This is a genomic window from Actinomadura rudentiformis (assembly GCF_008923185.1).
Taxonomy (GTDB): Bacteria; Actinomycetota; Actinomycetes; order Streptosporangiales; family Streptosporangiaceae; genus Spirillospora; species Spirillospora rudentiformis.
On sequence record NZ_WBMT01000010.1, the window covers coordinates 1 to 113,301 of the forward strand.

General features: G+C 69.4%; 102 protein-coding genes, 1 rRNA gene and 2 pseudogenes (1 of these 105 only partly in view). 55 read left to right on the forward strand and 50 right to left on the reverse strand.

Annotation, left to right across the window (positions count from 1 at the left end):
* Positions 1 to 104: ribosomal RNA gene (locus F8566_RS21315) — 16S ribosomal RNA — on the reverse strand; the annotation flags it as partial.
* A 761-nt stretch (positions 105 to 865) separates the two neighbouring features.
* On the opposite strand from F8566_RS21315, the gene F8566_RS21320 reads away from it, so the two are divergent.
* Positions 866 to 1,600 carry a hypothetical protein gene (locus F8566_RS21320; RefSeq protein WP_225993379.1) on the forward strand — a complete coding sequence of 245 codons (735 nt, stop codon included), beginning with the start codon at positions 866 to 868 and terminating at the stop codon, positions 1,598 to 1,600.
* Here the strand turns inward: F8566_RS21320 and F8566_RS21325 are convergent.
* Entirely contained in the window at positions 1,529 to 2,401 is an 873-nt protein-coding gene (locus F8566_RS21325) for a putative RNA methyltransferase (RefSeq protein ID WP_151562544.1), read from the reverse strand. The genes F8566_RS21320 and F8566_RS21325 overlap by 72 nt on opposite strands.
* Positions 2,402 to 2,431: 30 nt before the next feature.
* A complete protein-coding gene (gene trxA, locus F8566_RS21330; RefSeq protein ID WP_151562547.1) occupies positions 2,432 to 2,785 on the reverse strand; it encodes a thioredoxin in 354 nt (117 codons plus the stop codon).
* 131 nt (positions 2,786 to 2,916) lie between these two features.
* Here trxA and F8566_RS21335 point away from each other — a divergent pair, with 131 nt between their 5' ends.
* Both F8566_RS21335 and F8566_RS21340 read left to right on the forward strand, forming a co-directional pair.
* Positions 2,917 to 3,948, forward strand: coding sequence for a sigma-70 family RNA polymerase sigma factor (locus tag F8566_RS21335; protein WP_225993380.1), 1,032 nt, complete (start codon positions 2,917 to 2,919; stop codon positions 3,946 to 3,948).
* Positions 3,949 to 4,250: 302 nt separating this feature from the next.
* Positions 4,251 to 5,597, forward strand: coding sequence for a class II 3-deoxy-7-phosphoheptulonate synthase (locus tag F8566_RS21340; protein ID WP_151562549.1), 1,347 nt, complete (start codon positions 4,251 to 4,253; stop codon positions 5,595 to 5,597).
* Positions 5,598 to 5,686: 89 nt separating this feature from the next.
* Here the strand turns inward: F8566_RS21340 and F8566_RS21345 are convergent, their stop codons facing one another.
* Genes F8566_RS21345 through F8566_RS21355 form a run of 3 tightly spaced genes read right to left on the reverse strand, consistent with a single transcriptional unit; the run spans position 5,687 to position 8,793 of the window.
* Positions 5,687 to 6,055 (reverse strand): ATP-binding protein, encoded by a 369-nt coding sequence (locus F8566_RS21345; protein WP_225993381.1) that lies wholly within the window; start codon positions 6,053 to 6,055, stop codon positions 5,687 to 5,689.
* A gap of 11 nt (positions 6,056 to 6,066) precedes the next feature.
* Positions 6,067 to 6,402: an STAS domain-containing protein gene (locus F8566_RS21350; protein WP_151562553.1), complete on the reverse strand. Its 336-nt coding sequence runs from the start codon at positions 6,400 to 6,402 to the stop codon at positions 6,067 to 6,069.
* Positions 6,403 to 6,432: 30 nt separating this feature from the next.
* Positions 6,433 to 8,793, reverse strand: a complete 2,361-nt coding sequence (locus tag F8566_RS21355; RefSeq protein ID WP_225993382.1) for a SpoIIE family protein phosphatase — start codon at positions 8,791 to 8,793, stop codon at positions 6,433 to 6,435.
* Between the two features lie 300 nt (positions 8,794 to 9,093).
* Here F8566_RS21355 and F8566_RS21360 point away from each other — a divergent pair, with 300 nt between their 5' ends.
* The 3 genes and pseudogenes from F8566_RS21360 (at position 9,094) to F8566_RS21370 (ending at position 15,377) form a co-directional block, all read left to right on the forward strand.
* Positions 9,094 to 13,398 carry a HAMP domain-containing protein gene (locus F8566_RS21360; RefSeq protein ID WP_404800327.1) on the forward strand — a complete coding sequence of 1,435 codons (4,305 nt, stop codon included), beginning with the start codon at positions 9,094 to 9,096 and terminating at the stop codon, positions 13,396 to 13,398.
* A 106-nt stretch (positions 13,399 to 13,504) separates the two neighbouring features.
* A pseudogene (locus F8566_RS51420) lies at positions 13,505 to 13,996 on the forward strand (response regulator); the annotation flags it as partial.
* A 397-nt stretch (positions 13,997 to 14,393) separates the two neighbouring features.
* Positions 14,394 to 15,377, forward strand: coding sequence for an urease accessory protein UreH domain-containing protein (locus tag F8566_RS21370; RefSeq protein WP_151562559.1), 984 nt, complete (start codon positions 14,394 to 14,396; stop codon positions 15,375 to 15,377).
* Here F8566_RS21370 and gltX read toward each other — a convergent pair.
* Together gltX and F8566_RS21380 are read right to left on the reverse strand one after the other, a co-directional pair.
* The gene (gene gltX, locus F8566_RS21375; RefSeq protein ID WP_151562561.1) at positions 15,364 to 16,767 is read right to left on the reverse strand and encodes a glutamate--tRNA ligase; all 1,404 of its coding nucleotides are present in this window, start codon (positions 16,765 to 16,767) and stop codon (positions 15,364 to 15,366) included. The genes F8566_RS21370 and gltX overlap by 14 nt on opposite strands.
* An 89-nt stretch (positions 16,768 to 16,856) precedes the next feature.
* Entirely contained in the window at positions 16,857 to 17,438 is a 582-nt protein-coding gene (locus F8566_RS21380; RefSeq protein WP_151562562.1) for a TIGR03086 family metal-binding protein, read from the reverse strand.
* Between the two features lie 107 nt (positions 17,439 to 17,545).
* Here F8566_RS21380 and F8566_RS21385 point away from each other — a divergent pair, with 107 nt between their 5' ends.
* Entirely contained in the window at positions 17,546 to 18,172 is a 627-nt protein-coding gene (locus F8566_RS21385) for an NUDIX hydrolase (protein ID WP_151562564.1), read from the forward strand.
* Between the two features lie 4 nt (positions 18,173 to 18,176).
* On the opposite strand, the gene F8566_RS21390 is transcribed toward F8566_RS21385, so the two are convergent.
* Positions 18,177 to 18,938: an SDR family NAD(P)-dependent oxidoreductase gene (locus F8566_RS21390; RefSeq protein WP_151562566.1), complete on the reverse strand. Its 762-nt coding sequence runs from the start codon at positions 18,936 to 18,938 to the stop codon at positions 18,177 to 18,179.
* Between the two features lie 87 nt (positions 18,939 to 19,025).
* Positions 19,026 to 20,036: a methyltransferase gene (locus F8566_RS21395; RefSeq protein WP_151562568.1), complete on the reverse strand. Its 1,011-nt coding sequence runs from the start codon at positions 20,034 to 20,036 to the stop codon at positions 19,026 to 19,028.
* A 177-nt stretch (positions 20,037 to 20,213) separates the two neighbouring features.
* Between F8566_RS21395 and F8566_RS21400 the strand changes: the two genes are divergently transcribed.
* The gene (locus F8566_RS21400) at positions 20,214 to 20,846 is read left to right on the forward strand and encodes an HNH endonuclease family protein (protein WP_151562570.1); all 633 of its coding nucleotides are present in this window, start codon (positions 20,214 to 20,216) and stop codon (positions 20,844 to 20,846) included.
* Positions 20,847 to 20,976: 130 nt separating this feature from the next.
* On the opposite strand, the gene F8566_RS21405 is transcribed toward F8566_RS21400, so the two are convergent.
* Positions 20,977 to 21,489 (reverse strand): HAD domain-containing protein, encoded by a 513-nt coding sequence (locus F8566_RS21405; protein WP_151562572.1) that lies wholly within the window; start codon positions 21,487 to 21,489, stop codon positions 20,977 to 20,979.
* 151 nt (positions 21,490 to 21,640) lie between these two features.
* Between F8566_RS21405 and F8566_RS21410 the strand changes: the two genes are divergently transcribed.
* Positions 21,641 to 22,513, forward strand: a complete 873-nt coding sequence (locus tag F8566_RS21410) for a class II glutamine amidotransferase (protein ID WP_151562575.1) — start codon at positions 21,641 to 21,643, stop codon at positions 22,511 to 22,513.
* Positions 22,514 to 22,619: 106 nt separating this feature from the next.
* Positions 22,620 to 23,438, forward strand: a complete 819-nt coding sequence (locus tag F8566_RS21415; RefSeq protein WP_151562577.1) for a PIG-L family deacetylase — start codon at positions 22,620 to 22,622, stop codon at positions 23,436 to 23,438.
* On the opposite strand, the gene F8566_RS21420 is transcribed toward F8566_RS21415, so the two are convergent.
* From F8566_RS21420 to F8566_RS21435, 4 genes are all read right to left on the reverse strand, one after another.
* A complete protein-coding gene (locus F8566_RS21420) occupies positions 23,419 to 24,630 on the reverse strand; it encodes an ARPP-2 domain-containing protein (RefSeq protein ID WP_151562579.1) in 1,212 nt (403 codons plus the stop codon). The genes F8566_RS21415 and F8566_RS21420 overlap by 20 nt on opposite strands.
* Positions 24,627 to 26,048 (reverse strand): hypothetical protein, encoded by a 1,422-nt coding sequence (locus F8566_RS21425; protein WP_151562581.1) that lies wholly within the window; start codon positions 26,046 to 26,048, stop codon positions 24,627 to 24,629. Before F8566_RS21425 ends, F8566_RS21420 begins: the two co-directional genes overlap by 4 nt.
* A gap of 225 nt (positions 26,049 to 26,273) precedes the next feature.
* Complete coding sequence (locus F8566_RS21430) at positions 26,274 to 26,924, reverse strand: TetR family transcriptional regulator (protein WP_151562584.1); 651 nt, start codon at positions 26,922 to 26,924, stop codon at positions 26,274 to 26,276.
* Entirely contained in the window at positions 26,921 to 28,234 is a 1,314-nt protein-coding gene (locus F8566_RS21435; protein ID WP_151562586.1) for an acyl-CoA dehydrogenase family protein, read from the reverse strand. The genes F8566_RS21430 and F8566_RS21435 overlap by 4 nt, the downstream gene beginning before the upstream one ends.
* 156 nt (positions 28,235 to 28,390) lie before the next feature.
* Here F8566_RS21435 and F8566_RS21440 point away from each other — a divergent pair, with 156 nt between their 5' ends.
* Positions 28,391 to 29,449, forward strand: coding sequence for a phosphotransferase family protein (locus F8566_RS21440; protein ID WP_318836429.1), 1,059 nt, complete (start codon positions 28,391 to 28,393; stop codon positions 29,447 to 29,449).
* 3 nt (positions 29,450 to 29,452) lie between these two features.
* On the opposite strand, the gene F8566_RS21445 is transcribed toward F8566_RS21440, so the two are convergent.
* A complete protein-coding gene (locus F8566_RS21445; RefSeq protein WP_192809789.1) occupies positions 29,453 to 30,172 on the reverse strand; it encodes a hypothetical protein in 720 nt (239 codons plus the stop codon).
* A gap of 28 nt (positions 30,173 to 30,200) precedes the next feature.
* On the reverse strand, positions 30,201 to 30,350 hold the full coding sequence (locus F8566_RS50020; protein WP_192809790.1) for a hypothetical protein: 150 nt from the start codon (positions 30,348 to 30,350) through the stop codon (positions 30,201 to 30,203).
* A gap of 80 nt (positions 30,351 to 30,430) precedes the next feature.
* Between F8566_RS50020 and qcrB the strand changes: the two genes are divergently transcribed.
* On the forward strand, positions 30,431 to 31,861 hold the full coding sequence (gene qcrB / locus F8566_RS21450; RefSeq protein ID WP_151562592.1) for a cytochrome bc1 complex cytochrome b subunit: 1,431 nt from the start codon (positions 30,431 to 30,433) through the stop codon (positions 31,859 to 31,861).
* Between the two features lie 13 nt (positions 31,862 to 31,874).
* Here qcrB and F8566_RS21455 read toward each other — a convergent pair whose 3' ends face one another.
* Positions 31,875 to 32,270 (reverse strand): hypothetical protein, encoded by a 396-nt coding sequence (locus tag F8566_RS21455; protein WP_151562594.1) that lies wholly within the window; start codon positions 32,268 to 32,270, stop codon positions 31,875 to 31,877.
* 313 nt (positions 32,271 to 32,583) lie between these two features.
* Here F8566_RS21455 and F8566_RS21460 point away from each other — a divergent pair, with 313 nt between their 5' ends.
* Complete coding sequence (locus F8566_RS21460; RefSeq protein WP_151562596.1) at positions 32,584 to 33,612, forward strand: sigma-70 family RNA polymerase sigma factor; 1,029 nt, start codon at positions 32,584 to 32,586, stop codon at positions 33,610 to 33,612.
* Between the two features lie 126 nt (positions 33,613 to 33,738).
* On the opposite strand, the gene F8566_RS21465 is transcribed toward F8566_RS21460, so the two are convergent.
* On the reverse strand, positions 33,739 to 34,380 hold the full coding sequence (locus F8566_RS21465; RefSeq protein WP_151562598.1) for a hypothetical protein: 642 nt from the start codon (positions 34,378 to 34,380) through the stop codon (positions 33,739 to 33,741).
* A 511-nt stretch (positions 34,381 to 34,891) separates the two neighbouring features.
* On the opposite strand from F8566_RS21465, the gene F8566_RS21470 reads away from it, so the two are divergent.
* From F8566_RS21470 to F8566_RS21485, 4 genes are read left to right on the forward strand one after another with little or no spacing between them, the layout of a single operon-like run.
* Positions 34,892 to 35,929 (forward strand): permease, encoded by a 1,038-nt coding sequence (locus F8566_RS21470; RefSeq protein ID WP_151562600.1) that lies wholly within the window; start codon positions 34,892 to 34,894, stop codon positions 35,927 to 35,929.
* A complete protein-coding gene (locus F8566_RS21475; protein WP_151562602.1) occupies positions 35,926 to 36,705 on the forward strand; it encodes a TIGR03943 family putative permease subunit in 780 nt (259 codons plus the stop codon). Before F8566_RS21470 ends, F8566_RS21475 begins: the two co-directional genes overlap by 4 nt.
* Before the next feature lie 8 nt (positions 36,706 to 36,713).
* Positions 36,714 to 37,550, forward strand: a complete 837-nt coding sequence (locus F8566_RS21480; protein ID WP_151562604.1) for a patatin-like phospholipase family protein — start codon at positions 36,714 to 36,716, stop codon at positions 37,548 to 37,550.
* Positions 37,547 to 38,203 (forward strand): pentapeptide repeat-containing protein, encoded by a 657-nt coding sequence (locus tag F8566_RS21485; protein ID WP_225993383.1) that lies wholly within the window; start codon positions 37,547 to 37,549, stop codon positions 38,201 to 38,203. The genes F8566_RS21480 and F8566_RS21485 overlap by 4 nt, the downstream gene beginning before the upstream one ends.
* An 87-nt stretch (positions 38,204 to 38,290) precedes the next feature.
* On the opposite strand, the gene F8566_RS21490 is transcribed toward F8566_RS21485, so the two are convergent.
* Positions 38,291 to 38,644, reverse strand: a complete 354-nt coding sequence (locus F8566_RS21490) for a hypothetical protein (RefSeq protein WP_151562606.1) — start codon at positions 38,642 to 38,644, stop codon at positions 38,291 to 38,293.
* Between the two features lie 500 nt (positions 38,645 to 39,144).
* Between F8566_RS21490 and F8566_RS21495 the strand changes: the two genes are divergently transcribed.
* The 4 genes from F8566_RS21495 to F8566_RS21510 all read left to right on the forward strand — a co-directional run bounded on the left by F8566_RS21495 (position 39,145) and on the right by F8566_RS21510 (position 43,685).
* A complete protein-coding gene (locus tag F8566_RS21495; RefSeq protein ID WP_151562608.1) occupies positions 39,145 to 40,242 on the forward strand; it encodes a winged helix DNA-binding domain-containing protein in 1,098 nt (365 codons plus the stop codon).
* Between the two features lie 186 nt (positions 40,243 to 40,428).
* The gene (locus tag F8566_RS21500) at positions 40,429 to 40,698 is read left to right on the forward strand and encodes a hypothetical protein (protein ID WP_151562610.1); all 270 of its coding nucleotides are present in this window, start codon (positions 40,429 to 40,431) and stop codon (positions 40,696 to 40,698) included.
* 425 nt (positions 40,699 to 41,123) lie between these two features.
* A complete protein-coding gene (locus tag F8566_RS21505; RefSeq protein ID WP_151562612.1) occupies positions 41,124 to 42,098 on the forward strand; it encodes an AurF N-oxygenase family protein in 975 nt (324 codons plus the stop codon).
* Positions 42,099 to 42,302: 204 nt separating this feature from the next.
* Entirely contained in the window at positions 42,303 to 43,685 is a 1,383-nt protein-coding gene (locus F8566_RS21510; RefSeq protein WP_192809791.1) for a DUF2786 domain-containing protein, read from the forward strand.
* Positions 43,686 to 43,756: 71 nt separating this feature from the next.
* On the opposite strand, the gene F8566_RS21515 is transcribed toward F8566_RS21510, so the two are convergent.
* The 3 genes from F8566_RS21515 to aac(6') form a co-directional block, all read right to left on the reverse strand.
* Positions 43,757 to 43,969, reverse strand: a complete 213-nt coding sequence (locus F8566_RS21515) for a helix-turn-helix domain-containing protein (RefSeq protein ID WP_151562616.1) — start codon at positions 43,967 to 43,969, stop codon at positions 43,757 to 43,759.
* 317 nt (positions 43,970 to 44,286) lie between these two features.
* Complete coding sequence (gene pepN / locus F8566_RS21520; protein WP_151562617.1) at positions 44,287 to 47,229, reverse strand: aminopeptidase N; 2,943 nt, start codon at positions 47,227 to 47,229, stop codon at positions 44,287 to 44,289.
* A gap of 38 nt (positions 47,230 to 47,267) precedes the next feature.
* Positions 47,268 to 47,753 carry an aminoglycoside 6'-N-acetyltransferase gene (gene aac(6') / locus F8566_RS21525; RefSeq protein WP_151562619.1) on the reverse strand — a complete coding sequence of 162 codons (486 nt, stop codon included), beginning with the start codon at positions 47,751 to 47,753 and terminating at the stop codon, positions 47,268 to 47,270.
* Positions 47,754 to 47,866: 113 nt separating this feature from the next.
* Between aac(6') and F8566_RS21530 the strand changes: the two genes are divergently transcribed.
* Positions 47,867 to 48,820: a hypothetical protein gene (locus F8566_RS21530; protein ID WP_151562621.1), complete on the forward strand. Its 954-nt coding sequence runs from the start codon at positions 47,867 to 47,869 to the stop codon at positions 48,818 to 48,820.
* A gap of 411 nt (positions 48,821 to 49,231) precedes the next feature.
* On the opposite strand, the gene F8566_RS21535 is transcribed toward F8566_RS21530, so the two are convergent.
* Both F8566_RS21535 and tsaA read right to left on the reverse strand, forming a co-directional pair.
* A complete protein-coding gene (locus tag F8566_RS21535; RefSeq protein WP_151562623.1) occupies positions 49,232 to 50,062 on the reverse strand; it encodes a DUF4184 family protein in 831 nt (276 codons plus the stop codon).
* Positions 50,063 to 50,104: 42 nt separating this feature from the next.
* On the reverse strand, positions 50,105 to 50,521 hold the full coding sequence (gene tsaA / locus F8566_RS21540) for a tRNA (N6-threonylcarbamoyladenosine(37)-N6)-methyltransferase TrmO (protein WP_151562625.1): 417 nt from the start codon (positions 50,519 to 50,521) through the stop codon (positions 50,105 to 50,107).
* Between the two features lie 1,250 nt (positions 50,522 to 51,771).
* Here tsaA and F8566_RS21545 point away from each other — a divergent pair.
* Entirely contained in the window at positions 51,772 to 52,734 is a 963-nt protein-coding gene (locus F8566_RS21545; protein WP_225993384.1) for an alpha/beta hydrolase, read from the forward strand.
* A gap of 328 nt (positions 52,735 to 53,062) precedes the next feature.
* Here the strand turns inward: F8566_RS21545 and F8566_RS50025 are convergent.
* Positions 53,063 to 53,222 (reverse strand): annotated as a pseudogene (locus F8566_RS50025) (transposase); the annotation flags it as partial.
* A gap of 395 nt (positions 53,223 to 53,617) precedes the next feature.
* Here F8566_RS50025 and F8566_RS50030 point away from each other — a divergent pair.
* Together F8566_RS50030 and F8566_RS21555 are read left to right on the forward strand one after the other, a co-directional pair.
* Positions 53,618 to 53,860 (forward strand): hypothetical protein, encoded by a 243-nt coding sequence (locus F8566_RS50030; RefSeq protein WP_192809792.1) that lies wholly within the window; start codon positions 53,618 to 53,620, stop codon positions 53,858 to 53,860.
* Positions 53,861 to 54,227: 367 nt separating this feature from the next.
* The gene (locus tag F8566_RS21555; protein WP_151562626.1) at positions 54,228 to 54,914 is read left to right on the forward strand and encodes a hypothetical protein; all 687 of its coding nucleotides are present in this window, start codon (positions 54,228 to 54,230) and stop codon (positions 54,912 to 54,914) included.
* A gap of 572 nt (positions 54,915 to 55,486) precedes the next feature.
* Here the strand turns inward: F8566_RS21555 and F8566_RS21560 are convergent.
* Positions 55,487 to 56,266 carry a hypothetical protein gene (locus F8566_RS21560; RefSeq protein ID WP_151562627.1) on the reverse strand — a complete coding sequence of 260 codons (780 nt, stop codon included), beginning with the start codon at positions 56,264 to 56,266 and terminating at the stop codon, positions 55,487 to 55,489.
* 136 nt (positions 56,267 to 56,402) lie between these two features.
* Here F8566_RS21560 and F8566_RS21565 point away from each other — a divergent pair, with 136 nt between their 5' ends.
* Positions 56,403 to 57,329 carry an aldo/keto reductase gene (locus F8566_RS21565; RefSeq protein WP_151562628.1) on the forward strand — a complete coding sequence of 309 codons (927 nt, stop codon included), beginning with the start codon at positions 56,403 to 56,405 and terminating at the stop codon, positions 57,327 to 57,329.
* Positions 57,330 to 57,336: 7 nt separating this feature from the next.
* On the opposite strand, the gene F8566_RS21570 is transcribed toward F8566_RS21565, so the two are convergent.
* Positions 57,337 to 57,999 (reverse strand): thiaminase II/PqqC family protein, encoded by a 663-nt coding sequence (locus F8566_RS21570; protein ID WP_151562629.1) that lies wholly within the window; start codon positions 57,997 to 57,999, stop codon positions 57,337 to 57,339.
* A gap of 217 nt (positions 58,000 to 58,216) precedes the next feature.
* On the opposite strand from F8566_RS21570, the gene F8566_RS21575 reads away from it, so the two are divergent.
* The 4 genes from F8566_RS21575 (at position 58,217) to F8566_RS51425 (ending at position 62,864) form a co-directional block, all read left to right on the forward strand.
* Complete coding sequence (locus F8566_RS21575) at positions 58,217 to 59,500, forward strand: citrate synthase (RefSeq protein ID WP_151563075.1); 1,284 nt, start codon at positions 58,217 to 58,219, stop codon at positions 59,498 to 59,500.
* 135 nt (positions 59,501 to 59,635) lie between these two features.
* Complete coding sequence (locus tag F8566_RS21580) at positions 59,636 to 60,859, forward strand: cytochrome P450 (RefSeq protein WP_151562630.1); 1,224 nt, start codon at positions 59,636 to 59,638, stop codon at positions 60,857 to 60,859.
* Between the two features lie 236 nt (positions 60,860 to 61,095).
* A complete protein-coding gene (locus F8566_RS21585) occupies positions 61,096 to 61,995 on the forward strand; it encodes a hypothetical protein (RefSeq protein WP_151562632.1) in 900 nt (299 codons plus the stop codon).
* Between the two features lie 200 nt (positions 61,996 to 62,195).
* The gene (locus tag F8566_RS51425) at positions 62,196 to 62,864 is read left to right on the forward strand and encodes a nucleoside triphosphate pyrophosphohydrolase (protein WP_225993385.1); all 669 of its coding nucleotides are present in this window, start codon (positions 62,196 to 62,198) and stop codon (positions 62,862 to 62,864) included.
* Positions 62,865 to 63,044: 180 nt separating this feature from the next.
* Here the strand turns inward: F8566_RS51425 and F8566_RS21595 are convergent, their stop codons facing one another.
* On the reverse strand, positions 63,045 to 63,641 hold the full coding sequence (locus tag F8566_RS21595; protein ID WP_151562634.1) for a DUF4291 domain-containing protein: 597 nt from the start codon (positions 63,639 to 63,641) through the stop codon (positions 63,045 to 63,047).
* 133 nt (positions 63,642 to 63,774) lie between these two features.
* On the reverse strand, positions 63,775 to 64,515 hold the full coding sequence (locus F8566_RS21600; RefSeq protein ID WP_151562637.1) for a TetR/AcrR family transcriptional regulator: 741 nt from the start codon (positions 64,513 to 64,515) through the stop codon (positions 63,775 to 63,777).
* Between the two features lie 1,046 nt (positions 64,516 to 65,561).
* Here F8566_RS21600 and F8566_RS21605 point away from each other — a divergent pair.
* Positions 65,562 to 67,079 carry an APC family permease gene (locus tag F8566_RS21605; RefSeq protein WP_225993386.1) on the forward strand — a complete coding sequence of 506 codons (1,518 nt, stop codon included), beginning with the start codon at positions 65,562 to 65,564 and terminating at the stop codon, positions 67,077 to 67,079.
* Positions 67,080 to 67,117: 38 nt separating this feature from the next.
* On the forward strand, positions 67,118 to 68,764 hold the full coding sequence (locus tag F8566_RS21610; protein WP_151562639.1) for an amidohydrolase: 1,647 nt from the start codon (positions 67,118 to 67,120) through the stop codon (positions 68,762 to 68,764).
* A gap of 548 nt (positions 68,765 to 69,312) precedes the next feature.
* On the opposite strand, the gene F8566_RS21615 is transcribed toward F8566_RS21610, so the two are convergent.
* A complete protein-coding gene (locus F8566_RS21615; protein WP_151562641.1) occupies positions 69,313 to 69,969 on the reverse strand; it encodes a response regulator in 657 nt (218 codons plus the stop codon).
* A 35-nt stretch (positions 69,970 to 70,004) separates the two neighbouring features.
* Entirely contained in the window at positions 70,005 to 71,675 is a 1,671-nt protein-coding gene (locus tag F8566_RS51430) for a sensor histidine kinase (RefSeq protein WP_225993387.1), read from the reverse strand.
* Positions 71,676 to 71,842: 167 nt separating this feature from the next.
* On the opposite strand from F8566_RS51430, the gene F8566_RS21625 reads away from it, so the two are divergent.
* Genes F8566_RS21625 through F8566_RS21635 form a run of 3 tightly spaced genes read left to right on the forward strand, consistent with a single transcriptional unit; the run spans position 71,843 to position 74,297 of the window.
* On the forward strand, positions 71,843 to 72,757 hold the full coding sequence (locus F8566_RS21625; protein ID WP_225993388.1) for an ABC transporter ATP-binding protein: 915 nt from the start codon (positions 71,843 to 71,845) through the stop codon (positions 72,755 to 72,757).
* Positions 72,754 to 73,518: an ABC transporter permease gene (locus F8566_RS21630; protein ID WP_151562646.1), complete on the forward strand. Its 765-nt coding sequence runs from the start codon at positions 72,754 to 72,756 to the stop codon at positions 73,516 to 73,518. Before F8566_RS21625 ends, F8566_RS21630 begins: the two co-directional genes overlap by 4 nt.
* A complete protein-coding gene (locus tag F8566_RS21635; protein WP_151562648.1) occupies positions 73,515 to 74,297 on the forward strand; it encodes an ABC transporter permease subunit in 783 nt (260 codons plus the stop codon). Before F8566_RS21630 ends, F8566_RS21635 begins: the two co-directional genes overlap by 4 nt.
* Before the next feature lie 736 nt (positions 74,298 to 75,033).
* Here F8566_RS21635 and F8566_RS21640 read toward each other — a convergent pair.
* A complete protein-coding gene (locus F8566_RS21640; RefSeq protein WP_225993389.1) occupies positions 75,034 to 75,393 on the reverse strand; it encodes a hypothetical protein in 360 nt (119 codons plus the stop codon).
* Between the two features lie 562 nt (positions 75,394 to 75,955).
* Here F8566_RS21640 and F8566_RS21645 point away from each other — a divergent pair.
* Positions 75,956 to 76,822: a helix-turn-helix domain-containing protein gene (locus F8566_RS21645; RefSeq protein WP_151563086.1), complete on the forward strand. Its 867-nt coding sequence runs from the start codon at positions 75,956 to 75,958 to the stop codon at positions 76,820 to 76,822.
* A 4-nt stretch (positions 76,823 to 76,826) separates the two neighbouring features.
* Here F8566_RS21645 and F8566_RS21650 read toward each other — a convergent pair whose 3' ends face one another.
* Both F8566_RS21650 and paaI read right to left on the reverse strand, forming a co-directional pair.
* On the reverse strand, positions 76,827 to 77,678 hold the full coding sequence (locus F8566_RS21650) for an LLM class F420-dependent oxidoreductase (RefSeq protein WP_151562650.1): 852 nt from the start codon (positions 77,676 to 77,678) through the stop codon (positions 76,827 to 76,829).
* Between the two features lie 122 nt (positions 77,679 to 77,800).
* The gene (paaI, locus tag F8566_RS21655) at positions 77,801 to 78,232 is read right to left on the reverse strand and encodes a hydroxyphenylacetyl-CoA thioesterase PaaI (RefSeq protein WP_151562652.1); all 432 of its coding nucleotides are present in this window, start codon (positions 78,230 to 78,232) and stop codon (positions 77,801 to 77,803) included.
* A gap of 69 nt (positions 78,233 to 78,301) precedes the next feature.
* On the opposite strand from paaI, the gene F8566_RS21660 reads away from it, so the two are divergent.
* Both F8566_RS21660 and F8566_RS21665 read left to right on the forward strand, forming a co-directional pair.
* The gene (locus F8566_RS21660; RefSeq protein WP_151563088.1) at positions 78,302 to 78,706 is read left to right on the forward strand and encodes a nitroreductase family deazaflavin-dependent oxidoreductase; all 405 of its coding nucleotides are present in this window, start codon (positions 78,302 to 78,304) and stop codon (positions 78,704 to 78,706) included.
* Positions 78,707 to 78,787: 81 nt separating this feature from the next.
* Positions 78,788 to 79,822, forward strand: coding sequence for a phosphotransferase enzyme family protein (locus tag F8566_RS21665; RefSeq protein ID WP_151562654.1), 1,035 nt, complete (start codon positions 78,788 to 78,790; stop codon positions 79,820 to 79,822).
* A gap of 196 nt (positions 79,823 to 80,018) precedes the next feature.
* Here F8566_RS21665 and F8566_RS21670 read toward each other — a convergent pair whose 3' ends face one another.
* On the reverse strand, positions 80,019 to 80,567 hold the full coding sequence (locus tag F8566_RS21670; RefSeq protein ID WP_225993390.1) for a TetR/AcrR family transcriptional regulator: 549 nt from the start codon (positions 80,565 to 80,567) through the stop codon (positions 80,019 to 80,021).
* Between F8566_RS21670 and F8566_RS21675 the strand changes: the two genes are divergently transcribed.
* Both F8566_RS21675 and F8566_RS21680 read left to right on the forward strand, forming a co-directional pair.
* A complete protein-coding gene (locus F8566_RS21675) occupies positions 80,550 to 81,353 on the forward strand; it encodes an alpha/beta fold hydrolase (protein WP_264159370.1) in 804 nt (267 codons plus the stop codon). The two genes, F8566_RS21670 and F8566_RS21675, sit on opposite strands and share 18 nt — an antisense overlap.
* 27 nt (positions 81,354 to 81,380) lie before the next feature.
* A complete protein-coding gene (locus F8566_RS21680) occupies positions 81,381 to 82,247 on the forward strand; it encodes an NAD(P)-dependent oxidoreductase (protein ID WP_192809794.1) in 867 nt (288 codons plus the stop codon).
* An 89-nt stretch (positions 82,248 to 82,336) separates the two neighbouring features.
* On the opposite strand, the gene F8566_RS21685 is transcribed toward F8566_RS21680, so the two are convergent.
* Positions 82,337 to 83,020: a histidine phosphatase family protein gene (locus F8566_RS21685; protein ID WP_225993391.1), complete on the reverse strand. Its 684-nt coding sequence runs from the start codon at positions 83,018 to 83,020 to the stop codon at positions 82,337 to 82,339.
* A 67-nt stretch (positions 83,021 to 83,087) separates the two neighbouring features.
* Here F8566_RS21685 and F8566_RS21690 point away from each other — a divergent pair, with 67 nt between their 5' ends.
* Together F8566_RS21690 and F8566_RS21695 are read left to right on the forward strand one after the other, a co-directional pair.
* Positions 83,088 to 83,480, forward strand: coding sequence for a VOC family protein (locus F8566_RS21690; RefSeq protein WP_151562660.1), 393 nt, complete (start codon positions 83,088 to 83,090; stop codon positions 83,478 to 83,480).
* 35 nt (positions 83,481 to 83,515) lie between these two features.
* Positions 83,516 to 84,127 (forward strand): class I SAM-dependent methyltransferase, encoded by a 612-nt coding sequence (locus tag F8566_RS21695; RefSeq protein ID WP_151562662.1) that lies wholly within the window; start codon positions 83,516 to 83,518, stop codon positions 84,125 to 84,127.
* A 44-nt stretch (positions 84,128 to 84,171) separates the two neighbouring features.
* Here F8566_RS21695 and F8566_RS21700 read toward each other — a convergent pair whose 3' ends face one another.
* The gene (locus F8566_RS21700) at positions 84,172 to 84,615 is read right to left on the reverse strand and encodes a CBS domain-containing protein (RefSeq protein WP_151562664.1); all 444 of its coding nucleotides are present in this window, start codon (positions 84,613 to 84,615) and stop codon (positions 84,172 to 84,174) included.
* A gap of 175 nt (positions 84,616 to 84,790) precedes the next feature.
* On the opposite strand from F8566_RS21700, the gene F8566_RS21705 reads away from it, so the two are divergent.
* The 4 genes from F8566_RS21705 (at position 84,791) to F8566_RS21720 (ending at position 89,664) form a co-directional block, all read left to right on the forward strand.
* Positions 84,791 to 85,642, forward strand: coding sequence for a hypothetical protein (locus F8566_RS21705; protein WP_151562667.1), 852 nt, complete (start codon positions 84,791 to 84,793; stop codon positions 85,640 to 85,642).
* The gene (locus tag F8566_RS21710) at positions 85,639 to 86,727 is read left to right on the forward strand and encodes a hypothetical protein (RefSeq protein WP_151562669.1); all 1,089 of its coding nucleotides are present in this window, start codon (positions 85,639 to 85,641) and stop codon (positions 86,725 to 86,727) included. The genes F8566_RS21705 and F8566_RS21710 overlap by 4 nt, the downstream gene beginning before the upstream one ends.
* Positions 86,728 to 86,809: 82 nt before the next feature.
* Positions 86,810 to 88,282: a hypothetical protein gene (locus F8566_RS21715; RefSeq protein WP_151562671.1), complete on the forward strand. Its 1,473-nt coding sequence runs from the start codon at positions 86,810 to 86,812 to the stop codon at positions 88,280 to 88,282.
* A complete protein-coding gene (locus F8566_RS21720) occupies positions 88,279 to 89,664 on the forward strand; it encodes an AAA domain-containing protein (RefSeq protein ID WP_151562673.1) in 1,386 nt (461 codons plus the stop codon). The genes F8566_RS21715 and F8566_RS21720 overlap by 4 nt, the downstream gene beginning before the upstream one ends.
* Here the strand turns inward: F8566_RS21720 and F8566_RS21725 are convergent.
* Positions 89,585 to 90,481, reverse strand: coding sequence for an arginase family protein (locus F8566_RS21725; protein ID WP_151562675.1), 897 nt, complete (start codon positions 90,479 to 90,481; stop codon positions 89,585 to 89,587). The genes F8566_RS21720 and F8566_RS21725 overlap by 80 nt on opposite strands.
* 109 nt (positions 90,482 to 90,590) lie before the next feature.
* On the opposite strand from F8566_RS21725, the gene F8566_RS21730 reads away from it, so the two are divergent.
* From F8566_RS21730 to F8566_RS21740, 3 genes are all read left to right on the forward strand, one after another.
* Positions 90,591 to 91,106 (forward strand): hypothetical protein, encoded by a 516-nt coding sequence (locus F8566_RS21730; protein WP_151562678.1) that lies wholly within the window; start codon positions 90,591 to 90,593, stop codon positions 91,104 to 91,106.
* 140 nt (positions 91,107 to 91,246) lie between these two features.
* Complete coding sequence (locus tag F8566_RS21735) at positions 91,247 to 91,936, forward strand: hypothetical protein (protein WP_151562680.1); 690 nt, start codon at positions 91,247 to 91,249, stop codon at positions 91,934 to 91,936.
* 165 nt (positions 91,937 to 92,101) lie between these two features.
* Complete coding sequence (locus F8566_RS21740; RefSeq protein WP_151562682.1) at positions 92,102 to 92,317, forward strand: hypothetical protein; 216 nt, start codon at positions 92,102 to 92,104, stop codon at positions 92,315 to 92,317.
* A 163-nt stretch (positions 92,318 to 92,480) separates the two neighbouring features.
* Here the strand turns inward: F8566_RS21740 and F8566_RS21745 are convergent, their stop codons facing one another.
* Entirely contained in the window at positions 92,481 to 94,172 is a 1,692-nt protein-coding gene (locus tag F8566_RS21745; RefSeq protein WP_225993392.1) for a coiled-coil domain-containing protein, read from the reverse strand.
* 72 nt (positions 94,173 to 94,244) lie between these two features.
* Positions 94,245 to 94,751 (reverse strand): GbsR/MarR family transcriptional regulator, encoded by a 507-nt coding sequence (locus tag F8566_RS21750; protein ID WP_225993393.1) that lies wholly within the window; start codon positions 94,749 to 94,751, stop codon positions 94,245 to 94,247.
* Positions 94,752 to 94,837: 86 nt separating this feature from the next.
* Between F8566_RS21750 and F8566_RS21755 the strand changes: the two genes are divergently transcribed.
* Genes F8566_RS21755 through F8566_RS21765 form a run of 3 tightly spaced genes read left to right on the forward strand, consistent with a single transcriptional unit; the run spans position 94,838 to position 97,585 of the window.
* On the forward strand, positions 94,838 to 95,758 hold the full coding sequence (locus tag F8566_RS21755) for an ABC transporter ATP-binding protein (protein WP_449692258.1): 921 nt from the start codon (positions 94,838 to 94,840) through the stop codon (positions 95,756 to 95,758).
* Complete coding sequence (locus F8566_RS21760; protein ID WP_151562686.1) at positions 95,755 to 97,359, forward strand: ABC transporter permease; 1,605 nt, start codon at positions 95,755 to 95,757, stop codon at positions 97,357 to 97,359. The genes F8566_RS21755 and F8566_RS21760 overlap by 4 nt, the downstream gene beginning before the upstream one ends.
* Positions 97,346 to 97,585, forward strand: coding sequence for a hypothetical protein (locus F8566_RS21765; protein ID WP_192809795.1), 240 nt, complete (start codon positions 97,346 to 97,348; stop codon positions 97,583 to 97,585). Before F8566_RS21760 ends, F8566_RS21765 begins: the two co-directional genes overlap by 14 nt.
* 12 nt (positions 97,586 to 97,597) lie before the next feature.
* Here F8566_RS21765 and F8566_RS21770 read toward each other — a convergent pair whose 3' ends face one another.
* On the reverse strand, positions 97,598 to 98,539 hold the full coding sequence (locus tag F8566_RS21770; RefSeq protein ID WP_151562688.1) for a LysR family transcriptional regulator: 942 nt from the start codon (positions 98,537 to 98,539) through the stop codon (positions 97,598 to 97,600).
* A gap of 89 nt (positions 98,540 to 98,628) precedes the next feature.
* Between F8566_RS21770 and F8566_RS21775 the strand changes: the two genes are divergently transcribed.
* On the forward strand, positions 98,629 to 99,222 hold the full coding sequence (locus F8566_RS21775; RefSeq protein ID WP_151562690.1) for an ATP-dependent Clp protease proteolytic subunit: 594 nt from the start codon (positions 98,629 to 98,631) through the stop codon (positions 99,220 to 99,222).
* 45 nt (positions 99,223 to 99,267) lie between these two features.
* Here the strand turns inward: F8566_RS21775 and hrpA are convergent, their stop codons facing one another.
* Entirely contained in the window at positions 99,268 to 103,224 is a 3,957-nt protein-coding gene (gene hrpA / locus F8566_RS21780; RefSeq protein ID WP_151562692.1) for an ATP-dependent RNA helicase HrpA, read from the reverse strand.
* Between the two features lie 362 nt (positions 103,225 to 103,586).
* Here hrpA and F8566_RS21785 point away from each other — a divergent pair, with 362 nt between their 5' ends.
* Complete coding sequence (locus F8566_RS21785) at positions 103,587 to 105,038, forward strand: serine/threonine-protein kinase (protein WP_151562694.1); 1,452 nt, start codon at positions 103,587 to 103,589, stop codon at positions 105,036 to 105,038.
* A gap of 13 nt (positions 105,039 to 105,051) precedes the next feature.
* On the opposite strand, the gene F8566_RS21790 is transcribed toward F8566_RS21785, so the two are convergent.
* The 6 genes from F8566_RS21790 to F8566_RS21815 all read right to left on the reverse strand — a co-directional run bounded on the left by F8566_RS21790 (position 105,052) and on the right by F8566_RS21815 (position 110,503).
* Positions 105,052 to 106,524 (reverse strand): NADH-quinone oxidoreductase subunit NuoF family protein, encoded by a 1,473-nt coding sequence (locus F8566_RS21790; RefSeq protein WP_151562696.1) that lies wholly within the window; start codon positions 106,522 to 106,524, stop codon positions 105,052 to 105,054.
* Positions 106,521 to 107,252: a hypothetical protein gene (locus tag F8566_RS21795; RefSeq protein ID WP_151562698.1), complete on the reverse strand. Its 732-nt coding sequence runs from the start codon at positions 107,250 to 107,252 to the stop codon at positions 106,521 to 106,523. The genes F8566_RS21790 and F8566_RS21795 overlap by 4 nt, the downstream gene beginning before the upstream one ends.
* 138 nt (positions 107,253 to 107,390) lie before the next feature.
* Positions 107,391 to 108,464 carry a hypothetical protein gene (locus F8566_RS21800; protein ID WP_151562701.1) on the reverse strand — a complete coding sequence of 358 codons (1,074 nt, stop codon included), beginning with the start codon at positions 108,462 to 108,464 and terminating at the stop codon, positions 107,391 to 107,393.
* On the reverse strand, positions 108,461 to 108,961 hold the full coding sequence (locus tag F8566_RS21805; RefSeq protein WP_192809796.1) for an RNA polymerase sigma factor: 501 nt from the start codon (positions 108,959 to 108,961) through the stop codon (positions 108,461 to 108,463). The genes F8566_RS21800 and F8566_RS21805 overlap by 4 nt, the downstream gene beginning before the upstream one ends.
* 176 nt (positions 108,962 to 109,137) lie before the next feature.
* Positions 109,138 to 109,383 carry a DUF397 domain-containing protein gene (locus tag F8566_RS21810; protein WP_225993394.1) on the reverse strand — a complete coding sequence of 82 codons (246 nt, stop codon included), beginning with the start codon at positions 109,381 to 109,383 and terminating at the stop codon, positions 109,138 to 109,140.
* A 235-nt stretch (positions 109,384 to 109,618) separates the two neighbouring features.
* Positions 109,619 to 110,503 (reverse strand): helix-turn-helix domain-containing protein, encoded by an 885-nt coding sequence (locus F8566_RS21815; RefSeq protein ID WP_225993395.1) that lies wholly within the window; start codon positions 110,501 to 110,503, stop codon positions 109,619 to 109,621.
* 605 nt (positions 110,504 to 111,108) lie between these two features.
* On the opposite strand from F8566_RS21815, the gene F8566_RS21820 reads away from it, so the two are divergent.
* Entirely contained in the window at positions 111,109 to 111,702 is a 594-nt protein-coding gene (locus F8566_RS21820) for a hypothetical protein (protein ID WP_151562707.1), read from the forward strand.
* Here F8566_RS21820 and F8566_RS21825 read toward each other — a convergent pair.
* Positions 111,699 to 113,301, reverse strand: the 3' portion of a protein-coding gene (locus tag F8566_RS21825) for an ABC transporter ATP-binding protein (protein ID WP_318836430.1). Its footprint extends 152 nt past the window's final position; 1,603 of the gene's 1,755 nt are visible here — the last part of the coding sequence; the start codon falls outside the window, past its right edge; the stop codon is at positions 111,699 to 111,701. The genes F8566_RS21820 and F8566_RS21825 overlap by 4 nt on opposite strands.

Consider the following 113,301-nt stretch of genomic DNA (forward strand, 5'->3'; position numbering starts at 1 on the left):
CCGTTCGCCGCTCGAGTACCCCCGAAGGGGCCTTTCCGCTCGACTTGCATGTGTTAAGCACGCCGCCAGCGTTCGTCCTGAGCCAGGATCAAACTCTCCATCAAGGCCCAACGACAACCCAAACCCCACAAGGGCCCCAGGCCGCCAAACCTCAGAGAAAATCCCAGCAATGCGATCCCTAAAAGATCGCTTTGCCTCAAAGAAATCCCCACCACCAACTCCCGAAAGAGACAGTGGCACGGGGAGACCAGACACAAAGTGCCTGGCCTATAAAGGCACTGGCTTTTAACACGCTGTTGAGTTCTCAAGAAACGGACACCCACCGCACCAGACCACCGCTCCCGCAGCGCCCGGTTCCGGGGCAACCCTTCTAACTTACCTTGTCATTCTCTGCTGTCAAGTCGATCTGGCGAAGATCTTTTCGACGAGTAGAGAGTGACTCGGTGTCCACATGTCGATGCGGACAGGCGAGACACCTGCTACTTCGACTCGTGGTAGTGCCCACCGGGCCGGCCACCTCGCGGCGTCCTGCATCCCGTTCCGGGCTGACCAGACCATCGTACAACAGCCCGAGCGAGGCTCGAACCGGTTTTTCTGATCTGGTCTCCCCGGGGCCGTCCGCCTTTCGGCGTCCCGCATCCCTCGGGGCAGGCAGAACATTAAGCCGCCCCGCCCAGGCCGTCAAATCGCGCCTCGAACACACCGTCTGCCACAACCGTGCCTGCTGCCTCACGTGATGACAAAGGCACTTTCTATTCCCAGAACTTCCCAGGTCACGCACTACGTGGCCCACGTCACGTTGCGGTACGGTTCGCTCAGCCGCGCCCCGGGACGCCCTGGTGACGCTGTTCGGAAGGGGAAGCCGTTGAACGCTTCGGCGGAGCGACGCGTGGTCGCGGCGACCATGGGGCCGACCATCCATGACGTGCACGCCTGGCGGTTCACCGTCGTCCCCGGTCTCATCGAGGTGCGGGCCGATCCGGCGCGGTTCAGGCCCATGCACGATCCGGCCGGTCGCGGCCTGCACATCAGCTGCGGTGCGGCGCTGGTCAATCTCCGGCTCGCGGCTGCCCAGCTCGGCCATGAGGCGGTCGTCCGGCTGCTTCCCGATCCCGGTCGTCCCACGCTGCTGGCGGCCGCGCGACTCGCGGGTCGCCGTCACCGTGTCTCCCGTTCCGAACGCCTTCTCTTCGCCGCCACGTTGCGCCCGTTCCCCGCACGGCGACCGCCCGCCGGCAGTGCGCCTTCGCTGACAGTCCTCAACGAGCTGGCTGAAGCGGCCCGGCTTGAGGGCGCGACTCTGCACACGCTTCCGGCGACCGGTGACGATCTGCGCAAGGCCGTCATCACCACCCAAGGCGACTCCCCCGTTGAATGGCTACGGGCAGGCCAGGCCCTTCAGCGCGTGCTGCTGTCCGGGGTGAGCCGTTCGATCGCCGCGGCGTTCGTGTACGAGGTGGTGGACGTCCCCGCCGTTCAGGGACTCACCCAGCACGGCGACTTCCCGCAGGTCGTGCTCGAACTCACGTCAACCGTCCTGCCGAAGGGGACGGAAGGCCGTGAGCACGAACGACAGGGTGACCGGGATCGGGTCGGGTAGCTTCGCCGCTCTTTCCGCGAGTTCCTCCGCCGGGATGTGATGCGCGCTCGGGCCCATGCCCACGAGTGTCGCCACGTCGTCCCGGCTCAAGGACACCGCGGTTTCAAGGTTCTCCTGTGACGTCGGCTCGAAGTTCCCGCCCAGAGCGAGCTCCATCCGCTCGCTCTTCTCCTCGTCCACCGACAGCAGCCCTAGCGAATCCACGAGCGAGTCCAGGTGCCGTGCCGTCGGTGCGACGACGTGCAGGGCACCGGACGGCCGCAGTACCCGGCGGAACTCCGCGGCGTTACGCGGTGCGAAGACGTTGATGATCGTGTCCACGCTCCCGCTCCGCACGGGCAGCGGCCGCCACAGATCGGCCACGGCGGCACCGATCCGGGGATGTGCCCGGGCAGCACGCCGCGCCGCGTACTTGGAGATGTCCAGAGCCAGCCCCACCGCTTCGGGAAGCCGGTCAAGCACGGCGCCCAGGTAGTAACCGGTGCCCGCGCCCGCGTCGAGCACGCAGCGCCCGCCCACGGAGCGCTCGCTCGCGAAGCGCCCGCCGCCGTCACTCACCCGCTGCGCAAGCAGATCGGCCACCGGGGCGAAGTGTCCTGCGCCGAGGAATGAGTCGCGGGCACGCACCATCTCGGCTGTGTCGGCCGTTCCGGTACGGGCGTCGCCAGGCAGCAGGTTCGCGTACCCCTGCCTGGCGATGTCGAACGAATGCCGGGAGGGACAGCGCAGCGCTCTCTCCGCCACGGCCAGATCCGCTCCGCACAGCGGGCACACCAGGTATTCGACGATGTCGGGCAGCACCCGTCCATCATCGGGCACCCGGTGGAGCGGTCAGGAGCCGAGGCGGGCGCGGACGTCGTCCATGTCCAGGCCACGGACCTGCTCGATGACGTTCTCGAGCACCGGCTCGGGCAGGGCGCCCGGCTCGGCGAACACGATGACGCCGTCGCGGATCGCCATCAGCGTCGGGATGGAGGCGATGCCGAACCGCTCGGAGAGCTCCGGCTGCGCCTCGGTGTCGACCTTGGCGAACGTGATGTCCTCGTGCTTCTCCGCGGACTTCTCGAAGACCGGGGCGAACCGTCGGCACGGCCCGCACCACGCTGCCCAGAAGTCGACCAGCACGATTCCATCGCCCTGCGCCACTTCGTCGAAGTTCTCAGCGGTCAGTGTGACCGTCGCCATGTCGTTTTCTCCTCGGTCGGGGTATCAGGACGGTAGAGCGGCGAACAGCTTCGCAGTATTCCCTAACCGGGAATCACGGAGCTGTAATGAGCGTTCTCCTCCTAGGGAGATCGCATCGGAGAAGGGTCAGGATGGCTGCAACCCGTACCAAGGGCGACAGGATCGACGCCCCCGATAAGGACCTTGTGGGGGCTTACCTGGACCGGATCGGCCGCACGCCGCTGCTTGACGCGGTGGAGGAGGTCGATCTGGCCAAGGCGATCGAGGGGGGCCTGTACGCCGAGCAGCTGCTCGAGGAGGGCGCGCTGCCCGACGGCGCGTCCCGCGAGGAGCTGGAGGAGCTCGTCGAAGCGGGGCTGCGCGCCAAGCAGCGGTTCGTCGAGGCCAACTTGCGGCTCGTCGTCTCCATCGCCCGTAAATACCCCACTGATTCACTGCCACTGATCGACCTCATCCAGGAGGGCAACCTCGGCCTCATGCGCGCGGTGGAGAAGTTCGACTACCGCCGCGGTTTCAAGTTCTCGACGTACGCGACCTGGTGGATCCGGCAGGCCATCGGGCGGGGGCTCAGCCACACCGCCCGGACCATCCGGCTGCCCGTCCATGTCGAGGAGGAGCTGTCCCGGCTGCGGCGCGCCGAGCGCCAGCTGAGCCGTGACCTGGGCCGCGAGGCCACCCGGGAGGAGCTGGCCAAGGCCGTGGGCGCCGAGCCCGAGCATGTGGACGAGCTGCTGCGCTGGCGGCGCGATCCGGCCAGCCTGGACGCGACCATCGACGACGCCGGCGAGACCCCCATGGGCGATCTGCTGGAGGACCCCGAGGCGGTCACGCCGGAGGCGGAGGTCCTCGCCCTGGATGATCTTGAGGGACTGGCCCGCCTGCTGGAGCGCCTGCCGGAACGCGAGTCCGCGATCTTGCGCGCCCGATTCGGCATGGACAGCGGCCAGCCGCTCTCGTACGCCCAGATCGGCGCGCGTTACGGCCTGAGCCACAACCGGGTGCGGCAGATCACCGACCGGTCGTTGCGCAGGCTCCGCCAGCTGGCGGGCGAGGCGGATCTGACCGGCCGCCGGGCCCTGGCCGGAGCTCCGGCGGCCCCCGCGCACGCCGAAGAGCCGCTCCGCACCCCGGTCCGGGCGGCCGCCGGCTCGAAGGCGGCCTGAGGAGGCGGCCGAAGGCGGCCTGAAAAGGCGGCTTGACCGGCCGTACGTCCTGGGCCGCACCCTCTCCGGCAAGATCACCGCACGGCGGCCCCTTCCCCGGGGCCGCCGTTCATTTTGACCGAACCTTACGATGTCTACGTCTTACGGCTAATGTCCCGTCACGCTCGGTGGCATAGCCTCGGGCAAGCACGGTGGGCGTCCCAACCGGTGGACATCCCAACCATGGGACGATGCCGAGCGTCTAACCGTGCATCTCATACCGACAGCACCCCACCACCGACAGTTCGCAGGTACTACTCGACATGGCCACAGACATCACCGGAGAGCTCGACGCCTGGCGCGCCCTCCCCGCCCTCCAGCAGCCCGAATGGGACGACACCGGCGAGCTGGCGGCCGTCGCCGCCGCGCTGGCCAAGCAGCCGCCGCTCGTCTTCGCGGGTGAGTGCGACCAGCTCAAGGAGGAGCTCGCCGCCGTCGCGCGGGGCGAGGCCTTCGTGCTGCAGGGCGGCGACTGCGCCGAGACGTTCGACGGATCCACCGCCGACGCGGTGAAGAACAAGCTCAAGACACTGCTGCAGATGGCGGTCGTGCTCACGTACGCCGCCAGCGTGCCGGTGGTCAAGATCGGCCGGATGGCGGGACAGTTCGCCAAGCCCCGTTCCAAGCCGACGGAGGTGCGCGACGGCGTCGAGCTGCCCGCCTACCGCGGGGACGCGGTCAACGGCTTCGACTTCGACGCCGGATCCCGCCGGAACGACCCGTGGCGGCTGCTGCAGGCCTACCACTGCTCCGCGATCACCTTGAACCTGTGCCGCGCGTTCACCAAGGGCGGCTACGCCGACCTGCGGCAGGTGCACGCCTGGAACCAGGACTTCGTCGCGCAGAGCCCGGCGGGCCAGCGGTACGAGCAGCTGGCCGCGGAGATCGACCGCGCCCTGACCTTCATGAAGGCCTGTGGCGCCAATCCCGACGAGTTCCACGGGGTGGAGTTCTACTCCAGCCACGAGGCGCTTCTGCTGGAGTACGAGCGGGCGCTGACCCGCGTCGATCACCTCAGTGGCCTGCCGTACGACGTGTCGGCGCACTTCCTGTGGATCGGCGAGCGGACCCGGCAGCTGGACGGGGCCCACGTGGACTTCCTCAGCCGCATCCGCAACCCGATCGGCGTGAAACTGGGGCCGACGACCTCCGCCGACGACGCTCTCGCCCTGATGGACAAGCTCAATCCCGACGGTGAGCCCGGCCGCCTCACCTTCGTCACCCGGATGGGCGCCGGCAAGATCCGCGACGCGCTGCCGTCCCTCATCGAGAAGGTGACCCAGCACGGCTCGCCGGTGGCGTGGGTGTGCGACCCCATGCACGGCAACACCTGGGAGGCCGCCAGCGGCCACAAGACGCGCCGCGTCGACGACGTGCTCGACGAGGTCGCCGGATTCTTCGAGGTGCACCAGGCGCTCGGCACCCACCCGGGCGGCATCCACATCGAGTTCACCGGCGACGACGTGACCGAGTGCGTCGGCGGCGGCCACGAGATCGCCGAGGACGACCTGCACCAGCGGTACGAGACGGCCTGTGATCCGCGTCTCAACCGCGGCCAGTCACTGGACCTGGCCTTCATGGTCGCCGAGCTCTACCGGAAGACCGCCTGAGCGGTGAGGTGACCCTGAGCGGTGAGATGGCTGTGAGGCCTGAGATCAGCCTCAGCTGCAAGTGAGAGGGTGTCCGCCTGAGTCCCGGCTCAGGTGGACACCTCGGCCCAGACGACCTTGCCGCCGGAGACCGGCTCGGCTCCCCAGGAGCTGGCGAACCGGTCGACGATGAACAGGCCGCGATGCGACTCGTCCAGCGGGCCGGGGACGGTCAGGCGGGGCATCTGGGTCGCACGGTCGCGGACCTCCACCCGGACGCGGCCGGAGCCGCGCAGCAGCCGCAGCTCCAGCGCCGTCCCGGCGTGCCGGACCGCGTTGGCGACGAGTTCGGCCACGATGGCCGTGACGAGTTCCTCACGGTCGATCAGGGACCAGGCCCGCATGGTGCGGGCCGCCAGCCGCCGTGCGTATTCCACGGCCTCGGTCTGCGGGGCTGCTCGGAGCGTGGTCTCGGTCATGTCGTCCGTCACTATCGGCCCGGGGATCCGTCGGTCGCGGCGCCACCGATCAGGAACCGGTCGAGCCCCGTCGTGCGCAGAACGTTCTCGACCCTGCCGTAGGCACCGGTGACGGTCAGGGTCGCGTTCTGGGCGCGTGCGTGCTTGTAGGCGCGGACGAGCACGTTGAGGCCTGAGGAGTCACAGAAGTCCACGGCGGTGAGGTCCACGACCACCTCCCGCTCGCCCGCGTCCACGAGCTCGGTCAACCGTGCCCGCAGCTCGTCGGAGGAGTGCAGGTCGATGGAGCCGCGCGCGGCTATCGTCGCGCGTCCATCCTGTCGCGTCGTGTGCAAGGCAAGCCCCACGCCACCCCACCTTACCGATCGATGTTCTCATCATGACGCCCGGAGAACTATGAGGGCAACGTCGTCGTTCGACGGCTCCGCCCCGAATTCGCGCACCGCCCGCTGAATGCGTGCGGCCACGGCTCCCGCGCTGAGGCCGGTGCATCCGGCCAGCAGGCGTTCGAGACCGTGCCCGTCGCCGAGCAGCCGGGCCCCCGCCCGCCGCTCGGTGACGCCGTCCGTGACGCACAGCAGTACCTGTCCGGGTCGCAGGTCCACGGTATCGGTGTGGAAGTCCACTTGATCGAAGACCCCGAGCAGCGGCTGCGGGGAGGCGACCTCGCGTACGGTCCCGTCCGGGTCGAGCACCAGCGGCGGCGGATGGCCGGCGCTGGTCAGCCGGATCGTGACCCCGTCCCGCCGGGGTCGTGGCCGGATCTCGCCATGCAGCAGGGTGAGCAGCCGTCCCCGCTCGCCCTCGCCGAGGATGAGGCGGTTGAGACGGCCGAGCACGTCGGGGACGCTCATCTCCTCGGCGGCGAGGATCCGCAGGGCGTGCCGGGCCAGGCCGGTGACGGCCGCGGCCTCGGGGCCGGTCCCGCACACGTCGCCGATGGCGAAGCGCCAGCGGGACGTGGACGGCGGAGAGGTGCCCTGCCCCGGGAAGGGGCCGCCCACCTGCCCGGCACACTCGAAGACGTCGTAGAAGTCGCCGCCGACCTCACTCCCCTCCCCCGCCGGCTCGTAGACGACCGCGACCTCCAGGCCCGGGATGTCGGGGACGCCGGGCGGGAGCAGGCTGCGCTGCAGCGCGCTGCTCATCGCGGTCTGAGCGGAGTAGAGACGGGCGTTGTCGACGGCGAGCGCGGCGCGGCGGCTCAGCTCCTCGGCGAGCTCGACGGCGCTGCGCGGGAACCGGTCGCCGTGCGGGCGGCCGATGACGATGGTGCCGATCCGGCGCCCGCGGGCGACCAGCGGGAAGGCGTACGCCTGGTCGCTCGCCGTGTCGCCGGCCGCGGCCCGTGCCGAGGGCGGCGCGGTCGTCAGGCCGTGCCAGGGCCCGGGCGCGTCCGTCTCCGGCAGGTCGTCGGCGTGGTCGAGGAGCTCGCGGAGGCCGTCCGCGCGGTTCTCGTCGGCGTGCCAGACGTAGGCCAGCTGGGCGGCCTCGCTGTCGCCGACCGTGTAGACGGCGCACCACTGCGCCAGGCGCGGGACCACCAGCTGGGCGACGAGCGCCATGGTGCGCTCCTGGTCGAGCGTCCCGGCGAGCAGGTCGCTGGCCTCGGCGACGAAGCTCAGCCAGCCCCGCCAGGACCGTTCCAGCTCGCCGATCCGGGCCTTTTCCAGGGCCAGCGACGTCTCGTCGGCGATGCGCCCCAGCCGGGCCCCGTGGGTCTCGTCGAACTGGTCCGGCGTGCTCCCGACGGCGACGACCAGGCCGATCAGCCGGCCCTGCGCCTCGATGGGGGCGGCGGCGATCGACCGGGCCCGCAGGGCTGCGGCGACCGGATCGCCGGCGTCGGCCGACACCCAGGACCCGCCACCGAGGGCCTCGGGGCCCAGCGCGGCCACCGACAGATCGCTGAACTTCAGCTCGTCGGGCAGGCCCGAGGACGCGCTGAGGACCAGCCGGCCGTCGCGTTCGGTCAGCAGCACCACCGCCGCGTCGGCCGCGAGCACGTCGCGGACGGACGCCACGGCGTCGTCGAGGGTCTCCAGCGCCGCCGGAGAGCGAAGGACCCGGTCGCCGGTGGCGAGAGCGTCCTGAGAGGAGGGCTGAGAGGCGTCCTGGGAGGCGGCCGCGCGGCCGCCGCGGGAAGCACCGGGACGGCCCGCGGAACGGGCGCCGTCCATCCGGAGTCCGGCGCCGCCACCCTGGGCGCCGGCGCCGTGATCGAGATCACCGCGCTGGGCGCGGCCTTCATCGAGGCGGGACACGTCGTCACGGCTCTCCGCGCCCACCGAGGTCTCGCCGCCGGCGGCGGCGGGCCCGGTGCCGTTGGCCCCGGGCCGGGGCAGCCGGAACCAGACGCCCTTGGAGCGGCCGTCGTAGGTGACGCCCCAGGAGGCAGCCAGCCGGGCGATGGACGGCAGGCCCCGGCCGCTGGAGGCGTTGAGACCCGGCATCGCGATCGCGCGGGTGGGATGGAGATCACGAACCTCCACCTGGATCTGGTCGGCGGCCAGACGGCAGGCCACCTCGAACGAGGTGCCGGCATAGGTGACCGCGTTGGTCGCCAGCTCACTGGTGGCCAGCACGGCGTCGTCGGCGGCCTCCTCCACGCCCCAGTCGGCCAGGACGCGCCGGACGAACCGGCGCGCGTCCGCCACCGAGGCCGCAGCGGACGGGAAGGTGGCCGACACCGTCTGCCGTTCCAACGTCGTCCTCACCTCGAACCGGGAAATTGCCAAGCCTGGCTATCGTGACAGACGGGTCGACCGCTCGGCCAGGCTCGGCGGGAGCCATGGCGCCGGGGTAGGGGGGCCCGGAACAGGGCCGGGCAAGAGCGGTCGCGCCTCCACAACTCGACAGACCGTAACACGAAGACTACGGGTCCTGACCTAGGGGGTGGCAGTGCTCCACGGGTTCCGCGCAGGAGGGATACGGTGCCGAACAGCCACGATCGCCACACCTGGGCAACGTAGAGTACGTATACCGGCCTCAAGGGGTGTCCGTAGTCCCCGGCCACCTGTAATTCGCGGGCCAGGAGGATGAAGAGCATGCCCCGTAACGAGCTTCGCCCTCGCCGCGAGGGCTCGGGCGCCGACACGACGCCGCGCTACAGCGACGCCGATCTCGAACCGCTGCTGAAGGCCCTGGCCTCCTTGCGGGACGGCAGGTTCGACGTCGATCTGGACATGACCGGCGACGGCGCCGTCGCACGAGCCATGGAGACCGTGCGCGACATCGGGGAGAACACCAGGCACCTGGCGACGGGGCTGAGCCGGGTGCGGCGCGAGATCGGCCAGGGGCATCTCCAGGGCCGGATCCCTCCGGGGGCGCTCAAGGGCACCTGGTCCTCGATGGCCGAGGACGCCAACGCGAGCCTGCACAAGCTCACCGACCTGGCCACCGAGATGTTCGAGGTGGTGGAGGCGGTCGCCGCCGGCGATCTCAACCAGCGGATGGAGCTGCGGGTGCACGGCCGCCCGATGCGCGGGGAACTGCTGCGCATGGCCAAGGCGGTCAACGGCATGGTGGAGCTGCTCGACCGGTTCACCTGGGAGGTCACGCAGTTCGCCCGCGAGGTCGGCACGGAGGGCCGGCTGGGCGGCCAGGCCCCGGTGCGCGGCACGTCCGGCCGCTGGCGGGACGTGACCGCGGCGGTGAACGCCATGGCGGGCAGGCTGACCTCGCAGGTCCGTGACATCGCCGAGGTGACCACGGCGGTCGCCAAGGGCGACCTGACCCGCAAGGTCACGGTCGAGGCGTCCGGGGAGCTCCAGGAGCTCAAGCTGACGGTCAACACCATGGTCGACCAGCTGTCGGCGTTCGCCGACGAGGTCACCCGCGTCGCCCGCGAGGTCGGCACGGAGGGGCAGCTGGGCGGCCAGGCCAACGTGCGGGGCGTGAGCGGGGTCTGGAAGGACCTCACCGACAACGTCAACGCCATGGCCAACAACCTGACGTCCCAGGTCCGCAACATCGCCCAGGTCACCACCGCCGTGGCGGAAGGCGACCTCGGCAAGAAGATCACAGTCGATGCCCAAGGCGAGATCCTCCAGCTCAAGCTGACGGTCAACACGATGGTCGACACGCTGTCGGCCTTCGCCGACGAGGTCACCCGCGTCGCCCGCGAGGTCGGCACCGAAGGCCGTCTCGGCGGGCAGGCCCGGGTGCCGGGCGTCAGCGGGGTCTGGAAGGACCTGACCAGCAACGTCAACGGCATGGCGTCCAACCTGACCTTCCAGGTCCGCAACATCGCCCAGGTCACCACGGCGGTCGCCGAAGGCGACCTGACCAAGAAGATCACCGTGGACGCCCAGGGCGAGATCCTCCAGGTCAAGGACACCGTCAACACGATGGTCGACACGCTCTCGGCGTTCGCCGACGAGGTCACCCGCGTCGCCCGCGAGGTCGGCACCGAAGGCCGCCTCGGCGGCCAGGCCCGGGTCCACGGCGTCAGCGGGGTCTGGAAGGACCTCACCGACAACGTGAACTCGATGGCCAACAACCTGACGTCCCAGGTCCGCAACATCGCCCAGGTCACCACCGCCGTGGCGGAAGGCGACCTCGGCAAGAAGATCACGGTCGACGCCCAGGGCGAGATCCTCCAGCTCAAGGACACCATCAACACGATGGTCGACACGCTGTCGGCCTTCGCCGACGAGGTCACCCGCGTCGCCCGCGAGGTCGGCACCGAAGGCCGCCTGGGCGGCCAGGCGATCGTGCCGGGCGCGGGCGGCATGTGGAAGGTCCTCACCGAGAACGTCAACGGCATGGCGTCCAACCTGACCTACCAGGTCCGCAACATCGCCCAGGTGGCGACCGCGGTCGCGCACGGCGACCTGACCCGCCGCATCGACGTGGACGCGCAGGGTGAGATCCTCGAGCTGAAGACCACGCTCAACACGATGGTGGACACCCTCTCCTCGTTCGCCTCCGAGGTCACCCGCGTCGCCCGCGAGGTGGGCAGCGAGGGCCGCCTCGGCGGGCAGGCCGAGGTCGAGGGCGTGTCGGGCACCTGGAAGCGGCTCACCGAGAGCGTCAACGAGCTGGCCGGCAACCTGACCACCCAGGTCCGGGCGATCGGCGAGGTGGCCAGCGCGGTCGCCCGCGGCGACCTGACCCGCAACATCGCGGTCGAGGCCCGCGGCGAGGTGGCCGAGCTCACCGACAACGTCAACCTCATGGTCGCCACGCTCCGCGAGAGCACCCGCGCCAACGAGGAACAGGACTGGCTCAAGACCAACCTCGCCCGGATCGGCGGGCTCATGCAGGGCCACCGCGACCTGATGCAGGTCGCGGAGCTGATCATGACCGAGCTGACCCCGACCGCGAGCGCCCAGTACGGCGCGTTCTACCTGGCCGAGCAGACCACCGACGACACCGAGCTGGCGCTCATCGCCGGCTACGGCGTGAAGAAGGGCCATGCGGGCCGGCTGCGGTTCGCGCTCGGCGAGGGGCTGGTCGGCCAGGCCGCGGTGGAACGCCGGACCATTCTGATCACCGACGCCCCGGCCGGCTATGTCAAGATCGGCTCGGGGCTGGGCGAGGCCGCACCGGTCAACATCATCGTCCTGCCGATCATCTTCGAGGACACCGTGCTGGGCGCGATCGAGCTCGCCTCGTTCGGCCGGTTCAGCGATGTGCACCTGGCGTTCTTCAACCAGCTGATCGAGACGATCGGGGTCACCCTCAACGCGATCAGCGCCAACACCCGCACCGAGGCGCTGCTGGCCGAGTCCCAGCGGCTGGCCCAGGAGCTGCAGGAACGCTCGGACGAGCTGCAGCGCCAGCAGGGTGAGCTGCGCCACTCCAACACCGAACTGGAGGAGAAGGCGGCGCTGCTCGCCCAGCAGAACCGCGCCATCGAGATCCAGAACTTCCAGATCGAGCAGGCCCGGCGGACGCTGGAGGAGCGCGCCGAGCAGCTGGCCATCTCCTCCCGCTACAAGTCCGAGTTCCTGGCCAACATGTCGCATGAGCTGCGCACACCGCTCAACAGCCTGCTGGTGCTGGCCAAGCTCCTGTCGGAGAACCCCGGCGGCAACCTGACCGACAAGCAGGTCGAGTTCGCCAAGACCATTCACGACTCCGGCACCGACCTGCTGGAGCTGATCAACGACATCCTGGATCTTGCCAAGGTCGAGGCGGGCAAGATGGACCTGCACCCGCAGCGGCTGCCGGTCTCCAGCCTGGTCGACTACGTCGAGGCCACGTTCCGGCCGCTGGCGGTCGACAAGGGCCTGCATTTCGACGTCGAGGTCGCCCCCGAGGTCCCGGCCACGCTCCACACCGACGAGCAGCGGCTCCAGCAGGTCATCCGCAACCTGCTGTCGAACGCGGTGAAGTTCACCGCCAAGGGCGAGGTGCGGCTCCGGATCGAGCGGGCGGGCGACATCGACTTCACGCTGCCCGCACTGTGGGACACCCCCGATGTGATCGCGTTCCGGGTGCTCGACACCGGCATCGGGATCAGCGAGGACAAGCTGCAGATCATCTTCGAGGCGTTCCAGCAGGCCGACGGGACCACCAGCCGCCGCTACGGAGGCACCGGCCTGGGCCTGTCGATCAGCCGCAACATCGCCCGCCTGCTGGGCGGCGAGATCCACGCGGCCAGCGAGCTGGGGCACGGCAGCGTCTTCACGCTCTACCTGCCGGCCCAGTACAGCGAGCCGGACGGCCGGCGCCGCACCGGCCTGCCGCTGGACGAGCCGGTGCCCACCGGCGCCCGGTCGAGCGCGCTGGCCGGGGGCGGCGGTCTCGGCGGCACCGTGGCCGGGGGCATCGCGGGCGGTGTCACCGGCGCCGGCATGGCCGACCTGCCTCCCTCGGTGGTCTCCGCCGCCCAGGTCGAGCCGGTCCGGTCCATCGACGACCCGGCGCAGCCCACCCGCAACGGCGAGCCCGAGCCCGCGCTGACGGGGCTGCTCGACGAGCCGCCCGCCGACTTCCTCGACACCGTCCTGTCGGGCCGCAAGGTGCTGATCGTCGACGACGACGTCCGCAACGTCTTCGCGCTGACGAGCGTCCTGGAGGGGTACGGGATGGACGTCCTCTACGCCGAGGACGGCCAGGCCGGAATCGAGGTCCTGCACCGCAATCCGGACGTCGCGGTGGTCCTCATGGACGTGATGATGCCGGGGCTCGACGGCTACGCGACCACGGCCGCGATCAGGGAGATGCCGCAGTTCGCCGAGTTGCCGATCGTCGTGATCACCGCCAAGGTGATGAAGGGTGATCGTGAGAAGAGCCTCGCCTCGGGCGCCTCGGACTACGTTCCCAAGCCGGTCGACGTCGATCACCTTCTCGATGTGATGAGGAACTGGCTGCAACCCTCGACCGTCCGCTAGTAAGTAGGAGGGAACGCAGGCGCGCGGATGGCGGGATCGCCGCGGACACACCGTGCCCGGCGGTCGCGGCCGCCGGGCGGGGAAACGGATCGGAGAGAGAGCGCGCGTGGACGACAAGGCGAAGATCCTGCTCGTGGACGACCGCGAGGAGAACCTCATCGCGCTCGAGGCCATCCTCAGCTCGCTGGACCAGGATCTGGTCCGGGCCCGTTCCGGGGAGGAGGCGCTCAAGGCCTTGCTCACCGACGAGTACGCCGTGATCCTGCTCGACGTGGTCATGCCGGGCATGGACGGCTTCGAGACCGCCCGTGACATCAAGCGCCGCAAGAAGACGCGCGACCTTCCGATCATCTTTCTCACCGCCGTGAACAGCGACCCCGACTACGCCTTCCGCGGCTACGCCGCGGGCGCGGTGGACTTCATCTCCAAGCCGTTCGACCCCTGGGTCCTGCGGGCCAAGGTCTCGGTCTTCGTCGAGCTCCACAACAAGAACAAGCAGCTCCAGGAGCAGACGACGCTGCTCAGGGAGCAGGCGGCGTTGCTGCGGGAGCAGGCCGCGCTCCTCCAGACCCGCGCCGCCGGGGACGGGGGCGAGCTGCCCGGGCTCGGATCGGCGGGCTCGGCGGCACGGCTGACCGAGCTGGCCGCCCACGTCAAGTCGCTCGGCACGCGGGTCCCGCCCGCATTGCGGCCGGAGTTCGAGGAGCTGGACCGCCAGGTCGGCGACCTGCGGTCGGCCCTCCTGGCCCCCTCGGCCGCGACACCTGACGCGGCACCGGCCACGACGGACGACGGCCCGGCAGAGACCACGCTGAACGGCTCGGACGGCCTTGGCGGCACGGGTGAGGCCGCCCGGAACGATACCCGGGACGACACCCAGGACAGCGCCGAGGACACGAGCGACAACTAACCCGGCGGATACCCACGGATACCCTCCGCGCCCAGCTTGGCCCTGGCCAGGACCGGGGACTGTCCCGCTGCGGAGGTGGGACATTGTGGACACCACCGCGCTGTTCCTGGCCGGTGCGGGGACCGGGCTCCTGGCAGGCGCCACCACCTGCGCCGCCGTTCAACTCGGCCTGCTGGCGGGTGCCGTACGCGACGCCGCCGGCTCCGCCCGGCCGGTAGTGGCCTTCCTCACCGCCAAGCTCGCCTCGCACGCCGGTCTCGGAGCCGCACTGGGCCTCCTGGGCGGCACGGTGCAGCCGGGTCCACGCGTACGAGGCGCCCTTCTGGTCTTGGCCGCCCTCATCCTGGTCCTGTTCGCCGTGGATCTGCTCAGGAAGGCCAGGGCGTCCAGGGAGGCCGACGGCGAGCACTGCTCAGCGCCAATCCGGAGAGCAGCGCCAATCCGGAGAGCCCGCTCCGGGCGGCCCGCCGTCCTGGGTGCGGCGACGGTGCTGGTGCCGTGCGGGCTGACCCTCACGGCAGAGCTCCTCGCGGTGTCCTCCCGATCCGCCGCGGGCGGGGCCGCGGTCATGACGGGCTTCGTTCTGGGCACGGCGCCGGTGTTCGGCCTGATCGGTGTCACCGTCGGCCGCGCCCTGGCCCTGCTCCGCGGGCGGCTGACCGCGCTCCTGAGCGTCGCCCTGCTCGTCGTCGCGGGCTGGACGATGATCTCCGGCCTGCGGCTCGGCGGCTGGCTCCCCCAGACCGGCCCGGGTGCCGCGTCGGCCGCGGACTCGGCCCGGTTCGTCCGTACGGACGTCACTGGCACGCAGGTCGTCACGGTATGGGCACTCGACCAGGGCTACCGCCCGGCACGGCTGACCGCCCGGGCCGGGATCCGTACAACGCTGGTCCTGCGCACCCACAGCACCCGCGGACACACCCGCGCGTTCACTCTTCCCGAGCGCGGCCTGGACATGGTGCTTCCGGTGAACGGCGAGACGCGTCTCGATCTGGGCACCCCGGGGCGGGGCCGGATGCGCTTCGTCTGCGCGTCCGGCCACTACCCCGGGGCGATCACTTTCCGGTAGCGGCGAGCTTGGCGCGCGCGGCGGCGATCCGGGCGAGGGTCCGCTCGCGACCCAGGATCTCCAGCGATTCGAACAGCGGCAGGCCCACGGTACGGCCGGTGACCGCGACGCGAACCGATGCCTGGGTCTTGCCGAGCTTGAGGCCGCGCGCGGCACCGACCTGCTCCAGGCGGGTCTTGAGCTCCTCGGTCTCCCACGGAGCGTCGCGGTAGGCCTCCTCGGCGGCGGCGAGGATCTCGGCCGCGGGCTCCTTCATCCCCTTGTTCCACGACTGCTCGTCGAACGGCGGCTCGTCCAGGAACGCGAAGTCGACCATCTGCACGATCTCCGACAGGACCGCCACACGGGTCTGGGCCAGCGGCGCGAGCCGGTCGAAGACCGCCGGGTCGTAGTCGAACGGCGCCTCCTCCAGGAAGGGCAGGCACTCGGCGACGAAGCTCTCGACCGGCAGCGCCCGGATGTACTCGCCGTTGAACGCGCGCAGCTTCTTCACGTCGAAGAACGCGGGCGAGGTGTTGACGTCCTCGATCCGGAACTCCTCGACGATCTCGCTCCACGGCACGATCTCGCGGTCGCCCGACGGCGCCCAGCCCAGCAACATGAGGTAGTTGCGCATGGCTTCGGCGAGGTAGCCCTCGGCCTGGTAGGCCTCCAGCGCCACCTTGTCGCGGCGCTTGGACAGCTTCTTGCGCTGCTCGTTGACGATGACCGGAACATGCGCCCAGACCGGCGGCTCGCCCCCCAGCGCCTCCCACAGCAACTGCTGCTTGGGCGCGTTGGACAGGTGCTCCTCGCCGCGGACGACGTGCGTGATCCCCTGGCTCATGTCGTCCACGGCGTTGGCCAGCAGGAACGTCACCGAACCGTCGGCGCGGGCGATGACGAAGTCCTCCAGCACGGCGTTCTCGAAGACCGGCTTGCCGCGCAGCAGGTCGACGACCACGGTCTGACCCTCGTCCGGCGTGCGGAAGCGCAGCGCCCGGCCTGGGCCCGGCTCCAGGCCGCGGTCGCGGCAGAAGCCGTCGTAGCCCTTGTTCTGGTCGCCGGTCCGTGCGATCACCGCGTCGCGGGTGCAGTCGCAATAGTAGGCGCGGCCCTGGTCCAGGATGGTCCGCACGGCCTGGGCGTGCTTGTCGGCGTTGGCCGACTGGAAGTAGGGGCCCTCGTACTCCCCGCCGTCCATGCCCAGCCAGGCCAGCGCGCGGATGATCCCCTCAGTCCACTCAGGGCTGTTGCGCGAGGCGTCGGTGTCCTCGATCCGCAGGACCAGCGTTCCGCCCGACTGCTTGGCCATGGCCCAGTTGAAGAGGGCCGACCGGGCCCCGCCCACATGGAACATGCCGGTGGGTGAAGGTGCGAAACGAACACGGATCGAAGACGTGGAAGACATGGCAACCAGCCTAGAGCGCCCAGACCGCAGCTCGCGCCGCAATAATCAGCACGCCGGTCAGGGGTGAGTGTGCAGGCTTCGGGATCCGTCTACGGCTTCCACTGGGGGTCTCGGCCCGACAGGCCGAGCAGGCGGTCGAGGAGCGGCGCCGATTCGGACACCTTTACCTCGGCACCGAACGCCCCGTACTGGCGGCCCATCTCGGCGGTCGGCACCAGGTGGTCGTAGGCCGCCTGGACGATCTCGTCGGGGAAGTCGACCTGCTGGCCGGTGGCGACGGCCAGATCCCAGCCGTGCAGGACGTACTCGCTGAACAACATGCCGCCGATGATCGCCGAGGGCATCCCCTGCTCGGCCCCTGTCAGGCTGGTCTCGCCCTCCCAGGCGGCGGGCTCCGCCCAGGCCTCGGCGCTCTCGCGGGCCTTCGCCGCGTACAGCTCGGCCCAGTCGCCGTCGGCAGTGAAGTCGTGGTCCTCCCCGGGGCCTTGCGGCGGCTGCTCCTTGCGGGCGGCGGTCGCGCCGCGCCCCGTCCAGAAGATCAGGTGGTTGATCACACCGCGGACGTCCCACTCCGGACATGGCGAGGGCGCGCCGAGCCGGTCCTCGGGGACCTCTCGGACGATCCGCGCCGCCATCTCCGCCGCGGGCCGCGTCAGCTCTCGCATCTCCATGACGCCTCCTCGTACATCAGTTCGAATATCGTTCGCTCACGCTAACCCTGGGGAGGGCCGGACGTCTTGAAGAAACGCGACAGCGTGTCGCCTGAGAAGATCTGCTCATGACCGACCCCCTCACGAACCTCTCCGCCTTCCAGGAACTCGCCGCCCGCCGCCTGGCCGGCTTCTCCCACATCGCTGTCCCGGACGCGCCCGGCATGCGCCGCGCGGGGGTCGTCATCTGCGTCGTGCCCGGCGCCGACGGCCCCTCGGTAATCCTGATCAAGCGGGCCTACAGGGGGCGCAACGCAGGCCAGTGGGGCCTGCCCGGAGGCCGGATGGACAGCGGGGAGACCCCGGAGCAGGCGGCGCTCCGGGAGCTCCACGAGGAACTCGGGCTGACCGCCGGGCCCGGCGACGTGCTCGGCAGGCTCGACGATTTCCCGGCCACGTCCGGCTTCGCCATCAGCCCGATCGTCGTCGCCCTGCCCGAGCCTGGACCGCTCCAGCCCAGCCCGGACGAGGTCCACTCCGTGCACCACGTGAGCCTCGCCAGGCTCGCGGCCGACGACACTCCCCGGTGGGTGCCGCAACTCGAAGGCGGGCGCATGTTGCAGATGAAGCTCGGGCCCGGATGGCTCGTGCACGCCCCGACCGGCGCGATGTTGTGGCAGTTCCGCGAGGTGGTGTTGCTGGGCCGCGAGGTTCGCGTCGCCGACTTCGTGCAGCCGGACTGGACCAGCAAGTGAGGGGCTAGAAGGTCCCGCCGTCGACGACGATGCACTGGTCGGTGACGTACGAGGCGCCGTCGGAGACCAGGAAGCGCACCACGTCGGCGACCTCCTCGGGCGAGCAGACATGGCCGAACGGCGACATCGCGTCCTGCTGGCGGATGTCGTCCACGCCCATGGTGGCCTTGACCAGCCGCTGGCCCATGTCGGTGTCGACCAGTCCCGGCGCCACGATGTTGACGTGGATCCCGTTGCCGCGTTCCTCCTTGGCCAGGGTGTGCGCGAGCGCCTCCATCGCGGCCTTGCCCATCGCGTACGGCGCGCCGAACGGCGGGTTGATCCCCGTGATGACGCTGGAAATGAAGACCATGTCGCCGCGTTCGGCCTGCCGGAGCAGCGGCAGCACCGCCTGGCTGAGGTGGTGCGGCCCGAACGCGTGCACGCCGAGGACCCGGGCGAGCTCGGCGGGGTCGGTGTCGGCGACGCTCTGCCCACGGCTGGCGATGCCCGCGCTGTGCACGAGGATGTCGAGGCGCCCGAACTCCTCCTCCACGCCCGCGGCCAGGTCTCGGCAGCCGTCCAGAGTGTCCACCGACGCCCGGAAGGTGCGGGCCTGGACGCCGAGGGCCTGGAGGTCGGCGACCGTCTTGGCCGCGGCCTCCTCGTCACGCCGGTAGGCGATGGCGACGTCGACGCCGTCGGCGGCGAGCGCCAGCGCGATCGCGCGGCCGATTCCGCGGCTGCCTCCGGTGACCAGGGCGACGCGACCGGCGAGTGAACTCATGCCAAGGGCTCCTTCGGGGAGGCGGACGACGTCCTCAATCCTGCCCGAGAACGCCGTCCGGATATAAGTGACCCCTGACAAAGGCTGCTACGCCGGTGCGGCTTCGATGATCCGGTAGTTCGACGGCGGCAGCTGCCCCGTGATGCCGGTGAGCGTGAATCCGGCGGCCTCCAGCAACTGCCGGAACTCCTCTTCCGTGCGCTCCCGGCCACCTGTGCAGACCAGCATGTTCATGTCTCCCATGGCGATGCCCCTGTGCTCCGGGGTGACCACCTCGGGCACCACGGTCTCCAGTAGCAGCACCTTGGCTCCGTCGCTCACGGCCGCGCGGCAGGTGCGCAGGATGGCCACCGACTGCTCGTCGTCCCAGTCGTGGATGACGCTCTTGAGCAGGTAGGCGTCGGCGCCTTCCGGCACGCTCTGGAAGAAGTCGCCCTGGACGAGCTCGCACCGGTCCGCGACCCCGGCGGCCTTGAGGGTCATATCCGCCTCCTTCAGCCCGGCGGGCAGGTCGAAGAGCACACCGCGCACCGAGGGGGCGGCCCGCAGGATCGCGGCGAGCAACGTCCCGTCCCCGCCGCCAAGGTCGGCGATCGTGCCGAAGCGGGTGAAGTCGTAGCCCTTGATGAACGCCGGCGCCACCTCGCGGGTGTGCTCCGACATCGCCTTGTTGAACGTCACCGAACGCTCGGGATGTTCGGCGAGGTACTCGAACGAGGTCATCCCGGTGACCCGGTGCCAGGCGGGCTCGCCGGTGCGCAGGGTCTCCATCAGGTCGCCCCAGGACCTCCAGACGTCCGGGCCGCAGAAAAGCCCGAGCAGGCCGTGGATGGAGTCTGGCGCGTCGGTGCGCAACCGGCGGCCCTCCTCCGTCAGGGCGAACCGGTCGGGACCATCCTGGGTGAGCACGCCGAGACAGGTCAGCGCGCGCAGCAAGCGGCGCAAGGCGTGCGGATCGGTGCCGGTCTCCCCGGCCAGTTCGCCGCTCGTACGCGCGCCGTCGGTCAGCGCGTCGGCGAGCCGCAGTTCCGCCGCCGCGTACAGCATCTGGGCCGGCATGTAGCCGAACGCGAAGTCGAGCAGTGGCGATCGCGCCATCGTCGTCCCCTCTCTCGCAGGTCGTACGGGAACGACGCTAGGGACCGCTGTGGCGGGCCGTATTGGACGAATGTGACCACGATCGTGATCTTGTCGCTTACCAAACCGACATATCGCCTTTATCCAACTAATTGAGACTGGGCGGCTGCTCCTACCCCCGAGCGAAAAGGAGATCCCGTGAAACGCACGGGGATCGTCATCGCCGCCCTCGGAACCACCGTCCTGACGTCCACGGTGGTGGTCGCGCCGTCGGCGTACGCGGCGCCGCCCACCCCGCCCGGCAAGGCCGTCTCGGCCAAGCACCTCTCGGCGCTGCGCGTCGCCAAGGAGGGCTCGCTGACGGGTTACGACCGCAGAAAGTTTCCGCACTGGAGCACCGTGAAGGGTGCCTGCAACACGCGGGAGACCGTCCTCAAGCGCGACGGCAGCAACGTGCGGGTCAACGCGAAGTGTGCGGCGATCTCAGGGACCTGGAAGAGCCCGTACGACGGCGCGACCTGGCGCAAGGCCTCGGACGTCGACATCGACCACATGGTGGCGCTGGCCGAGGCGTGGCGTTCGGGCGCGAGGTCGTGGACCACCAAGCAGCGCACCGCGTTCGCCAACGACCGCGCCAGCTCGCAGCTGTGGGCGGTCACCGACAACGTGAACCAGGCCAAGGGCGACAAGGACCCGGCCAAGTGGCTGCCCCCGCGCGCCTCGTTCCGCTGCATGTACGCCCGTTCGTGGATCGACGTGAAGTGGCGCTACAAGCTCACGGTCGACACCGCGGAGAAGAAGGCCCTGACGCGCCTGCTTCGCTCCTGCTGAACCCGCTCTGACTGCTGAACCCGCTCTGACTGCTGAACTCGCTCTGCGCGACAGCGGCCGACAGCCCCTCGGCTCGCCCGTCGAGGGGCTGTGTCGCGTCCTGACGAGCCGGGAGCAAAGCCGGGACAGGTCAGCGGTCGAGCGCCAGCAACCACTCCCGCGCCAGGTCGAGATGGTCTTCGGTCAGCCCGACGTCGGGGTCGATCGCAACGAGCAGATGCTCCCCGATGCCCGGCTCGGCCGCGATGCGGTCAGTGGCGTCCGGCTCGTCCTCGAACCACACGAATGGCCGGCCCTCCGTCCAGAGGGCGACGTGCCTGGCCTTCCAGGCGCCCAACGTCCCGGCCTGGTCCCTCCCGGGGAACTGCGGGATCGGCACGTAGGGCAACTCCGGCAACCCGACCCGGGGAGCGATCCACTCGTTCGCGTGGGCGCACCAGTAGCTCGCCCAAGCCAGCTCGGCGCCCGCCGCCTCAACCAGGTCCAGCAACAGGGGGCCGTGGCCCGCGTTCAGCCACAGCCGGTAAGTGATCCCCTCCGGCGAGCAGCGGTGACGGCGATAACCACCGGCACTGGTCGCCCGAGGGCGTTTGAACGGATTGAGCACACCGTCGACGTCCAGCAGTACCAGCGGCGACCCCATACCCGGACGGTACGGCATCTACGGATGGCGCGTCGAAGATTCCGGGCACTAGCCGATCTTGGCCATTCGCCCCGTTGTGACACTTTTACCTTCCCCGGTTTCCCGCCCCCCGGGCTGACGCGGTCCGGGGACGTACGGCATGGTGAAGACCATGTGCCGACTGTTCGGGATGACCACCGGCGGGCCGCGCGTGCGAGCGACGTTCTGGCTGCTGGACTCGCCGCAGAGCCTGCACGCGCAGAGCCGCCGGATGCCGGACGGCACCGGCCTGGGCTGGTTCTCGCTGGGCGACGAGCCGGTACGGGACCGGGCGCCGATCGCCGCGTTCGAGAACTCCGACTTCGCCTCCGCGGCCCGCAACGTCGTCTCGCACACGTTCGTCTCGCACGTGCGGTACGCCTCGACCGGCGCGATCACCGTGCACAACTCCCATCCGTTCGACATGAAGGACCGGCTGTTCGCCCATAACGGGGTGGTCCAGGGGCTGGACGTGCTCGACTCGTGGCTGACTGACGTCGACCGGGCCCTGATGGAGGGCCAGACCGACTCGGAGCTCGTCTTCGCCTACATCACGGCGGAGATCCGCCGCCACGGCGACACCACGGAGGGCCTCATCGCGGCGGTCCGCCGCATCGCCGCCGAGCTGCCGGTCTACGCGCTCAACATCTTGCTGGCCGAGCCGCGGCGCCTCTGGGCGCTGCGCTACCCCGACCCCAACGAGCTGTGGGTGCTGCACCCGGGGCTCGGCGGTTTCGGCCAGCTGCACCTGGCGTCCGGGCACGAGCCGGGCAGTCTGGACGTGGCCGGGCCGAACGGCGACTCAGGCACGCGCGGTCCGACGACCCCGGCCTACGTGATCGCCAGCGAGCCGATGAGCGACGATCCGGACTGGCGGCTGCTCGAACCGGGCGAGCTCCTGATCGTGGACGGCCTCAACGCCACGTCGCGGTTCCCGTTCGACGACCCGGCGCATCCCCTCCGCGCCGAGGACCTCTCGCTGGCCGAGCGAACCTCCCAGAAGTGAGCAGCGAGAGTGAGCGGCGACACGGCAGGCCCCGCCGGGAATGTCGTCACCGGCTCGTAGAGTGGACCAGGTCCGGACGAGCGGCGCCTGAGGAGTCACCGAGCCCATGACCCACGAACTGACGCTGATGGCGGTCCACGCGCACCCCGACGATGAGGTGCTCCCCACGGGCGGCCTTCTCGCCCGCTGTGCGGACGAGGGCATCCGGACCGTCCTGGTCACCTGCACCAACGGCGAGCAGGGGGACGACTCGGGCGGCCTCAAGCCCGAGGATCCCGGCCACGACGCCGCCGAGGTGGCGCGGCGGCGGCTCGCCGAGCTGCGCGAGTCGGTGCGCCTGCTGGGCATCACCGATCTTGAGCTCCTCGGCTACCGCGACTCCGGCATGGACGGCTGGTCCACCAACCAGCATCCGGACGCGTTCGCCAACGTTCCGGTCGAGCAGGCGGCGGCACGGCTGGCCGAGCTCATGGAGCGCTACCGTCCCCAGGTCGTCGTCACCTACGACGAAACCGGCGGCTACGGCCATCCCGACCACATCCAGGCCCACAACATCGCCGTCGCGGCGTCCGAGTCGACCGGGATCCCGCGCAAGCTCTACTTCACCGCCGTGCCGAGATCCGGTGTCAGGCTGCTCTTCGACCAGCTCAAGGAGTCGGACATCGACCCCGGCTTCGACCCCGGCGACGACTTCGGCACGCCGGACGAGCTCATCACGAGCGTGGTCGACGTCGCCCCCTACGTCGACCGCAAGCGCAAGGCGCTGGAGGCCCACGCCAGCCAGGGCGAGAACATCTTCCTTCTGCGACTCCCCGACGAGGTCCAGCAAGTGGTGTACGGCGCCGAGTCGTTCGTCCGCCACTTCAGCCATGTCCCCGTCCCGGACGGGCAGGAGGACGACCTGTTCAGCGGCCTCCGCCGCTGACGGCGCGACGCGCCTGGGCGCGGTAGTGGTCGAGGACGTCCTGGCGCAGGAGATAGCCGAACCCGGCCCGTTCCAGCCGCAGCGCCAGATCGCCCTTGGTGGCCCCGAGGGCCTCGGCGGTGGCTTCAAGGCTCCAGTCGTGGGCGGCCAGCCGGGTGAGCAGGTAGCCGCGCCTGACCTGGGCCTCGGAGAGCCGGAAGCTCTTCAGGTAGGCGATCCGCCCGTTCCCGTCGATGATCGACTCGCGGATGTGGTTCTCGCCGCGCAGGTTGAACGGGGGCAGCGAACGGGTCAGCTCGAAGCCGTGGAGATGTTGCACGGTCGCGTGCGACTCGTTCTCCTGGAAGAGGTTGCCCGCCATCACGCCGTCGTGGAAATCCGCCCAGTCGCGCTGCAGCCGGGTCGCCTCCGCTCGCAGCTCCACCAGAGATCGGACCGCCGTGTCGTCGACGCGGCCGCCCAGGTCGGGTACGTGCAGCGTCAGGAACCCGTACTGGTACACGAGCTCGCCGAAGAGATCCTCGACCAGCGTCGGGTGCAGGGCCCGGTAGTCGTCCGGATGCGGGACGACGAAGGCGCTCGCCAGCGCGTCGGCGACGTACACCAGCACGCCGCACTGGCCGGGGTGGATCTCGAAGATCCGCAGCGCGTCCGCCAGGCCGCGCACCTGGGCTCCGGTGTAGGCCTCCTCAGAGCGCGGCGACAGGCCGTTCGCGAGCGCCCGTCTCGACCATTCGCTCCAGGCGATCTCGGGTCCGCCGAAGTGCAGCGCGAGATAGCCCTCGACCGCGACGTGCAGCGGCAGGAAGCGGAGCCGGTCCTTGGTGACGCGGCGCGCCATCCGGCGCCGCACCCGGATGGGCATGGACGGAACGATCCCTCGATCATCCTTTTCCAGCTTGGCCTTTTCCAGCTTGGCCTTGTCCCGCATCTGGGTGCCGTACGCGGCGGCGGGGGCCTCGCCGTCATCCCACCTGGCTACGAAGGCGTGTGGAATGTAGGAGATGTAGTGCGTGCCGTCACCGACGTCGACCACGGACGGCTCGTCGGCGTACACCCGGCGGTCGAGGCGCAGGTGCGGGACCGGTTCGTCCCGTACCAGCGGGACGAGCCGGACCGAGCCCCACGCCTGCGCGGGGCCGGTACGCAGGCCGCTCCGTTCCATCCAGCGCACGGGTTCCAGCCAGCTCATGAGGGCTCCACAAAACGTGCCACTCGTTCGTCGAGGTGCGCCCGCAGCTCGCCGAGGCCGACCCTGCCCTCGGCGAAGCGCGCCAGCTCGACCAGCGCGGGCAGGTCCTCGGCGTCGCGGATGCCGGCCGTGGGCACGGTCGGCGCGATCCTGCGCACGTCGAAGTCGTCGGCGTCGTAGACGGGGTTGAGGTGCGTGACCGCGACGCGGCGGCCGGGATCGAGGCGTGTGCGCCAGACCCGGAGGACCTCCGCCGCCAGGCCCGGCGGGGCGTTGTCCCAGCCGTCGGACACGATGACCAGCCGGTCGGGGCCGGTGTCGAGGCCGTCCAGGATGCGCTCGCCGAGCGGCGTCGGGCCGTACGGGTAGAGCAGGAGCGGGTCGGAACGGCCCGAGGTCCACAGCGGAACGTACTCTCCGGCGAGCGCCTCCAGCAGGAAGTGCCCGGCGAGCGCGACGGCGAGAGGCCGCCGCTTCTTCTGGGCGGAGCCGGTGGTGGAGAAGCTGTCGTCCAGCACCGCCGCCACCTTGCCCCAGGTGCCCGCGAGGCCGCTGGCCACGCGCCGCGCCGACGTGCGCAGCGCGGCGGTCAGCTCGGCACGGCGCTTCACGCGCTCGTCCAGCGGGAGCGCCAGCACGTACGTGGCGAGCCGCGTGAGCGGCATCGTCGTCAGGTCGGCGGCGACGGCCTCGATTCCCCGGCGCCGCGCGTTCTCTTGCAGGCCGAGGCGTTCCCGCCGGGTCAGCCGCGGTTCGATGCGTTCAAGGAAGACCGCGCGCGGGATACCGTGCTTCGCCGCGAACCCCTCGGCGACCGTGTAGGGCAGGTCGTACAGCGCGCCGTGCTCGTAGTGCGCGCGCCGCCAGGCCTCGAAGATCGGGGTCTGGAACGCCCGGCTCGTGTGCGGCGCGAACAGGAAGGCACCGGTCTCGTCGTCCAGATCGAGGTGCGCGTGCCGTACGGCGGCCTTCACGGCACCGCGGTACTTGACGGCGTCGAACGCAGGGTCGGGGCGGGCGGCGAGCCAGTCCCGCATGATGGCGCGGGTGCGCCGGTTGTTGACGCCCGCGCGGCGCAGGTCGCGGAAGAGCCCGTAGACGCGCTGCGGGGGCAGCAGCGCCAGGCGGCGGGCGATGATCCGGCCCTCGGACCGGCGCTGGTCGGCACCGGCCGCCGCCGCGTGCTCCAGAAGGTTGCGCACGATGATGGCGGCGTTGTGGTCGTTGATGTCCAGCGCCAGGCTCGCGGCGTACAGGTCCCGGTAGTTGTGGAGCATGTACGCGTGCAGGAAGTTCAGGGAGAGCCGCTGCTCCCCTTCGTGGTGACGGAACTCCCGCTGGCCGGTGGACGTGATCGCCGCGTTCACGAACATCAGCACGTCCTCGCAGGCGATCAGGTCCGCGAGTGTCTCGGTCATGGCCTTCCGCAGTCCGATGTCCGGAGTCGGGGGTCGGGGGTCGGGAGTAGGGGAGTCGGGGGGTCGGGCGCCGGCCGGGGAAAGGGGGCACGAGCTGCGAATGATCGCTGTACAGGCGGTTTCCGGAAGTCGCACCGGAGTCCCGCGGCCGGCACTCCGCACCGTAGCAGTGGAGATCACCGCCGCCCAGCGCATTTTCGCGGCCGACTCGTGGGCCGGTGGGGGTCAGGGGGCCTTGGACGGATGTGACCTGGCGGCGTCGCGTTCGTTCGCGAGGCGCCGGGTCTCCTCCGACACCGGTGCGGCCAGGATCGCCGCCACGACGTCGATCAGGTAGCTGGTGAAGAGCCGGTCGTCGGTGTGCGGCCCGGAGCGGGCGCGGCGGGCCAGCTCGATCGACGCGGACCGGATCGCGGTGAACCTCCGGTGCAGCCGGGCGGCGTCGGCCTCCATCAGCGGCTCCACCAGCGCTCTCCAGCGGCACAGGCTGTCGGAGGGATCGTCGAGTACGGCGGCCGGAACGACGGGGGCGGGCCGGTTGACGACCTCTGCCCAGAGCTGCAGGAAGTCACGTCCTGGCTGGTCGGCCAGTTGTGCGGCCAGCGGCCGGACGAGCGCCGCCGCCAAATCGCGGACGCCGCCGCCTGCCGCCTCGTAGGCGTCGAGCAGGGCATGGCGGCGGGCGTCCACCTCGGGCACGTGCCGGGCGAAGATGGCCTTGATGATCCCGGCGTGGCCGGTGAAGTGGTACTGCACGGCGGTGGCGTTGCGGGCCCCGGCCGCCTGGTTGATCTCGCGGAGGCTCACCGCGTCGAGGCCGCGTTCGGCGTAGAGGCGGAGCGCGGCGTCGAGCAGGCGTTCCCGGGTGTCGTTCACTCGTTCCCCAGCGCGTGTTCGAGGGCCTCCGCGTAGTGCTCAAGGACCTCGGCGTGGCGTTCGCGGGCCGCCTCGCGCCGCGTGGGCAGGTGGGCGGTCGGCCAGAGGCCCTTGACGGGCTCGTAGTCGCGCAGCACCTGGCGCGCCACGGTGATCTTGTGGACCTCGGTGGGGCCGTCGGCGATCGCCAGCGCCTCGGCGCCGAGCAGCATCTTGGCGAACGGCATCTCGTTGGAGACGCCGAGGGCGCCGTGGAGGTGCATGGCCCGCTGGACGACGTCGTGCAGGACCTTGGGCATCGCGGCCTTGACGGCGGCGATGTCCTTGCGGACCTTCCTGTAGTCCTGGTGCTTGTCGATGAGCCAGGCGGTGCGCAGCACCAGCAGCCGGAACTGCTCCATCTCGATCCAGCTGTCGGCGATCTTCTCCCGGGTCATCTGGAGCTTGGCCAGCGGGCCCCATCGTGTCTCCCGTGACACCGCCCGTTCGCACATCATGTCGAAGGCCTTGCGCACCTGCGCGATCGTGCGCATCGCGTGGTGGATCCGCCCGCCGCCGAGGCGGGTCTGGGCGATCACGAACGCGCCGCCCTCCGTGCCGAGCAGGTGGCCGGCGGGCACCCGGACGTCCTCGTAGCGGAGGTAACCGTGCGAGCCCTCGCGCTCCCCGGCCACGCCGACGTTGCGGACGATGGTCAGGCCGGGCGTCCCGGCGGGCACGATGAACATCGACATGCCCTCGTACGCGCTCACCTCGGTGTCCGTCACCGCCATCACGATGATGAAGCTCGCGTGGCGCGCGTTGGAGGAGAACCACTTCTCGCCGTTGATCACCCACTCGTCGCCGTCGCGCACCGCCCGCGTGGTGAACAGGGTCGGATCGGCACCGCCGTGCGGCTCGGTCATCGAGTAGGACGAGGAGATGTCGCCGTCGAGCAGCGGGCGCAGATAATGCTCCTTCTGCTCGGGGGTGCCGAACTGAGCGAGGATCTCCGCGTTGCCGGAGTCGGGCGCCTGGCACCCGAACACCGAGGGCGCCCAGCGGGACCGGCCGAGGATCTCGTTCAGCAGGGCCAGCTTGACCTGGCCGAATCCCTTGCCGCCGAGCTCGGGGCCGAGGTGGCAGGCCCACAGCCCGCGATCCTTCACGCGCTGCTGGAGCGGCTTGACGATCCCCTTGTGGCGCGGGTCGGCCTTGTCGTACGGATCACCGAGGACGAGATCCAGCGGTTCGACCTCGTCGCGGACGAACGCGTCGGCCCAGTCGAGCAGTGCCTGGTAGTCGGGGTCGGTCTCGAAATCCCATGCCATCGCGGGCCTCCTCGGATGTCCGATGATTCGATAATCCATTCCCATGACTTCTTAATGCAACTGCATGAAACGTGTTTCGCCGCCGCCCGCTCGTTCGCCCAGCGCAAGTCAGCTGTTACTCTCCGGTAGAACCACGTTCTTCGAGGGGGACCGACCGTGGAGCAGATCGACCCTGCGCTCGTGGACTTCGACGTCCTTGCCCGCTGGATGGACGAGCAAGGCCTGCCCACCGGCCCTTTCGAGGACGTCACCCTGCTCAGCGGAGGCACCCAGAACGTGCTGATCCGCTTCCGCAGGGGCGGCGAGGGCTACGTCCTGCGCCGTGGCCCCCAGCACCTGCGCTCACGGACCAACGACGTCCTCCGGCGTGAGGCCCGCGTGCTCTCCGCCCTCGACGGCACCGACGTCCCGGCACCCCGCGTGCTCGCGGCATGCCCGGACGAGTCCGTGATGAACGGCGCGGTCTTCTACCTCATGACGCCTGTTGAGGGATTCAACGCCACCGTGTCGCTCCCCGAGCCGCACGCGTCCGATCCTCAGATGCAGCGCGAGATGGGCTTGAACGCCGCCCGTGCCCTCTCCGCCCTCGGTGCGGTCGACCACGCCGCCGCCGGGCTCACCGGCTTCGGCAAGCCCGAGGGCTTCCTGGAACGCCAGGTCGGCCGCTGGATGTCGGAACTGGAGTCGTACAACTCACTGGACGGCTATCCGGGCCCCGACATCCCCGGCCTGGACAAGGTCGCGACCTGGCTCGACGACAACCGGCCGGTGACGTGGCGTCCCGGCATCATGCACGGCGACTACCACCTGGCCAACCTCATGTACTCCTTCGACGGCCCGCAGGTCGCGGCGATCGTGGACTGGGAGATGTGCACGATCGGCGACCCGCTCCTCGACCTCGGCTGGCTGCTGGCGACCTGGCCGGAGCCCGGCGACGCGAGCACGTCGCTCGCCGGGCCCCTGGGCGACGGGGGCGCTCTGCCCGCCACCGCCGACCTGGTCACCGCCTACGCCGAACGCGCCGGCGCCATCGCGGGCCGCGACCTGTCGGCCATCACCTGGTACGCCGTGCTGGCGTGCTTCAAGCTCGGCATCGTCCTGGAGGGCACCCACGCCCGCGCCTTCGCAGGCAAGGCCTCCAAGGAGACCGGCGACCTGCTCCACGGCATCACCCTGGGGCTCTTCCGGAGGGCCCAGGCGTTCATCGCGAGCTGATCGCTACTGGTCCCTGGTGAGCCGCCAGTATCCGTGCGGGTTGAAGAAGAAGTCGTCGTCCTCGTAACGGTCACACGGGTGCTGGCTGAGGACCCACCGCGGAGCGTCCTCGCTCACGCGGAAACCTTCACCGTCCGACAGGTGCTGACCGCGTTCCTCGGTGAGCATGTACAGGGCGAGGGCGTCGATCAGCTTCCTGGCCTCCTCGGGTCCGGCGTCCACGACTTCGATGTCGGGCTGGCTGAGGAGATGCATGCCGCAGCTGAAGTGGAGTGAGCCGTCGACGATCGGCCTCTTCACCCAGGCGAAGTAGAGGGGGACTGAATTGTCGTCGGCCGCGGCCAGGTCGTCCGCCATTTCGAGCCATCGGTCCCGGCCGTGGGCCAGGCCGTTGCTCTCGTTCTTGACGGCGGTGGCGCCGGACCGGAGGAGTTTCGCGGTCAGCGCGAGCAGGAGCTCCGAGACGAGGGGGCCCATCCCGGGCAGGATCGGGCGGGACAGGATGTAGGCGACCGTGTCGTGCGACTCGACGGCCTCCCAGTCGGCGTCGGTGAAGGACGCCTCCGCGGCGGAGGCGCGGAACGCACCGGGCATGCGCGGGTCCGGCTCGGCTTCGGAGTATTCGGGGTCGAACTCGAAACCTGCCTCTTCAGCGATGCTCTCGACGGCGTCGAGGTCGAGGCCGGTGCCGAGGACGCAGATGACGTGGCGGGGGGTCACCATAAGTTGATCTTCGATCATCCGCCGAACCCTACAGGGCGATGTCGTGGTCGGTGGGCGGGATTCCCGATTCGCCGAGCGCGAGGTCGGTGCCGAAACGGTGGTCCAGGCAGGCGTGGAGGAGCTCCATCCGTTCGTCGGCACGGGCATCCGCGATGGTCTCCAGATCTCCTGGACCCAAGAACGCTCGACCCCTTGTAGTACTACGTATTGTCGTACTACGTTCCGTCGTATACGTCGACTCGCCCGGGGGTGAGGAAGATGCCGGCGACGGCACGCGCCGCGGAGGCGCTCGACCAACGGCTCGGCGGTGCCGCGTTCGCCCGGCGCGCGATCCGCAAGGCCTTCCCCGACCACTGGTCGTTCATGCTCGGCGAGATCGCGCTCTACTCGTTCGTCGTGCTGCTGCTCTCAGGTGTGTTCCTGACGTTCTTCTTCAAGCCGAGCATGGCCGAAGTGGTCTATGACGGCTCGTACGCGCCGCTGCGCGGGACGGAGATGAGCGAGGCGTACGAGTCGACGCTGCACCTCAGCCTCGATGTGCGCGGCGGGCTGCTCATGCGGCAGGTCCACCACTGGTCGGCGATCGTCTTCGTCGCGGCGATCCTCGCCCACCTGCTGCGGGTCTTCTTCACCGGGGCGTTCCGCAAGCCGCGCGAGCTCAACTGGCTGCTGGGGTTCACGCTCTTCACGCTGGCGATGGCGAACGGGTTCACCGGCTACTCGCTGCCCGACGACCTGCTCTCGGGCACCGGCATCCGCCTCATCATCGGCGCGGTCCAGTCGATCCCGCTCGCCGGCACCTACATCAGCTTCTTCCTGCTGGGCGGCGAGTTCCCCGGGACGGACCTGATCCCGCGTTTCTACATCCTGCACGTGCTTCTCGTGCCGGGGTTGATGCTGGCCCTGGTGCCGGTGCACGCGATCATCCTGCCGTGGGTGCAGAAGCACACCGACTTCCGGCGCGGGCGCAGCACCGAGAAGGCCGTGGAGGGCAAGCCCTTCTTCCCGGTCTTCATGGCCAAGACCGGCGCGTTCTTCCTGTTCGTCACCGGCGTGACCGTGCTGCTGGCCACCTTCTTCCAGGTCAACCCGATCTGGCAGTACGGGGCGTACTCCCCCACCGCCATCAGCGCCGGGTCGCAGCCCGACTGGTACCTGGCCTTCGGCGACGGCGCGCTGCGGCTCATGCCGGGCTGGGACATCACGTTCGCCGGGCGCACCCTCGCCATGGGCGTGCTCGTGCCGCTGCTGGTGATCACCGTCTTCTTCACGGGGCTCGCGCTGTACCCGTTCCTGGAGGCGCGCTTCACCGGCGACCGGGCCGTGCACCACATCCTCGACCGGCCGCGCGACGCCGCGACCCGTACGGGCATCGGCGTAGCGGGGATCGTGTTCTACGGGATCCTGTGGGCCGCCGCGGGTAACGACGTCCTCGCTGAGACCTTCCATCTTTCGCTGTTCGCGACGACGTGGTTCTTCCGCATCGCGGTGCTGGCAGGGCCGGTGATCGCGTTCGAAGTCACCCGGCGGATCTGTCTCGGCCTCCAGCGGCGCGACATGCTGCTCCTGAAGCACGGCATCGAGACAGGCGTCATCGTCCGCGAGATGTCCGGCCGCTACGCAGAACGCACCCGGCCAGTGCCTGAGGAGGCCAAGGCCGCGCTCGAACGAGGCGTCGTCAGGCATTAAGCGTCGTCGGGCGTCAGGCGTCGTCGGGCGAGCCGGCCAGCGACCGTTCCTCGGCGACCTCGGTCTCGCCCATGCCCATGTGGCCGTCGCCGAGGTCCGTCCGCGCCTGCTCGTCGATCCAGCGGTTGTGCGTCTCCCATGCCGTCTGCTTGCTGGTGCCGACCGCCGCGCCGATCTGCGACCAGGAGGCGCCCGCCCGCCGGGCCGAACGCACCGCGAGCTGGCGGCCGTACCGGGCCTTGCGGGCGATGACCTCGCCGAGGGCAAGCAGTTCGAGCGCCTCGGCCTGGGTGAGGGCGGTGACATCCGCGTCGCCCTCAGCGAAGGCGTCGCGGGCCCGCAGCTCGTCGTAGCGCGATACCGCAGCCCGCAGGGTCATGGTCTTCTCGAGCTCATCCGGGGTAGCCATGCGACCAGCCTTACGTCAGGACAGCCTGACGTCAAGACAACCTGACGAAAATGGGTCTGTTGAAGTCCGCGCACAGGTGGCAGCATGGGAAGAGTCCCGGCGGGACAGGGCAGACAGTAACGCCCCTACCTGGGAAGATGAGCCAGGAATCGCGCCGTCGCCCTGCCCCACCGGGCCGTTCAGCGCGTGGCCCCTGCCGGCCCCTAGGGTCCCTCCGGCCCCTGCCCCGGACAGCGATGAGTTTTAGGGCCCTCCCGGATCTGTATGGGTAACGGCGATTCGTCGCCCATGATCCAGATCGCGGGAGGAACGGATGGCGACGTCACCAGGGGCCCGGAACGAGGCGCCCAGGGCTCGGAACGAATCGCTCAGCGAGGCGTTCGTGACACTGACGACCCCGTTCCGGCGCGAACTGCTCGCGCACTGTTACCGGATCCTGGGCTCGGCGAGCGAGGCCGAGGACCTGGTGCAGGAGACCTACATCAACGCCTGGCGGGGCTTCGACCGGTTCGAAGGCCGGTCCTCGGTGCGCACGTGGCTGTACCGGATCGCCACCCGGGCGTGCCTCAAGGCGCTCGAACGCGGTGACCGGCGGGCACTCCCCTCGGGACTCGGCGCGGCGAATCCCGATCCCGAGGGCGGGATCGGGGCGAGCCTGCCTGAGGTCACGTGGGTCGAGCCGCTTCCCGACGCCCTGTTCATGGAGCGGCCCGCCGATCCGGCGGCGATCGTGGAGGCACGCCAGAGCACCCGGCTGGCGCTGGTCGCGGCCCTCCAGCTGCTCCCGCCCCGCCAGCGGGTGGTCCTGATCCTCCGGGACGTGCTGGAGTGGCGTGCGAGCGAGGTGGCGACGCTGCTCGACACGACGGAGGCCGCGGTCAACAGCGCGCTCCAGCGCGCCCGGTCGATGCTCGCCCGGACCGCGCCGGCCGAGGACGATCACGACCTCGTGGAACCCGGCGATCCCTCCCGGCGCGAGCTGCTCGACCGCTATGTGGCGGCCTTCGAGAACTCCGACGTGACCGCGCTCACGCGGCTGCTGACCGAGGACGCCCGCTGGGAGATGCCGCCGCTCGCCGCGTGGTTCAGGGGCAGGGAGGTGGTCGGGCGGTTCCTCGCGACGCGGTTCGCCATGTACTCGGGCTTCCGGCTGGTCCCGACGATGGCGAACGCGCAGCCCGCGTTCGCCGTCTACGCGACCGATGAGGAGGGGCTCCGGCGGGCCCACGCCATCGAGGTGCTGACCGTGACGGACGCGGGCATCGCCCATGTGGTCCATTTCATAGGCTCCGGGCAGTTCGCCGCGTTCGGGATGCCGGAGGTGCTACCGCCCTATCGGTGAGCCCCTCATTTGATCTTTGAGCGCTCCGCCCTTGCGTGCATACAGAGACGCCCCGGCGGTCACGTCGACCGCCGGGGCGTCTTTGCATGAAGGCGTGAGGGCTTCTCCGCCGTGACGCGAGATCGTTTAGAACGGCTGCGGCGCGCCCTTGGTCCCGGCGCCATTACCCCACTGGAGAACCTCGTACTTGAGGCCCTTGATGTGGCCTTCACCGGTGCCGGCGTTGTACTTGTCCGCAGGCTTCTTTCCGTCCAGGAGGTAACGGAAGGTATAGGTGTCGAGGTCCAGCATCACACCCCTGTGAGAAGGCTCACCCGGACCGCGGTCACCGACGAAGCCGACGACGCTGCGACCGTTGTAGGAGACCTTCACCTTGGTGTGCAGAGGCCAGCTCGGGCTGGCGAACAGGCCCTTCTGCATCGGCTTTCCACCGGCGGGGGCGCCGGTGTCGCCGTTCACGCCGGAGCCGTCGTCCCAGAAGTAGGAAGCGGTCGTCGTGCCGGTGTAAAGGGCCTTCGACTCCTTCTTCTTGGCGGCCAGGGCCTTCTTCTTGGCCTCCTCCGCCTTGGCCTTCTGAGCAGCGGCCTTCTTGGCCGCAGCGGCCTTCCGGCCTGCCTGGTTGTCGGCGACCATGGAGAGCTCGGTGGGGGTCTTCTGCTGCTTGGGAGCGTTGTCGTCGCCGGCCAGCGCCACGCCGGCCACCAAGATCCCGGCAAGGGTGCTGCCGGTGATCACACTCAGGGCGACATTCGTCGCTCGCTTCTGCATGGGAATCCTTTGTTCGGCGTACAGGACAGCCGTTTCACGCCGGAACAAAGCCCGGACGGACAGGGAGAAACGGCCCCGAGGACACGTGGTTCGGGAGAAGCCGTCGCGTGAGAAAACCCGCGCAGGGGTGATCCCGGGCAGGGGACCATGGCCCGCGCACGTCGAAGCCAGGCCGCATTGCGGCCACGACTATGTGACGCGGACTCCTAAAGGGCGGGAGAATGCCGACCGGGGGCTCTATGGCCCGGCACACGCGACCGTTGCATGGTCGGCCGCTGATCGGCGAGGGGGGTCCCGCCTGGCGGGCGGGACACGACGGCTATGCGATTGGCAAGGTCAATGGTGCTTTGACCCTGACCTGGCTTGGAGCATATACGGCTAAACCAGGTTTGTGCCAAATCTGTTCCGGTTTGACCTTTCTCCAGGTAGATCTTTTAGTGATGGGCTTTACCGGAAGGGCGGAAAACGCCGATCACGCGGAGGTCACGGAGGCCCCTGGACATCTGGCACGATGTACGCCATGACCGACCACGCCGGCCTCCGCACGGCCGACGACGATCTGCTCCCCCCGCCCGACTGGGGCCGGCCACGTACCACCGCCGCGGGCACACGTGCGGTCTGGGCCTTCGCCGCCGTCGCGGCGCTGCTGGTGCTCGGCCGTGTCTGGATAGCCCCGGACCTGGACGGCCGGTCCCTGGACGCCTGGACCACGGTCTTCGTGGCGATCTGCGTGCAGGCCCTGCCGTTCCTGGTCTTCGGCGTGGCACTGTCCGCCGCGATCACCGCCTTCGTGCCCCCGTCCTTCTGGAACAGGGTGCTGCCGCGCCGTCCGGGCGCCGCGGTGCCCGTCGCGGGAGCGATGGGCGCGGTGCTGCCGGGCTGCGAATGCGCCTCCGTGCCGGTGGCGGGCGGCCTGATGGCCCGCGGGGTCGCTCCGGCGGCAGCCCTGACCTTCCTTCTCGCGGCCCCGGCGATCAATCCCATCGTGATCGTGGCCACCGCCGTGGCGTTCCCCGGCTCTCCCGAGATGGTGGTGGGGCGCTTCGTCGCCTCCCTCGTGGTGGCGGTGCTGGCCGGGTGGGCCTGGCTGCTGTTCGGCAAGGGCGAGTGGATCAAGATCCCTTCCCGGCCGCACGTGGACGGGGCCGGCCGGTGGGAGTCGTTCCGGCAGGCGATGCGGCACGACATCATGCACGCGGGCGGCTTCCTCGTGGTCGGCGGCATCGCCGCGGCCACGATCAACGTGGTCGTGCCGGCCGAGTGGGTGAACGGCGTCGCCGGCATCCCGTGGCTGTCGGTGTTGGTGCTGGCGGTCCTGGCCGTGCTGATGTCCATCTGCTCGGAGGCTGACGCGTTCGTGGCGGCGAGCCTGACCCAGTTCTCCCCCACGGCGCGGCTGGCGTTCCTGGTCGTCGGCCCTATGGTGGACCTCAAGCTGATCGCGCTCCAGACGGGATTCTTCGGGCGCCGTTTCGCGATCCGTTTCATCCCGCTGACCTTCGTTCTCGCGGTCGGGGTCAGCGCCATCACCGGAGAGGTGCTGCTGTGACGCGGGCCGCCCAGAACCTGCTGCTGATCATGATCGGTGCCGCGGTGATGTGGATCACTCTGGCGACCGACGAGTACCTCAACTACGTGAAGCCGGGCTTCCGCTATCTGCTGGTGCCCGCCGCCGTGGCGCTGATCGCCCTCGGGTTGACGGGCCTGCGACGCGAGTGGCGGGACGACACCGGCGCCGACGGCGGCGGCAGTGGCGGTGGCGGTGGCGGTGACCATTGCCACGCCCCAGGCGACGATCACGGCCATGATCACGGTGGCCGGGGCCCCCGGGTGGCCTGGCTGCTCTGCCTGCCCGTCCTCGCGATCTTCGTGGTGGCGCCGCCGGCGCTCGGCTCGTTCACCGCGTCCCGCGCCGCCGCCCGCCAGGCGACGCCCCCGCCGCCGCCCGACGAGGGGTACGACGCGCTGCCGAGGAACGGCACCCCGGTGGCGATGACCATGGGCGAGTTCATGGGCCGCTCGTACGAGGCGCAGACGGGCCAGAACAGCTCGCTCACGGGCGTCACGGTGAAACTGACCGGGTTCGTCACGCCGGGCCGGAAGGGTTCCACCTGGCAGGTCACGCGGCTGAAGATGGCGTGCTGCGCGGGCGACGCGATCCCGTTCCCGGTGGTCGTCCACGGCCTCCGGCAGCCCCCCACCGACAGCTGGGTGCAGGTGATCGGCACATGGCACCCCCCGGCCAGCGGGGCGCGGAGCGGGGTGCACGAGCTGGACGGCCGTTCCCTGCAGCCGATCAAGAAGCCGAAGAACCCGTACGAGTAGGGAGATCCATGGGGGCACTGGTGCTCGGCGGCGGTGGCCTCACCGGCGTCAGCTGGGAATGGGGTGTCCTCGCCGGGCTCGCCGCCGCCGGGATCGACCTGCGCGACGCGGAGCTCGTGGTCGGCACCTCGGCGGGCTCGGTGGTGGGCGCGCAGGTCGCGGCCGGTCTGGATCTCGAAGAACGCTTCACCGCCCAGTTCACCGCGTTGGAGACCGGCGCACCGGCCCGGATGGCCCGTGTGGACCTGGCCCGCTCGGCCTGGGCGGTCCTGAGCTCACGGGAGCCCGCCCGGGCCGGAGCGCGGCTCGGCCGGATGGCGCTCAACGCCCGTACCGGCCCCGAGGCCGCACGCGCCGCCGTCATGAGGGCGCGGCTTCCCGTGCGCGACTGGCCCGAACGGCCCCTGCTGGTGACCGCGGTGGACGCGGCCACGGGCGCCTTCACCGTCTTCGACCGGTCCGGCGAGGCGACCCTGCTGGAAGCGGTGGGCGCCAGCTGCGCCGTCCCCGGCGTCTACCCGCCGGTGACGATCGGCGGCCGTCGCTACATCGACGGCGGGGCCCGGTCGGCCACCAACGCGGACCTGGCCGCCGGTCATGAGGCGGTCGTCGTCATCGCCCCCGTCACCCAGGGCCTCGGCGCGATCAAGAGCGTGGCCGGCCAGGCGGCCGATCTCCGCAGGGCCGGCGCCAAGGTGGTCGTGATCTCCCCCGACCCCGCTTCGCGGCGCGCGTTCGGCCGCAACTCGCTGGATCCGGCCCGCCGCCCTCCCGCCGCCCGGGCGGGGCACCGACAAGCCGTCTCGGTCGCGGAGGCCGTGGCGGCCGTCTGGGAGGCGGCGTGATCCCCCAGAAGCTCGCCGACCTCCCGCACGCCGAATGGCTCACGCCTCACGACGGGACATGGGGACCTGACGGCGACCACGACACGGTCCTGTTCGAGAACCTCGCCCTCGCGGACCTCGCCGCCTCCGGCTCCCGTTTCATGGAATGCGCGTTCACCGGCGTGACGTTGGACGGCGGCGGGCTGCGCTCGGCCCGATTCCTCGACGTCTGGGCACAGGAGATGCGCCTGGTCGGCACCGACCTCACCGAGACCCAGTGGCGGGACAGCACGCTGATCGGCTCTGTCTTCGCCGGCACGCGCACGATCAGCGCGAACCTCACCCGCGTCGTCTTCCAGGAATGCAAGCTCGACTCGGTCAACCTCCGCGACAGCACGCTCGTGGACGTGACGTTCACCGACTGCCTGCTGCGCGACGTCGACTTCGGCGGCGCGCGGCTCACCCGGACGAGCTTCCCCGGCTCCCGGCTGGACAGGACCGTCCTCGCCGGGGCCACCCTCGATCAGGTGGATCTGCGCGGAGCGGACCTGGGCATCACCATCGACCCCCACACGATCCGCGGAGCCATCGTCAGCCCCGCGCAGCTCCTCGATCTGGCCCCGCTCCTCGCCGGCGCCCTGGGCATCGAGGTCAAGGAGCCACCTCCGTCGTGAGAGGCCGGACCCTGACCTGATCCGGCCACGCGCCGGCGCGGTGGCCGGATACGGCCGCCGGGCCGTCAGAGAGCGCCCAGAGAGCGGTCAGCGAGCCGGGAAGGTGGTGGGCAGGAGGGGCGAATGAGCCGCTCTCGCCATGGGCGCCATGGGCGCGCCCGCGACCGCCGGAGCGGACGGTGGCACGTGGGAGCCGTCGGCACGGCGGGGTTCGGGTGGCACGGCCTGCTCGGCCCGGCGTTCGCCGAGCAGGGCCATCAGGGCGCGCGCCGTGTCCGCGTCCATCCGCATCAGGACACTCGGCCGTCCGGCCGGGTCGACGAAGGGAGAGACGGCGGGGACGGCGGTGCCGTGAGGCGGTAGCGCCAGCCGCATCTCTTCGCGGAGGTCGTGGGCAAGGCGCAGCGCCTGTCGGTCACTGTCGCTCAAGTGTGCGGTCATCGCGATCTCCGGGGAGTTCACGTGCGGGGGTCCGGGGGCAATCCTGCTAGGAAATGGCGTGCAGGTGCAAGGGCCGATGCACGTGCAGATCGAGAAAGATCGTGCGTAACCGACCGGCTCTCCACTCGTTGTTCATAGACCCGCGCAGGTCGGAGGCATGTTCCCCGCCAGTCGGGCCTCGCCGGGGCGTGTGGTGTTCTGAAGATCAGTTCACCGGTACACGGGCCCAGTCCCCGCCTGACCCGGTGGGAGCGCGGACATCACGGCGACCGAGCGCAGGCATCACGGCGACCGAGAGCGCGGGCATGCGCAACCCATTCCGGCTGCCAGGACGACCGGGCTCGCCGCGTACAGCAGATAAGGGCTGGCGGCATCAGCGAACGACAGTGGCCCGAGACCTGCGGCCAGCACGAGCGGCCGTACCGGTCGCCGAACGCCCCGGCCAGGACCAGGTCCCAGGAACCGGCCGGGGCCAGGTCCGAGGGATACGATCGCACCTGATGGCAGACGTTCTTTCCCTTCGCGCGCTCAACCGGGCCACTCTGGCACGGCAGATGTTGCTCGCCCGGGAGGAGGTCTCCGTCGTCGAGGCGGTGGAGCGGTTGTGCGGTATGCAGGCGCAGGAGCCCAAGCCTCCGTTCCTCGGGCTCTGGACACGGGTGGCCGGGTTCGAGGCCGCGCAGCTTCACACCGCGCTCCAAGAACGCTCGGTCGTGCGGGCGACGATGATGCGCGGGACCCTGCATCTGATGTCAGCGCGGGACTACGGCGCCCTGCGTGCCTCGATGCAGCCGATGCTGGACGCCGGGCTTCGCATGCTGGGGTCGCGCGCGGAGGGACTGGAACTGGACAAGGTCCTTCCGGCCGCCCGCGTACTGCTGGAGGAGCGCTCACGGACCTTCAACGAGCTCCGTGCCCTGCTGCAGGAGGAGTTCCCGGAGGTCAATGACCGGGCTTTGGGGTTCTCCGTGCGGATGTGCCTGCCCCTGGTGATGGTGCCGACGGACGACCGGTGGGCGTTTCCGCGTACGTCGGAGTTCACGTTGGCGGGCGTCTGGTTGGGCGTGCCGACGTCAGACGACTCTTCTGCGGATGCGCTCGTGCTGCGTTATCTCGCCGCGTTCGGCCCGGCCTCGGTGGCCGACGCCCAGGAATGGTCCGGTCTGCCAAAGCTGGGCGAGGTGCTGGAACGCCTGCGACCTCAACTGCGGACGTTCGAGGACGAGAAGGGCCGCGAGCTGTTCGACCTGCCCGATGCGCCACGGCCCGAGGAGGACACGCCTGCCGAGGCCCGGTTCCTGCCCGAGTTCGACAACCTGGTGCTCGCGCACGCCGACCGTTCCCGCGTGATCGCCGCCGCGCACCGCCCGTCGCTGACGACCAAGAACCTCCGCGTGCGCGCCACGTTCCTGTGGGACGGCTTCGCCGCCGGCCTGTGGGAGCTGGAACGCAAGCGCAAGGTCGCCACGCTCCGGCTTCGCCCGTTCGAGAAACTGCCCAAGCACGCTCTGAACGCGCTCACGGCCGAGGGTGAGCGCCTGCTGGGCTTCGCCGAGCCGGACGCGGCCGACCGGCAGGTCGTCCTCGCCGGCGATTGAGCGTTGACTCGCTCGGATAACATGACGCATTGCGCGCGACCCGCTCCGAATGGTGATAAATCCGATATCGGTTGTGGTTGAATCTTCCAGCGATTGAGCGCAAGCTATCCCCCGTACCATCCCTCGCACCCCGGAAGCCCCTGGACCCCCTCACGCCCCCCACCCCGCCGACAGGACGCGAACCGCATGTTCGAGATCTGGGAGACGAGCGAGCCCGCCAGGCTCATCAGCGATGCCGGCAGTCTCAAGATCGCTCTCGAGAAGGTCGACACGATGTGCCGCCTCCGCCACGACCAGGCCGCGGCCCACGTCGGCGTCTCCGGGGAGGGCTACCACTTCGAGATCCGCAACAACGAGGGCAAGGCGCTCGCCCGCCTGACCTATGTTCCGGACACCACCCGGGCCTACCAGAGCGTCGTCGTCGACGAACTTCGCGGCGACAACGGCCGCGTCTGAGTGCGTGCATCGCCGTGGAATGGCCGCGCTTGACTCTTGCACGGCGAACAAACGGCTGCGCCTAAGACTCCTGCAGTGATGACGGCGCGTCTGACCTCCCTTTAGGCGACAACGCCGCCCTTGAGCTCTTGCCGTGACGACGAGCGCGTTACAGGCGCAACGCACCGGCAATATGGGACTGACCTGCCAGTTGACCGGCCTTGGCCACTTCGATGGGCCCGTCTGCACTGCCACATGTCCGCCCAGGCCGGTGGACATCCAACGATCCAACCGACGTGACCGTAACTTGTTGACCGACCCTGACTTCACACCTAGGTTGACAATCGTGCGCAGAACGCGGTCAGGAGAGGCCGCCGAGACACCCGCGCGCAGGCGACGTCGGCACACGCACCCCCGTATTGGCGCGAACGGCGAAGGGAACTGCCATGCCCCGGGCACAGGTCATCGACATCGACGAGGCACGTACGCGCGACGCTGAGGACGTTCTCTACGAAAAGACGCTGCGACGGCTCTCCAAGGCGTCGGTCGAGAAGCACTGGGAGCCCTACACCGACATTCCCTGGGACGACCTCGACTTCGAAATCGACCCGGACGATCCACGCTGGGTCCTGCCGAAGATGGACCCGCTGGGGGCGCACCCTTGGTATCGGGCCCAGCCAGAGCACGTGCAGGCGAGGATCGGGCTGTGGCGGCAGGCGCAGGTGTGCAAGGTCGGCATGCAGTTCGAGAACGTGCTCAAGCGCGGGCTCCTCACGTACGCGTTCCGGCTGCCCAACGACTCGGCCGAGTTCCGCTACGTCTACCACGAGACGATCGAAGAGGGACATCACGGGATGATGTTCCAGGAGTTCGTGAACCGCAGTGAGGCACCGGTGGAGGGCATGCCGCTCGCCGTCCGCGTGCTGGCGGAGATCGTGCCCCCGCTGAGCCTCGTGGCGCCCTCCCTCTTCTTCTTCTGGGTCCTCGCCGGCGAGGAGCCCATCGACTACGTGCAGCGCCGCATGCTCCGCGACGGATCAGCCCGGCACCCGCTGCTCAACAAGATCATCTCTATCCATGTGGCCGAGGAGGCACGGCACATCTCGTTCGCGCGACAGTTCCTGAAGCACCGCGTGCCGCGCATGCCCGCGCCGCAGAAGTTCGTGCTCAGCCTGGTCGTGCCGCCCTCGATGAAGCTCGGGGTGTTGCTCATCCTCACGCCGCCGGTCGCGATGGCGCGGCGGTTCCAGATCCCCGACCAGGTGATGAAGGAGACCTACTGGGCCACCGAGCCTTCGCAGGACCTCATCTCCCGGGCCGTGTCGAACGTTCGCGGACTGTGTTCCGAGATCGGTCTGATCAACCCCGTGAGCAAGCAGGTCTGGCGGTTGCTCAACATCTGGGAGGACGGGAAGGGCTGATCGCCGGCTTCCCCTGGGCCATCCCGGCCGACGACCGTGCAGCGGACCACTGGTCGGACTTTTGCGCCTGAGCGGAGGTGCATTTACCCGAGGCGGGATGGCGCCGGCAAGGGCGTGTCGGTCTGCTGCACGTCGCCACGAAATCTCGCATGCACGTGGCAGGATTCGATGTGGTGTGTGTGGGAGATGAGAGAGGAGGGCTTGGTGGGGAAGGCATGGCGGCAGCCTGACCAGGCCCGTTCGTCCTCGGGCGCCAGTGGCATTCCGCATACTCGCCAGCTTGCGGAAAACCTCATCGCCCACGCGGTCCAGGCCCTCCAGCGCGGGGACGAGGCCATTCTGGCTCAAGCCGCCACCGAACTCACCGGGGAACCCGGCTTCGCCACAGGGGCCGCCCCCGCAGAGGCCGCCAGGGCAGGGGCCGCAACCGCAGGCGAGCCCGACTTCACCGCAACCGCAGGACGCGAGTGGCGCGGGCTGGTCGACAGGGTGCTCCTGGGGCGTCTGGAGGGAGGCGTCACCGTCGCTTGGCAGCGGGGATGGCAGCCTGCGGATCTCGTACGGTTCACCGGGCGGCGGCTGGGCCGCCGGCACCAGCGGCTGGCGATCGACATCATCGCCGCCGAGATGCGGGCCTATTCGGCTGCCACCGTGGAGGAGCCATGGCGGGAGCAACTGTCGGCACTCGGCGCCGAGGTCTGGTGGAACGGCGACGGCTCGTTCACCGGAGCCTGGTGCGGACGCGAGAACACCGACCGCGCGACCTTGATCACGTGTGCGCTGGAGCTGTCGCACCTGCTGGGCTCGCTCCCCCGGCTGGCGCGGATCGGCGCGCCGCCGGGGACTCCGCCGAACGGCCGGAAGAGCACGGCGCGAGCCACGGAGACCGACCAGCGGATGCTCGGCAAGGTACGGGCGCTTCTGGCCAAGGCAGAGTCGACGGAGTTTCCCGAAGAGGCCGAGGCGTTGAGCGCGCGGGCCCAGGAACTGATGGCCCGGTACAGCATCGACCACGCTCTGCTGGCGGCCGAGTCGGGTATGGGCGGCGAGCCGGCCGGACGGCGGATCCCGGTCGACCATCCGTACGACTCCCCGAAGGCGGTGCTGCTGACCGTCGTGGCGGAGGCCAACCGTTGCCGCGCCGTGTGGCACCGGGAGCTTGGATTCTCCACGGTGCTGGGCTTCCCGTCGGATCTGGCGGCGGTGGAGATGTTGTTCACTTCACTGCTGGTGCAGGCGACCACCGCGATGGTGCACACGGGCGCACGAAAGGACGCGTGCGGCAGGTCCCGTACGCGTTCGTTCCGTCACGCGTTTCTCAACGCCTACGCCGCCCGCATCGGGGAGCGGCTTCGGGGGGCGGCCGGTGAGGCGACGACAAGGGCGGCCGCGGAGGCAGACGGGAAGGATCTTCTTCCCGTGCTGGCCGCACGCGACCGGGCCGTCGAAGAGGCGGTCGACACGATGTTCCCGAATCTCACCAGGGGCCGCGCCCGGGCGGTCTCCAACTACGAGGGCTGGGTCGCGGGGCGGGCGGCCGCCGATCTGGCCAGCCTGAACGGACGCTCCGAGGTCACCGGAGAATAGCGCCGCGGGCTGGGACGCCTTGGTTTCGGCAGGGTCCCGGGTCCCCCGGGGAGCAAGGGGGACGGCCGGGGTCAGTCCTTCTTGCGGCGCGTGTTGCCCCCACGGCCTCGCAGCGGCACACCGGCCTCCTTCAGAACGTTGTAGATGAAGCCGTACGAACGGCCGGTCTCGGCGGCGAGGTCGCGGATGCTCTCGCCCGCCGCGTACCGCGGCGCCAGCTCCGCCGCGAGCTTGGTGCGCTCGGCACCGGTCACGCGGGTGCCCCTCGACAGTGTCCGGGTCACGTGTACCTCCAGGGTTCACGACTGTACTGAGGGCCATTCCCCCAGCTCACAGCCCTAATGATCTCTCCAACGTACACATTCCCCGCAAATCTCCCCACAATGCAACACGATCGTCGCGAGATCGGCCACTGGTGGTCTTTTCGATGGTCTCCGGCGTGTCGGTGCTGGACGAACGAGCTCGACATACTGTCAATAACCCGCAAAGGCCCTGACCACAGCCTTGATCAGAGTCAGACGACCGAGTCGTTCCGCCGTCCGGCGTCGTCCGCCCGCCCGGTGTCGTCCACCCGCCCGGCGCGACGTACACCGGCCTCCGCCTAGGCGAGGCGATTCCCCTCAGCCAGTCGCCGGAGGCGGAGAGCTCGCTGGAGATCGTCCAGCTGGTCGGCAAGGGCACGGCGTAGCGCGACCGCCAGAGCGTCGCGTTCAAGGCAGCGGGCCGCGGCCCGCACAGTGTCGGGCGTGGCGGCATGAGCGGGGAAGAGTTCACGGCCGAGCGTCATCGCGACCATCTGGCCGCGCTCCGCGACCGCAGGGATCTCGTCGAAGTAGCGTTCGAGATAGCCCGCGGTCGGCTCAGGACGAGCAGGCTGCCAGAAGCCTCGTGCGACGGCGGCGAGCAGGCGGGGAGAGAGCACGTTCCCGGTGAAGAGAAGCCCCCACGCATGTCGCTTGGCCCCCGGATCCGGCAACGCGGCACGGCACCGGGCGGCGCCTTCTTCACCGACCGAACCCGGATCACGCTCCAGCTCAGCGGCGATCTCCCGTTCACCTGCCTCCCCCAAAGCCGAGAGCTGATGCAGGATCTGCCATCGCAGCTCGGTGTCGAGGTCAGGCCCGCCCGCCAGACTCCCAACGTGGAGCCAGCGCCGGAGGTCGGTGAGCTCGTCCGCCGTCTGAGAGCTCGGAATGAGCGTCCGCACGGCCGCCAGCCGCAGATCGCCGGCGGACCCACGGTCACTGAGTATCGTTCGGCAGACCTCAGAGAGTGTGGCCAACGCCGCAGGGCGACATTCGGGCCGCATGAAACGGTCGGCGACATGGACCCGGGTGAACGTGAGCACTGCTTCGGCGATCGCCACCACGTTCTCGCTGGGGAGTTGGGCAGCCACGAGTGACAAGTACTCCTCGGCAGGCAAATCGCCATCGCGCACCATGTCACGGGCGGTGTTCCAAAGAAGAGCACGAGTCAGCGAATCGTCGATCGTCGAAAGGCCTGACTTCACGGCCTCCCAGGACTCTTCGTCCAACCGCACCTTGGCATAGGTCAAGTCACCATCGTTAAGCAGCACCAACCCACGAGATCGCACCGCCCCAGACCGGCCAACCCGCACCGTCCCCGGCGCGCCAACCTTCGTCGACGCGTCAGCGCGCACGGACTCCGCCGACGCGCCAGGCCGAGCCGACCGCGACGCATCCGACAGCACCGCCCCCGGCCCGTCAGCCTGCGCCGAACACGCCGCATCGGACAGCGCCGAACCAGACGCATCAACCCGCGCCGAACCCGGCGCGCCGGACCGCACCGCCCCAGGCGCATCAGCCTGCCCCGAACCCGGCGCATCAAGCTCCGCAGAGACCGACGCCTCGGACAGCGCCGAACCAGACGCATCAACCTGCCCCGAACCCGGCGCGCTGGGCTCCACCGATCCCTGCGGCGGGCCAAGGGGAGCCGACCACGACGCGTCGGATTGCGCCCTTATGGGCGCGCCAGGCTGCGCCGGTTGCAGCACGTCCGGGATTACCGTGCGGCTGGTGCCGGGGACGATATCGGCCGCGACGCGTTCTCGTAGAACGAGGCCACGTTCGGGTACATCGTCGTACAGGCTCACGAGAAGTCTGTGCGGTCGCAGCGCCCCAACGTGGGACACGACGACGGACTCCCCCTCGACCTCCGCGCGGAGGGTGTCGACGCCCGTGGTACGCAGCCATCGATGCGCCCAGTCCCGCACATCACGGCCGGGAGCCGCTGCACCTATGGCGTCCAGTAGGTCGGTGAGGTCGGCGTTCCCAAAGCGATGTGCGGCGAAGTAGTCGTTGACGCCCTGGAAGAAGGTCTCCTCCCCCACCCAGGCGACCAGTTGCCGCAGCGCCGAGGCACCTTTGGCGTAGGAGATCCCGTCGAAGTTCATGAGCGCCGACGCCACGTCCTCAAGGCTCTCGGCCGCCACCGGATGGGTGGTCGGCCGCTGGTCGGCGTCGTAGCCCCAGGACTTGCGGGAGATCGAGAAGGCCGTCCACGGACTTGCGAACCGGCTGGCGGCCGCTGCGATCTCGTACCCCATGTACTCGGCGAACGACTCGCTCAGCCATACGTCGTCCCACCAGCGCATGGTGACCAGGTTGCCGAACCACATGTGCGCCATCTCGTGGGCGATGACGGTGGCCCGAAGCTCCCGTTGCGTGTCGGTGACGGCGGCCTGGAAGACGAAGCGTTCGTTGAAGAGCACGCAGCCGGGCTTCTCTATCGCGCCCCAGTTCATCTCGGGGACGAAGACCTGGTCGTACTTGCCGAACGCGTACCGCTGTTCGAACACCTCATGGAAGCGGTCGAACGACCGCCGCGTCAGGTCCAGAAGTTCCTCGGTGTCCGGGTCCAAATGCCTCGCGAGTGAACGACGGCAGTGCAGCCCGAGCGCGATGCCGTCATGCGTCGCCTCGACGCTATGGAAGGGGCCGCCCGCCATAGTGACCAGTGATGTGCTGATCGGCTCCGTGGGAGCGAACTCCCAGTACTGCCCTGTGCCCCTGGTACGACGTGATTGTTCCGTACCGTTGCTCCGTACGGACCAGGTCACCGGAGCCGTGACCGCCACGCTGAAGGCGGCCTTCAGGTCAGGCTGATCGAAGCATGGGAAAACGGACGGCGCATGGTCTGGTCCGCAGTTGGCGTAGACGTAGACCTCGCCATCCTCAGTGTCGACGAAGCGATGCATCCCCTCGCCCGTGCGGGTGTAGAGCATGTCCGCCTCGACGAGCAGTTCGTTCTCCTCGCCCAGCGCAGGCAGAACGAGTCGTCCGCCCCGTACGGCGGTCATCGGGTCGAGCGGCCGGCCATTGAGCTCGATCCGCCGTACGGCACCGGGCCGGATCTCCGCGAACGATGTGGCGCCGCGCTCAGCAGCCGCGAACCAGATGACCGTGCTGCAGCCGAAGACTTCGTCACCTCGGGTGAGGTCGAGTTTCACCGAGTACGAGTGAACGTCCAGCAGCCGGGCCCGTTCACGAGCCTCGGCGCGAGTAAGGGCGGCAGCAGACGTCATACCCGAACCCAACGATCAAGTCCGGTGCAAGGGTTCCGTTATCGCTTGCCCACGGTCAGTTCGTCGGCGAGAAGGTCCATCAGGAGCCCGTCATGCCACTTGCCGCTAATGGGGTCACGTTCGTATTGCCGCATGCGCCCGACCGGCTTGAAACCGACCTTGGTGTAGGACCGGATGGCCGCGTCATTGGCCGCGGCGGGGTCGATGGTCAGCCGATGATGCCCGCGTTCCTCGATGAGCCACCGCGCAAGCGTCCTTACCGCGTCCGTACCGAGCCCTCGCCCGTGGAAGCGCGCGCTCAGGAAGATGTCGATGGACGCGTGCCGGTAGTCCGGATCGTCCTCCTCGTCGTACTGGATCGCGCCGGCGACGTTGCCGTCCACCACGATCGCGACCATCTCGTCGAAACTCTCTGGCGGCGCCCACCATCGTGCGACCTCAGGCTCCCGGACGATCTCCCCCAGCGCCTGAGCGTCCTTCTCCTCCACGGGACGCAGAACAACCGATGCCCCTCGTAGTTCCATGTCCGAGATCCTCCCTGTTCGGAGGCGGGTTATCCACAGAATTTCGTTCGCCTTCCGTCCCTGCCGCCACCCGCGCATGCTGGCTGGACCGGCAACCGGAAGGAGGCGCGATCATGCGCTCCACCATCACGTTCCCCGTCCCGGCCACCACCACGTCCCGGTTCATCGTGGCCGCCGACGACATGCCGCAGGACGTCCACTCACTCGCCTGCGGCACGTCGGCCAGCGCGTACGAGGCGCACGTGAACGGACGGCTGGGCACGCCGCAGCTGAAAATCGAACGGGCCGATCCCGGACAACTGCGCTGGGATCTTTCCCAGATCACGACTTCCCGTCGTTCCCACCGTGAGGCTGCGCTGGGCGAGGCAGACCACATCGCAGTCGTCACCACCGTCGGCCCCGCCACCGACCAGCCCCGCGGCGTCCAGGTCGCCCGCGCCGCGGCGACCGCCATCGCCACGGCCACCGACGGCATCGCCGCCGATCTTGTGACAGGCCAGGTCGTTGCCGGAGGCGACGAACGCCCACGGTTCGTGCTGGCCGACGACTGGCTGGGCGACGTGCTCCCGCCCTTCCGGGCCAACGGACGCTGCACCACCCCGGATCCCGAACATGACCTGGAAGGAGTGAACGGCTGCGCCTGCGTACGGCTGATGACGCGAGGCCTGCGGCGCTTCGGCCTGCCCGAGCTCCAGATCTCCGACATCGCCTGCCCGCACGACTCGGCCGCCCTCAACATCCTGCGCACGACCGCCCGCCGCCTGCTCACCGACCACTGGTCCTGGCTGGCCACCGGCCCCGCCGACCGCAGCCGAACGATCGACGCGGACCTGACGCTCACGACCGGCGACTACGACGAATTCTGGGGCGTGCCACGAGGCGACCCCTCAGACACGACGTTCCAGGTCCGCCTGCGCCCGCTGACACCCCGGCTCATATCCGTAGGCCCGCCCGACGGTTTTCTGGGAACGGTGAACGACTGGCTATGGGGTGGCACACTCCCGACCTGCATCACCACCACATCCGCCCAGCCAGTCGAGACTCCCCACCAACACGCCGCCGCGTGACCCACCGGCAAACCCCAACCATCCGCCCCCACTCGGCACCACACCCGACCCGCAACACCCGCAACACCTAACGCCAGCTGCCCTGACCAATGTGCGAGGCACCCGAACGAAAGTCGCAAGGCAGGCACTGCAAGCGCGAGCATCCATCGACCGACCAGAGAAGCATCAACCAGGGCCGATCAACTGGAAACCCCATGAGCAGATAATTCGCGGTGACCAGGCGAAGAGATGGCAGCCACCAGAGATGTGCTGATGCGGCTCGAAGCCGGATCAGCACAATGCAGAGACGCCAGCAGAAGCAAGCTCATGAGCCACAAGAGACCAAACGGCCAACGAATCCGTGCGATGCAATCAGCGCCGTCAGCTCTAACGAACATAAGCCCAGCCAGAATGCATCCGAAGCTAGATCAATCATCGGCCTGCCCCGACGTCGCTCGGGGCAGGCCCACCCCGTTCCCCAGACTCAGGTTCAGCCACCGCAGTGCCTCCGCGCCGGCGGCGAGTCACAACGGTCCACGCAAGGCCATACAGGGTCAGAGCCACGCCAAGGCCAGCGATCGCGCCTTCGACACCGCTGACGAGGGTCATGTGGAAGGTACGCGCGACATCCGGTTGGTTGATCAGGGTGACCGCACCCAGCAGCCCCCCGCCGCACGTGGCGATCACCAATGCTCCCACCACCGTCCACGCCACCCGACCGGGCAAACGTTCAGGTGCGTCTGCCGTGACCGGTGCCGTCCGAACCCAGCGGACCAGCCACCACACAACGACCGCCGCGCCGAGCACCCCACTCGCGTACTGGAGCCAGCGGTTGAGCGTGAGCCCTCCCCACGAAGTCGAGATCAGCCAGGGAAGTTCTCCGGCGAAGCTGTGGTGTTTGTGTGTGAAGGCGTCCCAAAAGAGATGCGTCGCAGCACCGAGCACGAGGGAGAACGGGACCCACTTGATCATCGAACGGCGAAAGGCGGCTGCAGGCACCGCGAGTCGTACGTGAGCCCAGCCCGGGGTCAGTGCGAGCAGTGGCCGCTTCCAGATCAGCTGGAACGCGGCGAAGATGATCAAACCAAGGCCGAGGTCAATGGTCACCAGCCCCAACGGGACATGCGTCGCACCGCGAAGCGCCCCCATTCCCAGGAAGTAGGGCACGTCCGGGACCATCGACCCCACCACCAACGCCGACGGCACCAGAGGGCCACGCGCGAGAGGGATGACGGCCGCCGCATGGCTCATCGTGAAGGGCATCGGCCATGCTTACGGCATTCGCAGAGAAACGATCAAGTCCGCTCAACGCTCACTGATCGAGCCCAGGACCGGCTTGAGGTCGACGATCGGCGTGCCGTTCAGCGCCTCAAGTGCTCGAACACGCACCCGCAGGCCATCGATCGACAGGATCGTGACCCGGTGCAACCCGACCGGATTCGGCCTGTCAGCCGAGCGCGTGCTGAACACCCCGGTGACCGGCCGGGTCATGTCATCACGAGGATGGACCGCCAGCACATCGCGTCGTGCGCGATCAAGCCACGTGACAACCAACACCTCCGTCCCAGCCCGGAGATCACGCAACCCCTCACCCACCTCGGGTTCGAAGACCAGCCAAGCGTCTGGAGCACCTTCGTCACCCTGCTTGGGCGCCGCAGCCAGATCCACAAGCGCCGACTCGACCCACCCGATAGGCCGAATCACAAACTCACCCTCGCCCAACGCAACCTCCCACCCTCATGCACCGCCACCCCGAGAACCCGTGAAAATCACAGGCTGCCACCCCAGATAAACACCGATGCCCTTCCCCATGAGCCCGACCCACCAAAAACCATCAGGGGTCGCTCCAACAAACCTCAACCCGAGGCATCCAAACCAATCCCCACCAACCCCATTCGCCAGCCCATTTCCAGCGCCCGCCCCACCCAGACGTCCGCCGCACTGCGGCCGTAACAGCGCAAACAACACCGCATGAGAGGCCATCAGCAAGCAGCGCGCCTCCCATAAGAACGGGACCCACAAGCGCTCATCACCCCCGCACCACCTACCCGCAGTCCAACACCAAACCGCAGCGCAACACCGGCACCGCAACACCACCCGTCCTCCGCGCCAGTACGGGGTCGAGGAAGGCGTGGCCGGGCCTGGAAGCGCTGCTGGGCAAACGCTCCCGTACGACCTTCCTGGTGCGGAGCGCGCGTCGGCGGTGACCTTCCTCCATGCCCCGCCGGAGGACGCAGCACGGCATGGTCGGCAGGGGCCCGCGCGGCAAGCCACCCGGCGAAACGTCCCCAAGCGCAACCGAAGCGGGTTGTCCTCCAGGTAGGCCTCCGCGGCCGCCGAGACGAGCTGGCTTACACGCACAGCAACACCAACCGGCACCACAACACCGGCTCGGCGGGCACCGCAACACCAGCGGGCACCGCAACACCCGCCGCACCGCCCACCCGCAGCGCACCACCCGCAGGTCGCCGACACGACGGCGACCGAGGCGCCCCGGCGCTCCTCGTGGTTGGGCTGTGGTGGACGGGGCAGACGACGGCCTGACTTTCTACGCCGGAGACTCCTCGTCCGCACACAGCGACGCGATGGCCGTCCCCAACACCGATGGCCCAACCCCACCCGACGACAGCAACTGGGCCGCGTAATCGAAGACCAGCGGATGCGCCTGGAACCTCCCTTCCTTGGCGACGCCGATGACCGCCGCCAGGACACAGGACAATCAGCGTGCTGCGAGCGGTCGAGCCGGGATTGCTGTCCAGCTGAACAACGTCCATGCCTGCGTTGAGGCCGAACTGGGAAACCGCTGACCCGGTGACCGAGGTGGTGCAAGCGAGAAAGATGACCGAGCCGGTGGGCGGATCCAGACAGCAGCCCAAAACGCAGGTATTGCGGGGGCGTGGATCTTGCTCGTACGGTCGAAATTGGGCGCGCAGGTGGCTCAACTCGAGCCGTAGGTGAGGAAGGAAGTCGCGGTGATCGACACGTTGGACGCGGCGCGAGTCACAAGCAGGCGGGCCCGGCGAGCTGCGGAGTTCATGCACCGGAGAGTGCGACCACGCATGACCGGCGACGGCGAGATCAACGAGCGGGCCATGCGCCGCCTGGCGACGCTGGAACGGCTGGCCGCCCTTGCTCCGGTGCCTCGTGGCGTACGACTGCGCCGAGTGCAGTTCGATGGCTTCCGCGGCGAGTGGGTGACAGCGCCAGGGGTGTCCGCCGATGGGCGTGCCGTCCTCTACTTCCACGGCGGCGGCTTCGTCTGCTGCGGATTGGCCACCCACCGCCGCATGATCGCGCAGATTTCCGCGGCCGCCCGCATGCCGGCCCTCTCGATCGCCTATCGCCAGCTGCCAGAGGCGTCGGTTACCGGCTCGGTCGCCGACTGCGTCACCGCCTACCGCCAACTGCTAGCGCATGGGCACGCTCCAGAGGACGTGGTGATCGCGGGAGACTCTGCGGGCGGTTTCCTCGCCTTCGCCGCGACGCTGCGGGCTGTTGAACAGGGCCTGCCCAAGCCCGCGGCCGTGGTAGGCCTCTCTCCATGGCTCGATCTGGACTGCACGGCCAAGATCGCCCATGCCAACGCAAGCCTCGACCCGTACATCGTCGCCAAGGAGATGGCCAAGCTGGCCGAGCTACTGGTCGAAGGCGTGACTCCACCGGATCCGGCCCTGTCACCGCTGACCAGTGATCTTTCGATGCTTCCTCCGGCCCTGATCCAGTGCGGTTCGATCGAGGTACTGCGCTGCGACGCGGAGCTGATGGCCGAGGAGATGGAACGTGCGGGCGTGCCCTGTCGCCTCCAGATCTGGGAGGGCCAGATCCACGTCTTCCAAGCCTTCTCCGCCCTGATCCCAGAAGCGCGCCCCGCGATCGCCCAGATCGGCGCCTTCATTCAGGAGATGACTTCCAGAAAAGCTGACCGCGCGGCCTGAGCCCAAAAGGTTAAACACCCTGCTGAAGGGGCCTGGTCGTGGAGCGCCGGACCGCCCGCGCTAACCAATTCCCCCACGTGTCAGCCACCGACCCCGATTTGGTCGGCATCCGCCTGGCACGCCCGCCCTCAGCTTGGCCCGTCCCGGATCAGCTCGCCCGTCGCCCAACAGCCCGGCCTTTCTCGCCATGTCACGACTGGTGTCAGCGCGATACGCCGCATCGTTCGGCCGTCTGGTGGCCGAGAGCACGGAAAAGAACATCGTTTGCGTCGGCTCAGGGACCGGATGGCCAGATACCGGCTGCGCGCACGGATCTCTTGGCGAGGCTGGAGCGTTCGCCATAGCCGGCGCCGCACACTGCGTCGGCCTCGGCCGACATCAAGGCTTCGGCCATCGTCTTGACCATCGACCGCAACAGATCCGGCTCACACGCCCCGATCTGCTCGGCCAACCAGCTTTCAGGGGCCACACTTGTCATTCACGGCCATCGCGTTCACTTCTCCTTCGGTCTTGGTCGATTCGAAGGATCGCGATGGCCGCCTCATTCACGGCACCGCGCCACTGACCTGCGCTAACTCGTACACCACCCCGGTGGACGCGACCCGCCCAACCGTGTCGCCCTCACCGTCCATGGTCTGTACACCTGGTTGTACCTGGCGGCATGTGAGTGAGCCGCGCCGGTTTCGCTCACTCTGAACGCCGACAGACGATGGGGTCGCCGGGTAGGGCCGCACCTGGGCCAGCGTCGCAATTCCCACCGTTGGCATAGTCCAGCTTGAACGGGAGCTCCCAATCTCAAAGGCCATGGACCGGCGGGCCATGTCAACTGTGACCATTCGTCAACGCTGTGTAGTCGAAGTGACTACGATCGGCGTCCTGGCGGGTGACCACTGAGACTCCCCGGGACGAAGATGAACCGTTTGGCAGTTACAAGGCTCGCCGACGCCGTCCGCTGCGCCTGCGGATTGCTCGGCTGTGCGGCGGTGGCGAGCACCGCCGTTGCCGGCACACCGTCGCCAGCGCAGGCGGCAGCCACGCCGCGTTCGGCGGCAAGCGCAGCCAGCGCGGCATCACCAGCTGCAGTGTCCTATTTGATCGTCTGGCAGGCATCCGCAACCTTCCTTGAACCCCCCGATCCGGAGATATGCCGCAAGGTGGAGAACTGGGGTGCCCCCTACACCGCACAGATCTGCAGGGAGATCTGGCAGTCGCTGTACGGCTCTCCCCAGGCTGGGAAATCCCAACGCAGCCGGCCCAGGCATGCGGACGACAGCCCGGCGGCTCCGCTGAGACCCACGCGCACTCGGGCGCCCAGACGTCCGAAACCGCGCCCCGTTCTGCCCCATGTCCCGACCGCTCTGTCGTCCAGGCCACCGGTCAGCACCGTGCCCCTTCCTCCGTCGAGCGCGCCAACAACAGACCAGGCTGACAGCGATACGTCACCGGCACGCTCGATGCAGCCGTGGTTACTGCTCGGTCTGCTCCTTCCTGCCATGGCCGTGGCGGGTTACCCGTTCCGCCGCCGGATCTACGCATTCGCGGGCACGGTGTTCTGCGCTTCTCCGCGCCAGCCGGTGGGCGACGATGACCGAACCGCATACTTCAGCCATCGCTCGGCGATCGATCCGTTCGCGATCTCTGCGCTCGGCCTCACTGGACCGGGAGCACCTGATACCGCACGCGTGCTCGCCCTGGCTGCGCTGGAGGACCACGCGGACAACGCTCTCCTGGTACTTCCTCGTTGCACCGCGATGTCGCTCTTCGGGCTCTCTGAAGACGAGCTGCTCGACGAGAGCGCCGCCGGCCTCTTCATTCCGGGCAACCTCGACGCAGCTCTGGCCTACCTCGAGACCGAACTCGCCATACGTCAGGGCGGCGGAACCGCCCCGGCACGCCGCCTCCTCCTGGTAGCCGATTGCGAGAAAGAGGCTGAAAGAATCCGCACGCTTGTCGCCCAACGCCCCGGCGATCTCTCAGCCGTGCTCCTCGGTGACTGGCCGGCAGAACAAGCCACGGTGACCGAGGACGGCGTGATCGCCCTCCCTCCCGCCTTCGCCCACCTCCTCCCCCAGCACTTCCCCGCAATGTCCCGGAGTGAGGCACGCGACCGCCTTCGCACAGCAATCAAGGTCCAACGCCCAATGAAGACCGCGTATCCCCGCCGGTCTTCTCGTCGCTGACCCACTCCAGCCCCTGGAACACCGTCCTCAACGGGTGCAGCTGATCCACTCCGCGATCATTGTGATCGGCACGCCCGGCCACTGGGCCAGTTGCCGGCGGATCTGCGGACCGACCGCATCGACATCGATCCTTCGGGGCCTGCTCGATCCTTCGGGGCCTGCTCGTCTTGGGAGGCCGACCAGCCTCCGACGCCCGCCGCACTGTGTTCCGGCGAAGCTCTAGCCTCCTGGCGATCGGATCGGCACCTGCCCCGACTGGTGCAACTTGCGGCTCCCTGCCCAGCCCCGCGTTGAGACTGGCGGACAGGCCGGACCCATCCCGGGGCTGCTGGCCTGCAGAACGGGCGCATTGAATGGAGTCCGAGAGAACAGGCGGCCGAGGCACAGGCGCCCACCGAAGACCGGCTCGGATCCGTGGCCGCCGAGCGTCTCAGCCCTGGCCGGCGTGGACCGCAGGGGGCGAGGACTGGGGATGCGGCAGCCGTGTGTGGGCTGGGGCACGCAGGTATTGAGGACCTGCACGCCACTGGGTTGTGGCGGGGTGGCCGCGGTTGTAGAGCGTGGTCGCATTGTCAGGCGACTTGGTGGGTGGCTCTGGCTGTGATCAGGGCGCGGAGGGTGCGGCCGGCTGCGTATGAGTCAGGTGGGTCCTCGATCGTTCGATCGATGTAAGCCATACAGCGCAGGAGCCAGCTGCGGAGGGCGTCCTCGATCTGGGTTTGGGCGCGGAGGGCCTTGGCTTGTTCTTTGCGGCGTTGCTCCTCGTGGGCGCGTTGCGTGAGTTTCTCGTCGGCGGCGACTGCGCGTACGTCAGAGAGGGAGAAGCGGCCCAGCTGGTCGGTGGCGAGCGCTCGCTCTGCGGCGATGCGGTTGAACAAGTCTTTCGGCCATCCGAGGATCGCCGCGGCGCCCTTGGCGTCCACACTGTCGGCCAGGGGACCTTTGCGTGCGGCGACCACCTCGGTCACGGTGCGCGGGTCGAGGGCGTCGACATCGCGCAGGAGGTAGATGGGATAGGTGCGGTAGCGGCCGATCACGGTGAGCTCGCCGCGCGCGACCAGGATCTCGACGTCGGCGCGGTCGACGTCGAGGAACACCCGTTCGGCGAGCCGCGCCGCGGCGTTGATCGCGCCGATCGGCGGATCTTCCCCGAAGGCGGACCGGATCCGTTCGGTCTGTTCGGCTGACTTCGCGACCTGGGCGGCAGACCAACTGCGGTCGTCGATCTCTGGCTCGGGAACGATGCCGTGTTCCCGCGCCAGCCGGATCTGCCAGGTGGCTAGGCCGAGCGCGGCGGCGAACTGCCGGAGTCCGTACTCGTTGCGGCCGGTGCGGATGATCTCGGAGGGCATGTCTGCTCCTTTGACATGGAGGGGTGTTGACTCGAACGACAGTTTCGCTCACGCTTCGTGACCACAACAGTAGAATCATGTTCTGTGGATAACTCCGGTTCGGCCGCCGGTCCGCGGCCCATGCCAGGCTGGGGGCATGAACGGAGCTGAACGGCTGGCCATCGGCCTTGCGGCGGTCGGCCGCCCTGCCTACATCAATCTCGGACGTACGGCTGAACTACCTGCCGAACGGACCGTGGACGACATGCGCCAAGCGACTTGGGACGTACTGGACGCGGCCTATGCGGCCGAGATCCGGTGGGTGGACACGGCCCGGTCGTATGGGCGGGCCGAGGAATTCCTCGGCGAATGGCTTGCGGAACGCGGTCACACGGACATCACCGTCTCCAGCAAGTGGGGCTACGCCTACGTCGGCGAGTGGCGGCTGGACTCTCCGGTCCATGAGCTCAAGGAGCACAGCCTTGAGCGGTTCAAGGCTCAGTACGCGGAGACCCGGCGGTTCCTCGGCAGGCACCTCGACCTCTATCAGGTTCATTCGTTGACCACCGACAGCCCATTGTTCGGAGACCGGGCGTTGCAGGCGGCTCTCGCCGGCCTAGCCGCAGAAGGCGTGCGAGTGGGGTTCTCCACCTCCGGGCCACGCCAGGCCGACACGGTGCTCAAGGCGTTCGAGCTTGAAGTGGACGGGCAACAGGTGTTCACCGCCGTTCAATCGACCTGGAATCTCCTGGAGCCTTCTGCGGCGGGGGCCCTGCACCAGGCGCACGACGATGCCGGGGCTCTTGTGCTGGTGAAGGAGGCACTGGCGAACGGCAGACTCGCAGTGCAACCGCCGGAGGAGATCAAACGGGTTGCCGACCTGCACGACGTCAGCGCCGACGCGGTGGCACTGGCCGCAGCCCTGCGGCAGGTGTGGGCGGACAGGGTCCTGCTGGGCGCCGTCAGCCCAGCGCAGTTGCGCTCCAACCTCGCTGCGCTCTCGGTTGGCGAAGACGAGCTGAACGAGCTGGCCACGCCTCCTGAGCGCTACTGGGCTGAACGGGCAGCTCTGCCGTGGACGTAGGGGCCCATCAGGCGAGATCTTCGGCTAGGGCTGCCCAGAAGTGGCTCTCGTACGCGTGCAGCATGCGGGCGGCCCGGACGGCTTCGTCTGGGGAATCTCCAGCGGCCAGTCCGGCGGCGATCACTTCCGTGGCGTGATCAGCGAAGCCCGGCGGTGGTTCGGCGAAAAAGCGGAAGAAGCCCACCGCCTCCTCATCCATGCCATAGCGGCTCCGCAACGCCTCAGCGGCCCGGGCGCAATAGGCTCCCCACTCCTCCAGGTTGGCGAGCATGGCCAAGGCCACTTCAGAAGCCGTGCCGAACATCGCGCGCTGGGCGAGGTACGCCGGATAAGCCTGGGCCAACGGTTTCGGCTCGTAGGCGCTGAGATCTTTCTCACTGATTCCGATCGCCGCCGCAAAGTCCAGGAGCAAAGCCAGAGCTTCCCCTTCGCCTTGTGCAAGAGCGAGAAAGAGCCCACCGGCAGGGGGTTCTGGATAGCGCGCAGCCAATAGGGAAAAGCTGCGCCGGTCACTGCCGACGATCCGATACTCCTCGCCGGCCAGCCATGCGAGGCGTTCTCTGGGTACGGCACCTACCTCCAGCAGCTCCAGGAAGCGGTTTTCGCTGGCAGCGGCCACGATCTCCTGCCGGGAGCGGGCGACCAGTTCGGCGGCGAAGGCTTCGGCCATAGCTCCAGGTGAGCATCCCGCGGAGACGAGGTCAACAGGGCAGAAACGCAGGCCCTGTAGGGCTTCAGAGTGATCATCGGCGCCAAGGCGCGTTCTCCGCGATATTCGGCGGTCTCCACCCCCGCGGTAGCCCGGATCAAGCTCATATGATCACCTGGATACGATGAAGGGCGGAATGTCTGCGCAGGTGTGGACGGAGTTGGGAGCGAGCGAGCACATGTCGGATTTCGAGCTCAACCATGCGGGTGGGCGGCTGCCCCTTAAGGTGACCGAGGCCACGGAGGGCCCATCCGGCCTGGGAGTCGGCGCCCTTCTGAAAGAGACCGGTCACGTCACGCTTGACCCAGGCTTCACCAACACTGCCTCCACCACGTCGGCGATCACCTACATCGACGGCGACGCAGGGATCCTGCGCTACCGCGGCTATCCGATCGACGAGCTGGCCGAGAAGGCCTCCTTCCTGGAGGTGGCCTACCTGCTGATCCATGGAGAGCTGCCGTCCCAGGCCGAGTTGGACAACTTCACCGACAACGTCAAGCGCCACACCCTGCTGGACGAGAAGTTCCGGGCGTTCTTCTCGGCGTTCCCGCGCCGCGCACACCCGATGGCTGTGCTGTCGTCCGCCGTGAGCGCGCTGTCGACCTTCTACCAGGACAGCCTGGACCCGTTCGACGCCGAGCAGGTCGAGCGGTCCAGCATCCGGCTCATCGCCAAGCTGCCGACGATCGCGGCCTACGCGTACAAGACCTCGATCGGCCAGCCGCTGCTCTACCCGGACAACTCCCTCGGCTACGTCGAGAACTTCCTCCGCATGACGTTCGGCCTGCCGACCGAGCCGTACGAGGTCGACCCGGAGATCGTGCGGATCCTCGACATGCTCTTCGTGCTGCACGCCGATCATGAGCAGAACTGCTCCACGTCCACCGTGCGGCTCGTCGGCTCCAGCCACGCCAACCTGTTCTCGTCCATCTCGGCAGGAGTGGACGCGCTGTTCGGTCCGCTGCACGGTGGCGCCAACCAGGCCGTCCTGGAGATGCTCGAGCAGATCCACACCAACGGCGACGACGTCGAATCGTTCGTGCGGCGCGTCAAGAACAAGGAACCCGGCGTCAAGCTGATGGGCTTCGGGCACCGGGTCTACAAGAACTACGACCCGCGCGCCGCCGTGGTCAAGAAGGCCACCCGTAAGGCCCTCGACCTGCTCGGCAAGCCCGACCCGCTCCTGGACCTGGCGATGCGGCTCGAAGAGGTCGCGCTCAGCGACGACTACTTCGTCGAGCGCAAGCTCTACCCCAACGTCGACTTCTACACCGGCGTCATCTACAAGGCCATGGGCTTCCCGACCAACGCGTTCACCGTGTTGTTCGCGCTCGGCCGCCTTCCCGGGTGGATCGCGCAGTGGCGCGAGATGATGAGTGACCCGGCCACCAAGATCGGCCGGCCGCGCCAGGTGTACGTGGGCGAGACCGAGCGCTCCTACGTCGACATCAAGTCCCGTTGATCGCTTAGACGCACGACGCGGGCGACCTCGTCGATCAGGGCCGGGTTTCCAGGGCATCGCCTCGGGGACCCGGCCCTTGGGCTATGCCGGGTTAGCCTGTGGGCGGCGGCTGCCCTCTGCGAAAGGCTGTGGACGATGCCTCCCATTGTCGAACCGAAGTTGACCGACCTCGACTTCTGGGCCCAGCCACAGTCAGACCGCGACGCGTTGTTCGCCTCACTCCGTACGGCCGAGGAGCCCGTCTTCTGCCCGCGTCCGGACGGGCCCGGGTTCTACGCGCTGACACGGTACGAGCAGGTCACCGAGGCCAGTCGTCATCCGGAGGTGTTCAGTTCAGAGCCGACCGCGGTCAGCCTGGTGGACCCGCCGGTGTCGATCAGCGAGTACGCGGGGTCCATGATCAGCCTGGACGATCCACGGCACGCGCGACTGCGGCGAATCGTGTCCCGCTCGTTCACCCCGCGCATGATCCAGAAGTTCGCGGACGATGTGTCGGCCCTCGCCGCCCGCATCGTCGACGACCTGGTGGAACGTGGCCCGTGCGACTTCGTGACCCATGTCGCGACCCCGATGCCGCTGCAGATCATCTGCGCCTTGATGGGCATTCCGGAGTCCGCGTACGACGATGTCATCGAGGCGACGAACGCGATTCTCGCCGTCGGCGACCCTGATCACGTCTCCGCTGATGGCAAGACTCGCGAGCAGGTCCTGGGCGAGAAGTTCACGATCCTGGACAACCTGATGACCGACCTCGGGCGCCTGCGCCGTGAGAACCCCGCAGACGACCTGGTCACCGCCCTGCTCCATGCGAACGTGGATGGCGAGGCGCTCACCGAGCCGGAACTACGGCGCTTCTTCAGTCTCCTTGTCGTGGCGGGTAACGAGACCACGCGCAACGCCCTCTCACACGCCCTCGCCCTCTTCACCGTCAACCCGGGCCAGCGGTCGCTGCTCCTGGCAGATCTGGAGAAACGCCTGCCGGGTGCCGTCGAGGAGGTCGTGCGTTACGCGACGCCCGTCACCTGGATGCGCCGAACCCTGACCCGGGATCACGCTCTGAGCGGCCACACGTACCGCGCGGGGGATCGGGTCATCCTCTATTACAACTCGGCCAACCGCGATGAGAGCGTATTCAAGGACCCGCACACGTTCGACATCACCCGCTCACCCAACCCGCATCTGGGCTTCGGAGCGCCAGGGCCGCATTTCTGCTTGGGAGCCCACTTGGCTCGCAGAGAAGTGACCGTCCTCCTTCGCGAACTCTTCAGGCGCCTGCCCGACGTCCACGCCACCGCAGAGCCCATCCGCCAGCGAGCCAGCTTCATCAACGGCGTGAAGACTTTGCCCTGCGCGTTCTGAATCACGCCTGGCACCCCGCGGGCAATTGGCCATGCACGGCGTTCCTTTAGCCGCGGACAGTCGTCGGCCGCAGCGCCGAGGCGACAGACCCCACCAAGATCGCCATCGACACCAGCGCTGATCAAGACTCCGCCACAAAAGTTATCCACAGAATCTCGTTCCACTTTCGTCGCGCAGGACCCGGGCCGAGGCTGGACGACGTCGCGCCAGCCCGCCGAGGCCCGAGGAGGCCAGTCATGCCTGCCACGATCTCCATTACCGTGCCCCCGAAGACCACCACATGCTTCGTGGTCGCGACCGAACGCGAGCCCGGCGACGCCCGGCTCGCCATGCTACGGCGGCTCGCCGAGCCCTTCGCCGCCGCTGCCACCGAACGGCTCAGCACGTCCCGGCTCGCGGTCACGAGTTACAGGGCGGCCGACTCGCCCTGGGATCTGACAGGGGTGGCGGCCGCGGACGATCATGAGAGCGAGACACGGGCCCGTAAGGCGGTCCACCACATCGGCGTGACATCGCTGCTCCAGGTCGCCGGTCAGCCGTTCGGCACCCAGCTGGCCCGCGCCGCGGCCCGCGCGCTCGCCGACGTCGTGGCCGGTGTGATCGTCGATCTCAACACCGGCCAGATCGTCCCGCAGGACACGCCCGAAAATCCCCGGTTCGCTCTGGCGGACGACTGGCTCGGCGTCTCGCTCCCGCCTGAGGACGAACACTGCTCGGACGGCGACGACTCCATTGACGGCTGCTCCTGTGTAGAGCTCACCACCCGGGGGCTGCGCCGCTTCGGCCTGCCGGAGCTACAGATTGCGGGAGTCGCATGCCCCCACGACTTGGCCGCGCTCAACGTCCTGCGTGCGACGGCCCAACGGTTAATGCCGGTGGGCCGGCTTTCCGGCCCGCAAGCCCTTCCCTCCTACCTGCCGCTGGTGAGCGATGACCTCGCTGGCTTCTGGGGAATCGCCGAGTCCCTGTGGGCCGACGGCCCCTTGCCCGTCCAGCTCACCTCCCTCGGGCCACGCCTCATCGGCGTTGGCCCGCCACCTGAGTTCCAGGGCACCCTGAACGAGTGGCTCTGGGACGAGCTCCCACCCGTCATGCACGAACTCCTCGGCTGCACCGCTGAGCCCCTCCCCTCCTGAGATCAGCCACCGAAGCTCAAATCAACGGCACGTTCGGGATTCGAAGGGCGCGATCACGGCGCCTACGGGCCGGGCGGCGTGGCCGTCGGCGCCGGGAGCGGGGATGGCCGTCGCCGCTCGGTTGGGGCGGGTTGCGATTGCGATGGAGCGTTGGGGTTCTTTGGTGTGGCGAGTGAGCGGCGCGGCTACGTTCGACTGTCATGGAGACCGAGGACGTGGCAGGTTCGCTGCAGACTGTGCTGGCCGATGTCGCCGCCGAACGCGAAGCTCAGGATCGCCTTTGGGGCGTGCAAGAGTTCCCTGACGGGAGTGGGCCTCAGTATGGCGAGCGGGCGGACGAAGCCAAGCGCGATGTCGCTGCGGCTTGGTCCCGGGGTGAGTTGACCTGGCGGCACATTCTCACCGAGGAGTTCTATGAGGCGCTCGCCGAGGCCGATCCGGAGCGGCTGCGCACCGAGTTGATCCAGACCGCCGCGGTCGCGGTCAAGTGGGTGCAGTCCCTCGACCGTCGTCGTGGTGCGACGCCTCATCCGACCAAGGGTGGTGGACGGGAGAAGCTGGTTCGCGACCGCATACCCGAGATCATCCGAGACGCCGGCGGCACCGACGCGTCCGTGCGAGCGGCGGAGGAAGGTGAGTACAAGGCGCTGCTGCGCGCGAAGCTCTACGAGGAGGCCGGAGAGTATGTGGCCAGCGGAGATCCGGCCGAGCTTGCCGATCTTCTGGAGGTGCTTCATGCACTGGCGGCGGCGCACGACATCAGCCCGGCCGAGCTTGAACGCCGGCGCGCCGCCAAGGCCGGAGAACGTGGAGCCTTCACGCACCGGCTCGTACTGCGGCTACCAGCAGGCGTGAACGAGGACAAGTGATCATGGAGTCACCTGAGTAGGGCAAGCGTTGGCCTAGCGGTGGCGGCTTGTCAGATCCAGCGGGCAAGGTGGGCCCATGTGCGGTCGCTATGCCACGGCCCAGGCGCGCCAGGAGCTGATCGACGGGTTCCAGGTGCCACGCGGGGGCGGGCTTTTCCTATGGAACATCGGCCCCGATCCCTATGCGAGATCGGCTCCGATGCTGCGAGCGAGATCGGCTGAGAGGGGATAGACGCGTTCGCTGGGGAGGAACGCCTTCGCTTTGGTGGCCTGCCCGTCCTGAAGGAGGCGATGGATCTTTCGCACCAGAGGTGTCCGATCTTCGATGGAGACGATCCAGTCGTCCACGTACTGATCGATGATGTGGCGGCTCAGGCCGACCTGGATGCTGCGCGCGTCCAACGTCGCGCCGCGCAGGCTCCGCTCGGGGTCCCATTGCACGTGGACGACCGACTCCGCGAATCGGGCGCGCCATTCATCGCTACTGCGGAAAACACGACGGTCAGGGTGTGTGGGAACGGCATGGCCCAGCGCTTGCTCCCAGCCGGTACGGGTGATCCGAACGGCCAGGATCATCTCTTGACCTGGCTTCCGAGCCCAATTACTGCGGGACATCAGCCACAGGAAGGATGGTTTGATCCACGTCATGCGGCCACGTGAGAACGGCGGCACGAACCGGCCATGCTCCACCGCCGGACCAGCGATCTCAGGACGGTACGCCTGGTAGACCGTGATCGTGTCGCGGTCGTACGTGGCGCGGATCTCGTGCGTTCTCATCAGTTCGTCTCCCAGCTCAGGCGCACTCACAGTGCCGTCTGACCTCTGGGACGCTCAACAGGTTTTCGGACAGGCCCCTCAATCCGGTTCAGCCGTTCCGGCTAACACTTCGTAGCATGCGCTCGGCACGGCTCTATTGGTCGTCGGTTGCGGATTCCCTCGGCCCGGACGGCAGTTGTGCGGCGATGCCGTCGAGGAGGAGATCAAGGGCGGCGGGATAGGCGCTGGCGGCCATAGTGGCTGCTAGGGCATCGGCACAGGCCGTGATGTGGGGATATTCGTCGGACGGCAGGCGGGCGTAGGTGGATCGCCAGGCCTCATGGTCGCCGTCGGCATGGTTACGAGGAAGTGCGCTGGCGGCGGCATCGAGCGCTGCGAAGCCCAGGCTGAGGTCGATGAAGCTGTGGTAGTGGCGTGCAGCCTGTTCGGGGCTGAAGCCGGCGGAACGCAGGATGCCAAGCCCTATCTCCACCCCGCGAACCTCGTTGGGACGCCGGGTGACACGGGCGGCGGACAACACGGCGACCTGCGGGTGGGCCAGGTAGGTGGCATGCAGGCGGTGGCCGACGTCACGCAGGTCGTCGCGCCAGTTTCCGGACGGCCGCAAGCCCTCGATGGCGCGGCCGATGAGCTCGTCGGCGATGGCCAGAACGAGGTCGTCGGTGTTGCGGAAGTAGCGATACAGCGAGGACGGATCGGCGCCGAGGGCCGTGCCGAGTCGGCGAACGCTCAGTGCGTCGGTGCCGTGCTGGCTGAGCAGCCGGATGGCGGTTCGCACGATCAGCTCGTGGGACAGGACGGTGCCGGTCTTGGTGGGCCGTCTGCGACGTTGGACGCCGATGACCCGCCCAGACCCGTCTGAGGGCGTACGCATGGGTGCTTCCTTGGGATCGCCGGGCTGCCGCGATCTTACGACAACACTGTTGACGACGAAAGAGGTGAGCTGTTCTATATCGGTTAGCCGGTCGGCACCCGCGTGAGCTGGAGACATGACCGGCCGCGAGCGATGCCGGAGACCCCGCATCTGTCGTTCGCCTTGCCACCGCGGTCACCCCACCCCTGCGTTCACCCCGTCGCTGCGGACACCCCGTCGCTGCATCCACCCGGTCGCTGCATCCACCCGGTCGATACGGTCACCCCGCCGCTACCGTCCCCCCGCCGCAGCGGACACCCCGTTGCTACGTCCACTCCGCCGCTACGGACACCCCCACCGCTACCCGTCGCCCCACCGCTACCGTCACCCCGCCGCAGCGGACAACCCACCACTGCGGACAACCCACCGCTACAGACCCCACCGCTACCCGTCACTCCGTCGCTACGGTCACCCCGCCGCTGCGGACACCCCCACCGCTGCGGTCGCCTTGCCGCCACGGACGCCCCCGTCGCTGCGGACACCTCGTCGCTGCGGAGACCCCACCGCTACCGTCACCCCGCCACTGCGGTCACCCAGTCGCTGCGGACAACCCGTCGCTGCCGTCACGCCGTCGCTGCGGACAACCCGTCGCTGCCGTCACGCCGTCGCTACGGTCACCCCGCCGCTACCGTCACCCCGCCGCAGCGGACACCCCACCGCTACCCGTCACTCCGCCACTGCGGACAACCCGCCGCAGCGGATATCCCGCCACTGCGGTCACCCCTTTGCTGCGGACAACTCACCGCTACGGTCATCACACCGCCGCGGACACCCCCACCGCTACGGTCACCCCGCCGCTGCCGTCACGCCGTCGCAACGGTCACCCCGTCGCTGCGGACACCTCGTCGCTGCGGACACCCGCCGCCGCAGACGCCCCCTCGCTGCGGTCGCCTCGTTGCTGCGGTCGCCTCGTTGCTGCGGTCACCCACCGCTGCGTTGACCTCGTCCCTCTCTCCGCCCCGTGCCTGCCCTGGGGCCTATGGCCCCCGTCATCGGATCGGTTGTCCATGGAAGATCACACCAGTTCCGAGCCCTCGCGTCCGGCCGCGATGGCCAAGTCGCTGGGCGCCTTTGACGGAGTCGTCATCGCCGCCTCCAACACCGCCGCGACCACCACCATCGGTATCGGCATCGGGCTGTTGGCCGCCTATGTGGGCCGCCAGACACCTGCGCTGCTCATCGTCGCGTTCCTGCCGATCCTGGGCATCGCCGGCGCGTATGCCCGGCTCAACCGGTCCGAACCCAACTGCGGCAACGGCTATGTGTGGGTCGGCCGGACGCTGGGGCCCTGGCTAGGGCTGCTCGCCGGATGGATTCCGCTCGCCAGCTCGGTCATCTTCCTCGCCTACACCACCTCGGTCACCGGGTCAGCGGTTTCCCAACTGGCCCTCAAGGCAGGCGTGGACTCGTTCTTCGGCTGGGACATCGATCCCGGCTCGACCGCTCGCAGCACGTTGATCGGCCTGTTCATCCTGGTAGTGGTGACCTGGACGGCAGTCATCGGCGCCGCCAAGGCAGCGAGATTCCAGGCGTATCTGCTGATCTTCGAGTACGCCGTCCTGCTGCTGTTCTGTGGCTGGGGGCTCATCGCCGGCGACCAGGGGTTCTCGCTGTCGTGGCTCAACCCGTTCGCCGTCGATTCGCCGTCCGGGCTAGCCCAGGGACTCGTCCTGGCGGTGTTCTGCTACTGGGGATGGGACTCCGCCTTCAGCGTGACCGAGGAGACACGCCGCCCCGAGGACGCGGCCCGGGGTGGTTTCATCGCCCTGTGGACCGTGCTGGGGCTTTTTCTGCTGGGGTCGATCGCGTTCCAGCGAGTCATGTCGACGGACGAGATGGCCGCCAATGGTGCACAGGGCCTCGCTCACTTCGCAGTCAAGCTGGCTTCCGAGCCGTTGGCCACCCTCCCGCTGATCGCACTGCTGTTCTCCGTCGTGGCCTCGTTGCAGGCCGGGGTGATACCCACGGCCCGGATAGCGCTGGCCATGAGCAGGGACCGCACCCTGGGGCCGGTCTGGTCGAAGGTGAACGCCCGCTATGGAACGCCGGCCGCCGGGACGATCCTCATCGCCGTGATCGCCGCCGGGATCGCCCTGCTGAGCCTGAGCATTCCCAAGCTCAGCGAGGCCATCCTCGCCGCAGTCAGCGCGATCGGCCTGTTGGTGGCGCTCTACTACGGGTTGGCCGCCGTCACCTGCGCTTGGCGTTTCCGCGGCCTGCTGCGGGCCGGAACACTCCAGGCCACCCGCGCCGTGATCCTTCCCGCCGCGTGCGGACTGGCGCTGTTCGCCCTGGGCGGCTACCTGGCGGTCCACTACGCCACCCTCAGCGACGGTTTCGCGGTCAGTGCCTCCAACGGATGGTTCAGCCTCGCCTGTCCGGCCGTCGTCCTCCTGACCGGCTTGATGGTCGGCATGATCGCCAAGTGGCGCCGACGCTCGCCGTACTTCATCCGCCCGGGCACGGCCGCGGCGGAGCCGCTCGTCGAGCCGCTCGCCGCACCCGCCCCGGCCACCGACCCCTGAACTCCGGCGCACCGCGACGGATGATTGGAAATATTCACATGACGCACCCGCCTGCCGACCTGCTGTTCACCGGCGGTCCCATCATGACCATGGACGCCGCGCGCACCTGGGCCAGCAGCCTGGCGGTCCGCGACGGACGGATCGTCGCGGTCGGCCACGACGAGGTCAAGGACCTCATCGGCCCGCGCACCGAGATCGTCGACCTGCGGGGACGGCTGCTGCTGCCCGGTTTCCAAGATGCCCACATCCATGCCGTCATGGGCGGGGTCGAACTGGGCCAATGCGACCTGACCGGCACCACCACCCAGCAGGAGTACGTCCGCCGCGTCCGCACGTATGCCGACGCGCATCCAGGCAAAGGGTGGATCATCGGCAGCGGGTGGTCCATGGAGAGCTTTGAAGGCGGAGTCCCCAGGCGGGACCTGCTCGACACGGTCGTACCCGACCGCCCCGTCTACCTCACCAACCGCGACCACCACGGCGCCTGGGTCAACACCCGTGCCCTGGAGTTGGCCGGCATCACCGCGACCACCCCCGACCCGGCAGACGGCCGCATCGAGCGCGACGCCGACGGCTCCCCCATCGGCATGCTCCAGGAAGGCGCGATGACCCTGGTCGGCGCGCTCCTGCCGGCCGTGACGCCGCAGGAACGCCTCGACGGCCTGCTGCGCGCTCAGCGGCTGCTGCACAGCCTTGGCATCACCGCTTGGCAGGACGCCCTGGTCGCCGGTTCGGACGGGTATCCCGACGTCTCGGACGCCTACCTGACGGCAGCCCGCGACGGGCTGCTCACCGCCACCGTCGTCGGCGCCCTGTGGTGGGCCCGCGGACGCGGCTCCGAGCAGATCGACGACCTGCTGGAACGCCGTGACCGGCTCACCACGGGGCGGCTGCGCAGCGGCACGGTCAAGATCATGCAAGACGGGGTGGCGGAGAACTTCACCGCCGCCATGACCGGCCCCTACCTGGACGCCTGCGGTTGTGCCACCGACAACAGCGGGATCAGCTTCATCGATCCGGCCGCGCTCAAGGAGTACGCGGCCGCGCTCGACGCACTCGGCTTTCAGATGCACTTCCACGCGCTCGGCGATCGGGCTGTCCGCGAGGCGCTGGACGCCGTGCAGGCCGCCCGTACCGCCAACGGGCAGCGCGACACCCGCCCCCACCTGGCGCATCTCCAGGTCGTCCACCCCGACGACATCCCCCGCTTCCGAACGCTCGGCGCGACCGCCAACATCCAGCCCCTGTGGGCCGCCCACGAACCGCAGATGGACGAGCTGACCATCCCGTTCCTGGATCCCGAACGCGTCACTTGGCAGTATCCCTTCGGCGACCTGTTGCGCGCCGGAGTCACCCTGGCGGCGGGCAGCGACTGGCCCGTCAGCAGCCCTGACCCGCTCAAAGGCATCCATGTCGCTGTGAACCGCATCGTTCCCGGGCACGAGGCCAAGCCCTTCCTGCCCGAGCAGGCCTTGGACCTGACCGCGGCGCTCGCCGCCTACACCGCCGGCGCCGCCTACGTGAACCACCTGGACGACACCGGCAGCCTGCGCCCCGGCAACCGCGCCGACCTGGTCGTCCTGAACCGCAATCCCTTCGAAGGCCCTGCCGATGCCATCGCCGACACCCACGTAGCCCTCACTTATGTGGACGGCACCCGCGTCCACACCGCCCCTGACGCCTGACCGTGGGCGCGCTCGTACCTCACCCCTTTTCCCGAGCCGTCCTATTCCTTGGCGACCGCCCCTGCTGCGAGCGCCGCTGCCCAATCACCGACACCCGAACGCCTGCTGGGCTCGAGGCTGGCTGGTCACTGCGCGCGCACCGGCTGGCGCCTCTGTTCCGGACGCCACGGCACCCGCAGGTCAACTCCCGATCACGCGCCACACCACCCGCAGACCGACTCCGGTTCAAGCGCCACACCACCCGCAGGCCGACTCCCGATCACGCGCCACACCACCCGCAGGCCGACCCCCGATCACGCGCCACACCACCCGCTGGTCAACTCCGGTTCAAGCGCCACACCACCCGCTGGTCGGTTCTGTGCGCCCCCAGAGTTGGCCGGTCGGTTCAGGGTCAGCGCAGCGTCGGCCGAGCGGCTCTGGTTCAGTGGCGCAACGTGGGCTGGCGACTCTGTTTCGGGCGCTGCGACGTCGGCTGGTCGGCTCTGTTCAGGGGCGCGGCGCTGGCTGGCGGTTGTGTTTTTTGGGGCTGTGGTTGCTTGGGTGGACGGTCAGCGGGGACGGACCAGGCCCGTTTCGTAGGCGATGATCACGAGTTGCGCCCGGTCACGGGCTTGGAGCTTGGCGAGCAGGTGGCCGATGTGGGTCTTGACGGTGGCCAGGCTCAGCTGCAGGTGCTCGGCCAGCTCCCCGTTCGACAGACCGCGGGCGATGAGGGTCAGCACTTCGCGTTCGCGTTCGGTCACGCCGTCGAGTTCGCGGGCGAGCTGCTGGGACGGCTCCGGTCGGCGAGCGAACTCGGCGATCAACCGTCTGGTGACCGTGGGCGCCAGCAGCGCCTCGCCTGCGGCGACCACACGGATGGCGGTCAGGAGATCGCCAGGTGGTGTGTCCTTGAGGAGGAATCCGCTCGCGCCCGCCCGCAGCGCCGAATAGACATAGGCGTCCAGGTCGAACGTGGTGAGGATGAGAACGCGAACGTCAGCGGTCTCGGGTGAGCCGCAGATGCGGCGGGTGGCCTCGATACCGTCCATCTCCGGCATCCGTACGTCCATCAGGACAACGTCCGGGTGCTCCTTGACGGCGAGCTCACACGCCTCGGTGCCGGTCCCGGCCTCACCGACGACCTTGAGGCCAGGAGCGGTGTCCACCAGGATGCGGAAGCTGCCGCGCAGGAGTGCCTGGTCATCGGCCACCAAGACTCGCACTGGGGCGTCTTTCCGCGGCGGTGGTTCGGTCACGCTCACTTCTCCGTGGGGTTGTAGGGCAGGCGTGCCGACACCCCGAAGCCCCCTTCGGGGCGCGGTCCGGCGCTGAAGTCCCCGCCGTACATCATCACCCGTTCCCGCATGCCGATCAGGCCGTGCCCCTCCCCTGGTCCGGGCCCGCGGGGCAGGACGCGTGTGCCGGGGCCGTCGTCGGTCACCGTGATGCGCACTTCGTGCTCGTCGGCCCACACCGAGACCTGGCAGCGCGCAGGAGCGGCGTGCTTCACGACGTTCGTCAACGCCTCTTGAACGATGCGGTAGGCCGATACTGCCACTCCCTCGGGAAGGGCAACGGCCTGCAGGTCCAGTACGACCCGTACCCCTGCCATCGCCGCACGGTCCACAAGGGCAGGTAGTGCGGCAAGGCCAGGTGCGGGTGCCAGCGGCACGTCCTGCCAGAGGTTGGGTGCGCCGGGGTGGCCTACCTGGAAAGGCGTCGAACGTGCTGACTTCTCGCCGTGCTGCACATCGGGCCTCCCACCGCGCATTGCTTCGTGGCTGTGGTGTGGCTGGGTCGCGTCTGTCTCATACGCGCTCGTCACCACATCGCTCCGACCGGGGGATGCTGCACCCGCCTTGTCGACTCGTGCTTCATGCGGTCGTCGGGTCGGCGCGCGCCCCTCCTGGCTGGCCGATACCTCGAAGTCCCGACCGGGTGCTGCGTCGGAGCCATCTCGGCTGTCTGCCGCGCGCAGGTGGTCGGACCGTTCGTCGTGAAGCCGCTGGGTCGGCCCGTCTTGTGCTTGCGGCTCGTGGACGAGCTGGGTGTCGTGGGGCTGCCGGGTGCCCGCCTTGTTCATTTGGCTGGGCGGCGGGTGCTGAGCGAGGTGCGCTTGCTCGAACTGGCGTGGATCGGGGTCGTGGGTGTGCGGGTCGGGGGTTTGGGGGAAGCCGTAATCCGTGCCGGTACGGAGGACGCCCAAAAGCTGGCGCATCTCCGTCAGCGCCGCCCGGCTGGTGGCCTCGATGACGCGGAGGGCGTCGCGGGCCTCTTCGGGGCGTGCCTCGGCCACGTGGTTGGCCACTCCGGCCTTGACCACGATCAGGCTCATGCTGTGCGCGACGACGTCGTGGAGCTCGCGGGCGATGCGGATGCGTTCGTCGGTCACGGCACGGTCGGCCAGTTGGGCTGCCGAGCGCTGCGCGTACGCCCGGCGCTCGCGGAGCGCGCGGCCGAGCGTCCAGGAGCCGCCCATGAGGGCGGCTCCCATGATCACGGCGCCGGCGCCCTCGGCGCCCCAGCCTTTCGGCCCGACGGTCGCTCCGAACACCAGCGACAGAACGCTCAGCACACCGATCGCCGAGGTCGGGATCCAGCGGCGACGTGGCTGGGTAAGAGCGACCAGGTAGAGCGCGAAGGCCGGTGCCACGAACCAGTCGCTGGGCATGTCCAGAACGATCGACAGCACGGACATCGCCAGTGTCACGCCGAACACCGGCAGCGGCCACAGCCGCCTGACGGCCAGGGGCAGCCCGTTCACGGCGACGATCAGGAACTCGACCGGAAGGGATACGGCGGCCGGGCCTTGGCGTGCGGTGAAGCCCATGACCACGAACGTGTACGCCAGTGCCACCAGGGCGTCCAGCCCCATCAGCCGCCGCCGGTCGAGCCGGCGCACAACGAAGGAGCGCAACTCTTCGTCCACGGACCCGACGGTATCCGCCCAGGTCCAGGGCCACCTCCGGCCGGAGGACGTCATACCTGGGTCTGAGCCCGCCGGGCGAGGCCCGGCTGTCTCCGACCTGGGGGCGAAGGCTCGTTCCCATCCCCGCTCCGATGTGCCGGAACGCCTCGTACACCACGGTTGAACGCGTGATCGAAGTTCGTGAGCTGACCAAGAGTTATGGCCGGACCGTCGCGGTCGACGGCCTTTCCTTCCAGGTGAAACCTGGGTCCGTGACAGGCTTCCTCGGACCGAACGGCGCGGGTAAATCCACGACGATGCGGATCCTGCTGGGACTGGACGCCGCCTCTTCGGGTGAGGCGCTGATCAACGGCGGGCGCTACACAGGGCTGCGGCGTCCCATGTACGAGGTGGGCGCGCTGTTGGACGCGAACGCCGTGCACAGCGGAAGGTCCGCGTTCGACCACCTCAGGTGCCTGGCGCGGAGCAACCGCATCGGTACGCGGCGGGTCGCGGAGGTGCTGGAGCAGGTGGGCCTGGCCGGCGTCGCCCGCAAGCGAGTCGGCGGCTTCTCCCTCGGCATGAAGCAGCGCCTCGGGATCGCGGCGGCGCTCCTTGGCGACCCGGGCGTCCTGATGTTCGACGAGCCGGTCAACGGCCTGGACCCGGACGGCGTGCGCTGGATCCGCGAACTGATGCGCTCCCTGGCCGCCGAGGGCCGCACCGTGCTGGTCTCCAGCCATCTGATGAGCGAGATGGAACTCACCGCCGACCGCCTGGTCATCATCGGCCGGGGCCGCCTCATCGCCGACACCTCGGTCCGCGAGCTCGCCGATCGTTTCCGGCGAGGCGTGACCGTACGTTCGCCGCGGTCGGCGGATCTCACCGCTGCGCTCGCGGCCGCCGGGGCGACCGTGGACACCACGCCCAGCGGAGCCCTCTCTGTGCAGGGACTCGCTGTCGATGAGATCGGCGACCTGGCCGCCGCACGGGGAATTCCGCTCTACGAGGTCACCCCGCACAGCGCCACTCTGGAAGAGGCATACATGGAGCTGACCTCCGACAGCGTCGACTACCGCGCCGAGAAGAGCATCGCGCGATGACCGATGTGCTCTTCTCCGAATGGCTCAAGCTCCGGTCGGCCCGATCCACGCAATGGATACTCGCGACAGTCGCGGGCTTTGTCACGCTGTGTGCGGTCTGGTCGTTCTATATCGCGCGCTACTGGGACGGTCTGTCGCCAGAACGGCAGGCCAAGCTTCAGGCTGCGCCCGCCGAACACCCCCTTGTGCTCACGCTTCCGCTCTGCATGGCGGTACTCGGCGTTCTTGCCATCACGTCCGAATACGCAACAGGCCTGATGCGATCCAGCCTGGCGGCGGTGCCTCGACGCGGTGTGCTCTTCGCGGCCAAGGCGGCCTCCGTGGGCGGAGTGGCGTCGGCGACCGGGCTCCTCAGCGTCGGCGTCGCGTTCGGGCTCGGCCGGCTCATCGTCGGCGACCGGGCGATCACCGACTTCCGTACACCGGTGTCGGAGGAGCTGCCGTGGCTGCTCAGCCTGGGACTCTCGGCCGCCGTGGTCGCGCTGGTCGGACTTGGGCTGGGGACCGCGCTCCGTTCGACAGCCGGGGCGGTGACGGGCTTGTGCGTGCTCCTCTTCGTTCTGCCGGGACTGGCGCCGCTCCTGCCGGCGCCCTGGGACGAACGGTTCGCGGCGATCCTGCCGTCCAACCTGGCTGAGCAGATCGCCGGCGATGCCGCCGATCCGGTCCTGGGGCCCGTTCCCGCGCTGCTGATCCTGCTCGCGTACGCGGTGACCGCTCTGGCCGCCGGCCTGGTCGTCCTGAAGCGGAGGGACTCATGACTAAGGACGTCTTCGCGGCGGAATGGCTCAAGCTGCGGTCGGTTCGTTCCACGTACATCACGCTCGCGGTCCCGATCGCGTTCCTGGCCATGGCGGCGATGCTCGCGCTCTACGCGGCGAACATGTGGGACGGCCTCACACCCGAGGACCGTGATCACTTCGGCCTCTCCTCCCTGTCCACGCTGAACGCCGACGTCACCGGGGTCTGCCTGGCGATCCTGGGTGTTCTCGTCGTCACCGGCGAGTACCGCACCGGCATGATCCGCACGACCTTGACCGCCGTCCCCCGACGCGGCTCGCTGCTCCTCGCCAAGGCCGCCGTCGTCGGGGCCGTCGCCCTGCCGGCCGGGCTGGCGGTCACGTTCGGCACGTTCTTCACGGTCAAGCTGATCATCGGCGACCGGCCGATCCGGGGTCAGCCGTCCAGCGTGGTCGCCGAACTTCCCGAGCTCCTCTCCCGCGGCGCGGCCGTGACCGTCTACGCGCTCCTCGGCCTCGGCCTCGGCCTCATCCTGCGGTCGACGGCCGGTGCGATCGTCTCGGTCTTCATGCTCTGGTACGTCATGCCGCTCATGGCCGCGAACCTCCCCGCACCCTGGAACGAGCGGGTCGGCTCGTTCATGCTGGGCGGCCTTCCCGACCAGGTCATCGGCGGCGACAACGAGAACTCCATCTTCGGCTCCGTCCTCCCTCCGCCCATCGCCCTGCTCGTCCTCCTCGCGTACGCGGCGTTGCCGCTCGCGGCCGCGGCCACGCTCCTCAACCGCCGCGACGCCTAAAAGCGAAGAGTCCGGAGCACCCGCAACCACGAACGGCGCGCCCCAAAACCTGGGCGCGCCATCAGACAGCAGCGCGCCGTCAGGCAAGAGAGCGCGCTGTCAGGCGAGAGAGCGCGCCGTGCACCAACAACTCGGCGCGCCCCAAACACCACGGCCTGCGCCGAACAGCCCCAGCGCGCGCGAACAGTACGCCGTCGGCGCGAGAGCGCGCCGCTCGCCACAGCACGTCGTCCTGCAACACCGCGTCCGTCCGGCCGCAGCGCACTGTTACGGAAGAACACGCTGTTACGGAAGAACACACCGTCACCCAGAAAGCACGTCGATCGCCAACAGCACACCGTTGGCGCGAGCGCTCGGCGTCCGGCCGCAGCACGCCGTTCCAGAAGAACACGCCGTCAGGCAGGAGACCAGGAGGTGCGCCAACAGCTCAGCATGTCCCCTAGCAGCATGTCCCAAGCAGCACACCCCCGCCAACAACACTCCGTTGGCGGGGGCGCACGCCGCACTCCCCCAGCACGCCGTGCCGCAACAGCACGCCGTTGTGGAACAGCGCGCGCGGCTTTCGCCAACAGCACATCGTGGCGCGAGCGCGCCGTTCGTCACAGCGCACCGTTCGTCACAGCGCGTCCGGCGACAGCGCGCCGTTCCGGACTAGCGCGCCGTTCTGGACGAGCGCGCGTTCGACAGGAGTGTGGTGTTGGTAACGGCGTGATCTTGGGCGGGCGGCGCTGCGGGGTCAGCCGGCGCGTAGGTAGGCGGCTCGGACTGCCAGGCGGTCTTGGAGGAGCTTGATGGATTCGGACAGGTCCGGTGCGGCGGCCTGGGCACGCAGGCGGCGGCCGTTCAGGTCGACTACGGCTTGGGCCAGGGCGGGGCGCGGGAGGGCCGGGTCGTCGACGACGCTCAGAGTCACCTGGGCCTCCTTGACAACGCCTCGGACCTCCGACAGCGCGGCGCGGACGGCCTGGCGCGCCGCCTCACGGTCGGCATCGGAGACGTCACCCGACGTCAGGAAACGGACCTCAGGGAGTTCACTGATGTTCGAGTGCATGATTTCCCCCAGATACGCGGTGGTCATCTTTGATCGGGTGCTCATGGCCGCTGTTCCGCACATGAGTCCCCAATGAATAAGACTTCGCGGGGATTCCCGACGTTGACACGGGCAGACGAGAGCTTCATCACCTAGGGCAGGAGCCAAGCGGTAGATCATCTGACCGAATGCCGCACAATCTGTCATCGCCCTGTCATCGCCGAGTCCACTGGGTGGGGCGGGCTGCGGCATCGTTCCTGCGAGAGAGCCCTGGCTGGAAGGGGCCCTCGGAAGGTGACTCCGGAGAGCGACGGGGTGTTCTCGTTCTGGAGGAGTCGCGACTTCGTTCCGCAAGGATTAGTCGTACAGTCGCGTGGCCGGCATCCCCGGATTTGTGACCACCCGGTCGTTGAAGTCACAGGCCTTAACGATCTGACAAGGCCCATACCACGGATGCATCAAAGCCCAGAGCGCAATTTTTTCACTCTTCCCAAAAACAGGGTCTGATCCTCTACGATGAGGACCGTTCCTCCGCTTGCGCGGGCCCGTCGACTGGCTGGGTGACCCTTTGCCCCAGGACGCAGCTGCCAACCCCCCTCTGGCCGAGGGCGACACCGAGACCGGTCAGTTGATCGACTATCCCCGTCGTGGCGGCCCCACCGTACTGCGCATCCTTCTCGGCTCGCAGCTTCGCAGGCTGCGTGAGGCACACGGCATCTCCACCGAGGAGGCCGGTTACGAGATCCGCGGCTCGCACTCCAAGATCAGCCGGATGGAGCTCGGCAAGGTCGGGTTCAAGGAACGCGACATCGCCGACCTGCTGACCCTGTACGGCGTCGACGACCCGGCCGAACGCGCGTCACTGCTGGAGCTCGCCCGCGAGGCCAACACGCCAGGCTGGTGGCACCGCTACGGCGACATCCTGCCGAACTGGTTCGAGGTCTACCTCGGGTTGGAGGAGGCCGCCTCCCTCATCCGCACCTACGAGGTCCAGTTCGTGCCGGGCCTCCTGCAGACCGCCGACTACGCTCACGCGGTCGTCCGGCTCGGCTTCCCCGAGGCGTCCGACGACGACGTCCAGCGCCGCGTGAACGTCCGGATGACCCGTCAGGAACGCTTCACCTCACCCGGCGCGCCCATGCTCTGGGCCGTTCTCGACGAGGCCGTCCTGCGCCGTCCGCTCGGCGGCGCCAAGGTCATGCGCGCCCAGATCGAGCACCTGATCAAGATGTCCGAACTGCCGAACGTGACGCTCCAGGTCGTCCCGTTCGGCGCCGGAGGCCACGCGGCCGCCGGCGGTCCGTTCACCATCCTGCGGTTCGCCGAGCCGGGGCTGTCCGACGTCGTCTACCTGGAGCAGCTCACCAGCGCGCTCTACCTGGACAAGCCCGCCGACGTCGACCTCTACATGAAGGCCATGAACAACACCTGCATCACGGCCGCCCGCCCTGATGACACCGTGGCCATCCTCCGCGACATCCTCAGCCAGACCTGACCCGTCAGGGAGCGTTGAGCTCCGCGAGCGCCCGCCACTGCGGCAACGGCAGTCCCGTGCGATCCCCGGTGATGACGTGCAGCGCGACATGATCGGCCCCAGCGTCCAGGTGCTCGTTCATCCGACGGCGGATCGCCTCGGCATCCCCCCAGGCGAAGACCGCGTCCACGAGCCGGTCGGAGCCGCCGTCCGCCATGTCGGCGTCGTCGAAGCCCAGCCGCAACAGGTTGCCGGTGTAGTTGGGAAGCTGCAGATAGAACGCCAGATGTGCCCGCGCGGCGGCCCGTGCCCGAGCAGGGTCCTCATCGAGAACGACCTTGACCTCCGGAGCGAGCAGCGGGCCCTGGCCGAGGATCTCCCTGGCCTGCCGCGTGTGCTCGGAGGTCACGAGGTACGGATGGGCTCCGGCGGAGCGGTCCCGGGACGCGGCCAGCATCTTGGGACCCAAGGCGGCCAGCATCCGCTGTGACGCCGGTGCCCCGGCCGCGTCGAGCCGGTCGAGATAGTCGACCATCGCGCTGTACGGCCGCCGATAGCGATCGCCCACCAGTGGCCCGTGGCTGGCGCCGAGCCCCAAGAGGAAACGTCCCGGGTGGTGTTTGGCGACCGCAGCCTGTCGTTCGGCCACGGCCTCCGCCTCGTACTGCCAGATGTTGAGAATGCCTGTTGCGACGACCAGCCGCGACGTCGCCTCGAGCAACGGCACCGCGTCGTCCACGCCAGGATTCGAGCCGAGCCACACCGCCCCGTACCCCAGCTCTTCCAACTCGGCGGCGGCCTCAGCGATGCGCGGCCGCGCCGCCGGATCCTCCGAACGAAGCCCGATGCTCCACAACCCCACCCGACCGATGTCCATCCCATGCCTCCCGACGACTACGACGACAACCCGGCCGTCCTGCCGCCTATTTCATGCAGCCCCATCCAGTCGCCCCAGCGCGCTCGCCCTGCCGTGCTCACGGTGCGGGTGGGTTACGCGGATCATGTAGGGATCACGGGGGTGGGCCGGCTGCGGCTGGTGCCGCGGAATTCGGCTATGACGACAGCGTCCGATGCGCGGCGAACGGTGACGTCGTAGATGCCGCTGCGGCCGAAGCGGGTGCGTTCGGTGGCGAAGGCGTCCAGCACGTCGCCGTCGTACGCGGGCGCCACGAAGACGACGTCGGCGGCAGCGGCGACGCTCACAGCGTCATAGGTGTTGCACGCGTAGGCGAAGGCCGTGTCGGCCAGGAGGAAGACATAACCGCCGTGAACGACGCCATGGCCGTTGACCATCGCTTGTGACACGGCCATGCGCGCACGGGCCCGCCCCGGCGCCACGTCAGCGATCTCTATGCCGAGCCGCTGGGCCGCGGTGTCCCGTTCGTACATCGCCTCGGCGCACCGCCGCGCCACCTCCGCTGCGTCGCTCATCCGCTCAGCGTATTGATCGGCAAGGAGGGAAGGACCCCCTCAGCGTCCATATTCATGAAGGGAACGACGATGTTGTTCGGCAAAGAGCACGTCAAGCGTTACCAGGAGACCGACGGGGTCGAGGGGCACGAATGGCAGGGCACCACGACCCTGCTCCTCACCACGGTCGGGCGTCGCAGCGGCGAGGAGCGCACCACGCCCTTGATCTACCAGAAGAACGGCGACGATCATCTCGTGGTCGCCTCCAACGGCGGCGCGGACAAGCCGCCCGCCTGGTATCTCAATCTCCAGGCGAACCCCGAGGTGAAGGTCCAGGTGAAGGGCGACAAGTTCACCGCGCGGGCGCGGACCGCGCCCCCGGAGGAAAAGCCCGGGCTCTGGAAGAAGATGACGGCCGTCTGGCCCGATTACGACAATTACCAGAAGAAGACCGACCGCGAGATTCCCGTCGTCATCCTTGAACGCACCAGCTGATCCGCGGTTCGCTTTCGCCAGGCGCACAGGGGCGTGTACCGTCAGCGTGTGAACATTCGTTCGAGCAGCTGAGGTGCCGAGGTGCCGACGTCACAGAACGATCCGCCGCCCCGCCTGCTGAGGCGCTGGGAGATCGGGGACGCCGAGCCGCCGGTCCCGGTCGGAGACGGCCGTTGCTGGCGTGTCGACACCGCCGACGCCTCGTACTTCCTCCGGGAGTACGAGGTGTACGACCGGCGCGCCCTGCTCTTCCGGCACTCGGTGACCACCGCGCTCGACGCGGCCGGCCTGCCGGTGCTCGCCCCGGTACCGGCGCGCGCCGGCCGCACGCTGGTGACCGCGGGCGGCCTCGGATACGTGCTGCATCCATGGGTCTCGGGGCGCCGGCGGGACGGTCTGGAGCTGACGTTCGGGCAGTGCGAGCGGCTCGGTGAGCTGCTCGGCGACCTGCACGCCGCGCTCGACCGGCTGACCGAGCCCGTCCAGCAGAGCATGCTGATCCCCACCCCGCGCGCCGCGGACGCCGTGGCGGCCGTCGACCAGATGCTCGACGCGCTGCCCGGTGAGGGGAACGACTTCGACGCCCTCACCGAACGCCGCCTGCGTGAACGCCGCGCGCTCCTGATCGAGTTCACCGACCACCAGCCGCCCGAGATGGAGGTCACCACGGTCGGCCACCTGCATGGCGCCTTCCACGAGGGCAACCTCCGTTACGGCGGGTCGGGCAACGTGACCGCCGTCCTGGGCTGGGACGCGCTGACCACGGGCCCGGTCGCGGGCGAGCTTGTCCGCGCGGCCGGCCGGTTGTTCGCCGACGAGGACGAGCGCGGACTCGACCTCGACCGGGTACGGGCCTTCGTCCGCGGTCACCGCGCCGCCTTCCCGCTCGACGCCGGGCAGATCCAGTCCGCTGTCCACCGCGTGTGGTGGGAACGCCTGTGCGACGTCGAGCCCCTGCGCGATCGCTACCTGGACCACGACCGGAGCGCCAGGCGCGGTCTCCCCTCGCCCGACGCGGGCCTGGTCACGTGGTGGTCCGCCAACCTTGAGCTCACGCTCGACCTGTTCGCCGCGCCCTACACCGAACTGCCCGCCGAAAGCCCCGCCTACGGCTGAGCATCCCGGGTTGCTCCGCCGTAGGTACTGACAGCCTCAGGTGTGGAGCTGCGGCCTTGTGAGGGCGCTGCCGGACAGTCGTAGCTCTGGAACTAGCTGAGCGCGGCTACTGCGGTCGGCAGCGGTCGGACCAAGCCATGCCCGGCTAGGCGATTGTGACCAGAGCTCGGCGATTGTGACCGGAGCAAGGCGATTGTCAGCGGAGGGCCTCGGCCAGGGAACGGATGATCTCGCCTGCCTCCTGGCGGGCCTGGGAGCGGTCGTCAGCGGCGGCGATGGCCAGGGCGGCCTCGATGAGGGCGCCGAAGAGGATGCCGGAGAGCATGCCGGTCGAACGACGGCGGATGAGCCCGGCGGCCGTCAGGGACTCGACCTGGGCGCGGATCAAGCCGAGGGCATGGCGTTCCTCGATTTCGCGCCAGCGGGTCCAGCCCAGGGCGATGGGGGCTTGGCGGAGAGCCAGTTCCTGCGTACGAGGCTCAAGGCAGAGGTCGAGGTAGGTGTCGATCCCCGCCATCGCCTGGCTCCAAGGGTCGCTCTGGGTCGCGACGGCGGCGACGACCTTGTCGACGACGCCGAGCTCGACCTCCTCGAAGACGGCCTCGAAGAGCTCCTGCTTGCTGCGGAAGTGGTGGTAGAGGGCGCCGCGGGTGACGCGGGCCTCGCGGCGGCACGGATTCCCCAAGGCGTCATCCGCTACAGGGTCACCGGCCCGGAGGACGGCCCGGTGCTGGTGTTCGTTCACGGCTTCCTGGTGAACGGGGATCTGTGGCGCAAGGTCGTCCCCACGCTCGCCGCCACCTATCGATGCGTCACCCCCGACTGGCCGGCGGGGTCGCACGAGGTTCCGTTGAGGCGGCCGGCCGACTTCTCCCTGCCCGGCATGGCGCAGATCGTCGCCGACTTCCTGGCCGCGCTCGACCTGCGCGACGTCACGCTGATCGGGAACGACTCGGGCGGGGCGGTCGTCCAGCGCACGGCGGTCGACCATCCCGAACGCCTCGCGCGCATCGTGCTGACGCCGTGTGACGCGTTCGACGTCTTCCCGCCCAGCCCGTTCGGGCTCGTCGTCGCGTCCGCGTACGTGCCGGGAATGCCCTGGCTGTCCCTGCAGGCGATGCGGGTCCGGGCCCTCCGGCGGCTGCCCTTCGCGTACGGATGGTTCGCCAAGCACCCGATCGACGAGGCGGCGATGCGCTCGTACATCGAGCCCGGCCTGCGCAGCCCCGGCGTCCGGCGGGACATGCGCGACCTGCTGTTCAACCTCGACCGCGCCTGGACGCGCAACACCGCGGAACGGCTGCGCGAGTTCACCGGTCCGGCGCTGGTCGTCCGGGCCGGGGACGACCGGCTGTTCCCGGCCGAGGACGGGCGACGGCTCGCGCGAGCGCTGTCCGACGCGAGCCTGGTCACGATCCCCGACTGCTACACGGCCATCCCCGAGGACCGTCCCGACGAGCTCGCCGCGACGATCGCCGACTTCCTGGCCAAAACGGCATCTCCCCGGCCCGCAGCGGGAAGGCTCATGTGACCATTTCGAACAAGAAAGCAGGAGATCATGCCTACCGTCGCGCTGCTCGGCACCGGGATCATGGGGGCCCCGATGGCCCGCAACCTCCTCAAGGAGGGCCTCGCGGTCAACGTCTGGAACCGTACGAGGGCCAAGGCGGAGCCCCTCTCGGCAGACGGCGCGGTCGTGGCCGGATCGCCCGCCGAGGCCGTCGAGAACGCGGACGTCATCATCACGGTGCTGAACGATGGTGAGGCCGTCCTCTCGACCATGGAGTCGGCCGTGCCCGTGCTCCGTTCCGGGCAGATCTGGGCGCAGATGAGCACGGTCGGCCTGGCCGCGTTGCTGCCCATGGCCGCGCTGGCGTCCGAGCATGGGTTGGCATTCGTGGACGCTCCCGTTCAGGGGACGAAGCAGCCCGCCGAGGACGGCCGGCTGGTCATCCTGGCCGCCGGTCCAGAGTCGGCGCGCTCCGCGCTGGAGCCGGTGTTCGGCGCGGTCGGCAAGAAGACGATGTGGCTGGGCACCGAGGGCGCCGAGGGCACCGCCACCCGGCTCAAGCTGGCCGGCGTGAACCTCGCCATCGCCATGACCTCGATCATCGGCGAGTCGGTCGCGCTGACCAAGGCCCTGGGCCTCGATCCCGCGCTCTTCGGCGAGCTCATCACCGGCGGCCCGATGGACAACCCCTACCTGCAGGCGAAGCTGAAGGCGATCCTCTCGGACGACTACACGCCGAGCTTCGCCGTGCGCAACGCAGAGAAGGACACGCGGCTGATCACCGAGGCGGCCGCGAGAGCGGGCGTCCGGCTGGACATGACCGAGGCAGCGGGAGAACGCTTCCGCCGCGCACTCGCACTGGGCCACGGTGACGAGGACATGGCCGCGAGCTACTTCGCCAGCTTCCCGGCTTGAGCCATCCGCCGCTGAGCCGCGGGGCGTGTCCGGGCTCACCGACGGACACGCCCTGACTTGACGCGGGGCCGGTCGGCTTGGGGGGCGTGCTAGGGGGAGGTCGGCTCGGCTATGGGAGGTGGCGAGGAGGTCAGTGGGGCGGGGAGATGGGCTGTGGCTCCGGCCACCGCTCGGAGTCCCTCGGGGCCGCCCGGGCGCAGCTCGACGATGGCTCCGTTCGGTACGACGCAGGTGGCGGTGAACGTGCGGAAGGCGCGCATGGCGGCGGCGTCCGGGGCGACGGTGCCGGTGAAGAGGGACCAGAGGAGTGCCCGCATGAAGATCCCGTGCGTGAAGACCGCGATGAGCCCCTCTTCCGGGCGTTCCGTCAAGCGGGTCACGCACGCGCGGGCCCGCACGATCAGGTCGCGGAAGGACTCGCCGCCGCCACCGTTGACGTAGACGGGGTCGGAACGTTCCCAGTAGGCGTCGGCGAACGGACGGCGCTGTTCACCGGTCGTGCTGGGCCCGTGCAGGCTCCCGAGGTAGGTGAACTCCTGGACCGGCCATTCCTCGTACGGCACCTCGGGGAAACGCTCCCGGGTCGGCGCGGCGGTCTCACGCGCACGGATGAACGACGAGCTCACGATGAGCTCGGGCGGCTCCTGGAACGAGGCGGCGACTCGTTCAGCCTGATGACGGCCCAGCCGGGTGAGCGGCGAAGAACCGGGGCCATTGGTCGGCAAGCCCGCGTTGGACTCGCTCTCGCCGTGCCTGATCAACCATACGCGCACGAGGGACAGGCTGGCATGACCAGGATGTCGCCAACAAGAGAGGATGGCGGGCAGGGAGGTAACCATCATGGAGGTCCTGAGCAGCCGGATCCTGCTGCGCCCTGCGGATCCTGAACGCAGCCGCCACTTCTACCGCGAGGTGCTGGGGCTTGCGGTCTACCGTGAGTTCGGACCGCCGGAGTCTCCTGGAGTGGTCTTCTTCCTGGGCTCAGGCTTCCTGGAGGTCTCCGGCGGCCACTCCCCCGGTGAGGGCGGCGCACCCATGATCTGGCTCCAGGTACGCGACGTGCGGGCCGAACACGAGCGCCTCGCCGCCGCCGGAGTGACGATCACCAGGGAACCCCGCAAGGAGCCATGGGGGCTGCTCGAAATGTGGATCAAGGACCCCGAAGGGGTGCGTATCGTGCTGGTCGAGGTCCCCGACGACCACCCGCTGCGCCGCGACCAGCGCACGCCCTGAGAGCAGCCCGCACCTCCTGAGAACCAGGGAGCACGATGACGTCCCCGCCCGACGCGTACTGGAACCACAACACCCACTACCACCGGCTCGTGCTCAGCTCGGTCCCGCGCGGGTGCGGTGAGGCGCTCGACGTCGGCTGCGGCGACGGCCTGCTCGTGCGCAAGCTCGCGCGGCGCGCGGAACACGTCACCGGCATCGACCGCGCGCCGGAGATGGTCAAGCGGGCGCGCACGCTGAGCGCCGGGCTGGACAACGTCGACTTCGTCGAAGCCGACTTCCTCGTGTACGACCTGGAGCCCGAGAGCCACGACTTCGTCTGCAGCGTGGCGACCATCCACCACATGGACTTCACGGCGGCCATCACCGCGATGTCCGGGGCCCTGCGTCCCGGCGGCAGCCTCGTCGTGATCAGCCTGGCCGGCAACGCCGGGTTCAAGGACCTGGCGTTCGGCGCGGCCGGGGTCCCCGCGCACTACTTTCACAAGCTGCGTAACCGCAGCGTGGCGGGTAACCCGGACGCACCGGTCACCGACCCCACGATGACGTGGGGCGAGGTGCGCGACGAGTCGCTGCGGCTGCTGCCGGGCGCGGTCTTCCGGCGCCATCTGCTGTGGCGCTATTCGATCGCCTGGCGCAAGCCCCGCTGAGCGGCCGTCTGGACGGCACGCGGCCGGCGTCGGCGGGCGCGGCGTCAGCCTGTGGTGCTGCCGGCCCTGCGGCTCGGGGCGTAAACGTTCTCGACGAACCGGGCCAGCTTCTCCTCCGGCAGATGCTGGGCCAGGTCGGCCTCACTGATCATGCCGACGAGGCGCTTGTTCTCGATGACGGGGACCCGGCGGATCTGGTGCCGTTCCATCATCCGCACGACCGCGTCGGCGTCGTCGGTGGCGCTGACCATGTGCAGTCGCTGCTGGCCGAACTCACCGGCCTTGACCTTCGCGGGGTCCTTGCCCCGGGCGATGCACCCCACCACGATGTCGCGGTCGGTGATGATGCCGTGAAGCTTGTCGTCGTTGCCGCAGATGGGCAGCGAGCCGACATCGAGCTCGCGCATCTTCCGGGCCGCGTCAAGCAGGTTGTCGTCCTCGCCGATGCATTCGGCGCCCGGATGCATGATGTCGCGTGCCGTGGTCATGAAACCCCCTCAGTTGAAGATCTGGTGTCGATCAGACGATTCCCCCTTGCGTGACCTTCTAGGGCAAAGGCCATGTCACAGAATGTTCCGTTCAGGCAAAGCCTCGCAAGCCGCCGACCAGCACTAAAGCTGGAAATCACTGGAACTGTCTGGAGCCCGCGCTACAGTCTCCGCCATGCCCGCCGCCCCCGACGTGCCCCCCGCAGAGACGACCACGGAGACGGCCGCAGCGACTGACGCGCTGGAGGCTCGCATCGGTGACCTGCGCGCAGCGGTCCGCAGGGCGATCGCGAACGGCGACCGGCAGGCCGCGCGGGTGTTGCGGAGCGAGCTGCGCCAGGCCGAGGAGGCCTGGGACGAGGCCGTGCTGGGTTCCGGCGGCCCGGCGCACGACGTGCGACGCCCGCTCGTGCCGGTTCGTGACCAGGTCCACCAGGCCCTTACGCTGCTCGGCGCACCCGCCGCGCCCAAGCTGATCGGTTCGGTGTACGCGGCGTTCTTCCCTGGCGATATCCCCGGGTCACGGCTGACGAGCTTGCGCCGCGACGAGGAACGTTCGTTCCGGACCGCACCGTACGCGCGGCCCTTCTACCTGTGTCCGGCGCTGACCGCCGACCTGCTCTCCCCTGCCCGCGGCCTGCTCGCGGTGAGCACCTGGCCGCAGGCCCAGCGGATCGTCGGCCCGCTCAGCGCCCGCGCCGACTTCCTCACCGCGGCCATCCGGGTCGCGGAGCAAGCCGGACGCGGTCCGGACGGCTCCGGCGTGCAGCGGCTCCTGTGGCGTTTCGCGGCCAACATTCCCGGTGCGACGGCGGGGACGGTCGGTACAGTCGATCCGGCGGTGCTGGCCGAGGCCGCCCGGGCTGAGCTGGACGTTCATCGGGATGCCGACCGCCACCAGCGGGAGCGGGCCGCCGAACGCGCCCTGGCCCAGCTCGACGACGCCGGACGGCTGTTCGGCAGCCGCCTGCACGCCCTGCGCCGGACCGGCAGCGGCAACGCCACCGACGGAGAGAACACGCGATGACGCACGACAGCGCACTGGAACGCCTGCGCGGTGGCGCCGAGCCCCGCAACCATGACGCCCGTACGATCGCGGCGCTGACCGCCAACCCCGGTTGCGCCCGGCGCGGGATCATGGACGCCGCGGGGGTGGACAAGGACGCCGTCGCCCGCCGGCTGGGCTTCCCCGCTCCGTTCGGCCAGTCGCAGTTCGCCATCACCCGCGGCAACGCGTTCGAGGCCCAGGTCAAGGCCGACGGCTGCGCCGAGCTGCTCACCCTGCTCCGCGACCGCCTCGGACTGGACGTGCCCGAGGTCGCCTACGACGACCTCGAAGTGGTCGCGGGCAACGAGAGCCGCGAGCTCCGGCACGCGCGCACACGGCGGCTGCTCGAACGGGCGCTGAGCAGCGGTGAGGGCACGCTGTTCGACCATCCACTGCTGCGGCTGGACATCGCCGGGCAGCCCGCCTACCTGGAGCCGGACGTCATCGCGTTCCAGCTGGGCGGCCGCTTCCACATCATCGAGATCAAGTCGTTCGCCGTCATCGACGGGCAGGCCGAGCCCGAACAGGTCGCGGCCGCCGCCCGGCAGTCCGCGGTGTACGTGCTGGCGCTGCGCAGGCTGCTGGAGGAGCTGGGCGCTCCCGCGGAACGGGTGTCCCACGAGGTGTTCCTGGTCTGCCCCGAGAACTTCTCCAACCGGCCCACTGCGACACCGCTCGACGTCCGTCCGCAACTGGCGGTGCTCGGACGCCAGCTGGCCCGGCTCACCCGCGTCGAGCAGATCGTCGGGGGTCTCCCTGACGATCTGACGTTCGAACTGGAGGCCGAGGAGCTCCCGGACGCCGTGCGCACGGTCGAGGCCCGGTACGCGCCCGAGTGCATGGCCAGCTGCGAGATGGCGTTCTTCTGCAGGGACGAGGCGCGCGCGTGCGGCGGCACCGGCGTGCTCGGCAAGGCGGTCCGCGACGATCTCGGCGGCGTCGACTCGATCGGCACCGCGCTGGCGCTCGCCGACGGTTCGCTCGACCCGTCGCCCGATCTCGCCGAGACCGCCGAACGGCTGCGCACGGCCGCACGCCTGCGCCGCGAGGCCCTCACAGCATGAGCGAGCGATCCGGGGGGCGTGGGGGGTCGTCCCCCCACAAGGAGCACAGCATGAGCGGGCGTTCCGGCCGCAGGGAGGACGCATGAGTGTGCTCTCCTCGTTGGCGCAGCTAGAGGCCGTCGCCACTGGGCGCGCCCAGCCGCTCGCCACCGTGCGGCACTGCCATGTCGCCGCCGAGCCGCTGGTCATGGTGCCGCTCAAGCTCGCCGGTGAGGCGGCCGCGCCGCTCGCGGTCATGCTGGGCACCGAGCGCGCCGAGCCGACCCTGCTCGTGGTCCCGCAGCCGCGCAACCGGGATCTGCGGTTCGCGTTCGCGGCCGACCTGGCCAAGCTCGTGCTGGAGTACGTGGAGTCGAGCCGCGGCGCGACCGAGGAGCTGCCGCCCGGAAAGGACGGCGAGGAACGGGTCCGGTACGGGGGCGCGCCGCAGCTCCTGGTGCCCAACCGCGCCGGGGTCGGGTTCCTGCGGATGCTGGGGCGCTCGACGCGGTTCCGGCGCACCGACGGGCCGTACGCGGTGGATCCGGCGGTGCCGAGGCTCGGCCGCTGGCTGACGTGGTTCGCCGACCGGCACGACAAGCCGGGCGCGTGCCTGCTCATGACGATGACCGAGACCCTGCGGCTGCACTGGGCCACCGGCCAGAGCTCGCTGGAGGACGGCAACCTGGCGGCGCTCCTCGGCTGGATCGATCCACCGGACGGGCTGGACGGCCCCGCGGCCGCCGCCCGCGCCGAGGACCCGGTGACCTGCCCGCCCGCCGGGCCGGCCACCGATCCCACGTTCGACAACGAGGTGCTCGCCCCGGCGATCGCCGCCTACGACCAGTCGGGCGACGACCGTGCGGAGGAACGGGTCCGTTCCGTCCTGGACGGCCAGCTCAGGCCGACGTGGGAGCTGATGTGGGACGCGATCGGGCTGCTGAGGGCGCTGCCGGAGGGCGCGAGCGTCGCGGCACGCTGGGAACGCGACCGCGACTCGTTCACCTGGTACCACTCGACGTTCGACGAGAGCCACCCGCAGGCCCGCCGCGATCCCGCCGTCCGGGCCGCGCGCCGCCTGCACGACCTCGAACGCGCGCAGGACGCCTATGACGCTCAGCGGGCGTTCGACGATCCCCTGGTCATGGCCGAGCACCGGCTCGCGGGGCAGGCGTTCGGCGGCGTCGTCACCGAGAGCGAACCGACCCGGCTGGACGAGTCGGGCAGGCGTCCCAAGCTCCGCCCGCATCTCCGCGTCGCCACCGAAGACCCGCTCCAGCTGGACGTCGGCACGACCGTCTGCGACGCCGCCCGGCCCGCGCTCAAGGGGAAGATCATCGAGATCGACGCGGCCGGCGGGGTGCTGCTGGAGCTGACCGGCGGCATGGGCCGCAAGCTGGTCCCCGAGCCGGGTGTCGTGCCGGAGCCCGGCCGGCGGGTGTGCTTCACCTCGCTCGGCACCGGCTCGTGGGGCGCGGCGAAGTTTCCCGAACGGGAGGACACGCCGTGGACGCACGGCGGGCCGCCCGAGGAGTACGTGCCGACGGACGAGGACGCGGCGGAGGAGTGGTCATGATCGAAACAACGGCGGGGGACCCGGCGCGCACCGAGGTCGACACGGCCCGCACGGACCTCGACGCCGCGCGCGCGGACCTCGACCCGTCCGCGGCGGCGAACCAGGTGGTCGAGGACGTGCTCGCCGACCTGCACGGCGGCCACCGCGGCGTGGTCGTCGACTCGCCGCCCGGCGCGGGCAAGTCCACGCTGGTCGTCCGCGCCGCCGCGCATCTGGCCGCCGCGGGCGACCGTCTGATGATCGTGGCGCAGACCAACGAGCAGGTCGACGACCTGATCGAACGGATCGCGGGCAAACACCCGGACGTGAGCCTCGGCCGCCTCTCGGCCTCGACCTACGTGCCGTCCGGGCGCGTGACGGGGCACGCGTCGGTGCGCGTCGCGACGAAGGCCGACGACCTCGCCGACCGTACGGTGGTGATCGCCACGGCGGCCAAGTGGGCGACGCTCACCGAGGGCTCGTGGCCGTGGGCGATCGTGGACGAGGCGTACCAGATGCGCTCGGACATGTTGCTGCGCATCGCGGGCCGCTTCGAACGGGCGTTGTTCGTGGGGGACCCGGGCCAGCTCGACCCGTTCTCCACGGTCGAGGTCGAACGCTGGGCCGGGCTGTCCTGGGACCCGATGCGCAGTGCCGTCTCGGTGCTGCTCGCGCACAATCCCGACCTGCCCGTGCACCGGCTGCCGGTCTCGTGGCGGCTTCCCGCCTCGGCGGCGCCGGTGGTGTCGGACGCGTTCTACCCGTTCACCGGGTTCCGGTCGGGCACCGGGCCGGGCGACCGCCGGCTGGAGTTCGGCGCGGGAGGCATGGGCACCACCTATGACCGCGCGCTGGACGAGGCCGCCGCGAGTGGCTGGGCTCTGTACGAGCTTCCCGCCAGGCACGCGCTCCGTACGGACGGCGAGGCGATCCAGGCCACGGCGGCACTGGCGGTGCGGCTGCTGCAGCGCGGTGGCGTCGCCCATTCGGAGCTCGGCACGTCCCCCGTCGGCGCGGACCGCATCGCCATCGGGGCCGCCCACCGCGACCAGGTCACGGCCATCCGAGCCATGCTCGGGCAACACGGGGCGGGCATCACCGTGGACACGGCCAATCGCCTGCAAGGCCGCGAGTACGACGTGACGGTCGTCCTGCATCCGCTCTCCGGCCGCCGCGACGCGACCGCGTTCCATCTGGAGTCGGGACGGCTGTGCGTCCTCACGTCCCGCCATCGGCACGCGTGCATCGTCGTCGCGCGCGCCGGGATCCCCGAGCTGCTGGACGCGCACCCGTCGACCGAGCCGGTGCACCTGGGCGTGCCGGTCAAGTTCCCGGACGGCTGGGAGGCCAACCAGTCCGTGCTCGCCCATCTCGCCGCCCACCGCGTCCGCTCGCACCTCTGAGGAGCCCTGGCACGAGTGCGCGCAGCGTCTCCTGGTCTTGGGGGCGGTCCGGCTGGTATTCGGTGATGCCGAGACCCGCGATCTCGAAGCGTCCGGCGAGCGCCCGTACGGCGGCTCCCAGCTGGGCCGGAGTGATGCCGCCGGGTTCCGGACAGCTGAGCGACGCGAAGGATCCGGGGTCCAGAACGTCCAGGTCGATGTGGACGTACACGGCCCGCGCGCCGGTGGCGGCGACCGCCTCGACGACGGCGGCGGGATCCTTGAGCGCGTCCACGGTCACGTGCCGCATGCCGGTGGCCTCGACGTACGCGCGTTCCCCCGGGTCGAGCGCCCGTACGCCCGCGAGCACGACCTGGGCCGGGCGCAGCGGGCGCGCGGGGACCAGCTCGCCGGGTCCCTCACCCAGCAGCGTGCGAAGGATCATGCCGTGGAACGCGCCCGACGGTGACGACGCCGGGGTGTTGAGGTCTCCGTGGGCGTCGAACCAGACGACGGCGAGTGCGTCCCCATGCCGGGCGATGGCCGCCGACACCGGAGAGAGCTCGACACCGCAGTCACCACCGACAGTGACCACGACTTCACCTTCGGCTGCCGTGATGCCGGCGCGGGCGCCCTCGGCGATCCCGGCAAGGACGTCCAGGCCCCGCACGTCACCGGTTTCCGCTCCCGCCTCGTCGGGCACGGTGACCGTGTACCGGCGGCCCGCCGGTACGGCCTCCGCCAGGAGGTGTGCGCCGTCGGCGAGCCGCCGGGCGCGCGCCTCCGGAACACCCGACCCCTGCCATTGCGGAACTTCGACCACCGAGATGTCCAGCATGTGCCTATCTTTACCACCTGTAACCGCCCTCCCCGCGTGAGCCGGGTACGGGGCGGGCCCGGTGCCGGATACTGTGAGATCCGGTGCCACAGCGATCACCGGAGGGGGCATGGAGGAAATCGGCTTCATGTGCGCCGGCTGCGGCGGTGAGGTGCACGACGTCACGCACAACCGGGAAGGCACGCTGGACGGGGTGGGATACCGCCACAACCAGCGGGTGGAGCCCTGGGACCACGAGCTGGAGCTCGCTGTCGGCAGCCCCGCGCCGCGCGACCAGCACTGTGACTTCTGCGGCGTCCCCGGCCCGAGCTGGCTCTACTACCCGACGCTGGACCCCGAGGACACGGACATGTTCGAGGTCGAGCTGGACACCACCCAGCTGTCCGACGACGACACGGCCGTGGCCGTGCTCAACATGCTCTACCCGTGGTACTCCTGCGACACCTGCTCGGTCCTCGTGGCCGACCGCAAGATCGAGCTCTTGATCGCGCGCGCCCTGGAGCTCACCCCCGTTCCGGCGGACGGCCCTGTCGACGAGGAGACCGTGCGCGCCCGTCTCAAGGGTTCGTTCTCGGTGTTCTTCACCACCCGACCAGGCCGCCCCCAGCCGTCCCGCGCCATCTGACCTGAACCCCGGCCCGCCCCGCAACGTCCAACCGCACGTCGAGCGGTGAGGCGTGCACGGACCCCCGGGCTCGGGAATGTCCGACCACCTCAATAGGATCGTTCGCGTTTTGGTCGGATTCCGAACTTCCGGGGGTTGGTGTGTTCATCGAGACGCGGTTCTGCGGGCCCGACGGCTCGGGCAACGGCGGCTACGTCGCGGGGCTGCTGGCCGGGCATGTGGCGGCCGACACGGTCACCGTGACGCTGCGCCTCCCGCCGCCGCTGGCCACTCCCCTGTCCGTCACGCAGGAGGACGACCGCGGCCACAGCGTGCGGCTGTGGCACGGTGAGCTGCTGATCGCCGAGGCGCTCGCCGGCGCGATCGTGGTGCCGCCGGTGCCACCCGTGCCGTACGAGGCGGCGCTGGAGGCTGCGGAGAAGTTCCGGACCACCGAAAACCACCCGTTCCCGCGCTGCTTCGCGTGCGGCCCCGACCGCGAGGCCGGTGACGGCCTGAGGCTGGAGCCCGGCCCTGTGGGCGACGGCATCGTGGCCTCCCCCTGGACGCCTGCCGAGGCGGTGGCGAGGGAGACGGTGTGGGCCGCACTCGACTGCCCCGGCGGCTGGGCGTTCGACCCGGCGGGCCGCCCGGCGGTGCTCGGCACGATGACCGCTCAGGTGACCGATCTCCCGGCGCCCGGCGAGCGGTGCGTCGTGATGGGGCTGGCGCGCAGCCGCGAGGGCCGCAAACTGCACGCGGCCACGGCGGCGTACGGGGCGGACGGGCGGCTGCTCGGCCGCGCGGAGCAGATCTGGATCGAGATCGAGCCTGACCGCTTCAGGACGTGAGACCGGAGTCCCGGGCGGAGCAGGACTTCCGTCCCCTGGTGGGGCGACGCCCGCCCCCTTCTCGGATGAGGCGTCGAAAATGTGTCGCGTGACGCCAATCCGGCGGGGCAGGATGGCTTCAATGCGTTCAGTCTGAGCACCCGCGACCAACGGAGGTCGGGCCAGATGAGCGGAAGTGGATTCCTCATCCTCGGTGTGGCGGCGCTCGCGGCCTACATGGGCATCTCCTGGGAACGTGCCCGCCGAGCAATTTTCGACGTGCGGGTCGGACGGCAGCGCGTCTCCAACCTGCGTCAGGCGGCGGTCCGGGAGCGGCTGCACGCCATCCTGATCGTCAGCGCCTCTCTCCTGGTGATCTACTTGATCGCCCGGCACCGCTGAAAGATCACACGGGCGGCCTGAGCACCCCGCGCCGCTTGACGCCGTAGCGGTCCTGCACGCCCGCTGCGGCCACTGGTCTGGGGCGTATCTCGACGTCAGCTGCTACGGCGCGCCGCCCCAGGCTCACGGCCGTCTTGGCTGAGGGTGTTGGTCGGCGGGCCGGTCAGGGACCGGTGAAGAGGGGGTCCTCGCGGTCGATCACGAGATCGTCGCGCAGGGGCGGGTTGCCGCCGTTCGCCGGGTGCCCGCCGTTCGCCGGGCCGCCACCGTTCGCCGGGTGCCCGCCGTTCAACGGGCCACCACCGTTCAACGGGTTGCCGCCGTTCGCCGGGTGCCCGCCGTTCAACGGGCTGCCGCCGTTCGCCGGGTTGCCGCCGCTCAACGGGCCGCCGCCGTTCATCGGGCCGCCGCCGTTCATCGGGCCGCCGCCGTTCATCGGGTTGCCGCCGGGCCCCGGGGGCTGGCCGAGACCGTTGGGCGGAGGCGTCGGGTAGGGGCCGCTCCGCAACGACGGTTCGCCGGGCTGGGCGTAGCCGCCGGTCTGTGATCGTCCGGGGGGCGCGCCCAGCGGCGACGCCGCGGTCCCGTGGGCGGGGACACCCTGGTGCTGCGTTCCCGCGGGCGGGATGTTGGACGAGAGCGTGTTGTGGGTCAGCTGGTCGATCTGGCGGCGGGCGCGGTCGGCCTCAGCGCGGGCCGCGTCCCGTTCCTCGGCCAGCGCGGTGAGCGCGGCCTGCTGCTCGGCGACCGACTGGGAGAGCTGGCGCAGCTGGAGCGCCTGGTCACTGATGGTGGTGTTGAGCTCGTCACGCTCGGCCACGGCCTGCTGCGCCATCGCCTGCGCGGCGTCGCGTTCCTTGGCGGCCTCCTCGGCGCGCGAGGCGGCGCGCGCGGCCTCGGCCTCGGCCTCCGACTTCGCGCGGTGCGCGGCGGTGCGCTCGGCCTCGGCCTTGCTGGCGGACTGCATCGCCCGCTGGCGCTGCGCCTCGGCGTCGCGCATGGCGGTGCGCAGATCCTCGGCCCCCTGCTTGGCCACCGCCGCCTCGACGCGGTGCGACTCGACCGCGCCCTCGGTCTCGGCCAGCTTGGCGTGCAGGGTCACCAGCTCGGCGCGGCTCGCCTCGAGCGCGGCGAGCAGTTCGGTCTCGCGGGCCGCGATGCGGTCGCGTTCACTCTCGGCGGCGAGCTTGGCCGACACCGCCTGCTGCGCGATCTGGTGCGCCTCCTCCCAGGCCTGCTGGGCGGCGTCGCGCTTGGCGGTCGCGAGCTTGGCCTCCTCGCGGGCGCCGTTGGCGTCCTTCTCGGCGGCCTCGGCGCGCTGCCGGGCCGTGGCCGCCTCCTGCCAGGCCTCCTCGGCCTGGCGCTGGGACGCGTCGCGCTCGTTCTGCGCGATCGACAGCTCGCGGGCGGCCTCGGCGCGCACCTCGGCGACGCGCTTCTCGACGCCCGCGACGCTCAGCTCGGAGGTCAGCGATTCGGCGAGGAGGTCGGCCGTCTGCTCCAGGCGTTCGACCATCTCCCAGGCCGAGGCCACCTGGCCGGTCAGGCCTGGCGCGTCCCGGCCGCGTTCGCGGCGTTCCAGCGCCTCGCGGGCGCAGGCGCCGTCGTTGTCCTGGCAATAGCGAATCGTGCGAACGGCTCCGACGGGCTGGGGGACGGGGCGGCCGCAGTTGGCGCACGGCCACACCGCGACCGGATCGCCGACGCGTGCGACCGCCGTCTCCGCCCTCGGTGCGGGCTTGGCGGTGCCGTTCGCCTGCTCCTCGGGCGTGGTGCCGTCATCGGAGACCGCGGCTTTGGAGGTCACGGCCTTCTCCCCGAGGCCGCCATTGTCGCGCTCATCGCTGTTTGGCATGGGATGAACGATACGCACACTTCCGCGAGGCTGCAGTGACTTGGGGGGTATATGGGATCACCCACGTTCTGATCAGGCGGGCGGGCCATCCGGTCGCGGCGCGTCCCGATGGGCTCTCCAGCGGTCCATCAGGCCGTCGAGTTCCTTGCGCAGGAACTCGAAGAACTCCATCGCCTCGGTGAGCCGGCGACCGGCGGGGGTCTCGCGGCCGACCACGCTCACCCCCTCGGCGAAGCTTCCGGAGTATTGGGCGAGGAGGGCGTCCCGGTTGGCCAGCGCGTCCTGCCACGCCTCGTCGCGAACGCGGAAGATGTCGCGCCGCGAGCCTGGTTCGCGTTCCCGTATGACCAGGTGGAGCCGCGTGAGGTAGCGGACCGCGCCGGACACCGCGGCAGGACTGACCCGGAGCGTCTGGGCCAGCTCGGCGGCCGTGAGGGCGCCCGAGTCGGTGACCATGAGCGCCACGAACACCCGTGCGGGCATCCGCGGCCAGCCGCTCTCGACCAGGACCGAGGCGAACCGCTCGACGAATCTCGACACGGCCTCGCCGTCGCGCACGGACGGGGTCGGGTCGGTCACTCGGCATCATCTCCCCAGGTCGGCAACCTCCTCAGTTTACCCAATTCACAAGATTCACGTTTTCGTGAAGCTAGTGTACGTTCTGAATTATGAATACCGCCATCTCTGTGCGCGGCCTCGTCAAGACGTTCGGCCGCACGCGCGCGCTCGATGAGCTCGACCTCACCGTCACCAGTGGGGAGGTGCACGGCTTCCTGGGCCCGAACGGCTCAGGCAAGTCAACGACCATCCGGGTCCTGCTCGGACTGCTCCGGGCCGACGCCGGCAGTGCCGAGCTCCTGGGTGGCGATCCCTGGCGGGAGGCCACCGAGCTGCACCGCCGCCTGGCGTACGTGCCGGGCGACGTGACATTGTGGCCCAACCTGACCGGCGGCGAGGTGATCGACCTGCTGGGCCGGCTGCGCGGCGGGCTCAACCGGCAGCGTCGCCAGGATCTCCTCGAACGGTTCGAGCTCGACCCGAGGAAGAAGGGCCGCGCCTACTCCAAGGGCAACCGGCAGAAGGTCGGCCTCATCGCGGCCCTCGCGTCCGACGTCGAGCTGCTCATCCTGGACGAGCCGACCTCCGGCCTGGACCCGCTGATGGAGGAGGTCTTCCAGCAGTGCATCCAGGACGAGCGCCGGAGCGGCCGCACGGTCCTGCTCTCCAGCCACATCCTGAGCGAGGTCGAGGCCCTCTGCGACCGGGTGACGATCATCCGCAAGGGCCGCGCGGTGGAGTCGGGAACGCTGAACGAGCTGCGGCATCTGACCCGCACGTCGATCCAGGCCGAGCTCTCGAGCCCGCCGAACGGCCTGTCCACGATGCCCGGCGTGCACGACATCGAGATCGACGGCACCAAGATCAAGCTTGAGGTCGACAGCGTCAAGCTCGACCCGGTTCTCAAGCAGCTCGTCCAGTCCGGTGTGGTGAGCCTCACCAGCCAGCCGCCCACCCTGGAGGAGCTGTTTCTGCGGCACTACGAGGACGACCTCGCCGTGCAGAACGCGGAAGGGGCCGCGTCATGACCTCCCTCACCGGCACGGGCGGCCTGGTGCGGCTCGTCGTGCGGCGCGACCGCGTCCTGCTGCCGATCTGGACACTGCTGTTCGGGCTCATTCCGATCAGCTTCGTGGCGTCCATCCGCGACCTTTATCCCACCGCGGCCGACCAGGCGAAGTACGCGTCCACCAGCGGGACGAACCCGACGTTCCTGGCGCTGTACGGCCAGCTGTGGGACAACGGCATCGGGGGCATCGTCGTCCAGCGCGCCGGGTTCGTCCCGGTCATGCTGGGCCTGGTCAGCGCGCTCACCGTCATCCGCCACACCCGCACCGAGGAGGAGGCCGGCCGGCGGGAACTCGTCGGCGCCACCGTGGTCGGGCGGCACGCCGCGCTGGCCGCGGCGCTGATCGTGACCATCGCCGCCAACCTGGTGATCGGCGCCCTGCTGGCCCTCGGCATGACGGGCCAGGACCTGCCGGCCGCCGGATCGGCCGCCTTCGGGCTCCAGCTGGCCATGGCCGGCATCGTCTTCGCCGCCATCGCCGGCGTGGCCGCACAACTCACCGAGGGCTCGGGCGCCGCACGCGGGCTGGCCCTGGGCACGCTGGGGGTGCTGTTCGTCGTGCGGCTCGCCGCCGACGTCGGCGGAAAGGACAGCGGCCTGTCCTGGCTGGCATGGCTGTCCCCGCTCGGCTGGGGCAATCGCCTCCGGCCGTACGGCGGCGAGCAGTGGTGGGTGCTGGCCCTGTTCGCCGTGCTCATCCTGGCGCTGGTCTACGCCTCGGTCGCGCTGTCGGCGCGGCGCGACGTCGGCGCCGGTTTCCTGCCGCCGCGGCTCGGCCCCGCCACCGCGGCCCGCGGACTGTCCACCCCGCTGGGCCTGGCCTGGCGGCTGCACCGGGCCGCACTGCTCGGCTGGACCGTCGGGCTCGGCGCTCTGGGCGTCGTGTACGGCAGCGTCGCCGAAGGAGTCAAGACCATGGTGGAGGACAACCCCGACCTGGAGAAGTACTTCACCCGGATCGGCGGTCAGGAGGGGCTCATCGACGCCTTCCTCGCCTCCTCTCTGAGCATTCTGGGCGTCATCGCCTCGGGCTATGCCATCCAGGCCGCGCTGCGGATGCGCACGGAGGAGACATCAGGCCGGGCCGAGCCGGTGCTGGGCACCGCCACCAGCCGGATCGGCTGGGTCGCCAGCCACTTGGCCTTCTCGCTCCTCGGCCCCACCGTCGCGCTGCTGGCGAGCGGTCTCGCCGTGGGCCTCGCGCACGGGATCAACTCCGGTGACGTGGGCGGTCAGCTGCCGCGCGTTCTGGGCGCCACGCTGGTGCAGCTGCCCGCCGTCTGGCTTCTCACCGGCATCGCCCTTGCGTTGTTCGGGCTGCTCCCCCGGCTCACCGCCGTCGCCTGGGCGGCCCTGGCGCTGTTCTTCCTGCTCGGTCAGTTCGGCGCCGTTCTCCAGCTCAGCCAGAGCGTGATGGACGTCTCGCCGTTCACCCATATTCCGAAGCTGCCCGGGGGCGAGCTGCAGGTGGCGCCGCTGGCCTGGCTGCTGGGCCTGACCACGATCCTCGTCGTCGCGGGTCTCTACGGCTTCCGCCGCCGCGATCTTGAGAGCACCTGAGCCTGGCGATCGCCGGTGCACCGAGTGCGGCTCGCCCGACCTGGAGCCGGGTTTCATCGAGGACGCGGGCGAGTCCTCCAAGGGCTTCGCGCGCTGGATCGCCGGGCCTCTGGAGCGCGGGGCCTTCGGCGGCGCGAAGCGGTTCGGCAAGGAACGCTGGCAGGTGGACGCCTTCCGGTGCCGCCAGTGCGCGCACTTGGAGCTCTTCGCCGGCCACAGGACCTGATTCAGCGCTGACTCAGCCAGTGGGCCGGTAGGGCTCGGCGAGCCAGTAGCCGGGATCGTCACGCGGCGGGAGTTCCGGCGTCCCCAGCAGCCGCAACATCCGGCGGAGCTGTGGGTTCCGGTTTTGGCGATGCCAGACCACCGACCATGGGGCCAGCGGCACGGGGTCCACGAGCCGGATGCGGCGCAGGCCGGAGTCCCGCGGTATCTCGATGGACGCCTCACCGAGCGCGACCGCGCGGCCCTCCCGGCGGACCAGCTCGCCATAGTGGCGGAGGCCGACGGCGGGCTCGGTGAAACGGATGGGGATGCCGAACCGCCGCGCGAGCCGGGTCAGGAAACCGCGAGCCTCCGTGGCGTCACCCGGATCGGGCATGGCGATCCCCGCCTCGCGCAACTCCTCCGGCCGCATCGTCTCCCGGTCCGCGAGGGGATGGTCGCCGCCGACGAAGGCGTACATCGGCTGGACGTGCGACAGCCGATGGTCCAGCTCCGGCGGCAAGGGCGCACCGAGATCGTGGACTTGGCCGAACGCGGCATCGATCTCGCGGCTCCACACGGCGGGCAGCGCGACCGCGAGTCCCTGGCGCATGCTGGGCTCGATCCGCAGCTCCGGGTCGCGGTCGAGCAGCTCGCGGAGCACGCCCAGGGGGCTGAACCGCTCGTCATAGACGTCCACCCGCAACCGCCCGGTGCTCTCCCGCACCGAGTCCACGGCGGCTTCGAAGGCGGCCAGCGCGTCCTTCGCCTTCGGCAGCAGGCGGCGTCCCGCCGGAGTCAGCTCGACGCGGCGCGTGGTGCGCTCGAACAGTGGCACCCCGAGCGCCTCTTCGAGGCGCCGGATGCGCTTGGAGAGGGCCTGCTGGCTGAGGTACATCCGTTCGGCCGCCCTGCCGAAGTGCATCTCCTCGGCGGTGGCCACGAAGGCGCGCATGCCCTGGAGATCCACGTCCATGATCTCAGCATCGATTCACAACCCGCGGTTGTCAAAGCCTCGCCAAGAGCTGTTGGACACGCGGCCTGAGCAGCGGATTTCCTGATGCCATGACCAACGACTCCACCCCCGCGCTCTCCATCGGTGATCCGGTCTTCCAGCGGCTGCTCCAGCAGCGCATCGTCTTCCTGGGACAGGAGGTGGACGACGCCATCGCCAACCGGATCTGCGGCGAGATGCTGCTGCTGTCCGCCGAGGACCGCACGCGGGACATCCACCTTTACATCAACTCGCCCGGCGGCTCCGTCACCGCCGGGATGGCCATCTACGACGTCATGCAGTACATCCCGAACGACGTGGCGACGCTGTCGCTGGGCTTCACCGCGTCCATGGGCCAGTTCCTGCTCTGCGCGGGCACGCACGGCAAGCGCTTCGCCCTCCCGCACGCGCGCATCCTGATGCACCAGCCGTCCGGCGGGATCGGCGGCACGGCCTCCGACATCGCGGTCCAGGCCGAGAACATGCTCTTCACCAAGCGCACGATGCAACGGCTGATCGCCCACCACACCGGCCAGACGGTCGAACGGATCGAGGCCGACTCCGACCGTGACCGCTGGTTCACCGCCGACGAGGCCAAGGCCTACGGCTTCGTGGACGAGGTGGTGGGCAGCGTGCCCAGCATCCCCGCCGAGGCGGGCGTCTGACCGGTGTGACTATGGGGTGAGCTGTGACTACGGGGCGAGCTGTGACTACGGGGTGAGCTGGGCCATCGCTTTGCGGATCCGTTTGTCGGACACCGGATAGCGGGTGCCGAGCTGCACTGCGAAGAGGCTGACCCGCAGCTCTTCCAGCATCCAGCGGATCTGCCGGGCCGCCTCCTCGTCGCGGCGAGCCGGGTGGAGGCGCTGCAGCGTCTGCTCGTACTCCTGCTCCAGCACCGCGACCTGATGCGACAGCTGACGGTCGCGGTTGGGGTTTTCGGGGAGCTTGTCGAGCCGGATCTGCAGCGCCCGGAGATAACGCGGCAGGTCCGCCAGGCGATGCCAGCCGGTCTCGGTCACGAACCCCGGATGGATGAGCTTGCCGAGGCGGTCGCGGATGTCGGTCAGCGACGGCACGAGCGTCAGGCTCGTGGTGCCGCGCAGCCGCCGGTCGATCTCGTGGGACTCGGCGAGGATCCGTTCGACCTGCGCCACGATCGCCGCCGTGGCGTCGTGGAGCTCGGCCCGTACGTGGTCGTAGAGGCGGGTGAAGGCCTCCTCGTCCCACGCCGGTCCCCCCGCCTCGGCGATCAGCCGGTCGGTGGCGGCGGTGACGCAGTCGTCGAAGAGCGCGGCCACCGATCCGTGCGGATTGTGGCTGAGGGCGAGCTTGCCTTGGTTGCTGAGCCGTCCCTGGATGAGCTTGACCGGGGACGGCGCGTTCACCAGGACGAGGCGCCGCGTGCCCCGCCACATGGCGCGGCGCTGCTCGGCCTCCGTCTCGTACATGCGCACGGCGACGCTGTCGCCCTCGTCGGTCAGGGCCGGATAGGCCTTGACCTCGTAGCCGGCCTGCCTGCGTTCATAGGTGCGCGGCAGCTCGCCGATCGTCCACTCGCGCAGGCCGGCGCGTTCGAGGCCGCCCGCCGACGCCGCCTTGGACAGCGTGCCGCGCACCTTGCCCTTGAGCTTGCGCTTGAGGGCGTCCAGGTCGCGGTCCTCGGCGAGCGTGCGCTTGCGGTCGTCGACGACGCGGAAGGTGAGGTGCAGGTGCGCGGGGAGCCGGGACAGGTCCCAGGACTCGCGGGCGATCGGCACGCTGCTCATGGCGGTGAGCTCGCGTTCGAGGGCGTCGAGGAGCGGCTCGGTGCGCGGCGCCACCCGTTCCAGAACGCGGCGCGCGAAGTCGGGGGCCGGCACGAAGTTGACGCGCAGCTGCTTGGGCAGCGAGCGGATGAGCTCGGTGACCAGCTCCGCGCGCAGTCCCGGCACCTGCCAGTCGAACCCGTCGGGCTTGACCTGGTTGAGCACCTGCAACGGGATGTGCACGGTGACGCCGTCGGCGTCGGTGCCCGGCTCGAACTGGTAGGTCAGGCGGAGGCGCAGCGGCCCCTGCTGCCACACATCGGGGTAGTCGGCCTCGCTGACGTCGTCGGCGCTCTGGTTGATGAGCATCGACTTCTCGAAGTTGAGCAGGTCTGGCTCGGTCCGGCGGGCCTGCTTCCACCAGGAGTCGAAGTGGCGGCCGGAGACGACGTCGTCGGGCACCCGTTCGTCATAGAACTCGAAGAGCGTCTCGTCGTCCACGAGGATGTCGCGGCGCCGGGCGCGATGCTCCAGCTCCTCGACCTCTTCGAGAAGCTCGCGGTTGTCCCGGAAGAACTGGTGGTGGGTCTCCCAGTCCCCCTCGACCAGCGCGTGCCGGATGAACAACTCGCGGGAGAGCTCAGGGTCGATGCGGCCGTAGTTGACGCTCCGCTGGGCCACGATGGGCACGCCGTAGAGCGTGACCTTCTCGTACGCGAGGACGGCCGCCTGTTTCTTCGACCAGTGCGGTTCGCTGTAGGTGCGCTTGACCAGGTGCTCGGCGAGCGGCTCGATCCACTCGGGCTCGATCTTGGCGTTGATGCGCCCCCAGAGCCGGGAGGTCTCCACGAGCTCGGCGGCCATCACCCAGCGCGGCGGCTTCTTGAACAGTGCCGACCCGGGGAAGACGGCGAACTTGGCGCCGCGGGCACCCAGGTATTCGTGGCCGCGCCGCCGTGGGTCCTTCTTGTCGGTGTCCTTCTTATCCGTGTCCATCAAGCCGATGTGCGACAACAGGCCCGCCAACAACGAGACGTGCACGCGGTCGGGCGGCGCGTCGGCGCTGTTGACGGTGACGCCCAGCGATTTGGCGACCTGGCGGAGCTGGCTGTGCAGGTCCTGCCATTCGCGTACGCGCAGGAAGTGCAGGAACTCGTTCTTGCACATTCGCCTGAACGCGCTGCCCGACAGCTCGCGCTGCTGCTCGCGCAGGTAATTCCAGAGGTTGAGGTACGCCATGAAGTCGGACGCCGGATCGGCGAAGCGGCGATGCTTCTCATCCGCGGCCTGCTGGTGCTCGGCGGGCCGTTCGCGCGGGTCCTGGATGGACAGCGCGGCCGCGATGACGAGGACCTCGCGCACGCACCCGTTCTTGTCGGCCTCCAGCACCATCCGCGCCAGCCGCGGGTCGACCGGCAGCTGCGCCAGCCGGCGCCCCAGCGGGGTGAGGCGCTTGCGCGGGTCGGTCTCGGTGGGGTCGATCGCGCCCAGCTCGTGCAGCAGATCGACGCCCGCCTTGACGTTGCGCCGGTCCGGCGGCTCGACGAACGGGAACGCCGCGATGTCGCCGAGCCCGAGGGAGGTCATCTGGAGGATGACCGAGGCCAGGTTGGTCCGCAGGATCTCCGGATCGGTGAACTCGGGCCGGGACTCGAAGTCCTCCTCCGAATAGAGCCGGATGCAGATGCCCTCCGACACGCGGCCGCAGCGGCCCTTCCGCTGGTTGGCGGACGCCTGGGAGATCGCCTCGATGGGCAGCCGCTGCACCTTGAGGCGGTGGCTGTAGCGGGAGATGCGCGCCGTGCCGGGGTCGACGACGTACTTGATCCCCGGCACCGTGAGCGAGGTCTCGGCGACGTTGGTCGCCAGCACGACCCGGCGGCCCCGGTGGGACTGGAAGACCCGGTGCTGCTCGGCCGCCGACAGCCGGGCATAGAGCGGCAGGATCTCGGTGGCCTGGCCCTTGCGGCCCTGGAAGTGCTTCTGGAGGGCGTCGGCCGTGTCGCGGATCTCGCGTTCGCCGCTCAGGAAGACCAGGACGTCACCGGGCGCCTCCAGCGCCAGCTCGTCGACCGCGTCCAGGATCGCCTGGATCTGGTCGCCATCGGACTCGGGACCCGCGTCTTCCGCGAACGGGCGGTACCGGACCTCCACGGGGTAGGTACGGCCGGACACCTCGACGATCGGCGCGCCGTCGAAGTGCTCGGAGAACCGCTCCGGGTCGATGGTCGCCGAGGTGATGATGATCTTGAGGTCGGGGCGGCGGGGCAGGATCTCCCTGAGATAGCCCAGCAGGAAGTCGATGTTGAGGCTGCGCTCGTGCGCCTCGTCGATGATCAGCGTGTCGTACTGGCGCAGCAGCCGGTCGGTCTGGATCTCGGCGAGCAGGATGCCGTCGGTCATCAGCTTGACGAGCGTGTCGTCGCTGGAGTGGTCGGTGAACCGGACCTTGTAGCCGACCGCCTCGCCCAGCGGCGTGGCGAGCTCCTCGGCGATCCGGTCGGCGACCGTGCGCGCCGCCAGCCGCCGCGGCTGGGTGTGGCCGATCGCCCCCCGGATCCCGCGGCCCAGCTCCAGGCAGATCTTGGGCAGCTGGGTGGTCTTGCCGGATCCGGTCTCGCCCGCGACGATCACGACCTGGTGATCGCGGATCGCGGCCAGCAGGTCGTCGCGCTTCTGGCTGACCGGCAGTTCCGGCGGATAGGTGACCGCGGGCATCGCCGCGCGCCGCCGGGCCACCCGCAGTTCGGCGGCGTCGATGTCGGCGGCTATCTCGCCGGTGACCTTGTCCCGCCTCTTGGCGTCCCGCATCTTCTGCGTGCCGTCGATACGGCGGCGAAGCCGATGCTGATCTCGCAGCATCAGCTCCGGCAGACGCGCGCGCAGATCGGCGAGCGGCGATTTCACAGGCGTCCTCATACCTTCGCTAAGGATATGGCTCTGGGTCGCAGGGCCCGCCCAGCGGGCGGACGGCACGGGCCGGCACCGGCCGGTCCCGCCGGTCGCCCTGCCTGCCGGCCCTCCCAGCGGGTCTCCCCGCAACCTTGGCACCGTAGCTCCCCGGGTCGCCGTGAGGCGATCCATTTTTCCGCGCGAGGGCCCGATGCCACCCGATGACCCCATGTCCAACATTTGCCAGAGCGTGCGAATTCCAGGACTTGATACGGACCGGCCTGCCCGTTGACCTGGAAAGATCCGCAAAAGGGACACTCCCGGCGTGACATGTCTGATCCCTCGAAAGGACTCCCCGTAAGGCAGCGAATCATTCATCATTGGCGACCATGGAGACTCCGCGTGCGGCTGGGCGGTACCGGATCGAAAGGCTCCTGGGTTCCGGGGGCTTCGCCGCCGTCTGGCTGGGCCACGACGCGCAGCTGGACGCCCCCGTGGCGATCAAGATCCTGGCCGACCACTGGGCGCAGCGCACCGACCTCCGCGAGCGGTTCGTGCAGGAGGCGCGGCTGCTGCGGTCGGTCGACTCGCACCGGCTCGTCCAGGTCTTCGACATCGGCGAGCTGCCAGACGGCCGCCCCTACTTCGTGATGAGCTACGCCGACAAGGGCACGCTCGACGAACTGCTCGCCGCCGGCCCCCTCCCGCTGAACGACGCGCTCAACCTGGCCCGCGAGATCGCCCACGGTGTGGCGGCGCTCCACGCCCACGGCATCGTGCACCGCGACATCAAGCCGTCCAACGTGCTGATCCGTTCCACCGACGGCGCCGACCGGATCATGATCGCGGACCTGGGCATCGCCCGGACCGACGACCGGCTGTCCAGCCTGACCCTGCCCGCGGGATCACCGGGCTACATGGCGCCCGAGCAGACCCAGATCGACGGCGCCCCGGACAGGCGTTCCGATGTGTACGGGCTGGGCGCCCTCACCTATCACATGCTCACCGGGCGGCCGCCCTCGGAGAACCGGCGGCTGCCGAGCGAGGTGCAGCCGACCATCCCGCACAACATCGACGCCGTGGTGCAGCGCGCCCTGGAGCCTGAACGGGAGCGACGCTGGGCCTCGGCCGCCGACTTCGCCCAGGCCCTGTCCCAGACGCTCGGCAAAGTCGACACCGACCCCCTGCCGCACACCCGGCCTGTCCCGAAGCGGCCCCGGCGGCGGCGCCGCCTGCTCTGGACGGCCGGCGGCGCGGTCGCGGCCCTGGTGCTGGCCACCGGCGGGACCGTGTGGATGGTCACCAAAGACGACGAGCCGGCTCCCGGCGCGTCCGCTCCCAAGAAGGAGCACGGCGCGTCCATGGGCGACCCGGGTGGTCGGTGGCTCCGTACCGACCGCGGCATCCCGCCGCAGTACCGGCGCCTGATCGTGCGCGCGGGCACCTGGTGCGAGGTCAGGGGGCTCAGCCCCGCCTTGATCGCCGCCATGCTCAAGGCCGAGAGCAACTTCGATCCCTACCTGTCGGATCCGAAGGCCGACGAGTACGGCATCGCCCGGTGGACGCCCTCGGTGCTCATGCACTGGCAGCCGGGCGGGTCCAACAACCCCGCGCCGCGGCCCGCCGACATCACCCCGGAGCTGTCCATTCCGGCGATGGGCCGGTTCCTGTGCTCGCTCGGCCGCCAGATCCAGAACGTGCCGGGTGATCCGGCGCTCAACCTGGCCGGGGTCTACCGCACGAGCGTCGACAGTGTGAAGAAGGCCCGCGGCGTGCCGCCCGCGTACAAGCCGTACGCCCAGAAGGTCGATCAATACCTCAAGGACTACCGCCCGAACTGAGTCCCGCCCGTGGTCACTTGCGCGCTTCCTTGGGAACGCGCTGCACCAGGCGGAGCGCCAGACCGGGGCACATGGCGACCGCCCGCCGCGCGTCCGATTCGAGCATCGCCGGGATCGGCTCCGTGGGGATCACCGGATAGTTGTACTCGTCCATCCGGACGATGCCGCGCAGGATGTCGGCGCAGAGCCCGTGCCCGTCGCAGCGGCTCCAGTCGACCTCCAGCTGCAGCTGCGCGTCCGTCTCCGCAGGCAGGACGCCGAGCACGGGGCGGCCACAGCCGCCGTGCGCCACATGCTCGGCGGCATCCGACTCGAAGACGTCCATCGCGGTCAGGACGAACCGCGACACCCCGTCCGGGTGCGCGCAGGCCCCGCGCCCGACCACCATCCGGGCGGCCTTGCGGACACGTTCCAGCGCGTCCGCCGCGTCCTGCCCTCCCGCCAGCGCGGAGAGCGCCCCCGCGACATCGGGCAGACCGAGTCGGCAGGGCCCGCACTGCCCTGCCGACTCGGCGGCCATGTAGCGGGCGACGCGCGCGACCTCCCCTATCGGGCAGGTGCCCCGGCCGAGCGGCATGACGATGCCCGCGCCGAGCGTCCCGCCCGCCTCCTGGAGGCTCACCCGCGACACCTGGGTACGGGTGGCGATGTCGCCGGTGAGCCAGGCACCGTGGTACCCGCCGACCAGCACGCCCTCCCCCGCACGGCTCCCGCACAGATCCAGCAGATGGGCCAGCGGCGCCCCCGCCGGAGTCTCCACGACCGCCGGGAAGCGCGCCGACCCCGTCACGGTCAGCAGGACGGTGCCCGGCTCCTCCGGGATGCCGACTCTCCCGTACGCGTCGGGCCCGAGCCCGGCGAGAACGGCGAGCTGCGCGTAGGTCTCCGCGTTCGACAGCAGCGTCGGGAGCCCGTCGACGCCGCGGGTGGAGGCATGCCCCTTGCGGCCGGGCGGGATGGGGCGGCGCCCGTTGATGCCGCGGACGAGCGCGCCGCTCTCCCCTGTGATGAACCGTTCCGGCAGCCGGACGACCCGGGCGCGCTCTCCCAGCTCCCGTTCCTGGATCGCCAGCTCCACCGAGGCGGCGGCGTCCTCATCGGTCACCCCGAGCACGATCTCGCGCGCCCCGAGCGCCGTGGCGGCCAGCGCCGCCCCGTCCAAGATCAGGTGCGGCGCGCGGCACAGCAGCACCTTGTCCTTGGCGCTGCCGGGCTCCCCCTCGGTGCCGTTGACGACCACGACGGTGCGCTTGCGGCGCCGCACCGCGCTGTTGACGACGGCTTGCAGCTTGCGGGCGAACGGGAAGCCCGCCCCGCCCCGGCCGCACAGCCTCCCCGCCTCGGCGAGCGCGATCAGCCGGTCGGACTCCAGCATCCGCGGTTCCGGGTGCAGGCCACGGTGGGCGTCCCAGTCGACGCGCCCGTCGCTTTCGAGGCCCCGGGTGAGCCTGCCCGGGCCGATCTGGCGGACAGCAATCTTGATCATGATGCCCTCCCCGTCCGCGGCCGCAGGAACGGCCGTGCGATCAGGGCGAGTGTCACCGCGGCCAAGCAGAGCGCGTAGGCCACCTTCACGAACGGAGCCGCCTCCCGGCCCGCCGACAGGCCGTGCCATATGCCCATCGGCCAGGCGACGTAGGCGGTCAAGTGCAGCAACCGCCACACCCACGGCCTGCCGGTGAGGGCGAAGCGCCCCCGCGCGATGCCGCTCGCGATCGCCACGACCAGCAGGTAGAACGCGACCGTCCCGAGCCCGTACGTCACCGAGGCCGAGAACGGCACGAACGCCTCCACCACGCCCACCCGATGCCGCGCCAGCTGCGTGGCCAGATGCGCCGCCAGCATCGAGATGGCGACGAAGGCCAGGGCCCGGTGGATGGACTGCGCGTGCACCCGGTGCCCCGGCGCGAGAATCCTGCGATCCGTCGCAGCCAGCCCGATCATGACCGTCAGGGAGAGCGTGACCAGCGCGAAGACCCCGCAGTAGAAGTCCAGGAACCGTCCCAGCGCCCGGCCGGCGGGACCGATCCAGCCCATGCTGATCGCCATGCCGAGCAGCCCGCCGACCAGCGCCGTCACCACCACGATCACGATCAGGCCGCCCGGCGGGCGCCGTCCGCGGCGCCTGCCGGGGCCACGCCGTGGCGACGAGCCCGTCCCCACGCCGAACCCTCGCGTCCCCTCGTGCGCGAGCCTGCGATGGTCGGGAGCCATCACCTCAGCCTCTCGGCTAGTCCCCTTGTGAACCCCTCGGCCAATTACGACGCGTCCCGTTCGGGGTCAGTTCGCCGGACGGACGTCCCACACGCGGATACCTTGACCGTAACCGGTCGTTCTCAGACCGTAACCCCGCTAAGGACAAAGTCTTTTCGCATTCGGAAGCCGTCCCGGAGGGCACCCGTCCGTCCACTCCGCGGCCCGAACACTGTAAGTATACAAAGCCTGACCTGGGGCGATACGGCCCGTGTCCGCCCCCGGCTTGACGATCATCGCCTGCGTCCCCATCAGGAGATCCCGCGAGGGGCTCAGAAAGAGTCGCCATTCGAGAACGCCGAGTGTCTCGGTCTTCTCGGTCATCGCCACCGCCAGCGCGGGCCGTCCCAGCGGATCCTTGACGGTGCCGAGGCTCCGCACCCCCGGGAGAGTGCCGATCATGCGGTAGATCGCGATCCGCGTCTCACGGGGCAAGGGCTGCGACTCCGCGTTCAAGAGATCGGCACCCTCCCGGAACAGCCACACTGCGGGGTTGTCCGGCAGACCGCCGTGGTCCCGCGCCCACGTCAGCATGGCGAGCCGCATCTTGAGCGGATCGTGCGGAAGGTTGCGGGCGTCGCCCTCATAGATGGCGTCGCCGGCGAGCTCGGGGCCCTCCGGCGGGTCCTGGACGGCCACCCCCATGTCAGGGTCGGGGTTCTCGTTCGGCTGCGGTGAGCCGTCCCGCCGGTACGCGACGGCGTCATCAGCCGTGAGCGGGGTGAGCCGCGGCGCATTCCAGTTGGACACCCCGTCGCCGTCCCGCCGGTCTGACGGCTGCCAACCCTCGATGGCATGCGTCGCCACCAGCGCGTAGCGGTTTCCCCTGTGGTCCCGCTGGAACACGTGCCGTACCTCGCCTTTCGTGTGCCAGAAGCGCCCACTCGCCGGGGCCTTCTCGGCACGCTGCGCGGCGGCCAGCATGATCGCGTGTGCCTCGCCGCTCGTCACCAGCGTCTGCCTCGGAATCGATTCCGGACGGAGCAGCCCGAACACGACCGCCGCCCCCGCCACCGGAAGAGCGACCAACACCCACCACCGCCGGCTCCTCGACCGCCTTGCGAGAATCTCCCTCCGCAGCGCCTCGGCCCGCTCGGTCGTGTCCCCAAGGTCCTCGACACGCACTGGATTGGCCGCGGCGATCCGGTCCATCAGCTCCTGATCGTTCATCATGCCTCCTGGACGGCTTCGTGGACGGCGAGCAGGGCGGCGAGCTTCTTGCGCGCCCGGTGCAGCCGGACTTTGAACGCGGCGACCGAGCACCCCAGCGCGGACGCCGCCGATCGCTGATCGAGCCCCTCCCAGCTCACCAGGAGAAGCGCCTCCCGATCCCGGGCCGGCAGTTTGCCGAGCGCCGCCATCAATTCCGCGTTCTCAGCGACTCCGGCCGCGTGGTCGGCGACCACGCCCTCGCCCTCCGCCGCGACACGTCCCGCCACCCGCACCTGGCGCGCATTGGACCGCCGCTCGTTGGCCAGGCAGTTCCAGGCAGTCCGGTAGAGCCATGGCAGCGGCTCCTCAGACAGCTTCCCGATATGCCGCCAAGCCGCAGCAAACGTCTCGGCCACCACATCCTCAGCCCGCGCCGTGTCCGTCCTCCGCAGTGCATACGCGAGCACCTGGGCATGGTGCCGTCGGAACAGCGCCGTGAAGCGCTCCTCATCATTCACAGGCAAGGCTCCTGCCGCCGTCGTGTCCTGTTGTCCTCTCCTTAGGTCCGGCAGACCAGCGGAGGTTACACACGACGGCCGGGCCAGCCGCTCCAGAAGACAGACTCCAGCGCCCACGACCGACTGCCGTCCAGCATCGCCAGAGGGATTGAAAGATTCCCCCGGCCAGAACGGGGTTAGAGGGCGCGGACAGCGGCGAGCAGTTCGCCCCACGAACGCGGTGAGAGAGTCAACACCAAGCCGCCGTCAGGACTCTTGGAGTCTTGGATGTAGACGTGCGACCCCATGGTGGTGACCTCCACACACCCCTGCGAGTCGCTGGCCGAGGCCTTGCGCCAGACGACTTCGCGCACACCGCCCGCAGCAGAAAGCAGGATCCCACGCCTCCTGATGGCAAAACGGGACGGTTCAGGTGTCTCCACGCATTCCTCCATCAGACCGGCACAGCCCACTGCAGATGACTACCCTCTGTCATCAACGTTCACACCAGGTGATCGGGTCGCCAGTCACGAGACTTTGGCGATCCATGGGGCTGCCGCGACGCAGGGGGCGAATCCGTTTTTTATCAAAGGTGACGACCAGCCTGCACAGCTTTCAACGACCGGGGCATCAAGGTTCCGGCTTGCGCGAGGCGCCGCTACGCAGAGTGACGGATGACTATGCCTGCTCCATCGTGCCGATGATCTCCTCAATGAAGGCGATCGTCTCGTCGGCCGGGAGGACGAGCTGCCGGAGATTCTCAAAGGCGACCTTGTAAGGGGCGATCAGCGGAAGCCGCTCGGTCACCAGGTCCGATCCGCGGGCATTCTCAAAGAACATGACGTCGCCGAGCCTGCTGTCAACGAATTCGAGGATGGTGAAGTGCCCCATCATTCCGAAATGTGCGCCGTTCTCGAAAGGAATGACCTCGACCGAGATTCTGTCTTCGGACATCATCTCAATGATGTGCCGCAACTGACGCGGCATGATCCCGGAGTCGATCTGCCCGCCCACCCGGCGACGCAGTGCCGCCTCATCGACGATCACCAGCAGTTCCGGCGGGTCGGGCCGGCCGAGGACACTCTCCTGGCGTTGCATTCGCACTTCCACGACGATGTCACGTTCAGCGTGCGAGTCGACGAATTCGATGGTGAGCGCGTTGGCGTAGTCTTCGATCTGCAGAAGTCCCGGAATCACCAGAGGCTGAACACTTCTGATGACGGAGGCTCCGGCCTCATATCCAATGAAGTCCAGGTATTCTGACGACATCTCGTTGCGGTAGAGCGACCACCATCCCCGCTGCCGGCCACCGCGCGCGAGTTCGGTCATTTTGGCCACTTCCGGGTCTTCTTCTGAGAGGCCGTAATAACGCAGGAGGGCATGCAGATCGGTGGTCGAGATGCCGACCGTGCCGCCCTCAATCCGGATGAGTTTGGACGGTGACCAATCCAGGGCCGCGGCGACCTGCCCCTGGGTGGATCCGTGGGCCAGCCGGAGCCGCTGGAGTTCGCTGGTCAGAATCGCCCGCTGGACCACGGGCCCTGGCCCGGAAGGCATCGCCATGCCGACCCCTAACTCATCGAGTAAAGATCGAATTCTGATCTCCAGCAGACGGACACGTTGCGGTTGGCCGTCCTTCGAGACGCCTTGATTAAATCAGCGAGATAGCAGGGTGCCAACACCCAAGAGCAGGATCCAGCAGAATGCGAGCAGGACATGCACGAACACCGGAACGCCAACTGGCAGATGGCCTGGACGCGTCGGGACGCATTCTTTCGGCAACATCTTTACGCGCTGCCGCACCTCCAGCACCATCGGCCCGATCAGGCGCTTTTGTCGCGGCTACCGGGCGTGACGGGCGGCAGGAAGCCTGGTCCCACTGTGCCATGTATCGAGTTGGCAAGGGATCAAAAGAATTCTTCTATCTGCGTGTCGGCAGATCAACCCCAGCGGAATGCCAGGAAAAGCTGAAGCATAATGTCGGCAGACCCAGAAGCGCCGGCGAGGTCCCCGCTGCCACGAGAACCCCGCCCAGGAAGACCGAGGAAACCCTCGCGCAGAAAGGCTCTCGACCTGTGATGAGCATACGACTCAGGGGCCATCGGGCAACACCTACAGCAACGATCGGTACACTCCCGCAATCCCCCGGACTTATCCGGGAGGTCGAGGTGTTCGCGCCTCGGAGTTACACTTCCCTGCTCGCTCTCGACATCATCTCGTTCGGCTCGCCGTATCGCGATGAAGGAATTCAGCGCGGGCTGCGTCACGTGATGTACGAGGCGGTGCAGGAGGCGTTCTCGATGACCCGGCTGTCCTGGCCGGCGGTCCACCATGAGGATCGGGGCGACGGGATCCTGATCGTCCTGCCACCGGCGGTGCCGGCGTTCCTGCTCATGGATCCGCTCGCCCACCATCTCAAGGCGGTTCTGCGGCGGCGCAACATGATGCTCAGCGAGGCGGCCCGGTTGCGGCTGCGGGTCGCCGGGCATGCGGGGTTCGTGTTCGTGGACGAGTACGGGGTGGGCGGCCGTGCCGTGACCCATCTCTTCCGGATGCTGGAGGCCGCGGACTTCAAGGAGGCGATCGACCTCGCCGGGACGGATCTCGGGCTCATCGTCTCCGATGAGATGTACAGGGAGGTCACCGGAAACGGGGCCTACATCGACCCGGAGCGGTACCGGGCCCTGCGGGTGAAGTGCAAGGAGACCGTGGCCGACGCGTGGCTCTGGCTTCCGCCACGCGTCCGGTGCGAGTGTGGCTAGGCGACGGGGACGGGAGTGCCGTCGCGGGCTGTCAGTGCCGCGTAGTGGCCGTCGTGGGCCAGGAGTTCGCCGTGGGTGCCGCGTTCGGCCACCCGGCCGTGGTCGAGGACGATGATCTGGTCGGCGTCACGGACGGTGGAGAGGCGGTGCGCGATCGTGATGGTGGTGCGGCCCTCGGCGAGGCGGTCGATGGCCTCCTGGACGGCCTGCTCGGTCTGGGTGTCCAGGGCGCTGGTCGCCTCGTCCAGCACCAGGATCGGCGGGTTGCGCAGGATGGTGCGGGCGATCGCCAGGCGCTGCTTCTCGCCGCCGGAGAACCGGTAGCCGCGTTCGCCGACCATCGTGTCGTAGCCGTCGGGGAGGCTCATGATGTGGTCGTGGATCTGCGCGGCGCGAGCGGCGGAGTGGAGGTCCTCGTCGGTGGCGTCCGGCTTCGCGAAACGCAGGTTGTCGGCGACGCTGGCGTGGAAGAGGTAGGTCTCCTGGGAGACCACGCCGACCGCGTTGGAGAGGTCTTCGAACGACAGCTCGCGGACGTCGACGCCGTCGATCGTGATCCGGCCGGTGGTGGCGTCGTAGAGGCGCGGCACGAGGTAGCCCAGGGTCGTCTTGCCCGAGCCGGTCTCGCCCACGACGGCGAGGCTCGTGCCGGCGGGGACGACCAGGTCGAGGTCTTGCAGAGCCGGGGAGCCGTCGTAGGAGAAGCCCACGTGCTCGAAACGGACCTCACCGCGGACGTTCTGGATCGGCGTCGGCTTGGCGGGCTCCTCGATGTCCGGCCGCAGGTCGAGGTATTCGAAGATGCGGCTGAACAGGGCCAGAGAGCTTTGGACTTCGACGCCGGTCTGCAGCAGCATCACCATCGGGCGGAAGAGAGAGGCCTGAAGGGTGGTGAACGCCACCAGGGTGCCGATCGAGATCAGCGGCCGGCCGCCTGCGGCGGTGAGCCCGGCGGCCCAGTAGATGATCGCGGGCATCGCCGACATGACGATGCCGATGGTCGACTGCCGCCAGCGCCCGGCCATGCTCGACCGGATCTCCAGGTCGACCAGGTCACGGGACTCGGCCGCGAAGTCGTCGGTCAGCGCGCGGGACCGTCCCATCGTCCGGCCGAGCAGGATGCCGCTGACCGAGAGGGACTCCTCGACGATCGCCGACATGGCGGCCATCTGCCTTTGGCGTTGGCCGGTGATCCGCTTGCGCTCCTTGCCGACGCGGCGGCTGATCCAGACGAAGAACGGCAGCATGAGCAGGGAGACGAGGGTGAGCCGCCATTCGAGGACCGCCATGGCGATGAAGGTCGCGATGACCGAGGTGAAGTTGGAGACGAGCGAGGTGGCGGTCGAGGTGACCGTGGACTGCATCCCTCCGATGTCGTTGGCGATCCGGGACTGGACCTCGCCGGTCCGGGTCCTGGTGAAGAACGAGAGCGGCATCCGCTGGAGGTGCCCGTACACGGCGGTGCGCAGGTCGTGCATGACCCGCTGCCCGACTCCGGTGGAGATGTAGGTCTGCAGCACCCCGAACGCGCTGGTGGCGATCGCGACGGCGACCATGCCGATGACGAGCGCGCTCAGCAGTCCGGTGCGACCTTGCGGC

What these genes read in the sequence shown, in the direction of transcription:
- F8566_RS21775 (WP_151562690.1), top strand. Translation starts at nt 98,629, where the DNA reads ATGACCAACGACTCCACCCCCGCGCTCTCCATCGGTGATCCGGTCTTC.
- F8566_RS21570 (WP_151562629.1), bottom strand. Translation starts at nt 57,999, where the DNA reads ATGGCCGAAGCCTTCGCCGCCGAACTGGTCGCCCGCTCCCGGCAGGAG.
- qcrB (WP_151562592.1), top strand. Translation starts at nt 30,431, where the DNA reads ATGCCGGCGACGGCACGCGCCGCGGAGGCGCTCGACCAACGGCTCGGC.
- F8566_RS21390 (WP_151562566.1), bottom strand. Translation starts at nt 18,938, where the DNA reads ATGAGTTCACTCGCCGGTCGCGTCGCCCTGGTCACCGGAGGCAGCCGC.
- F8566_RS21425 (WP_151562581.1), bottom strand. Translation starts at nt 26,048, where the DNA reads ATGACCGAGACACTCGCGGACCTGATCGCCTGCGAGGACGTGCTGATG.
- F8566_RS21815 (WP_225993395.1), bottom strand. Translation starts at nt 110,503, where the DNA reads ATGGCGATGCCTTCCGGGCCAGGGCCCGTGGTCCAGCGGGCGATTCTG.
- F8566_RS21565 (WP_151562628.1), top strand. Translation starts at nt 56,403, where the DNA reads ATGAACGGAGCTGAACGGCTGGCCATCGGCCTTGCGGCGGTCGGCCGC.
- F8566_RS21580 (WP_151562630.1), top strand. Translation starts at nt 59,636, where the DNA reads ATGCCTCCCATTGTCGAACCGAAGTTGACCGACCTCGACTTCTGGGCC.
- F8566_RS21745 (WP_225993392.1), bottom strand. Translation starts at nt 94,172, where the DNA reads ATGCCAAACAGCGATGAGCGCGACAATGGCGGCCTCGGGGAGAAGGCC.
- F8566_RS21490 (WP_151562606.1), bottom strand. Translation starts at nt 38,644, where the DNA reads ATGACCGCACACTTGAGCGACAGTGACCGACAGGCGCTGCGCCTTGCC.
- F8566_RS21460 (WP_151562596.1), top strand. Translation starts at nt 32,584, where the DNA reads ATGGCGACGTCACCAGGGGCCCGGAACGAGGCGCCCAGGGCTCGGAAC.
- F8566_RS21465 (WP_151562598.1), bottom strand. Translation starts at nt 34,380, where the DNA reads ATGCAGAAGCGAGCGACGAATGTCGCCCTGAGTGTGATCACCGGCAGC.
- F8566_RS21605 (WP_225993386.1), top strand. Translation starts at nt 65,562, where the DNA reads ATGGAAGATCACACCAGTTCCGAGCCCTCGCGTCCGGCCGCGATGGCC.
- paaI (WP_151562652.1), bottom strand. Translation starts at nt 78,232, where the DNA reads ATGAGCGACGCAGCGGAGGTGGCGCGGCGGTGCGCCGAGGCGATGTAC.
- F8566_RS21610 (WP_151562639.1), top strand. Translation starts at nt 67,118, where the DNA reads ATGACGCACCCGCCTGCCGACCTGCTGTTCACCGGCGGTCCCATCATG.
- F8566_RS21635 (WP_151562648.1), top strand. Translation starts at nt 73,515, where the DNA reads ATGACTAAGGACGTCTTCGCGGCGGAATGGCTCAAGCTGCGGTCGGTT.
- F8566_RS21395 (WP_151562568.1), bottom strand. Translation starts at nt 20,036, where the DNA reads ATGGCGCGATCGCCACTGCTCGACTTCGCGTTCGGCTACATGCCGGCC.
- F8566_RS21680 (WP_192809794.1), top strand. Translation starts at nt 81,381, where the DNA reads ATGCCTACCGTCGCGCTGCTCGGCACCGGGATCATGGGGGCCCCGATG.
- F8566_RS21345 (WP_225993381.1), bottom strand. Translation starts at nt 6,055, where the DNA reads ATGACCGAGACCACGCTCCGAGCAGCCCCGCAGACCGAGGCCGTGGAA.
- F8566_RS21700 (WP_151562664.1), bottom strand. Translation starts at nt 84,615, where the DNA reads ATGACCACGGCACGCGACATCATGCATCCGGGCGCCGAATGCATCGGC.
- F8566_RS21560 (WP_151562627.1), bottom strand. Translation starts at nt 56,266, where the DNA reads ATGCCCTCCGAGATCATCCGCACCGGCCGCAACGAGTACGGACTCCGG.
- F8566_RS21535 (WP_151562623.1), bottom strand. Translation starts at nt 50,062, where the DNA reads ATGCCCTTCACGATGAGCCATGCGGCGGCCGTCATCCCTCTCGCGCGT.
- F8566_RS21470 (WP_151562600.1), top strand. Translation starts at nt 34,892, where the DNA reads ATGTACGCCATGACCGACCACGCCGGCCTCCGCACGGCCGACGACGAT.
- F8566_RS21480 (WP_151562604.1), top strand. Translation starts at nt 36,714, where the DNA reads ATGGGGGCACTGGTGCTCGGCGGCGGTGGCCTCACCGGCGTCAGCTGG.
- F8566_RS21360 (WP_404800327.1), top strand. Translation starts at nt 9,094, where the DNA reads ATGAAGAGCATGCCCCGTAACGAGCTTCGCCCTCGCCGCGAGGGCTCG.
- F8566_RS21640 (WP_225993389.1), bottom strand. Translation starts at nt 75,393, where the DNA reads ATGAGCACCCGATCAAAGATGACCACCGCGTATCTGGGGGAAATCATG.
- F8566_RS21555 (WP_151562626.1), top strand. Translation starts at nt 54,228, where the DNA reads ATGGCCGTGGCGGGTTACCCGTTCCGCCGCCGGATCTACGCATTCGCG.
- F8566_RS21730 (WP_151562678.1), top strand. Translation starts at nt 90,591, where the DNA reads ATGGAGGAAATCGGCTTCATGTGCGCCGGCTGCGGCGGTGAGGTGCAC.
- F8566_RS21575 (WP_151563075.1), top strand. Translation starts at nt 58,217, where the DNA reads ATGTCGGATTTCGAGCTCAACCATGCGGGTGGGCGGCTGCCCCTTAAG.
- F8566_RS21495 (WP_151562608.1), top strand. Translation starts at nt 39,145, where the DNA reads ATGGCAGACGTTCTTTCCCTTCGCGCGCTCAACCGGGCCACTCTGGCA.
- F8566_RS21710 (WP_151562669.1), top strand. Translation starts at nt 85,639, where the DNA reads ATGACGCACGACAGCGCACTGGAACGCCTGCGCGGTGGCGCCGAGCCC.
- F8566_RS21445 (WP_192809789.1), bottom strand. Translation starts at nt 30,172, where the DNA reads ATGGTGACCCCCCGCCACGTCATCTGCGTCCTCGGCACCGGCCTCGAC.
- F8566_RS21455 (WP_151562594.1), bottom strand. Translation starts at nt 32,270, where the DNA reads ATGGCTACCCCGGATGAGCTCGAGAAGACCATGACCCTGCGGGCTGCG.
- pepN (WP_151562617.1), bottom strand. Translation starts at nt 47,229, where the DNA reads ATGACGTCTGCTGCCGCCCTTACTCGCGCCGAGGCTCGTGAACGGGCC.
- F8566_RS21705 (WP_151562667.1), top strand. Translation starts at nt 84,791, where the DNA reads ATGCCCGCCGCCCCCGACGTGCCCCCCGCAGAGACGACCACGGAGACG.
- F8566_RS21740 (WP_151562682.1), top strand. Translation starts at nt 92,102, where the DNA reads ATGAGCGGAAGTGGATTCCTCATCCTCGGTGTGGCGGCGCTCGCGGCC.
- F8566_RS21585 (WP_151562632.1), top strand. Translation starts at nt 61,096, where the DNA reads ATGCCTGCCACGATCTCCATTACCGTGCCCCCGAAGACCACCACATGC.
- F8566_RS21725 (WP_151562675.1), bottom strand. Translation starts at nt 90,481, where the DNA reads ATGCTGGACATCTCGGTGGTCGAAGTTCCGCAATGGCAGGGGTCGGGT.
- F8566_RS21660 (WP_151563088.1), top strand. Translation starts at nt 78,302, where the DNA reads ATGTTGTTCGGCAAAGAGCACGTCAAGCGTTACCAGGAGACCGACGGG.
- F8566_RS21690 (WP_151562660.1), top strand. Translation starts at nt 83,088, where the DNA reads ATGGAGGTCCTGAGCAGCCGGATCCTGCTGCGCCCTGCGGATCCTGAA.
- F8566_RS21595 (WP_151562634.1), bottom strand. Translation starts at nt 63,641, where the DNA reads ATGAGAACGCACGAGATCCGCGCCACGTACGACCGCGACACGATCACG.
- F8566_RS21790 (WP_151562696.1), bottom strand. Translation starts at nt 106,524, where the DNA reads ATGATCAAGATTGCTGTCCGCCAGATCGGCCCGGGCAGGCTCACCCGG.
- hrpA (WP_151562692.1), bottom strand. Translation starts at nt 103,224, where the DNA reads ATGAGGACGCCTGTGAAATCGCCGCTCGCCGATCTGCGCGCGCGTCTG.
- gltX (WP_151562561.1), bottom strand. Translation starts at nt 16,767, where the DNA reads ATGTCTTCCACGTCTTCGATCCGTGTTCGTTTCGCACCTTCACCCACC.
- F8566_RS21380 (WP_151562562.1), bottom strand. Translation starts at nt 17,438, where the DNA reads ATGGAGATGCGAGAGCTGACGCGGCCCGCGGCGGAGATGGCGGCGCGG.
- F8566_RS21385 (WP_151562564.1), top strand. Translation starts at nt 17,546, where the DNA reads ATGACCGACCCCCTCACGAACCTCTCCGCCTTCCAGGAACTCGCCGCC.
- F8566_RS21435 (WP_151562586.1), bottom strand. Translation starts at nt 28,234, where the DNA reads ATGGCATGGGATTTCGAGACCGACCCCGACTACCAGGCACTGCTCGAC.
- F8566_RS51425 (WP_225993385.1), top strand. Translation starts at nt 62,196, where the DNA reads ATGGAGACCGAGGACGTGGCAGGTTCGCTGCAGACTGTGCTGGCCGAT.
- F8566_RS21505 (WP_151562612.1), top strand. Translation starts at nt 41,124, where the DNA reads ATGCCCCGGGCACAGGTCATCGACATCGACGAGGCACGTACGCGCGAC.
- F8566_RS21760 (WP_151562686.1), top strand. Translation starts at nt 95,755, where the DNA reads ATGACCTCCCTCACCGGCACGGGCGGCCTGGTGCGGCTCGTCGTGCGG.
- F8566_RS21335 (WP_225993380.1), top strand. Translation starts at nt 2,917, where the DNA reads ATGGCTGCAACCCGTACCAAGGGCGACAGGATCGACGCCCCCGATAAG.
- F8566_RS21420 (WP_151562579.1), bottom strand. Translation starts at nt 24,630, where the DNA reads ATGAGCTGGCTGGAACCCGTGCGCTGGATGGAACGGAGCGGCCTGCGT.
- F8566_RS21630 (WP_151562646.1), top strand. Translation starts at nt 72,754, where the DNA reads ATGACCGATGTGCTCTTCTCCGAATGGCTCAAGCTCCGGTCGGCCCGA.
- trxA (WP_151562547.1), bottom strand. Translation starts at nt 2,785, where the DNA reads ATGGCGACGGTCACACTGACCGCTGAGAACTTCGACGAAGTGGCGCAG.
- F8566_RS21650 (WP_151562650.1), bottom strand. Translation starts at nt 77,678, where the DNA reads ATGGACATCGGTCGGGTGGGGTTGTGGAGCATCGGGCTTCGTTCGGAG.
- F8566_RS21600 (WP_151562637.1), bottom strand. Translation starts at nt 64,515, where the DNA reads ATGCGTACGCCCTCAGACGGGTCTGGGCGGGTCATCGGCGTCCAACGT.
- F8566_RS21530 (WP_151562621.1), top strand. Translation starts at nt 47,867, where the DNA reads ATGCGCTCCACCATCACGTTCCCCGTCCCGGCCACCACCACGTCCCGG.
- F8566_RS21500 (WP_151562610.1), top strand. Translation starts at nt 40,429, where the DNA reads ATGTTCGAGATCTGGGAGACGAGCGAGCCCGCCAGGCTCATCAGCGAT.
- F8566_RS21720 (WP_151562673.1), top strand. Translation starts at nt 88,279, where the DNA reads ATGATCGAAACAACGGCGGGGGACCCGGCGCGCACCGAGGTCGACACG.
- F8566_RS21770 (WP_151562688.1), bottom strand. Translation starts at nt 98,539, where the DNA reads ATGGACGTGGATCTCCAGGGCATGCGCGCCTTCGTGGCCACCGCCGAG.
- F8566_RS21695 (WP_151562662.1), top strand. Translation starts at nt 83,516, where the DNA reads ATGACGTCCCCGCCCGACGCGTACTGGAACCACAACACCCACTACCAC.
- F8566_RS21405 (WP_151562572.1), bottom strand. Translation starts at nt 21,489, where the DNA reads ATGGGGTCGCCGCTGGTACTGCTGGACGTCGACGGTGTGCTCAATCCG.
- F8566_RS21340 (WP_151562549.1), top strand. Translation starts at nt 4,251, where the DNA reads ATGGCCACAGACATCACCGGAGAGCTCGACGCCTGGCGCGCCCTCCCC.
- F8566_RS21410 (WP_151562575.1), top strand. Translation starts at nt 21,641, where the DNA reads ATGTGCCGACTGTTCGGGATGACCACCGGCGGGCCGCGCGTGCGAGCG.
- F8566_RS21800 (WP_151562701.1), bottom strand. Translation starts at nt 108,464, where the DNA reads ATGATGAACGATCAGGAGCTGATGGACCGGATCGCCGCGGCCAATCCA.
- F8566_RS21415 (WP_151562577.1), top strand. Translation starts at nt 22,620, where the DNA reads ATGACCCACGAACTGACGCTGATGGCGGTCCACGCGCACCCCGACGAT.
- F8566_RS21715 (WP_151562671.1), top strand. Translation starts at nt 86,810, where the DNA reads ATGAGTGTGCTCTCCTCGTTGGCGCAGCTAGAGGCCGTCGCCACTGGG.
- F8566_RS21785 (WP_151562694.1), top strand. Translation starts at nt 103,587, where the DNA reads ATGGAGACTCCGCGTGCGGCTGGGCGGTACCGGATCGAAAGGCTCCTG.
- F8566_RS21795 (WP_151562698.1), bottom strand. Translation starts at nt 107,252, where the DNA reads ATGGCTCCCGACCATCGCAGGCTCGCGCACGAGGGGACGCGAGGGTTC.